Below are 115,343 nucleotides of genomic sequence, written 5' to 3'. Positions count from 1 at the left end.
GGAACGCGGTGACCTACGGAACCTGCGGTATCTGGCACTTGTGCCATGCCCTGCGGATCGCCCTCGAACGCGGGAACCGGGTCAGCCAGCTCATCATCCTGACCGATCTCGCCGCTCTCTATCTCGCCGTCTGTCCCAAGTGCTACGCCGAACCGGCCCTGGACTGCGCGATCCGCGCGCTCGCGCTGTCCGAAGACGGCGGCGACCCCGTCGTCGCGGCTGGCGCTCTGCTCACTCTGGGCCGTGCCCACCTCGTCCGGGGAGACACGGCAGCAGGTACTGCGGCGCTTCGGCAGGCGCAGGAGGCGTACGCGGCCCAGGGCCGACCCGAGGCAACCAAGATCCCGTCGCTTCTCCAGGAAACCGCAACCGAGCACATCACAGGCTGCCGGGGCGCGGACGTCACCCTATGGGAACGCGCCCTGCACGAATCGGTCCTGGACGGCCAATACGACGAACTGGAGCGCATCACCTTCTACGGGTTCCGGTATGTGGTGCGGCATTAGGTTGCTCTGTGCGGATCATCCGATCGTCGGTCCGGGTGTGCCCAGATGACGAATAGTCCAAGGTCAGCTCGTGATGCATGAACGCGGCTTGGCCGACGTCACGAGTGTGCAAAGCTGGATGCGTTCGGCTACCACCGCGGCCGCGGTCAGCGTCGATACCGCGCCGAACCACGGCTTATCCCTGAAGGTCCGCCACGACAGATGGTCGTAGGTCTAGGCGGCGTAGAATCCGAGATCCTCGGCCCGCCGCCAGATATTCTGTCCCTCGCCCCAATGGTGGATGGGGAGGATCACCGTACTCAGACGCATACCCCGACCCTACGCGCTCGCTGCAGCTACCCGTCGCGGCGCGACGTCCAGAACAATTGGACCCGCTGATCATCCGAATCCTCCAACAGGATCTTGCTGGGGCCGATCCGGAGACGCACGCGCATCTTCCGACTGCCGCTCGTGGGCAAGGCAGTCCGCGAAGCCAGCCCCGCGGCTACGAGCGCGTCCACAAATGGCTTCCACTCGTCCTCGTAGTCCCATGCCCACTTGAGCCTGTGGTCTTCCGGCAGGTAGCCGGACGGAAGAACCATGGACATCTTTCCGCTGTCCCCCAGGTTCTTCAGAAAGTGGCGGGCGGCTTCCACTGCGGGTGGGGGCTGCTGGCTGGCCGCCTCGTCGTCAGCGATGCCGGCACCCAACTGACGTAGCGTCGTCAAGATTTCCGGGCGCCGGAAACAGACCTCGCGTCCTGGGACGAATAGCTCCACGAGGCCTGTGTGAATGATCCCATGCATCCCGGACAGATCGGCGTTGTGAGCAGTTGTCAGGGAGCGCACCGCACAACGGTCGAGTGTGAGACTCCAGTTTGATCCTGCGGGCAGGGTCAAACTCGAGAGGGTGCACCGAGCGAATCGACTGTCGACGATGGCCACGCCCGTGAGATCGAGTGGATCGATGAACGTCGCATCACAAATGGTGACCGACGGCATCTCCTTCGTCATCCGGATCATCGTGGACCACAAGGATCCCAGATTAAGCGAGGCGAACCCTCGGGAGAGAGGTTGTGATTCGGCTGTCAGATCGAAGCCGGCAAGGAGGCTCTGAAGCTTCATGCCCGGCAACTCGGAGACCACGCGCTTGACCATCGCCGGACGCCACTCCGACGCCTTCAGGAGTCGGTAGAAGCGCCGTACATCACCGCTGTTCGCGTACCCGAGGGCCAGCCCGGCGAGGAAGTAGTCGAAGAACAACTCGTGCTGAAAGCGGAACCTTCTGCCGTGCCCTACCCCGGACGCACCGGACGCCATGCCGCACAGGACCTGGAGTCGGTCGCGCAGATGCGGTCGCGCCTCGTTCAAATCCTCGACGTCGTTCAGCCCGAGCACCGTCGCAGCACCGATCTCGAGGTCGACTGTGCTGATCTCCCGCTCACTGTTGTCGACCATGCACTCGGCTGCGAACTCGAACACACAGCGAAGCTCGTCACCTGACAGCATGGGCGTGGTGTCATCGAGCGAGTAGCTCAACTTCTTCTCCTCGCGCCGGAGATACTCGCCGATGAGCCGTCCGGCAACATTCGAGACCTCGCCGGACACCCGCGCCATCTCGGCGAAGGCGCGGGCGAAGAAAGGAAGGCGTAGGAGTTCCCTATCGTCACGGGACAGCTCCTTAAGCCGCGCCGAGGGGATCTCGTGGGCGGCCATGAAGTCCTTCACCTCGCTGACGGACCACCTGTTCATTTCAGCGATCTTGTGGTGGACGCTGACGCCCTCGTCCTGTGCGTACCTCAGGCTCTCCTGGAACTGGTTCGCATAGTACGACGAGCGGGCCGACACGATCAGCACGCCGCGCCCGTCGAGCTCTTCGAGCCAGGGCCGCAGCGCCGTCACCGCATCATTAAACCCGGCACCGCCGAGGAGCTCGTCGAAGCCGTCGATGAGAAGCGCCATCACCCCGTTCCGGCACAGCGCCTTCACCGCTAGGTCGGTCAGATTCCGGGTGGTGGCGACAGCACTGTTGACCACCTCGACCAAATTCTCGAGCACATGACCGTTCGACCGGATGTACAGGAAGAGCGGGATACCCTCCGCCTGGTCTCCCGTCGCCACCTCTGCGGCCCGATGCAGCGCAGCCGACAGCATGGCCCGGGTCTTTCCGATCCCGGCTTCACCGTTGACGAAATAGATCAGCGTCTGACCGTGCTCGACCCCTACCTCATCGTCGAGGTCGTCGATCAGATCGCTGAAGGTCTTGCGCTGCGGCTCCGCCCTGTTCCCGTCGTCCCGCACCGTGACGGTCGCTGGCAGCAATGTCGTCTCGCCGCTCCAGCCGAGACCCTCGACCTCCTCCTGGATCAGCCGCTTCTCGAGCTGATCCATCTCGTGCCAGAGGCGACGCGCGACAACCCCGAGGTTGGCGATCCTGCGCAGAAAAGCACTGTACGAAAGCCAGCCCGCGCCGTCGTCCCGCCACTCGCGCAAACCATCTTTCCCGACTCGGAAGTGGTCCATCCGGAGTTCTACTCCGTCGCTCGTGGCGCGGTGCCACTCGATAACGAAACCAACGCCTACGTCATCGTATGCATGCGCTGGAGGTCCGCTCGCCTCCTGGAAGCCGGCGAGATCCTTCAGGATGGCGTCGCGAAAGAGATCGCCCTGATCGTCCGCGGACCGGGGCTTTCTGAGCAGCTGAGCCAGATCCGTCGAAGCCTCATCACTCCTCGGTCGGACAAGCGTCCGCTTCGGATCACCGAAACTGATGTACGACGGCTTCTTATGATTGAAGGCAGAGAAGATCTGCCAACTTCCGTCCTTGGACACGTAGAAGAACGGAAACAAGTCTACCGAGTCGGTTCCCCAGGTGAAGACAGGATGCCTCTCGAAGCCGCCTCCGATGCTCCGGACCTCCGCACCCTCCAGGCAGTCGGCCATCGCGTTCCAGAACCTGCCGGTCAGCGCTTCGACGGGGGCAGCCACTCCATCCGGTACGGGGCCGCCATGGCTGAGGTGGTCCCGCAGCATCTTGTAGGAGTCGAAGGGAAGCCCTCCACCAGGCCCGTCCCGATAGAGCTCACGGACACGCTCGACGGCGGCCCGCACCCGGACGATCGCCTCTCCCTCCCCTGCAACATCCAGAAGCGGGCCCAGCTCGGACAGGGAGGCCACCCAACCCGCAAGACCAGGTGATCGTGCGATCTTCGGAGCCGTGACTCCGGCAGACCGGAGCGTAGCGAGAGACAGGAGAGAAGCGAACCGGAGGACGAACTCGAATGCGGCAACGCTGTCACGGACGCCGCGCAGCTGACCCGGCTCTCCACAGGAGTAGGCACGCTCCATGCGGCGCAGCACATCAACGGCCATTCCGTGCAACTGCCCAGTCACGATGCACCTTCCAGCCCGTGCGATCTCGGAGATCACTGACTCGGCAGGGTAGCGGACCCGGCTCCGGGCCGTTCGGAGTTGACGCTCCTCGGTTGCGTTGGGAGAACGGCGACGCTCGGACAGGCGATGGCCCCCGCCACCGGCCGTCGGGTCACTCGTCGGAGCGGCAGTCGAACTCGGTGCACGGGTAGCTGGGATTGGTCGCCTTCCGCTACGACGATTCCGAGGCGTGGGCGGTTGAACTCGAACACCTCTGACCTCGTCTATTTCGGTTGTTTCCGCAGGTCAGCTCGTGATGTATGAACGCGGCTTGGCCGACGTCACCAGGGTGCCCAGGCGCATCCGGGCGGTGACCGCGGCGGCGGCGGTCAGGGTCGGCACCGCGCCGTACCACGGCTTGTCCCGGAAGCTCCGCCAGGACAGATGGTCATACGTATAGGCGGTCCCGAACCCCAGGCCGGGCGCGTCAGGGGGGCGGGGGCGGAGGGGTTTGTACCAGAGGGTGGACGGACTCTTGGTGCGGGGACGGGTCTGCTGTACAAATATGACCCATGAATCACGATCTTTTGGTGCGACGCCTGGTCATCGACCTGTGCCGACGCCCGGTTTCGTGTTGTCGCTGATCACGCGTCTCTGACGCCGCCCGCCGTTCGGTCCTCGACCCGGCGCGGCCCCTTTCCCGAACTTCGTTGAGCCCACCCCGTCGTGGGGCGTTCGGCTCTGCCCTTTTCCCCTTCTGCTCTCGCTCGGGGACAGTCGCCGCTGTCGCTTGACGTCGACCGCGCCTGCCCTGGCACCCCCATGGAGGCAGTCCGTTGTCCGCCACCTCACGCCTGCCAGAAGCCGGTCCCGCCGCGATATCCGACGATCCGGCCGATCCGACCGATCCGGCCGAGCCGCCGGGGCGCGGCCGTCCTCGCGCGAAGGGCGTCTGGGCGCGCGTACGCCGTCTCGCGCTGCCGCTCGGCTCGCTCCTGCTCTTCCTCGTGCTGTGGCAACTGCTGGCGGCGAGCGGGAAGTGGAGCGAGACGCTGGTGCCGCCCCCGGCCAAGGTGTGGGACGCGTTCATCGACGTGTCCACGACGCACGACGGGGTGCGGGGCTACAACGGCACCACTCTCATCGACCACTTGGCCATCAGCCTGCGCCGCATCGCGATCGGCGGCGGTATCGGCATCGCCCTCGGAGTGCTGTTCGGCCTGCTCATGGGCACGGTCGGCTGGGTGCGCTCGCTGTTCGAACCCTGGATCACCTTCCTGCGGACGCTGCCGCCGCTGGCGTACTTCTCCCTGCTGATCATCTGGCTGGGCATCAACGAGGAACCGAAGATCACCCTGCTGGCCATCGCCGCCTTCCCGCCCGTGGCGGTGTCGACCACCGCGGCCGTCGCCGCCGCGCCGCGCGGCCTTGTCGAAGCGGCCCACGCGCTCGGCGGGTCGCGGTGGGACGTCATGCGGGACGTCATCGCCCCGTCGGCGCTGCCGGAGATCCTCACCGGCGTCCGGCTGGCGGTCGGGGTCACGTACTCCTCCCTCGTCGCCGCCGAGCTGGTCAACGGGCTGCCCGGCATCGGCGGCATGGTCAAGGACGCCGCCAACTACAACAACACGCCGGTGGTGCTCGTCGGCATCTTCACCATCGGCGTCTCGGGGCTCGTCATCGACGGTCTGCTGCTGTGGCTGGAGCGCAGCGTCGTGCCGTGGCGCGGCCGTTCCTAGTTCCCGGCCGACCCCCCGCCCCCCGTCCGTGGCCCGGTCCCTCGCGGCCCGCAGCGAGCAGCCCGCGGCTCCGGGCCCCCGTAACCCGCAACCCGCAACCCGCAACCCGCAACCCGCAACCGGTACCCCGTACGCCCTTCGCCCCGCCCGTCCCCTCCTCGCACAGAAACGGCTCCCCATGTCTGCCTGGAAGCACCGAGTTCCCGTCGGCACCGCCGCCCAAGGACCCTCGCGCCGCCTGCTGCTCGGCGGTGCGCTGGCCGCCGCGGCCTCCGTCGCCCTCACCGCCTGCGGCTCGGACGGCGGCAGCTCGTCCGGCGGTTCCAAGCGGCTGCGCATCGGCTACTTCGCCTTCCCCAGCGGCGACTTGCTCGTGAAGAACCACAAGCTGCTGGAGAAGGCGCTGCCGGACTACAAGATCACCTGGATCAAGTTCGACTCGGGCGCCAGCGTCAACCAGGCGTTCCTGGGCAAGTCCCTCGACATCGGCGCCCTCGGCTCCAGCCCCTTCGCGCGCGGGATCTCCGGCTCCTCGCCGATCCCGTACAAGGCCGCGTTCATCCTCGATGTCGCGGGCGAGAACGAGGCGTTGGTGGCCCGCAAGAGCACCGGCATATCCGATGTGGCCGGTCTCAAGGGGAAGACGGTCGCGACACCGTTCGCCTCCACCTCGCACTACAGCCTGCTGGCGGCGCTGGACGCGGCGGGCCTCAAGGCGTCGGACGTCAAGCTCGTCGACCTCCAGCCGCAGGCGATCCTCGCCGCGTGGCAGCGGGGGGACATCGACGCCGCGTATGTGTGGCTGCCGACCCTGGACGAACTGCGCAAGACCGGAACGCAGTTGATCAGCAGCAAGGAGATCAGCGCGGGCGGCAAGCCGACGCTGGACCTGGCCGTGGTCTCGGACGCGCTGATCGCCAAGGACCCGCACGCGATCGACGTGTGGCGCAAGGCGCAGGCGCAGGCGCTCGGGCTGCTCAAGTCCGATCCCGAGGGCACGGTCAAGGCCGTCTCCGCCGAGCTGAACATCAGCGCGGACGACGCCAGGAAGCAGCTCGCGCAGGGCGTGTTCCTCACCCCGGACGAGGTCGCCTCCGCCGCGTGGCTGGGTACGGAGGGGCAGCCGGGCAAGCTCGCGACGTATCTCACCGGCACCGCCCGGTTCCTGGCCGACCAGAAGCAGATCGACGCCGCGCCGTCCGAGGACGTCGTCGGCAAGGCGCTGTATCTGAAGGGGCTGCCCGATGTCCTCAAGTGAGACCGCGAGCGGGACCGTTGGCCGGACGGCCGACAAGACCACCGGGCCCGAGGCTGCCGGACCCGCCAACGCCACTCGTGCCGACACCAACCGCTCCGACACCACCCGCTCCGACACCAACCGTGCCGACGCCACACCCGCCGCCGGGGTCATCGCGCTCGACCGCGTCACCCACCGGTACGGCAAGGGCGAGGAGGCGGTGACGGCCGTGGGACCGGTCGATCTGACCGTGCCCGCGGGCGAGTTCCTGGTGCTCGTCGGCGCGTCCGGCTGCGGCAAGAGCACGCTGCTGCGGCTGATCGCCGGATTCGAGCGGCCCGCCCACGGCTCAGTACGGGTGTCGGGCGTCGAGCCGCTGCCCGGCAAGGCGGCCGGCGTGGTGTTCCAGCAGCCCCGGCTCTTCCCGTGGCGCACGGTGAAGGGCAACATCGACCTGGCCCTGCGCTACGCCGGGGTCGACCGGGACCAGTGGCCCCGGCGCCGTGCGGAACTCCTCGCACGCGTCGGCCTGGAGGGCACCGAGAAGCGGCGGATCTGGGAGATCTCCGGCGGCCAGCAGCAGCGCGTCGCCATCGCCCGCGCCCTGGCCGCCGACCACCCGCTGTTCCTGCTGGACGAGCCGTTCGCGGCGCTCGACGCGCTGACCCGCGAACGGCTCCAGGAGGACGTACGCCTGGTGACCGCGCAGACCGGGCGGACCACCGTCTTCGTCACGCACTCGGCGGACGAGGCGGTCTTCCTCGGCACCCGCATCGTGGTGCTGACCAAGGGGCCGGGCACCGTGGCCCTCGACCTGCCGATCCCGCTGCCGCGCGGCGACATCGACGCCGACGCGCTGCGCGACAGCGAGGAATTCGCCGAGCTGCGCGCCCGGGTCGCGCACACCGTGAAGGCCGCGGCGGCCTGATCCCTGGTCCCCGGTCCTCACGACCTCTCCATCCACGACACCCGCGCTCCGTATCGACGACATCCGCGACATCCGCGATACCCGCGACACCCGCACCATCCGCGACAGAGGAGGAACCACAGGTGAGCATCACCAGCGAGCAGCCCGCCGTAACCGACGCCGACCGTCCGACGACGTCGTCAACGCCGTCCCCGTCGTCAAGGCCGTCCCCGTCGCCGAGGGCGACCCCGTCCTCAACGGCGTCCCGTCTGCCGATCACCCCGCTCGGCCCGCGCTTCGGCGCGGAGATCCACGGCATCGACCTCGGCCGGCTGGACGACGACCAGGTCACCGCGATCAGGGCGGCCCTCGTGGAGCACAAGGTGCTCTTCGTCCGGGGCCAGGACATCGACGACGCGGCGCAGATCGAGTTCGGCCGCCGCCTGGGCGAGGTCACCACCGGGCACCCGATCCACGACTCCGGCGACGTGGCCCCCGAGGTGTACGCAGTCGACAGCCAGGACAACGGCTTCGCGGACGTCTGGCACACGGACGTGACGTTCGTACGGCGCCCGCCGGCGATCTCCGTACTGCGCGCGGTGCTGCTGCCGCCCAACGGCGGCGACACGACATGGGCCGACAGCCAGCTCGCCTACGAGTCGCTGTCGCCGGGGCTGCGGGCGTGGGCCGACTCGCTGACGGCGGTGCACGACGGCACCCGCGAGTTCGGGTACTACCTGGCCCAGCGCAGGAAGGGCCGCGGGAACGTGTGGGAGGGAGAGGAGTACACCGAGCTGAAGCCAGTGGAGCACCCCGTGGTGCGGGTGCACCCCGAGAGCGGGCGCAAGGGGCTCTTCGTCAACCCGGGCTTCACCTCGCACGTTCTCGGGGTGTCGGACCACGAGAGCCGGGGGCTGCTCGACATCCTCTACGCCCATCTCACCAAGCCCGAGCACCTCGTACGCCACCGGTGGAGCGCCGGTGACGTGGCCCTGTGGGACAACCGCAGCACCGCGCACTACGCCAACCGCGACTACGGCGACCAGCACCGCGTCATGCACCGCATCACGTTGAGCGGGGACACGCCGGTCGGCCCCGTCGCAGGAGCAGGAACCGGAGCCGGAGCCGGAGCAGGAGCAGGAGCAGGAGCAGGAGCCGTGGGCTGACGGGCGGCACCAGGAAGTCCGCTCCGGCCCGCGCCGCCCGCGCCAAACCCGCCCCACCCCCCGCCCCCGGGCCTCGGACCCCGGGGGCGGGGCTGATCGCGCCGATCACATCTGCTTATCATCGGGTGTAGACATCACATGTAGACATCGGCTGTAGGCATCGGTCCGCCCCTGTCGGGCGCACGCATCACACGGTGCCTCAGGGCCCGGGCGCGAGGAGCACGATGGAGTCGGCACGGTCGCGGGCACTGGTGCCCTGTCTGGCGTTCATATGCCTGGTCACCGCCGTGATCGGCAGCCTCGGGGCACCGCTCATCCCGTCCATCGCCTCGATGGACCACGTGTCCGTGACCGACGCGCAGTGGTCGCTGACGATCACCCAACTGGTGGCGGCGGTGGCCACGCCCGTGATGGGGCGGCTCGGTGACGGGCCGCACCGCAGGACCGTCGTCGTCGGTACCCTCGCGCTGGTCGTCGTCGGCTGCGTGCTGGCGGCGCTCCCCCTGGGCTTCGCCGCGCTGCTCGTCGGCCGCGCCCTCCAGGGCATCGGTCTCGGGCTCACGCCGCTGACCATCGCCGTGGCCAGGGACGTACTGCCCGCCGCCCGCGCCGTTCCGGTGATCGCCCTGCTGTCGATCACCGCCGTGACGGGGGTGGGCCTGGGCTATCCGCTCACCGGTCTGATCGCGCAGGGCGGCGGCGTCCGCGCGGCGTACTGGTTCGGCGTGGCCGTCAGCGTGCTCGGCCTGGCCGCCGCCGCGTGGGTCGTCCCGGCCGCGCGGCATCGCGCCCGCGTCCGGCTGGACGGGGTCGGCGCGGTGCTGCTGGCCGTGGCCACCGCGTCGCTGCTGGTCGCGATCAGCGAGGGCGAGAGCTGGGGCTGGGCCTCGGCGCGCGTGGACGGCATGATCGCCGCGTCCGTCCTGCTCTTCGCGGGCTGGGTGTGGTGGGAGCTGCGTACGGATCATCCGCTGGTCACACTGCGGCTGGTACGTGACCGGGCGGTGCTGACCGCGAGCGTCGCGGCGGTGCTCGCGGGCGTCGGCATGTACCTGCTGCTGTCCACCGTCACCAGGCTGGTGCAGACGCCCGCCACCACGGGCTACGGGCTGGGCCGGACGGTGGTCGTGGCCGGTCTCGCCCTGACGCCGTTCTCCCTGGGCAGCTTCCTGGCCAACCGGCTCACCCCGGTGCTGGTCCGCCGGATCTCGCCCCAGCGGGTCCTGCCGATGAGCTGCCTGGTGCTGCTCGCCGCGATGGCCCTGTTCACCGCATGGCGCGGGAACATGGCGCAGATCATGGCGGTCATGTTCGTCGCGGGCCTCGGCGTCGGGGTCATCTTCGCGGTCGTGCCGGGCTTCCTCGTCCGCGCGGTGCCCGCGCACGAGACGGGCAGCGCCATGAGCTTCAACCAGGTGCTGCGCTACATCGGTTACGCGGTCGGCAGCGCGCTGAGCGCGGCCGTGCTCGAAGCGCACACCGCGGAAGGCGCGGCGTTCCCCACGTCCGGTGGGTACAGTGCGGTGGGGCTGCTGAGCTGCGGCGTCTGGCTCGCCGCCGCCGTGGTGGCGGTGGCCGTGCCGTGGCACCGACGCGGTTCGTCGGCACGGCCCGGCCCGTCGGCACGGCCCGCGGTGGCGGCCCAGACGCGCCCCCGGGTGCGGGCGCGGCCCGGCGAACACGACGACCTCCACGAACTGGACGGAACGGCCGCGGAATGAGTGGAACGACACCGGCCGACGAACGGCCCGCCGGGGCGGCCCAGCACCGGCGCGACGCGGCGGGCAGCCGCGAACGCCTGCTGAAGGCCGCGGGCGAGCTGTTCGCCGAGCACGGGTACGACCGCACCACCGCGCGGGCCATCGGCAGCCGCGCCGGGGTCGACCCGGCGATGATCGCCCGCTACTTCGGCGGCAAGGCCCAGCTCTACATCGCCACGCTGCGCACCAACGACGGCCCGGACGACATCGTCGACCTCCTCGACCCCGACCGTCTGGCGACCATCCTCGACCGCACCCGGCGCCACGGCCCCAACCCCGTCTACCAGGTCGCCGTCCGCCCCCACGAGGACCCGGCCGGTCAGCAGGCCACCCGCGCGGAGCTGCACCGCCGTGTCGTGGACCCCCTCCACCGGCGCCTGCTCGCCGAGGGCACCCCCGATCCCGCCCTGCGCGCCGAACTCATCGCCGCCGCCTTCATCGGCGTCGTCCTGGCCCGCGGCTCCGGCGCCTTCACCCGCCTCCCCGCCCTCCCCGACGCCGAGCTCCGCACCCTCCTCCTCCAGATGCTGACCCCCCAAGACCCGAGCCCGGACCCCGACCCGGACTCCGCCCCGGACCCGGACCCCAACGCCGACCCGGACCCCGACTCCGCCCGCTAGGGGAGGGCCGGTAGGGCGAAGAGGCGGGCGGCGTTGTCGTGGCAGACGGCGCGGAGCCAGGCGGCGCCGAGGCCGGTGGATTCCAGGGCGTGGAGGGCGTGGGCGTAGGGATAGGGGATGTTGGGGAAGTCCGTGCCGAGCAGGACGCGGTCGGCGAGGGCGGACAGGCGGGGCAGGGCCGCGGGCGGGAAGGGGGCGGCGGACTCGCTGAAGTCGGTGAAGGCCATGGTGGTGTCGAGCAGGACCCGCTCGTGCCGCTCGGCGAGGCCGAGGAAGTCCTCGTACTCCGGCATTCCCAGGTGGGCGACGACGAGCCGCAGCCGCGGGTGCCTGGCGAGCAGGGCGGCGACGGGGGCGGGGCCGGTGAAGGGGCCGGGGACCGGGCCGGAGCCGCAGTGGGTGACGACGGGAACGCCGGTGTCGGCGAGCAGGCCCCAGACGTCGTCGAGCAGCGGGTCGTTGGGGTCGTAGCCGCCGACCTGGAGGTGGCACTTGAAGACGCGCGCGCCCTGGGCGAGGGCGCGGCGTACGTCGTCGGGGGCGCCGGGCTCGGCGAAGAACGTCGCGGTGTGCAGGCAGTCCGGGGTGCGGGCGGCGAAGTCGGCGGCCCAGTCGTTCAGCCAGCGCGCCATGCCGGGCTTGTGCGGATAGAGCATCGAGGTGAAGGCCCGGACGCCGAAGCCGCGCAGGGTCTCGACACGCCGCCGCTCCTCCTCGCGGTACGCGATCGGCCAGGCGCGGCCGACGAGCGGACCGGCCGCGTCGAAGTACGCCCACACCTTGGCCATGACGCGCTCGGGCATGAAGTGGGTGTGCACGTCGATGAGGGCGTCGAGGCCCAGGGCCTGGCGGAACGCGGCGACCTCGGCCTGTTCGCCGCGCCGGGGCGGCTCCTCGGGAGGGGACACGCCGCCACCTTATCCAGCGCGTCAGGACCGGCCTCGGCCCCGTCGGTGCGGGGCGGCACAGGACCCCCTTGGTCCGAATGAGTGGCGTTTATGTGTATATCCGCGAATCCGGGGTGCGGCTCCCACGATTCCGTGCCGTCTTCCTCATGATCGGAGAAGTCAGATTTCCGCACCAAGGAATCGAGAGGTCATGAACGTCTTCAAGAACGTCACCGCCTTCTGGAGCGCCTTCGTCGGCGTGCTCCTCAAGCTCGTCGCCGGGCTCGGCTTCGCCACTCCGGCCCGCACCGCCCGCGTCCACACCGCCGCCGACCAGGCCGCCGCCGTCCCGGCCGCAGCCGTCGCCGCGGCGAACGGCACGCGCGCCACGCCGACCCCCACCAGGACACCGTCCTGCGCCGCACTGCTGCCGGCCCCGCGCCCCAGCAGCCGCTCGCTGCCGCCCACGATGAAGCAGCGCATCAGGGCCGAGGCGCACGGCTCCTCCCCCTCCGCCCGCAGCATCGCCCCGGACACCGGCGAGGCCCTGCCGTACCCCGCCAGTCCGGCCCTCGCGGACCACGCCCTGACCAGCACCGCGGACGAAGCGGTGCTCGTCCGCTGAGCCGGACCGCGTACGACGATCCCGTACGTGGTCCCCGCACGGAGATCCCGCACGGAGATCCCGCAGGAACTTCCGGGACGCAGTCCCCGCACGAACTCCCCTTCTGTACAAGCTTCTTGTACGACCAGCACCGCACCAACCCCACAGATTTCTGCGCCCCACAAGCGCAGCGCTCACCCTCGTCGCACCAGCAGCCGCGCCGGCGGCCGCACCAGCCAGTCGTACCGTCAGCCGTATCCGCTGCCAGTCCGTCAGCCCGTACCCCTGCCGTGATCGCGTGACCCGCGCCCCTGTGACGCCCCCGGGAGCGATGGGATCAAGCCGGAATCGCGGCCGAAACGGGCTCGGCTGAGCGGGTATCCGCACCTTTGTGCGGGCGGGGCAAGGATGCGCAAGGATGGGCCCGTGACCTCAGCCAATGAGCCCAGCGGGCAGCATCGATCAGCGGACGTGTCGTCCGCCGCCTCCTACACCGCCCCTCCGCCGCGGCTGATCGCCACCGACCTGGACGGCACGCTGCTGCGCGACGACAAGACGGTGTCCCCGCGTACGGTCGCGGCGCTCGCCGACGCCGAGGCCGCGGGCATCGAGGTCTTCTTCGTCACCGGGCGCCCCGCACGCTGGATGGACACCGTCGCGGCCCACCTCGCGGGGCACGGCATGGCCATCCTGGCCAACGGCGCCTCCGTCTGGGACCTGCACAAAGGCGAGTTGATCGAGGCGTTCCCGCTGCCGGAGGACGACGCCCTCGCCGTCGCGCACGCGCTGCGCGCCGCCGTGCCCGGCACGACCTTCGCTGTCGAACGCGCCGACACCTTCTACCGCGAGCCGGACTACCCCCGCGTCATCGAGCCGGACTTCGGCCCCACGGCCCCGATCGAGGAACTGCTCGCCGTGCGCGACCCGCGCCAGCCGCTGCTGAAGCTGCTCGCCAAGCACCCGTCCATCGACCCGGACGAATTCCTCGCCATCGGGCTGAGCGTGGCGGGGCAGCACGGCGAGATCACCCGGTCCAGCGACAGCGCGCTGCTGGAGATCAGCGGCGAGGGCGTCAGCAAGGCCACGACGCTGGCGCGATGTTGCGCCGAGCGCGGGGTGTCCGCCGCCGAGGTCGTCGCCTTCGGCGACATGCCGAACGACCTCGCGATGCTCGGATGGGCCGGTACGTCGTACGCCGTCGCGAACGCCCATCCCCGCGTCCTGGCCACGACCACGCACCGCACCGAGTCCAACAACGACGACGGGGTCGCCCGCGTCATCGAGCGGATCATCGCCGCCCGGCACGGCGACGGAACCGCCTAGCCCGTACGGGGACGGCCAGTCGCACCGCTCCGCCCGGTCAGTCCGTACGCAGCGGCGCCTCCCACCGCACCGTCGTGCCCGCGCCCTCGGGGCCCGGCCCGAACTGGCTCGATCCGCCCAGCGATTGGGCGCGGCGGGAGAGATTGCGCAGGCCGCTGCGGCGGCCGGCCGGGGGGATGCCGACGCCGTCGTCGGTGGCGGTCAGGCGGACCGCGTCGCCGCCGCCGGGAAGGGTGGCGGTGGCGTCGAGGGTGATGTCGATGCGCGAGGCGCGGGCGTGCCGGAAGGCGTTGGAGAGGACTTCGCGCAGCGCCGCGACGAGGTTCTTGGCGGTGGGCTCGCCCACCAGCGCGTCGACCGGTCCGATGAAACGTACGGACGGCTGGAAGCCGAGCGGGACGGCGGCGGTGCCGACCTCGCGCAGGACGCGGGCGCGCAGTCCTGAGGGGGCGTCGTCGGGCGCCTGCTGGAGGGCGTAGACGGCGGTGCGCACCTCCTGGATGGTGGCGTCGAGTTCGTCGACGGCGTGGCCGATGCCCTCGCGGACCTCGGGCGTGCGGGCCCTGCGCCCCGCGCCCTCCAGCATCATGCCGGTGGCGAAGAGCCGCTGGATGACGAGGTCGTGCAGGTCGCGGGCGATACGGTCGCGGTCCTTGTAGACGGCGAGGCGTTCGCGGTCGCGCTGCACGTCGGCCAGGACGAGGGCGAGCGCTGCCTGGGCGGCGAACTGGGTGGCCAGTACGCGTTCGGCCTCGGTGAACGGACGGCCGCCGGGCTCGCGCGGCAGCGCGAGGATGCCGATGACACGGTCGTTGCTCCGCAACGGGAGCATCATGGTCGGCCCGAAGCGTTCCGCCAGCCGCGTGGTGGTGCGCGGGTCGGAGGCGGCGTCCGCCACGAAGACGGCCTCGCCGTTGAGGAGTTGGGCCGCGATCGGATTCTGCGGCGGGATGACGGTGCCGACCATGCCGGCCGGCTCGGCGGCGGAGGCCGCGACGACCTCGAGGCCGCCGTCCCCGGCCCCGTTCTCGTCGAGGCTCGGCAGCATGACCAGCGCGGCGGCGGACTCGGCGAGCTTGCGGGCCCACACCGCGACGACGTCGAGCGCGTCGCTGGTGCCGTCCCCGGTGAGCAGGGCCGTGGTGACGGCGGCGGCGCCGCTGATCCAGTGCTCGCGCTGCCGGGTGGCCTCGTACTGCCGGGCGTTGCCGATCGCGATCCCGGCCTCCATGGCGAGGATGCGCAGCATGGCGGTGTCCTCGTCGGTGAACGGACGGCCGCCGCGCTTCTCGGTGAGGTAGAGATTGCCGAAGATCTCGGTGTGGACGCGGATCGGGACGCCCAGGAAGCTGCTCATCGGCGGGTGGCCGGGCGGCAGGCCCACCGCGCGGGCGTCGTCCGACAGGTGGGCCAGCCGCAGCGGCACCGGGTGCCGGATCAGCTCGCCGAGCAGCCCGGTGTGGCCGTCGGGCAGTGCGCCCATCCGCTCGGCGTCGGCCTCGTTGATCCCGTACGTGATGAAGTCCGCGAGTCCCGAGCCGTCCGCGTCGAGGACGCCGAGCGCGGCGTAACGCGCCCCGGCCAGCTCGGCCGCCGTCTCCACGATGCGGCGCAGCGTGGTGTGCAGCTCGATGCCGGTGCCGACCGAGACGACCGCTTCCAGCAGTTCCGGCAGCCGGACGGTGATCTGGGAGGCGATGCCCTGGAAGCTGAGGGTGGTCGGCTCGGGGGTCTCCCCGTCGCCCGGAGCGTCTCCGGAGGAGGTCGGTCCCGCGGGGGGTGCCGCGCCGTAGGCCGGGGCGTATGCCGGGGCGTCCTCGTCGTTCGGGGCCGCCCCGGCCGTCTCCTGGCGCGCTTCCTCGGGCGTCCCGCCGGGCGTCTCGCTGTCTGAGGCCATGAGCCGAGGTTATTTGGTGGCGTATGTCCGGGAAAGTCAGGCGGTACCCGTGCCCACGAGCGAACGCGGTCCCGAGGCGGCGGCCGTGGCCCCCGCCAGAGCCGTGTCCGCGAGCCGTTCCCGCTCCAGGGTGCGGCGGAACGGCCCCTCGGCCGCCGCCAGTTCCTCGTAGCCGCCGCGCTGCACGACCCGTCCCCGCTCCAGCACCACGATCTCGTCGACCGCGCCGCCCGCGAGACCGGCCAGCCGGTGGGTGATCAGCAGCGTCGTACGGCCGCGCGTGGCGGCCAGCAGATCGGCGGTCAGGGCGTCGGCGGTGGCCAGGTCGAGGTGTTCCGCGGGCTCGTCCAGGACGAGGACGGGGAAACGGGCGAGCAGCGCGCGGGCCAGGGCCAGGCGCTGGCGCATGCCGCCGGACAGCCGGGCGCCGTGTTCGCCGACGAGGGTGTCCAGGTCGATGTCCAGCCGGGCGGCGGCCAGCGCCTCCCGGAGTTCGCCGTCGTCCGCGCCGGGGCGGGCGAGCCGCAGATTCTCCCGGACGGTGCTGTCGAAGACGTGCGCGTCCTGGGCGCACAGGCCGACGAGGCGGCGTACGTCGTCGCCGTCCAGGCCCGCCGCGTCCTGCCCCGCCAGCGTGTACGTGCCCGACTCGGTGTCCAGGAACCGCAGCAGTACGTGCGCGAGCGTCGTCTTGCCCGCGCCCGAGGCGCCGACGACCGCGATCCTGCGGCCCTCGGTGAGGGTGAGGCCGACGCCGTCCAGCGCCGGTACGTCCTGGCCCGGGTGGCGGGCCGTCACCTCCCGTACGACCAGCGGGAACGGTGACGCGGGCGGGGGCGCGGGCCGCTCCGGCTCGCGTACGGGCAGCGGCGCGTCCAGCACCTCGCTCACCCGCGCCGCCGAGCGCCGGCTCCGCTGCCGCTGCTGGGCCGCGAGCGGCATCCCGGCGACGGCCTCGAAGGCGGCCAGCGGCGTCAGCACCAGCACGGCCAGCGCGACGCCCTGGAGGTGGTGGCCGCTGACGGCCCGGACGCCGACGTACGCGCACGCCGTCACCGTCACCCCGCTGACCAGCGCGGTCAGTCCGGCGCCGAGCGCGGTCGCGGCGGCCGAACGGGCCGCGATCCGGGTGAGCGTACGGTCGGCGCGCGCGGCGTCGGCGCGGCGGCGCGGGAGGGCGCCCGCCACGGTCAGTTCGGCGGTGCCGGTGAACAGGCCGAGGACGCGGGCGGACAGTTCGCCCCTGGCGGGCGCGAGGCGCGCCTCGGTGCGGCGGGCGACGGCGGCCGACAGCGCGGGGACGGCCACGCCCGCGGCGAGCAGCCCGCAGGCCAGGATCAGCCCGGCGGCGGGCAGCAGCCAGCCGGTGAAGGCCGCGGTCGCCACGGACACGAGGCCGCCGGTCAGCGCGGGCAGCAGCCACCGCAGGTAGTGGTCCTGGACGGCGTCCACGTCCGCGACCAGGCGCGAGAGCAGGTCACCGCGGCGCGTCCCGCCGAGTCCCGCGGGCGCCAGCCGCTCCAGCCGCCGGAACACCGCCACCCGCACCCCGGCCAGCGCCCGGAACACCGCGTCGTGCGCCACCAGCCGCTCGCCGTAACGGAACACGGCCCGCCCGATCCCGAACGCCCGCGTCGCCGTCACGGCCACCATCAGATACAGCACCGGCGGCTGCTGCGACGCCCGGCTGATCAGCCACCCCGACGTCGCCATGAGCCCCACAGCCGACAGCAACGCCGCCGCCCCCAGCCCGACGGCCCCCACGAACCGCCCCCGCGCCCCGCCACCACGAACGCGAAGCGCCTCCGGCCCGGACCGCCCCACCACCCCCACAGCCGCCCGCCGCACCCGCAGCCCCACCCGGCAGAGAACCCCGCCATCCCCCACCACAGGCGTCGCCGTCGCCGCCGCACGAGCCGCCGCCGCGACAGGCGTGGGCTCGGACGGGGTGACGTCCCCCGCGGAGACCACCGTGCCGCCAGGCACCCGGCCCGTCGCCGCAGACGCCCCGTCCCCCGCCGCGGTCGGGTCGCCGTCGACGGCGGAGATGCGGGGCGGGCGGAGGGAGAGGACTTTCGTGGCGAGGGGGAGGAGCGCGGGGCGGTGGGCGATGAGGAGGACGGTGCGGGTGGCGGCGAGGCGGTGGAGGGTCGTGACGATCTCGGCCTCGGTGGCGCCGTCGAGGTTGGCGGTGGGCTCGTCGAGGAGAAGCAGGGGGCGGTCGGCGAGGAAGGCGCGGGCCAGGGCGATGCGCTGGCGCTGACCCGCGGAGAGGTTCGCGCCGTCCTCGGTGAGGACGGTGGCGGGGGAGACGAAGGAGAGCGCGTCGGCGTCGGCGAGCGCGGTACGTACGGCGGCGTCGTCGGCGTCGGGCCGGGCGAGCCGTACGTTGTCGGCGACGGTCCCGGCGAACAGGTGCGGGTGCTGGGGGACCCAGGCGATCCAGCGGTGCCAGTCGGCCGGGTCGATCGCGGCGAGGTCGGTGTCGCCGACCAGAATCCGCCCCTCGGCGGCGGGAACGAAGCCGAGCAGCGCGTTGAGCAGGGTCGTCTTCCCGGCCCCGCTGGGCCCGGTGACGGCCACCGTCTCACCCGGCGCGAGGGTGAACGTCGTCGCGGCCAGCGACCCGCCCTCCCGTACGACCAGCCCCTCGACCGTGATCGCGGCACCCCGCGGATCCGGCGCGGCGGCCCGCCCCCGTACCGCACCCGCCCCGGTCCGCGGCGAGGTCTCCAGCACCTCGAAGACCTGCTCCGCCGCCGCCAGCCCCTCGGCCGCCGCGTGGTACTGCGCGCCCACCTGCCGCAGCGGCAGATACGCCTCGGGCGCGAGGATCAGCACCAGCAGGCCCGTCCGCAGGGACAGCTCGCCGTGGACGAGCCGCATGCCGATCCCGACCGCGACCAGCGCGACGGAAATGGTGGCGAGCAGTTCGAGGACGAAGGAGGACAGGAACGCGATCCGCAGCGTCTTGAGCGTGGCCCGCCGGTACTCGCCGGTGATGGCGCGGATGTTGTCGGCCTGCGCCTTGGCCCGGCCGAAGACCTTGAGCGTGGGCAGCCCCGCGACGACGTCGAGGAAGTGCCCGGACAGCCGGGCCAGCAGCTTCCACTGCCGGTCCATCCGCTCGCGGGTCGCCCAGCCGACCAGCACCATGAACAGCGGGATCAGCGGCAGCGTCACCGCGATGGTGGCGGCCGAGATCCAGTCGGCGGTGACGATCCGGGCCAGCACGACCGCGGGCACGACCACCGCGAGGCCGAGCTGCGGCAGATACCGCGAGAAGTAGTCGTCCAGCGCGTCGATCCCGCGGGTGGCGAGCGTGGTCAGCTCACCGCTGCGCCGCCCGGTCAGCCAGCCGGGGCCCAGCGCGGTGGCCCGCTCCAGCAGCTGCCCGCGCAGCTGCGACTTCACCGCCGCCCCCGCCCGGTGCGCGCACAGCTCGGTGAGCCAGCCGACCAGCGCCCGCCCGACGGCGACCGCCACCAGCCACGCGAGCGTCCCGCGCAGCTCCCCGACACCCTCCCCGTCCCGGAACCCGCCGACCACCACATCGGCGATCAGCACCGCCTGGGCGATGATCAGCCCCGCCCCGGCCAGCCCGAGCAGCACCGCCCCGGCGAGGAAGACCCGGGTCGTACGCGCGTACCGCAGCAGTCGCGGATCGACAGGTTTCACGTGGAACATCTCCCTTCGGTCAGTGACCGGCTGTCAGCGATCGGCCCTCAGTGATCGGCCCTCAGTGATCGGTCGCCGCGCCCGCGATGTGCTGGGTGCCGATGCGCTTGCGGAAGACCCAGTACGTCCAGCCCTGGTAGAGCAGGACGAGGGGCGTGGCGATGCCCGCGCACCACGTCATGATCCGCAGCGTGTACGGCGTGGAGGAGGCGTTGGTGACGGTCAGGCTCCAGGCGTCGTTCAGCGAGGACGGCATGACGTCGGGGAAGAGCGTCAGGAAGAACATGGCGATGGTCGCCGCGACCGTGACGCCGGACAGCGCGAACGACCAGCCCTCGCGTCCCGCGAGATTGGCGCCGAGGGCCCCGACCAGGGCGACGACGGCGACGATCAGCGCGGGCAGGCTGCGGCCGTCGCCGTGCGCGGCCTGGGTCCAGGTCAGAAAGGCCAGCGCGAGGAGCGCGGTGAGCACGCCGACGCGGGTGGCCAGCGCGCGGGCCCGGTCGCGGATGTCGCCGAGGGTCTTGAGCGAGGCGAAGACGGCGCCGTGGAAGGTGAACAGGCTCAGGGTGACGAGTCCGCCGAGGATCGAGTACCCGTTGAGCAGGTCCCAGAAGTTGCCGACGTACTCCTTGTTCGCGTCGATCTTCACGCCCCGCACGATGTTCGCGAAGGCGACGCCCCAGAGCAGCGCCGGGACCAGGGAGGTCCAGAAGATCGCGTTCTCCCAGTTGCGCTGCCAGCGCTCGTCGTCGCGCTTGGCGCGGTACTCGAAGGCGACGCCGCGCACGATCAGGCAGACCAGGATGATCAGCAGCGGCAGGTAGAAGCCGGAGAAGAGGGTGGCGTACCAGTCGGGGAAGGCCGCGAAGGTCGCGCCGCCCGCCGTGAGCAGCCACACCTCGTTGCCGTCCCAGACCGGGCCGATGGTGTTGATCAGGACCCGCTTCTCGGTACGGTCGCGGGCCAGCAGCTTGGTCAGGACGCCGATCCCGAAGTCGAAGCCCTCAAGGAAGAAGTAGCCGGTCCACAGGACCGCGATGAGGACGAACCAGACGTCGTGCAGATGCATGTCGCACTCCTCTCAGTCAGTACGGAACAGTCGGTACGGATCAGTCGGTACGGATCAGTCGGTACGGATCAGTCGGTACGGACGCTCAGTACGAGAAGGCCATCGGGCGGTCGGCGTCCGCGCCGTCGTCGTCGCCGCCGATCCGGGTGGGGGAGCGGCGGTCGTCGTCGGTGAGCTCCGGCGGCCCCGCCTTGGCGTACTTCAGGAGCAGCCGCACCTCGACGACGGCGAGAGCCGCGTAGAGGAGGGTGAAGACGATCAGGGAGGTGAAGACCTCGCCGGTGGAGACCGTGGGGGAGACCGCGTCGCGGGTGCGCAGCACGCCGTAGACCACCCAGGGCTGGCGGCCGGTCTCGGTGAAGATCCAGCCCCAGGAGTTGGCGATCAGCGGGAAGGCCATGGTCCACAGGGCGATCCACCAGTACCAGCGCGTGAGCCGGGGGCCGATCTGCCCGTTCCTGGTGAGCATCAGGTGCGGGACCTCGTCGTCGCCGGTGCGGTGCGCGGGCGCGAGCCAGAACTTGCGGCGGGTGAGCCACAGGCCGGCCGCGCCGACGCCGATCGAGACGACGCCGAAGCCGATCATCCAGCGGAAGCCCCAGTAGGCGACGGGGATGTTGGGCCGGTAGTCGCCGGGGCCGTACTTCGCCTGCTCTTCCTTGTTGACGTCGTTGATGCCGCCCACGTAGGCGTTGAAGTTGTCGGTGGCCAGGAACGACAGCAGGTTCGGAATGTCTATGGCCACCTTGTTGTGGCCCTTGTTGACGTCGCCGACCGCGAAGATCGAGAAGGGCGCGCCCTTCTGGCCGTCCCACAGCGCCTCGGCGGCGGCCATCTTCATCGGCTGCTGCTTGAACATGACCTTGCCGAGGGTGTCGCCGCTGATCGCGGTGAGCGCGCCCGCGACGACGGCGACGACCAGGGCGAGGCGCAGCGAGGAGCGCATCACGGAGATGTGCTGCTTACGGGCCAGGTGGTAGGCGGCGATCCCGATCATGAACGCGGCGCCGGTGAGGAAGGCGGCGGACATGGTGTGGAAGAACTGCGCCAGCGCGGTGTCCTGGGTGAGCACCGCCCAGAAGTCGGTGAGTTCCGCGCGCTTGGTCGTCGGGTTGTAGCGGTAGCCGACCGGGTGCTGCATCCAGGAGTTGGCGGCCAGGATGAAGTACGCGGACAGGATCGTCCCGATCGAGACCATCCAGATGCAGGCGAGGTGGATCTTCTTCGGCAGCTTGTCCCAGCCGAAGATCCACAGGCCGATGAAGGTGGACTCGAAGAAGAAGGCGATCAGTGCCTCGAAGGCGAGCGGGGCGCCGAAGATGTCGCCGACGAAGCGCGAGTAGTCCGACCAGTTCATGCCGAACTGGAACTCCTGGACGATGCCCGTCACCACGCCCATGGCGATGTTGATCAGGAAGAGCTTGCCCCAGAACTTGGTGGCCCTCAGGTACTTCTCGTCGCCGCTGCGCACCCACGCGGTCTGGAGTCCGGCCGTGAGCGCGGACAGCGAGATCGTCAGCGGTACGAAGAGGAAGTGGTAGACGGTCGTGATGCCGAACTGCCATCGGGCGACGTCCAGTGGACCCATTGCGAGTTGCACGATCCGTCTCCTTTTCTCCTACAACCCGATCAGCTTGTGAACGTGAATACATTCACAAGCTCAGTATTACGCACAGCAGTTCGCCCCCTGCAACCGGGGGGTCGCAAGGGGCGAAAGCGCAGGTGGGAGTGGGTTTCGGGGGATCGTGCCGACGGGCGCGCCGCCGCGTCACAGCTCCTTGCGGAAGCTTTCGGCGGTCCGCAGCAGCAGATCGTTGGCCTCGGTCTCGCCGATGGTGATCCGTACGCCCTCGCCGGCGAAGGGGCGGACGGTGGTGCCGGCCCGCTCGGCCGCCGCCGCGAAGTCCGTGGTGCGCTCCCCCAGCCGCAGCCAGACGAAGTTGGCCTGCGTCTCGGGCACCGTCCAGCCCTGCGCGGTCAGCGCCTCGACCACCCGGGTCCGCTCGGTGACCAGGCCCGCGACCCGCTCCAGCAGCGCCGGCTCCGCGCGCAGGCTGGCGACCGCCGCGTCCTGCGCGAGCTGGCTCACGCCGAAGGGCACCGCCGTCTTGCGCAGCGCCGCCGCCACCGGCTCGTGCGCCACCGCGAAGCCGATCCGCAGGCCCGCCAGGCCGTACGCCTTGGAGAAGGTCCGCAGCACCGCCACATTCGGACGGTCCCGGTACAGATCGATTCCATCGGGAACATCGGGGTCGGTGATGAATTCGCGGTACGCCTCGTCCAGCACCACCAGGATGTCGGACGGCACCCGGTCGAGGAATCGTTCCAGCTCGGCCCGGCGCACCACCGTGCCGGTCGGATTGTTGGGATTGCAGACGAAGATCAGCCGCGTGCGGTCGGTGACCGCCGCCGCCATCGCGTCCAGGTCGTGCACCTCGTCCGCGTCCAGCGGCACCTGCACCGGCAGCGCGCCGCTGATCCGGGTGATGATCGGATACGCCTCGAAGGACCGCCAGGCGTAGATCACCTCGTCGCCGGGGCCCGAGGTCGACTGGAGCAACTGCTGGGCCACGCCGACCGAGCCGGTGCCGGTCGCCACGTGTGCCTCGGGCACGCCGAAACGTCCCGCCAGCTCGGCGGTCAGCGCCGAGCAGGCCAGGTCGGGATAGCGGTTGAACGTGGCCGCGGCGGCGGTGGCCGCCTCCAGCACACCGGGCAGCGGAGGGTACGGGTTCTCGTTGGAGGACAGCTTGAAGGCGGGCCCGGCCTGGGCACCGCTCTCGTCCACGGCCGGGGGTCGCCCGGGCTTGTACGTGGGGATGCCGTCCAGTTCCGCGCGCAGCTTGGGGGTCATGGCCACACCCTACGAGCGCCCGCGCCCCCTGTGGAGGTGCGGTACCCGCGATCGACTGTCGATACCGGGTCTGAGCCGCCCATGGGGGCACCCCCGGACGGAGTCCGGGGGAGAGAAGGCGGCCAAAAAAAGGCACCCCGCGTCCCTCGTAGGAGTGAGTTGACGTCACTCCTATCGGTGGACCAATGGACGGGCATCGGCCGCACCCGCGCCGGTATCACCCACAAGGCACGCCCTGCCGCCTGCATATTCCACCTTGCATACGGGGTTCGATCTTGCAGAAACCTATCTTCTGGGGGGTAGAAACGGCAGGCGCCGACCGGACCAGCGCCGTCCTAATATCGGCAGGCCATGACAGCAGCAGGGAACCACCAGGCGAGCCGGCCCATCGGACGCCGGCTTGAGCGGGCGGGCATCAGGGACGTCGCCGCCGCCGCCGGAGTCTCGATCACGACTGTCTCCGACGCACTCAACGGCAAGGGCCGACTGCCCGACGCCACCCGCCGCCATGTGCGCGAGGTCGCCGACCGGCTGGGCTACCGCCCGTCCGCCGCCGCCCGCACACTGCGCACCGGCAGATCGGGCCTGATCGGCCTGACCGTGACGACCTACGGCGAAGAACCGTTCACCTTCACCGAATTCGCGTACTTCGCGGAGATGGCCAGGGCCGCCACCTCCGCCGCCCTGGCCCGCGGCTACGCCCTGGTCATCCTGCCCGCCTCCTCCCGGCACGACGTGTGGGGGAACGTGGCGCTGGACGGCACCGTCGTCATCGACCCCTCCGACCACGACCCGCTGGTCGCCGAACTGGTCCGGCAGGGCGTCCCGGTGGTCAGCGACGGCCGCCCGGCGGGCAGCGTGCCCGTGCACGCCTGGGTCGACAACGACCACGAGGCCGCCGTCCTCGGCATCCTCGACCACCTCGCCGCCGCGGGCGCCCGCCGGATCGGGCTGCTCACCGGCACCACCACCGACACGTACACCCGGCTGTCCACCACCGCGTATCTGGAGTGGTGCGAGCGGGTCGGCCAGGAGCCGGTCTACGAGTCGTATCCCGCGCACGACCCGCGGGCGGGCGCGGTCGCCGCCGACCGCTTACTGGCGCGGCCCGACCGCCCGGACGCCGTCTACGGGCTCTTCGACCCCAACGGCACCGATCTGCTGGCCGCCGCCCGCCGTTACGGCCTGCGCGTGCCCGACGACCTGCTGCTGGTCTGCTGTAGCGAGAGCACCGTCTACGCCAGCACCGAACCGCCGATCACCACGCTGTCGCTGAAACCGCGCCGGATCGGTACGGCGGTCGTGCAGTTGCTCATCGACGCCATCGAGGGCGTCGGCGGCGCGCATCCCGTACAGCAGGTGATGCCGACCGAGTTGATCGTCCGCACCTCTTCGCAGCGGCGCGCGCACCGCACGACGGTCAGTCATCCGCGGGGGCCCGCGGGCGGCTGAGGAAGAGCGGCCGTCCGGCCGGAGGGCTCCGCCGGGCACCCCCGCGAGTGATCGGCCGAACGGGTGACCGAGCCCCCGCCGACGGCCGGAAGACGAATCGTGCGGGCGTACGAGGGAGCTAAGGGATGGTTTGTCTGCGCCCTGCGAAAACCAGGTGCCTGGGTATGTCACAACGCGACAGCGTCATTCCTATGATGGGCGGATGGCGGCGCGATCGTGGAGGGGTCGATGACTCAGGGGGCAGGTCAGGGACCCGAGCCCGGGACTTCGGAAGGCTGGCGTCCCGAGGCGTCCGCGTACGTGTCCGGGCACGAGCCGACGGCCGGTTTCGGCACGGCTCCGGCGTTTGAGCCGACGGTCGGATTCGAGCCGCGCGGCGGCTACGGGGAGACGTCCGGCGGGTACGGCGGGGCCGCGGCTCCGGCTCCGGCTCCGGCTCCGACGGAACCGGCTCCCATGCTGATCGATTCGGCTCCGGCTCCGGCCGGCACGGCACCGGCGGTCCCGGCCGCCGCGCCCGTACCGCCCGTGCCGTCGGCGACCACCGGCGGGGCGGGTGTGGCACCGGCGTACGAACCGGCCCGCGCCGCCGTACCACCGGTGCCGCCCGCGTACGACAGCGCGCCGCCCGCACAGCGGCCCGCCGCGTACGAGCCGACGCGACCCGACGCGCCCCTGGTCCCCGCGGAGTACACGCCGACCGCCCACGACCTGCCGGTGATCACCGCGGACGGCGCGTCGGGCGACCGGCCGGGACCGCTGTACGTGGTCGGCGATGTGCACGGCTATCTGGACGAGTTGCTGGCGGCGCTCGGCGAGTGCGGCCTGGTCGACGAGGAGGGCCACTGGGCGGCGGGCAGCGCCCGGCTGTGGTTCCTCGGCGACTTCACCGACCGCGGCCCCGACGGCATCGGCGTCATCGAACTGGTCATGCAGCTCTCGGCGGAGGCCGCGGCGGCGGGCGGCTACTGCCGTGCCCTGATGGGCAATCACGAACTGCTGCTGCTCGGCGCGCACCGGTTCGGCGACACCCCCGTCAACTCCACGGGCGGCACCGCCTCCTTCCTCGCCGCCTGGCGGCTCAACGGCGGCCAGCCGACCGACATGGACCGTCTCGAGGACCGCCATCTGACCTGGATGTCCCGGCTGGACGCGGCCCACGTCACCGACGGCCACCTGCTGGTGCACTCCGACACCACCGCGTATCTGGACTACGGCAGCAGCGTCGAGGAGATGAACGACACGGTCACCGGCGTGCTCCAACGGGGCGACGCCGACGAGTGCTGGGACCTGTTCCGCAAGCTCACCAAGCGGTTCGCCTTCCGCGGCGACGGCGGGCCGCGGGCCGCCCGCGAACTGCTCGGCACCTACGGGGGCAACCGCGTCGTGCACGGGCACAGCCCGATCCCGTACCTGCTCGGCGAGGTCGGCGGCGAATATCCGGCCGACGGCGAGGAGCGGGTGCACACCGTCAACGGACCGATGGTCTACGCGGAGAATCTGGCGGTGGCGATGGACGGCGGCGTCACGATGGACGGACGGCTGCTGGTCGCCCAACTGCCGCTGGTGGGTTAGCGGGTCCGTCGCGCTCCGCGCGGCGGGCCGGGCGTTCCGCGCGGCGGGCCGGGCGTCTCGCGCGGCGGGCCAGGCATGTCGCCCGGCGGGTCAGGCACGTCGCCGTGCCGGCCCGGCGTTTCGCGGACCGGCCCGCTCCGGAAGGCACGGGCGGGGAGCGCGCCGGGGCTTCCCGCGCGGCGTCTTTGGGGTGGCGTGTCGGTGTCCGGCACATTTCGCGCCGTCAGATTTCCTGGTTGCACCCTGTCACGGTCTCGCCTCCCCGCTCTACCATCGCTGTATCCGTAGGCACGCCGCTCTCCGCGTACTCGGCCGACCGGGCCGGTTCCCCTCGGGGAACACCGGCCGCGCTCGGGGAGTCGGAGCATCGGGGGATGCACATGACCAGCGCTCCACACCTGCTCACCGAAGACCGCCCGGACTTTGAACGCGCGCTGGACGAGGCGCTGCGCACGGTCCTGCGGGATCACGGACCCGACCGTGAGCGGGCCCTCGGGCCGGACGGCGGGGACGTGGAGGAGAGCCGCCCCGCCTCGCGGCGGACGAACCACTCCAACGGTCACTCCGCCCTGAACAGCGAGCAGTTGCGCACCCTGGCGCTCGGCGCGGCCGAACTCATCGCCGACGCGGCGGCCGCCGAGTACGAGACGTACCGCGGCGTCCGGGAGGCGTCGCGGGAGGCCGCCCGCGAGTCGGCGCGCGCCCGCGACAACCGGTCCTTCGGCTACGCGGCGATGGGCGTCGCGGAGGGCGCGGGCTCCGGCGCGGGCCTGATCGCCGTCCTCGCCGTCCTGACGCCGCTGCTCGCGGGCGCCGCCGCCGTGATCTTCCTGCTGATCGGTTACGCGCTGCGCGCGATGGCCCCCGAGCCCGCCATCGCGTCGCCGCTGCGCACCGCGGGCTGGCTGTTCGCCGCCGTCACCGCCGCGTCGATACTGCTCGGCGCGGTCGGACTGCTGCTCACGGCGCTGCGCGACGGCTCCTCCGCCATACACGACTCGCCCGACGCGCTGCCGCCCGAGGTCGCCGACGCGCGCGACGCCTGGTACCGGGCGCTGCTGGAACGCGGGATGCTGCCCTTCCTGGAGGACGCGGCGGCCGGCGCGGCGCTCGCCCCGACCAGCGCCCACGAGCCGCCGCACGGCCCGGCGGTGAGCCCGGTGCCCGGCCCCGCCACCGGGCAGGACCTCAGCCGCATGCCGCGACTGGGCTACTCCCGCCCGGACTTCAGCAGTCCGGCGCCCGACCCGGCCGCGCCGCTGCCGCCCGCCGCGCCGCGCTTCTCCGGTCCGCGCTACAGCAGTCCCGACTTCACCAGCCCGGACTTCGGCGGCCCCGACAACACGCCCGAGTAGGGGCCGGTCCTGCGCAGCGTCGGGACGGCGGGGCCCGCCGTGCCGGGCGCCGTCGTCGCGGACGCCGTCGTACCGGGCGCTGTCCCGGCGGGCCCCGCCAGGCCGGGCGCCGTCACGGCGGGCATGAACATCAGCACTCGGCGCCGGGGATCGTGCGCCGGGGACGACACGAGCATGCGCACCCGCTGGACGTAACCGCCGGCCGGTGGCCGCAGCAGCCGTACCTGGCCGTCATGGTGCAGCGCGACCCGGGTGGACTCGCTCTCCGCCTGCCACAGCCGGGCCAGTTCGGGGTCCTCGCGCAGTTCGGCGATGACGCGGAGCAGTTCCTGGTCGGGCCCGGTCTGCGGCTGGTGGTGCGCGGTCTGCGCCTGGAGCCGGAGCTGGCGCAGGAACGCCGTCGCCCAGCCGGTCCGCCACTCGGCGCACAACTGCCGCGCGTACGGCGCGAAGAGCACGAAGCGCAGCAGATTCGCGGGCGGCGGCTGGCCCGCGGGCTCGAAGAGCTGGCGCCACGCCTGGTTGGTCTCCAGAATCCGCCAGGCGCCGTCCACGGTGAGGGCGGGGACCTGGAGCGCGTGGAGGTACGACGTCCAGCCGGTGACGGCCTCGGGGTCGGGTTCCGCCGGGCCGCGCGGCGGGTAGCCGCCGGTGACGATGAACCACAGCTCGTCGCGCTTGCGCGAGTCCAGCCGCAGCGCGTTGGCGAGGCTGTCGAGGCGGTGGGCGGGGATGGGGCGTCCGCAGCCCTCCCAGTCCTGGTAGAGGCGCGGTGATATGCCCAGGCGCTGGGCCACCGCGTGCTGGCTCAGGCCCGGCGGGCGGTAACCGTTGTGGCCCGTGATGGGCTCGGGTTCGCCCACGAAATTTCTGCGGGCCTCGCGCAGGAACTCCTGGATCAGCGGTGGGTCCTCGTCGGAACGACGGTCCATGGCTTGTCCCCCGGATCTTCTCGGCTGCCGCGTCCTTGGGGGTGAGGGGTCACCCGGCGTCCGCGGCCTGCGATTTCGCGCCCCCGCTCATGCTAAGCGGGGATGCTCGCGAGCCGCCGGAATCGCCTTGTCCACATCGGGCACTGTCCCAAGTGCGACACACTTCGGTGGTGGGGTGGTGGGGTGGTTCACCAGTACGGTGGGGTGGTCACGCGGATGCGGTGGTCACGCGGGTGCGGTGGGTGTCCCGGGTGCGGTGGGCGTCCCGGATGCGGTGGATGGACGGTGGCGGCGCACGGCCGTACGGTGCGGCCCGCGGGAGGACGGTGCGGCCGGTCAGAGGTCGTCCGGGTCGAGCAGCCGGGCCAGCTTCAGGCCGACCTCGAAGCGGCTGGAGACCTGGAGCCGTTCCATCAGCTTGGTCATCACGCGCTGCACGGTGCGCCGGGCGACGCCCAGCGTCCTGGCGATGCGGTCGTCACTGTAGCCGTTGGCCATCAGCCGGATGATGGTCCGCTCCTGGTCGGTGAAGTCCGTGGCGGCGCCGGGGTCGTCGTCGCTGTCGGGGGCGGGGGTGGCTTGGCCGCCGCGCGCCATGTGCGGCATCGGCTTCGCCCGCAGCCAGTAGTCCTCGTAGACCGAGACGTACGAGCGGGCCAGCACCGCGCCGCGCACCAGCGTCATCGACGACCGTACGTGCGGGACGCCCGGCAGGACGACGGTGTGCCGGTCCACCACCAGCAGGTCGTGCGGGCCGTGGTCGATCAGCCGGACGCCGACGCCCACGTCGGTCAGGTCGTTCAGATACTTGCTGTACTTCGGGATCTGGAGCAGCGAGCGCGGGTACAGGGCGCGGACCCGCACCCCGCGCCGTACCATCGCCGCGTCCCCGGCCAGGGAGTGCTCCAGCACCGCCATGTCCTGCGGCATCGGGCCCGGGTGCAGCGAGTCCACGGACTCCCGCGCGGTGGCGTCGATGTCGGCCAGCGCGCTCAGCCGGGTCTCCAGGTCCTCGAAGTTCTGGACGACCACCTGCTCCTGGAGCCGCGCCGCCGCGGGCCGGAACACCGTCAGCAGCGCCTGCGTCGTCTCGCTGAGCTCCGCCGCGTTCCGCAACTGCGCCGCGGCCGTGCCCAGATACGTGTCCATCGCCACCGCCAGCGCGGCGTCCGGGTCGACGGTCTCGACCCGCCCCTCCACCAGCCGGACCAGCCCCATGCCCTTCAAGGTCCGCAGCCCCGACTCCAGCCGCCCCTCGTCCAGCCCCACCAGCCCCGCCAGCCCCGCGTACGGAGCACCACCGCCGTTCGCCACCGCCGTATAGATCACGACGGCGGACTCGATATCCCGCCCCTCACCCCTCGCCTGCCCCATCCCCTGCCCTCTTCCCCACCCACCACCCGACCCGCCCGATTCTCCCCCACCCCCCTTTTCCCCCAACAGCCCGTCCACCAGGTCTTCACCGAGGTGCCCCTCGTGCTGTTCGCCGAGCAGCGCCAGCCAGCCCGCCGCAAGCTGCGCCGCAAGGCCGGAGCCGCCTCCGCCGGCCTCCCGTACGCACGCGGAAGCGGCCGTACACAAGCCGAGGGCCCCGACATATCGCGCCGGGGCCTTCGGCTTCAGGCTAGTGCGTGGCCGGTGCCCGAAGCGGCCGTCAGGGATCGGGGCGGGCTCAGGCAGCCGCGACACCGAGGGACACCAGGACGATCTGGACCGCCACCGCCCCGGCTCCGGTCCACGACCAGCGGTCGTACGGCGCTGTCGTGCGGTTGATCCGGCAGGTGGGAACCTCCCCGGCAAGCGGCAACCCGCCCGCCGTCGCGCCCATGGCGAGAAAGGCACCGCACGCGACGGCCCCTGCCAGAGCGCCCCCGGTGCGCAGCAGGCCGGGTGCGACGAACGTCATACCGACCCAGCCGAGCATGGCGGGCGGCGAACAGGCCAGCGCCCCGGCCAGCAGTCCCGCCTCGGGACGGTCCCGCACCAGCCGAACCGTGGCGCGCAGGGCCTCGTCCCGTGCCGAGGGCCGTTCGTACGGAACGCAGTTCGGACAGCGCACGTCCTCACCGCACTGAACGCACAGCACGAGGGCGTTGCCGCAGTCCTCGCACGGGTCGCCCGCCTCGTACGACGGTTCCCGTGCCCGTAGCCGCAGTGCTTCCCGCAGGCTCACCGGGGCACCTCGTCAGCGGTGTCGTCGGCGCACACGGCCCAGACGAGTTTCCCGACGCCTAAGCGTTCACTCACTCCCAAGTGTCCGGCGGTCAGTACGTCGACCAGGGCCAGGCCGCGCCCGGATTCGGCGTCCACGGACGGCTCCCGGGCTTCGGGCCGGACGCTGTTGGCGTCGTGCACCTCGATCCGCAGCGCGCCGTCCGTCAGCCGCTCGTACCGGGTCTCGACCAGCCGGTCCTCCGGCCCCCGCGCGTGCCGCACGGCATTGGTGAACAACTCCGACAGGACAAGTACGGCGGTGTCCGCCAGTCCGGTCATGCCCCACGCGTTCACTGCCAGCCGGAGTTCGTGACGCGCCCGGCCCACGCATCGAGGGCTACGTGCCCATCTCTTCACGAACACCGAGTCCGAGGCGCGCTCCCACTCGCGACCCGGCGTCGATTCGTCGTCTCCACCGGTCAATTCCGTGTCACCCATGCGGCGAGCGTCGCCGAGTTCATCAGGACGGAGGAACCTCCACCATTCCCCACTTTGGGACGTCCCATGTCGGATAGAACGTCCCTAGCGCCGTCCCACGTCAGAGGGAGAGACTGCGATGCCGAACGAGAGATTGCGCGCCACCATGGCAAGCGGCGGTTGGACGTACGCCGCACTGGCAGCGAAGACCGACGTCGACCCCAAATCCGTTGAGCGCTGGGTCAACCTCGGCCGCACCCCGCGCCGGGCGACAGCCATGCTGGCGGCGGAGACGCTAGGAGAAGACGTGCACGCGCTATGGCCAACGCTCCGCCAGCCACGGGCCGCACGGGCGGTCAGCCCGGAACTGGTGGCGCTCTACGATCAACGCGCCGACGTCCCCGTATCAACGATCGTGGACGTGCTGTCGCAGGCACGCGAGCAGATCGACGTACTGGTCTACGCGGCAGTCTTCCTGCACGAGGCGTACCCGCGCCTCAACGACCTCCTGCGGGAGCGGGCCGCCGACGGCTGCACCGTCCGGATCGCGGTCGGCGACGCCGACAGCCCCAACGTCCGACAACGCGGCCGGGAAGAGCGATTCGGCCACGGCATCGAGTCCCGTTGCCGACTCGCCCTCATGCACTACCGGCCCCTCATCGGGACTCCGGGCATCGACATCCGCACCCACGGGACCACGCTCTACAACTCCCTCTACCGCGCGGACGACCAGGTCGTCGTCAATGCTCACGTCTTCGGGGTGAACGCGTACAGCGCTCCCGTCTGGCACCTGCGGCGGCACGGCGACGGCAGCCTGTTCGACACCTACGCCGACAGCTTCGACGCCGTATGGGCCACGGCGCAGCCCGCGCCTCGGGAACACTGACGCCATGGCACGCACCGAGTTCTACGACGATCCGGACGCTCCCGCACCGAACAGTCTCGTCGTCGCCGCGTCCGCCGTCGTCACCGACGAGCAGGGTCGCATCCTGCTCCAGCGGCGCCGCGACAACGGCTTGTGGGCGCTGCCCGGGGGCGGTATGGAGATGACCGATTCCCTGCCCGGCACGGCGGTGCGCGAGGTCAAGGAGGAGACCGGCCTGGACGTGGAGATCACCGGGCTCGTCGGCACGTACACCGATCCGCGCCACGTGATCGCGTACACGGACGGCGAGGTACGCCGCCAGTTCAACGTCTGCTTCACCGCCCGGGTCACCGGCGGGGAGCTGGCCGTCTCGGACGAGTCCACGGAAGTGCGCTTCGTCGCGGCCGGGGAGGTGGACGAGCTGCCGATGCATCACACCCAACGCTTCCGGATCGCCCACTACTTGGAGGGCCGGGAGCGGCCGTATTTGGGGTGAGGGCCCCGGCACCGGGGTGCCGGGGCCCTCGGGTGTCAGTCCGCCAGCGGCAGGTACACGCGGTTGCCGGCGGCGGCGAATTCGCGGGATTTCTGGGCCATGCCCAGCTCGGCCTCGGAGGCGGGGGCGGGGGCGGGGGCGACAGGGGCGCCGTGGTCGCGGCGGATGTCGTGGGAGATCTTCATGGAGCAGAATTTCGGGCCGCACATGGAGCAGAAGTGGGCGGTCTTGGCGGGCTCGGCGGGGAGCGTCTCGTCGTGGAAGGCGCGGGCGGTGGCGGGGTCGAGGGCGAGGTTGAACTGGTCTTCCCAGCGGAATTCGAAGCGCGCGTCGGAGAGGGCGTCGTCCCACGCCTGGGCGCCCTCGTGCCCCTTGGCGAGGTCGGCGGCGTGGGCGGCGATCTTGTAGGTGATCACACCGGTCTTGACGTCGTCGCGGTCGGGCAGCCCGAGGTGTTCCTTGGGGGTGACGTAGCAGAGCATCGCGGTGCCCCACCAGGCGATCATCGCGGCGCCGATGCCGGAGGTGATGTGGTCGTAGGCGGGGGCGATGTCGGTGGTGAGCGGGCCGAGCGTGTAGAACGGGGCCTCTTCGCAGATCTCCTGCTGGAGGTCGATGTTCTCCTTGATCTTGTGCATGGGCACGTGCCCGGGGCCCTCGATCATCGTCTGCACCTGGTGCCGCTTGGCGATGGTGTTCAGCTCGCCGAGGGTGCGCAGTTCGGCGAACTGCGCCTCGTCGTTGGCGTCCGCGATGGAGCCGGGGCGCAGGCCGTCGCCGAGCGAGTACGTGACGTCGTACGCGGCCAGGATCTCGCACAGCTCCTCGAAGTGCGTGTAGAGGAAGCTCTCCTGGTGGTGCGCCAGGCACCACGCGGCCATGATCGAGCCGCCGCGCGAGACGATGCCGGTCTTGCGGCGGGCGGTCAGCGGGACGTAGCGGAGCAGCACGCCCGCGTGCACCGTCATGTAGTCGACGCCCTGCTCGGCCTGTTCGATGACGGTGTCGCGGTAGACGTCCCAACTCAGCTCCTCCGCTCGGCCGTCGACCTTCTCCAGCGCCTGGTAGAGCGGGACGGTGCCGATGGGGACGGGGGAGTTGCGCAGCACCCACTCGCGGGTGGTGTGGATGTTGCGGCCGGTGGACAGGTCCATGACCGTGTCGGCGCCCCAGCGGGTGGCCCAGGTCATCTTGTCGACCTCCTCCTCGATGGAGGAAGTGACCGCCGAATTGCCGATGTTGGCGTTGACCTTCACCAGGAACCGCTTGCCGATGATCATCGGCTCGATCTCCGGGTGGTTGATGTTGGCGGGCAGTACGGCCCTCCCCGCGGCGATCTCGTCCCGGACGATCTCGGACGGGACGTTCTCGCGCAGCGCGACGTACTCCATCTCCGGCGTGATCTCGCCCCGCCTGGCGTAGGCGAGTTGGGTGACCGGCGTCCCGGTACGGCCTCGGCGGGGGAGCCGGGGGCGGCCGGGGAAGACCGCGTCGAGATTGCGGAGCCCGCCGCGCGGCGAGGTGTGCTTGAGGCCGTCGTCCTCGGGGCGGACCGGCCGTCCCGGGTACTCCTCGGTGTCGCCGCGCGCGATGATCCAGTGCTCCCGGAGCGGGGCGAGCCCGCGCCGGACGTCCGTCTCCACGGACGGATCGGTGTACGGGCCCGACGTGTCGTACAGCGTCACGTCGTTCCCATTGGTGAGGTGCACCTGCCGGACCGGCACCCGCAGGTCCGGCCGCGATCCGACGACGTACGACTTGTGCCAGCCGATGTCCCGTACGGGACCGTCCACTTCGGTCCGGTTCGAGCCGACCGACTCCGTACCGTTCGAGGCGGCCGACTCCATACGATTCGAGGCGGCCGACTCCGTACGGATCGAGCCCTCCGCTTCCGTACGGTTCGAGCCGACCGACTCCGTACGGGCGGATTCGTCCCCGTCGGATCCAGGCGTGTGCGCGTCCTGCATGGTCATGAGACCCACTCCCTACGCCGGCATTACCCGGTAACAGGTTCAGCGGTCGGCGCAGCGTTCGTCCCGGCGGTCATGCCGTGCCGGCAACAGGTTCAGCGCCCTCTCAGCCCGGTGCTCCGAGCTCCCGCGTTTGCAAAGGTGCCCCCACGGTAGCGGTTCGGCGAGGACAGGCACCAGGGATCTTGCGATGATCAGCCCGTGGAAGAGCCCCCGCAGAGCCCAAGTCCCGGCCCCGGACCCGGCCACGGCCCCGGCCACGGCCCTGGCCCCGGCGCGAGCCACGGGCACAGTCACGGACACAGCCACAGTCATGGCCACGGCCACGGCCCCGTGCCGCCGGTCTCCCAGCACCTGCGCAAGGTCATCGCCGCGATCCTGGTCCCCTTCGCCGCCGCCGTCGTCGTCGGCCTGATCGTGCTGTGGCCGGGCGGCGCGCCCCAACACGCCCGCAGCGGCGTCGGCTTCGACCAGCAGACCCGGCAGGGCAAGGTGGTGCGACTGGTCGACGTGTCCTGCAAGGCGGAGAACCCGGGCCAGTCGTCGTCGGCCGCGAGCGACACCTGCCAGAAGGCCACCATCGAGGTCGAGTCGGGGCCCGACAAGGGGACGACCTTCACCGAGATCGTGCACCCCGACCAATCCCGGCGCTACACCAAGGGCGAGGGCGTGGTCCTCGCGTACGCGCCCAACGCCCCCGCCGGACTGCGCTATTCGGTCACCGACGTGGACCGCGGCTTCCCGCTCGCGCTGCTCGCCGGGATCTTCGCGGTCGCGGTGATCGTCGTCGGACGGCTGCGCGGTCTGATGGCCCTGATCGCACTGATCGTCTCGTTCGGGATCTTGACCCTCTTCATCCTTCCGGCCATCCTCCGCGGCGACAATCCGCTGCTGGTGGCGGTGGTCGGCGGCAGCGCCATCATGCTCATCGCGCTGTACATGTGCCACGGCGTCAACGCCCGCACCTCGGTGGCCGTCCTCGGCACGCTCTGCTCACTGCTGCTGATCGGCGTCCTGGGCTCGGTCTTCATCGACTGGGCGCGGCTGACCGGCAACACCTCGGACGAGACGGGCGTGATCCACAGCCTCTATCCCGGCATCGAGATCAAGGGCGTCCTGCTCGCGGGCGTCATCATCGGCTCGCTCGGCGTGCTCGACGACGTCACCGTCACCCAGACCTCGGCGGTGTGGGAGCTGAAGGACGCCGATCCCGGCGCGAATTGGCGCAAACTCTACGGCGCCGGTATGCGGATCGGCCGCGACCACATCGCCTCGGTGGTCAACACCTTGGTGATGGCGTACGCGGGCGCCGCGCTGCCGCTGCTGCTGCTCTTCTCGATCGCGCGCAGCGGCGTCCTGCGGGTGGCCAGCAGCGAACTGGTGGCGGAGGAGATCGTCCGCACCCTGGTGGGCAGCATCGGCCTGGTCGCCTCGGTGCCGCTGACCACGGCCCTGGCGGCGCTGGTGGTCAGCGCCGACCGGCACGAGAGGAGCGGCGGCAAGAACGGTGACGACAACGGCGGCAAGGGCCCGACCGGCCCCGCCGGACCTACCAGTCCCGCCCCGACCCGGAGGAGCCACCGCCGCCGGTGACCCGCTTGACGACCAGCACCAGCGCCCCGACCAGGACCACGAACACGATCACCTTGAAGAGCAGTCCGAAGACGATGCTCACCAGGCTGGCGATCAGCGAGCCGAAGACGATCAGCGCGATGACCGGGATGGCCACCCACTTCACCCACCACGGCAGGCCCTTCAGCAGCTTCTCCATGATGTCCTCGGTCTCCTTCTCCTTCTCGGGTCCTGGCGGTGTTCCGCCGATACTTCGACTGTAGGGCCACCGATGCCTCCGGCGGAGGGCCAGGAGGCCGGATACGACCCTGAACGCACCCTTAGGGCTCCGGGGGTGAGAAGACCACCATGACCCTGAGGTCCTCGGTGATGTGGTGGAAGCGGTGCGGGGTCCCGGCCGGTACGTAGACGACGCTGCCGCGACCCACGGTGGTCGTCTCCTCCCCCACGGTGATCGCCGCCCGGCCGCTGACCACCAGGTAGATCTCGTCCTGGGCGTGCGGCTGCTGGGGGTCGTTCTCACCGGCCTTGAGCGCGTAGAGCCCGGCCGACATGGTGCGTTCGCGCAGGAAACGGAGATACGCCCCCTCGTTGGCGGCCCGCTCCGCGTCCAGGTCGTCCAGCCGGAACACCTTCATCGCGTACTCCCCTTGTCCGGACTCCGTCCGGTACTTGTCCGGTCTCTTGCTTGCGTGATCAGGTCTGCGACGATCACACCATGAAGAATTTCATCGTCAAGACCTTGGCGAACGCCGGTGCCCTCGCGGTCGCCGTCTGGCTGCTCAAGGACATCACGCTCACCGGGGACAGCACCTGGCACAAGGTCCTCACCCTCATCCTCGTCGCCCTGGTCTTCGGCGTCGTCAACTGGCTCGTGAAGCCGGTCGTGAAGGTTCTGTCCTTCCCGCTGTTCATCCTCACCCTCGGGCTGATCACCCTGGTGGTGAACGCCCTGATGCTGCTCCTGACCTCCTGGCTGGCCGACAAACTCAGCCTCGACTTCCACGTCCACGGCTTCTGGACCGCGGTGCTCGGCGGTCTGATCATCAGCATCGTCTCCTGGGCGCTGGCCGTCGTCCTTCCGGACGACGAGTGACCAGTCACCACCCTGAGAAGGGGACCGAGCAGGGGGCGGCACAAGGGGCCGGGCGGGAGACCGACCAGGGGGCCGACCAGGAGACCGGGCGGGGGACCGACCAGGGGGCCGCGGGACACGAAGCGGCACAGCGGGCGGCCGAACGGCATCAGGCCGCCCGGCCGGAGGCCGCTGGCGACAGCACCCGCAGCGTGCACGCGGGACGGCCCCCGGCGACCGCGTACGAACCCTCGCTCCCCGGCCCGGTCTTCGTCTCGCACTACCACCTGCCGGGCGAGGCCAGCGGCCCGTACACGTACGGCCGGGACGAGAATCCGACCTGGGAGCGGCTGGAGGCGGCCGTCTCTGAGCTGGAGTGCCCCGGCGACCCGGCCGCCGCGACGCTCGCCTTCGCCTCCGGCATGGGCGCGGTCGCCGCCGTGCTGTTCTCCCAGGTGCGGGCGGGCGACACCGTGGTGCTGCCGTCCGACAGCTACCAGGCGACGCGCTCGCTGCGGGAGCGCCTGGAGTCGTACGGCGTGACGGTACGGCTCGCGCCGACCGTCGGCGACGGGCAGCTCGCGGCGCTGGAGGGCGCGCGGCTGCTGTGGCTGGAGACGCCGTCGAATCCGGGCCTGGACGTGTGCGACATCCGCCGGCTGTCGGACGCCGCGCACGCGGCGGGCGCGCTGGTCGCCGTCGACAACACCCTCGCGGGGCCGCTCGGGCAGCGCCCGCTCGCCCTGGGCGCGGACTTCTCCGTGGCCAGCGGCACCAAGGCGCTCAACGGGCACGGTGACCTGCTGATGGGCTACGTCACCACGCGCGACGCCGGGCTGAACGCGAGCGTGAGGCAGTGGCGCAAGACGGTCGGCGCCATTCCGGGGCCGATGGAGGCGTGGCTCGCCCACCGTTCGCTGGCGACGCTCGCCCTGCGCGTGGACCGGCAGTCCGCGAACGCGCTCACCCTCGCGAGTGAGCTGCTGAACCGCGCCGAGGTGACGGACGTACGTCACCCGGGCCTGCCGTCCGACCCCGCGCACGCGGTGGCCGCCACCCAGATGCGGCGCTTCGGCGGCGTCGTCTCCTTCACCCTCCCCGACCGCGCGCACGCCGAACGCTTCCTGGCCGCGCTGCGCCTCACCTCAGAGGCCACCAGCTTCGGCAGCGTCCAGAGCACCGCGGAGCGCCGCGGACGGTGGGGCGGCGACGCCGTACCGCCCGGCTTCGTCCGCTTCTCGGTGGGCGTCGAGGACCCCGAGGACATCGTGGCCGATGTGCTGCGCGCGCTGGACGAAGCGGCGTCTTCGTCAGGGTGAGCGCGCGGGCCCCGGGGGGCGAGGCGCGTCTTCGTACGGGTGAAGGCGTGGGCGCCGGGGGGCGAGGCGTGTCTTCGTACGGGTGAGCGTGTGGTCGTCCGCGCGCTCAGGCGCGTCTTCGTACGGGTGAGGGCGCGCGGGCGCACGGCGGCACGGCGGTGGCACGGCGGCGGAGGGGTGCGCTCCGATTCGCCGGGGCGGCGCCGGGAATTGTGCGGTGCGGCAAGTTTGCCGCCGCGCGCACTGCGGCAGATGTCCACCATGCCCCCGGACACGCATGACGGCCCCACCACCCGGCCGGTGGTGAAGCGCACGGCCCGCGCCATCGTTCTCGACGGCGACCGGCTCGTACTGATCAAGCGCACCAAGCCCGGCCTCGCCCCGTACTGGCTCACGCCGGGCGGCGGGGTCGAGGACGACGACGCGAGCGTGGTCGCGGCCATGCACCGCGAGGTCGACGAGGAGCTGGGCGCCAAGGTCACCGATGTGGTGCCCGCCTTCGTCGACACCGTCGAGCACATCGCGGACGACGGCTCGCACGGCGTGAAGGTGCAGTACTTCTTCGCCTGCCGCCTGGAGTCGATGGACCTCGACCAGCGGCACGGCCCGGAGATCGACGAGCCCTGCGGGGAGTACGAGATCGTGCGCGTGCCCTTCAGCCGCATGGGCCTGGCCTCGGTCGACATCGTGCCGCTGACCCTGCGGCACTACCTGGACGCGAACATCGAAGGGGTGCTGGGCCTGCTCGGCCCCGACCTCGGCTGACACCCGTGAGGGGACCGGCGGCCGGTCGCGTCAGTCCCCCGCCGCGACCAGTTCCTGCACGAGGTCGTGCCGTATCCGGTGCGACGGCATCCCGATCCGCACCAGCGTGTCCACACTGCTGCGGATCATCCCGGGCGGCCCCGACAGATACGCGTCGTACGCCTCCCACGGCCCGTGCGCGCGTACGGCGTCCGGCAGCGGCCCGGACAGCGCGTCACTGGGGGTGTCGGCGACGACGGTGCGGACCGACAGCCAGGAGTGCTCGCGCTGCATGCGCAGCATCGTGTCGAGGTCGTAGAGGTCGCTGGTGCGGCGGGCGCCGTAGAAGACCTCGACCGGGCGCCGCCGCCCGTGCCGGGCGACGTCCTCCACCAGCGCCTTGATCGGCGCTATGCCGGTGCCGCCGCCGAGGCAGAGCATGCCGTCGTCCGAGGCGTGGTCGGCCACCATCGAACCGGAGGGCGGCCCGAGCCGTACGACGTCACCGGGGCGGGCCCTGCCGACCAGCGCGTTGCTGACCCAGCCCGCCGGGACCGCGCGGATGTGGAAGGTCAGCAGGCCGTCGTCGCGGGGCGCGGCGGCGAAGGAGTAGTTCCGCCAGATCCGCGGCCACCACGGGGTCTCCACCATCGTGTACTGCCCGGCGAGGAAGGCGTACGGCTGGTCGGGCCGTACGGTGACCACCGCGACGTCGGGGGTCCGCAGCTCGTGGCTGACGATCTCGGCCTGCCACCAAGGCGGCGCGTGCCGTTCGTCCTCGGCCGCCGCGTCGATCATCGTCTGCGAGATCGCGGCGTACGCGCGGACCCACGCGGCCTCGGTCTCCGGGCCCCACACCGCCGACGCGTACCGGGCCAGTGCCCCGAGCAGCGCCTCGCCGACCGCCGGGTAGTGCTCGGCGCGGGTGCCGTACTTGCGGTGCCCACGGCCCAGGTGCGACAGGTAGTCGCCGAGCGCCGCCGGGTCGTCGATGTGCTCGGCCGCCGTCAGCAGCGCCTTGACCAGCCGGTCGCGCTGCGCGTCCATCGCGGCGGGGAACAGGTCGCGCAGCTCGGGGTGGTGGATGAAGAGCAGCGCGTAGAAGTACGAGACCGTCCGGTCCGCGACCGGCCCGATCTCCTCCATGGTGCGGCGGATGAGGAGCGCGTCGGGCGACGGGGACCCGGCCGGGGAGGCCATCGGGGAGGCGGGCGTCTCGGGTCCGGGCATCCGCGGTACGGGAGGCGGTACGAACGCGGGTGCCGGTGCGGGTGTTGGTACCGGTGCGGGTGCCGGTGCCGGTGCCGGCGCGGGTGCCGATGCGGATGCGGCCGTGAACGCCGACGCCGGTATCGACGCCGGTGTGTACGCGGACGGCTCGGTCGGCGCCGAAGCGCGCGGCTCCGGCTCGGGTTCCGGCGCTGGTCCCGGCTCCTGCCGCTGCGCGGCGGCGGGCCGCGTCATGGGTGCGGCGGGCTCCTGCCGGGGCTGGGCGATCTTGCGGCGCCGCCCCCTGGGCTGCGGAGACGCCGGTGAGGCCGGGTCGGTGGTCTTGGCATCCATGATCACGTGGCCCCGAACTCCCGGTGGTCGATCCTTCGCCCAGCTCGCCTGCGGTGCCGTGTGAGCGTGCCACGCTGCGTGAGGGCACCGGACGAATAGCGCGAAGCGTCACCACTGGAGAAACGGTTTCGCGTACTATCCGCCGCGCCGTCCCCGGAGTCCGTGTCTCCAGGTCTCCACGGGGTCCCGTCCCGCCGCCCCCGATAGGTCCACTACGGGATCGTCCCGTAGCGGACCTATTTTGCTAGTCTCCAAGACATGACCGCAGAGACAGCAGCGACCGCAGAGGCCGTGACCACCGCAGGACACGTCCCCCTGTCGGCGCGGACCGCCGACATGTCGTACCTGCTCCAGCACACCGCCCACGTACTGGCCACCCAGATGTCGGCGGCGCTCGCGGAGATCGGCATGTCGCCGCGCGCCCACTGCGTGCTGGCGCACGCGCTGGAGGCCGAGCGGACCCAGGCGCAGCTCGCCGAGCTGTCCGACCTGGACAAGACCACGATGGTCGTCACCGTCGACCAGTTGGAGCGGGCGGGGCTGGCCGAGCGGGTGCCGTCGGCGACCGACCGGCGCGCGCGGATCATCAAGGTGACCCCGGCGGGCGAGAAGGTCGTGGCCGAGGGCCAGGAGATCGTCGACCACGTGCACGAGGACGTGCTCGGCGCGCTGCCGGAGAGCGAGCGCACCGCCTTTGTCTCCGCGCTGAACCGGCTGGTCAACGGCCATCTCGCGACCCCCGCGGGCGCACCGGACGGCGGCCAGGGAGTGCGCCGCCCGCGCCAGTCCCGCAAGTAGCCCGCTCCGCCGCGGTCCGCCCCCGACCCCGCACCGCAGCACACCGCACCGCTCCACCGCCGGGCACGCGCCCGCAAGGTAAGCCCGTAAGAGATAGTCTTCAACAAAACCATCTGCTACGGTCGCTCCTGGTATCCCTTTCGCCAGGAGGCGACCTCATGCCACTCCGTCCCCATGCCGCCGGATCGTCGCGCGGCGCGGCTCTCGCGGTGCTCAGCGCGGGCACCCTGATGATCATCCTCGACGGCACGATCGTGAATGTGGCGCTGCCGTCCATCCGCCGTGACCTGGGCTTTTCGCAGTCGAGCCTCGCCTGGGTGGTCAACGCGTACCTCATCGCCTTCGCCGGGCTGCTGCTGCTCGCCGGCCGCCTCGGCGACCTGTTCGGCCGCCGCAGAATCCTGGTCACCGGCCTGGCGGCGTTCACCGTCGCCTCGCTGCTGTGCGGGTTCGCGGACTCCGCGGGGCTGCTGATCGCGGCCCGCTTCGTCCAGGGCGCGGCCGGTGCGATGGTCTCGGCCGTCAGCCTCGGCATGGTCATCGCGCTCTACCCCGACGCCCGCGGCCGGGCCCGCGCCATGGGCGTCTACAGCTTCGTGCAGTCCGCGGGCGGCGTCCTCGGCCTGCTCGTGGGCGGCATCCTCACCCAGGCCATCAACTGGCACTGGATCTTCTTCGTCAACCTCCCCATCGGCTCGGCCGCCGCCCTGCTCAGCCTGCGCCTGCTGCCCGACGACCGCCCGGCCGCCGTACGCGAGCCCCGCACGCCCCACGAGCCCAATGGTGAACCCCTTGAGCCCCGCGCCGGGAGCGCGCGTCCCGGGGTCGACGCGCCGGGTGCCGTCCTGGTCACCGCCGCCCTGATGCTGGGCGTCTACACCATCGTCGGGACCACCGGCCGGGGCTGGACGTCCCCCGCCACCGCAGGACTCGCGGCGCTGTCCGCCCTGTTGCTGGCCGGGTTCCTGATCCGTCAGACCAAGGCGGCCGAGCCGTTGATGCCGTTGCGGATCTTCCGCTCCCGGATCGTCTCGGGCGCGAACGTGGTGCTGGCGCTGATGGTCGCGGGCGGCTTCGGCTTCCAGTTCATGACCAGCCTCTACCTCCAGCAGGTGCTCGGCTACGGCCCGGTGCGGATCGGGCTCGCGCTGGCGCCGACCGGCGCGATGATCGGCGTGATGTCCCTGCTGCTGTCCGCCCGGCTCGGCGCCCGCTTCGGCCAGCGCGCCGTCCTGCTGCCCAGCCTGCTGCTCTTCGCGGGCGGCTTCCTCATCCTGGCGAGGGCCCCCTCCGCGCACGCCTCGTACCCCGCCGACATCCTCCCGGCGATCCTGGTCTTCGGCGTCGGCTTCGGCCTGGCCATGCCCTCCCTGATGACGCTGGGCATGTCGGAGGCGACCCCCGCAGACTCCGGGCTGCTGTCCGGCGTCTTCAACACCGCCCAGCAGATCGGCGGCGCGCTCGGCCTCTCCGTACTCGCCGCCCTGGCCGCCGCCCGCACCGACCGGAAGCTCGCCGCGGGCCACTCCGTACCGGCCGCCCTGACCAGCGGCTACCACCTGGCCTTCGTGGTCGCCGCCGGACTGCTGGCCCTCGGCGCCGCGGTCGCCGCCGTCCTGCTCAGGCCCCCGTCCTCGGACGGCTCGAAGGACAGCACGCAGGACAGCACGCGGAACGGCACGCAGGACAGCGCTCAGGACGGCGCTCAGGACGGCGCCGACCGCACTCCCGAGGCCAACGGCCTCAGCGCACCGGCCAGTTCCCCTGCCCGGAACCGGAGCCAGGACCGGGACCGGGACCGGGGCCAGGGCCAGGGCCGCCCGGCAGCGGCGCCGAAGGGTCGTACGGCACGCGTGTGAACACGAAGGACCCCAGGTCGAGATGGCCGACCGAACCGTCGGCGCGCCGCACCGGCCGCAGCGTCTCGCCCGCGTAGTACCCCTCCAGGCCGGTCCAGGTGCCGTCGGATTCCGCGCGGAAGCGCGCGCCGCGGCCCTGGCCGGTCAGCGGCGCGAGCGCGAGGTCGCCGGAGGCGTGGACGCGCAGGCTGTAGCCGGACGTGCCCCAGTACCAGGGGCCCGCCAGGTCGAGCAGCGCCGGGTCGAGCGCGTCGGCGGGCCGCCAGGGCGCGGGCAGGCCGGGCTCGGCGTCAGCGGTGATCGCCAGCAGGTCGGCGGCGATGGTGCCGATCGCGGGCCCCGAGGTGGAGTTGGCCATCGCGAGCGCGCCCACGCCGTCCGCGACGCTCACCCACACGGTGGCCAGGAAGCCCGGCATCGAGCCCGTATGGCCGACGAGCGGGCGGTCGCCGTGCCGGGTGAGCTGGAGCCCGAGGCCGTACCCCGAGTCGGGGTCGGCCGCGTCCGGCGGCGCGGCGGGCGCGCGCATCTCGGCCAGTGTCGCCGCGGCCAGCACGTCCGGGTGCCCGGCCGCGAGGAAGCCCGCCCAGCGCGCCAGGTCCTGGGCCGTCGACCACAGTTGGCCCGCGGGCGCCATCAGTCCGGTGTCCTGTACGACCTCGGGCCGCATCACGTCCGCCCACGGGTGGACGGCGAAGCCCCCGGCGGCCGGGGCCTGCGGCAGCGCCGTCGTACGCGGCATGCCCAGCGGGTCGAGCACTTCGGCCTTCAGGGCCTCGGCCCACGGCACGCCGCGTTTGGCCTCCACCAGGGCGCCGAGCAGCGCGAATCCGGGGTTGGAGTAGTGGTAGCGCCGTCCGGCCGGGTGTTTGACGGGGGCCGGGCCGAGGATGTCGGCCAGTTCCGGCCGCAGGTCGCCGGGGGTCCGCTCCCACCAGGGGCCCGGCGTCTCGGAGGCCAGGCCGGAGGTGTGGGTGACGAGTTGGCCGATCGTCAGACCGGTCACGTCCTCCGCGTCGTCCGGCAGGTCCGGCAGGTGCCGCGCCAGCGGATCGGTCAGCTCCAGCAGCCCCTCGTCACGCAGCCGCATCACCAGCACCGCCGTGAACGTCTTCGTGATCGAGCCGATCCGGTACTGCGTGTCGGCGTCCGGCGCGTGTCCCTCGATCATGCTGCGCGAGCCGAACCAGACCATCCGCCCGTCCCGTACGACCGCGCCGACGATCGACGGCGTACGGCCCTCGGCCTGGCCGACCGCGATCCGGCGCAGCAGGGCGCGGCGGGTGGCGGGCAGCAGTTCGCCGTCCGGCGCGGCGGGCGCGGGGCCGGGCGTCGGCAGCGCGTACGGGGCGGGGGCCGCGGGCCGGGGCCGGTCGGGGGACTGCGGTGGGTGCTGGGAATCGGTCGTCACTCGGCGCGCGCCTCTTGTCTCGGTACGGGGTCCGGGGCGGTCCTGGTGGCCGGATCCGTGCGCCCGGCCGACCTGGACTCCCCTACGGACGGTCGCCGTTACGGTAATCGGCGGTGCCGAAGCGGAGCGACACAATTGACATCCGCATCCCGCGCAGCAGCGGGATCAGATGCGAGACGGGCGCGATGGCGTACGGGCCGCGACCGCGCGGCAGGCGCAGGCTGCGGACCTCGGCGATGCGCGGCGAGGCGGTCGCGACCTTGCGGTACTCCTTGCCGTCCATGCCCCACAGCCAGCGCGGCGCGCGATAGCCGGGGCGCGCCGCGCTCCCGCCCGCGTCCGGCCCCACGTCCGGCCCCGCGTCCGTCCCTGTCCCGCCCGCGTCCGCGTCCCTGCGCGCCTCGGCCCGCGCCTGGGCGTCCGCCCGGGCCCGGTCGTCGGCCTGGGCCTGGCTGCGGGCGACCATCCCCCGGGGGAGGGCGTCGAAGAGCATCCAGCCGCCGGGGAAACGTTCCGCGCAGGCGGCGATCAGGCGTTTCACGTCGGACGGCGGCAGATACATCAACAGGCCCTGGGCGGTGACCAGTACGGCCTCGGAGTCGTCGACCTCGTCCATCCAGCCCAGGTCCAGCGCCGAGCGCGCCAGCGAACGGCGCCGTGGCGGATCGTCCGGAAGCAGAACGTCTCGGACCTCGACCGTCTCCGGCAGATCCACCGTCAGCCAGCGCACCCGGCCGTTGTCCACCCGCCAGAACTGCGTTTCGAGGCCCTCGCCGAGCGCCACCACCGTGCCGTCGGGGTGTTCGGCGACGAACCGCCGTACCTCGTCGTCCAGGCACCGCACCCGCAGCGCGTGCCATTGCGCCATGCCCGAGCCGCCGAACCGCTCGAAGGGGTAGTCGATACGGTCGACCAGCTCCACCGCGAGCGGGTCGTCCAGCAGCCGCGCCCCCGGCCGCCGGGCCTCGGCGGCCCGGTTGTACAGATTCCACAGCAGCGTTTCCGGTACGCCCTCCAGCTCGACCTTGAACCGGCCGACGCCGCCGGTCCCGCCCTCGTCGCCGCCGGCCGCCCCGCTCCCGTCGCCGTCCCGGCCGTCTCCGCTCACGCCACCACCGACGTCGTCGTTGTCGTCCATCCCCTTACGATCCCACTCGCCGCCGCGCCCGGCCGTGCCCGCCACGGCGGTACTTCGCAACCCCGTTGCCCCCGGCCCGCGTTGGGCCCGCTTGAAGAAAGCGGCGCCGTCCGGTCACGGCTGCGCGGAACCTTGACAGCGGTTTTCGCCAGGCGTAGACATCACGTCGGCCAGAGAGCGCTCTCACAGCCGTCCGGCGAGGCGGCGGGACAGCACCCCTCGGGCCGCCGCACAGCCGCACGCGCACGACCGCACCGCTGTACCAACCGCACGCGCACGACCGCACCGCCCGTACGACCGCACGCGCACGACCGCACCTCCGCACAGCCGCACCGCGCACGAACGCCGATCGTGGCCGCGAGACCGGGGTCGGTGCCGCACACCGCAGCAGGGCACCACCGACGTCCACCCCCCAACCGGAGGCTCGCGCGTACGCGGCGCACCTCGCCGCACGCCGCCGCGTGCTTGTCACGTGCCTGTCACGTGCGTGGCCGCGCGCTCGCCGCGCGGACCTCCGCAAGGACGGCGGTACGTGCCCTCGTTGTCGGTTTCTCACCCTCTCGCGCCCGTGCTCGCGGGCTTCCGCGAGCCGTCATCCGACACGTAGACACGTAGGAGCACACATGAGGGTCACCCCACGAGGGCTCTCCGCGCACCGTAAACGTTTCCGGTTCCCTCTCGCACGGTCACCGCAGGGCGTCCTGCTGATGGCGCTGGTGCTGATCGCCTCGGCGTATCTGTCCCTGGCGCCCACCTCCTCGCACGCGGCGACGCCGACCCTGCTCTCGCAGGGCAAGCCGGCGACCGCGTCATCCGTCCAGGACGCGTTCGCCGCGAGCGCCGCCGTGGACGGTGACACCGGTACCCGCTGGTCCAGCGCCGCGTCCGATCCGCAGTGGCTCCAGGTCGACCTGGGCTCGTCGCAGCCGATCACGCAGGTCGTCCTCAACTGGGAGACGGCGTACGGCAAAGCCTTCAAGATCCAGGTCTCGGACAACGCGACCGCCTGGACCGACGTCTACTCCACCACCACAGGCACCGGCGGCATCCAGACGCTCAGCGTCACCGGCACCGGCCGCTACGTGCGGATGTACGGCACCCAGCGCGCCACCCAATGGGGTTACTCGCTCTGGGAGTTCCAGGTCTACGGCGGTTCCGGCGGCGGTACGCCCCCGGCGACCTGCGGCACCACGACCGCCGCGCTCGGCAGGCCCGCCACCGCGTCCTCGACCGAGAACGCCGGGACCCCCGCCTCCGCCGCCTTCGACGGCAACGCGGGCACCCGCTGGTCCAGCGCGGCCTCCGACCCGCAGTGGGTCCAGGTCGACCTCGGCTCGTCGCAGACGCTGTGCGGCGCGCAGTTGACGTGGGAGACGGCGTACGCGAAGGCGTATCAGATCCAGGTCTCGACCGATGGTTCCACGTGGAACAACGCGTATTCCACGACGACCGGGGCCGGTGGCACCGAGAATCTGTCGTTCAACGCGACCGGCCGCTATGTGCGGATGTACGGCACGCAGCGGGCGACGCAGTACGGCTACTCGCTGTGGGAGTTCACGATCCTGACGCCCGGTGGCAGTACGACCTCCCCGCCGCCGAGCGGGGGCAACGGCAACTGCCCGTGGGTCGGTTCCACGGCTCCGGTGGCCACCCGCGTCCAGCAGGTCATGGCGCAGATGACCAACGCGCAGAAGGTCTCGATCCTGCACGGCAACAACAACGCGACGCCGTACATCGGCAACATCACCGGCGTACCGTCGCTGTGCATCCCGAACATCGGCCTCCAGGACGGGCCGCACGGTGTCGGTGACGGCCTCGGCGGCGTCACGCAGATGCCGTCGGCGAACGCGTCCGCGGCGACGTGGGACGACGCGCTGGAGCAGCAGTACGGCGCGGCGATCGGCGCGGAGTTCGCGGGCAAGGGTGTGCAGGTGGCGCTCGGCCCGACGCTGAACATCGTGCGCGACCCGCGCTGGGGCCGGGCCTTCGAGACGTTCAGCGAGGACCCGTACCTCAATGGGCGGCTGGCGGCGGCCGACATCCGGGGCATCCAGAGCCAGGGTGTGATGGCCGAGATGAAGCACGTGGCCGTCTACAACATCGAGAATCCGGCGGGGACGGTCGTCGTCGACAACCGGACCATGCAGGAGCTGTATCTGCCCGCGTTCCAGGCGGCGGTGCAGCAGGGCTCGCCGGCGGCGGCGATGTGCGCGTACAGCGTCGTCAACTCCGTACCGGCCTGCCAGAATCCGGCGCTGATGAACGTCGGGCTCTACCAGCAGGCGGGCTTCGGCGGCTTCATCACCAGCGACTGGGGCGGCGCGCACTCCACGGTCGAGTCCGCCAACGCCGGTCTGACGGTGGAGATGCCGAACGGCTACTTCTACGCGGACTTCCTCGCGCAGGCGGTCGCCAACGGGACGGTCAGCCAGGCCACGCTGGACACGATGGTGAGCAGGCTGCTGACGCAGTTCTTCGCCTTCGGTCTCTTCGACAAGGCGCCCAGCGGTTCGCGGGACGCCGTCGTCACCACCCCGGCGCATGTGGCGACCGCGCTCCAGGGCGCGGAGGAGGGCACCGTACTGCTCAAGAACAACGGCATCCTGCCGCTGTCCACCGCCACCACCCACTCGATCGCGGTGATCGGCTGGGACGGCGGCGCGGGCGTGCAGTCCATCGGCGGCGGCAGTGCGACGGTGACCAGTTCCGGCACGGTCTGGCCGATCACCGGCATCCAGAACCGGGTCGCGGGCACCGGCACCACCGTGCAGTACAACGACGCGTCGAATCTCGCGTCGGCGGTCACGCTGGCCCGCTCCTCCGATGTCGCGATCGTCTTCGCCAGCGACAACTACGGCAACGAGGAGCACGACACCACCACGCTCGACCTGCCGCCGGTCGGCAACGCCCAGACCAACCAGAACGACATGATCGCCCAGGTGGCGGCGGCCAATCCGCACACCATCGTGGTGCTCAACAACAGCTCGGCGATCAACATGCCGTGGCTGAACCAGGTCGCGGGCGTCTTCGAGGGCTTCTATCCGGGCCAGCAGATCGGCACGGCGATGGCGGCGCTGATCTTCGGTGACGTCAACCCGTCGGGCAAGCTGCCCGTCACCTTCCCGAAGTCGCTCGCGGACGTGCCCGCGCACACCCCGGCGCAGTGGCCGGGGACCAACGGCACGGTGCAGTACAGCGAGGGGCTGAAGGTCGGCTACAAGTGGTACGACGCGCAGAACATCGAGCCGCTGTATCCGTTCGGCTTCGGCCTGTCGTACACCACCTTCTCCTTCTCCGGGCTCCAGGTCGGCGCGCTGTCCGGTGGGAACGCCACCGTGCGCGCGACGGTGACCAACACCGGGACGCGGGCGGGTACCGAGGTCGCGCAGCTCTACGTGGGCGACCCGGCCTCCACCGGCGAGCCGGTCCACCAGCTCCGCGGCTATCAGCGGGTCACGCTCAATCCGGGCCAGTCGCAGACGCTGACCTTCACGGTGTCCACGCACGACCTGGCGTACTGGAACACCGGCACCAACGGGTGGACGACGGCGGCGGGCAGCTACCAGATCCTGGTGGGGGACTCGTCGCGGAATCTCCCGCTGAGCGGCACGCTCAGCGTGCCGACGCAGGTGAACGCCGCGGCGGCGCGGGTGGGGGGCGGCGACGCCTCGTACGCCGTGCCCAATCCGCACGGCATGAGCAGCCCGCTGCACACGGCGGTGGACTGGGCGCTGGACCGGAAGGCCCCGAGCGGCACGGCCTTCTCGGCGACCGGTCTCCCGCCGGGGATCTCGCTCAGCTCGGCGGGGCGGTTCACGGGCGCGGCCACTGAGCGGGGTACGTACACGGTGACGGTCACCGCCCGTACGTCCTCGGCTGCGGCGTCCGCACCGGTGACGTTCGTCTGGACGACCACCTAGCCGGTTCGGTTCCGGCTCCGGTGCCCTCCCGCGGGGGCGCCGGGGCCGGGACCTCCCCGGTGAGCATCGCGGTCGAGGGCGACCACGCCTGCATCCGCAGCTTCGAGACCGCGCTCAAGACGCGGCGCCCGCGCCGGCCCTAGCGCGAGATGTGGGCCTCGATGCCGTCGAGGAGGAAGTCGAGGCCGAGGCGGAAGGTGTGGTCGGCGTCGAGGTGGGCGGCGTCGTGGATCACGGTGGACAGGGCGGGGAAGCGGCCGGTGGCGAAGGCGCGTTCCAGGTAGGGGCCCAGTGCGGCCTGCCAGCGCTTCTCGTCCAGGCCGGTGGCCCGCTCCGCGCGGCGGGCGGCGATCTCGCGGCGGACGGCGCCGGTCACGTAGGCGTCGACCGCGGTGACCACGGGCATGACGGCGTCCACGTGGACCCCGTCCAGCGCGGCGACCACGGCCTCGCCCCTGGCCAGCGCGTGCGGGCCGAGCTGCGGCCGGCCGCCGAGCAGGTCGGCGAGCCACTCGTGGTCGTGGGCGGCCTGCCGGGTGGTCTCGGCGAGCGAGCGCAGGACCTCCCGCCAGGTGTCCCCGACCGGCCGGATCTCGGCGTGGATCGCGTCGACCATCAGGTCGAGCAGTTCGTCCTTGCTCTCGATGTAGCCGTACAGCCGCATCGGTCCGACGCCCAGCGCGGTGGCGACCTTGCGCAGCGACACCGCGTCCAGGCCGTCCGCGTCGGCCAGCTCGATCGCGGCGCGGACGATCCGCTCCCGGTCCAGGGGGGCCGGTACGGGTCGATTCGGCGGCTCGGGCCGCTCCCACACCAACATGCCGCATACGGTACATCGCATTGTCGCGATACAGTGTATCGACTCGTACGGTGTATCGAAGGAACCGAAGGGGACACCCATGCCAACGACCACCACCCCGACCCCGAGCCCGACCCCGACTGCGGGCGCGGCGATCGCCATCGTCGGGGCCGGCCTCGGCGGCCTGGCCCTCGCCCGCGTGCTGCACGTCAACGGCATCGACGCCGTCGTGTACGAACGCGAGGCGTCACGCGCCGCGCGCGGTCAGGGCGGCATGCTCGACATCCACTCCGGGCAGCGGGCGCTGCGCGAGGCCGGGCTCATCGACCGATTCCACGCGATAGCCCGCGGCGAAGGCCAGGACATGCGCCTGCTCGAACCGGACGGCACCCTGCTGCTCCAGGAGGACACCCCCGAGGACGCCCCGCTCGACCGCCCCGAGGTCGACCGCGCCGACCTGCGCGACCTGCTGCTGGACTCCCTCCCCGAGGACACGGTGCGCTGGGGGCACGCGTTCACCTCCGCCGCCGACGGCCTGCTGCGCTTCGCCGACGGCGGCAGTACGACGTACGACCTGCTGGTCGGCGCGGACGGCGCGCAGTCCCGGGTCCGCCCCCTGCTCACCGACGCCCGCCCGGCGCACATCGGCCAGAACATCGTCGAGCTCGGCATCCCCGACATCGACCGCACGCACCCCGACCTCGCGGCCATGGTCGGTCGCGGCAACTACTGGGTGCTCGGCGGAGGACTGTCGCTGGCCGCACAGCGCAACGGCGACGGCCGCGTCCGTATCGGCCTCAGCTTCTACAACACCGACGAGGACTGGTTCGCCACCAGCAAGATCCCCTTCGACGACCCCGCCGCCGCCCGGGCGCGCCTGATCGACCTGCTCCCCGGCTGGCACCCACGGTTCACCGCCCTGATCGCGGCCTGCGACGACACCGTCGTGCCACGGGCGATCACCACCCTCCCGGTCGGCCTGACCTGGCCGTCGACACCGGACGTCACGCTCATCGGCGACGCCGCCCACCTGATGCCACCGGTCGGCGAGGGCGCCAACATGGCCCTCCTCGACGGCGCCCTCCTCGGCCTCGCCCTGGCCGCGCACCCGGAGGACATCCCCCGCGCCGTCGCGGAGTACGAACGCGAGATGTTCGCCCGTACCGGCGCCGCCGCCCGCGAGTCGGCCCGCGTCCACGACATCCTGACGTCGCCCGACGCCGGCCGGAGAATGCTCGCGTTCTTCCAACCGGCCTGACCGCCCGGAAGGGCTCAGCCCGCCAGTCGCGCGAGGGCCAGCGCGTGCGCGCGGTCCAGGGCGTCGGCGGCGGCGCAGGGGACGTCCGGCCGCACACCGGTGCCTTCCCAATTCGTGCCGGAGACGGGGTTGACCGCGCGGCCCACGGGGATGGTGGCCTCGAGGTGCGGGTGTACGGTCCAGCCGTTGCACGGGTGCGCGCCGCCGCGGGTGCGCTCGCCGACGACGACGGCGCGGCCGAGCTGTTGCAGGTCGTAGGCCAGCTCCTCGGCGGCGGAGAAGGTGCTCTCGCTGGACAGCACGTACACCGGGCCGCTGCCGCCGAAGCGGGCGCCGGGGACGTGGGGCAGGCTCCAGGACTGCTCGCCGCGCTCGCCGTTGCGCTCGCCGCCGCGCTCATCGCCACCCCCATCGCCGCGCTCATCGCCGCGCTCATCGCCGCGCCAGTACATGGTGTTGAGGTGGGTGCGCTCGTCCAGCAGGTAGCTGCACACGAAGGCGACCGTGTCCGGGTCGCCGCCCCGGTTGGCGCGAAGGTCCACGATCAGCGCCTGGGCGCGGGAGGCCAGGGTGAGCGCGGCGCCCAGCGGCTCCGCGGCCCACTCCAGCGGGAACAGCATCGGCCCAAGCGTCAGTACGGCGACGCCGCCGTCGAGCAGCTCCAGCCGGGGCACACCGCCCAGCGAGGTGTCGAAGTCCCGGCGCATGGCGGCCAGGCCGGCCGCCCCCTGCTCCGGGGAGACCGGGTCGGCGTGGTGCTTCAGCCTCAAGTGCCGGTCGCCGTTGAGGGACTGGAGGTCCGCGGTGACCAGCCGGGCCAGCTCCTCGGCGTCGTCGACGCCGTACGCGCCCTCGGCGAGACGCCGTCGCAGCAGGGCGGCGAGCTGCTCGGCCGTCTCGGGGAAGACGTAGTGCTCGGTGAGCAGCCGGGCCGTCTCGTCGATGACAGGGGCCGGGTGGAGGTTCGTCGGAATCGTCATGGCTGGGAGTAGAGCACCGTCCTTGCGAAAGCGTCAAAGACTTTAGACACTTTCGGTATGTCCGATCAGCCGACCTACCCGCCGCCTCCCGAGGACGTCCTGGAGATCAGCGCGCCCGAGCAGTTCGCGGCGCTCTCCCACCCCTTGCGCCAGCGGCTGCTCTTCGCCCTGGGCCAGCGGCCCGCCACCGTCAGCGGGCTCGCGGCCCAACTCGACGCGAAGAAGGGCAACGTGGCCCACCACCTCAAAGTGCTCCGCGAGGCCGGGCTCGTCCACATCGCCGAGACCCGTCAGGTCCGCGGCGGCACCGAGCACTCCTACCAGCGCACGGCCCGCCGCATGCTCGTCGCCGAACCCCAAGCGGCAGGCACCGCCGCGATGTTCGCCGCCGTCGCCCACGAACTGGACCGCTCACCGGTCGCCCCCCACCTGACCCTCCGCCACCTCCGCCTCAGCCCCGCCCAGGCGAAACACCTCGGCGACACCCTCACCCAACTCGTCGACGAGACCCCCGAAAACACCGAATCCCAGCCCGTCCACGGCGTCCTGGTAGCCCTCTACCACCACACCCCGCCCACCCCATAACCAACCCCGCCCCCGGCACCCGCCGGCAGTGCGTCTGCCCCGGGGCATTGGGTCCGTTGGCAGGTGAACCATCGGTTCAGTAGTGCCGCCGGAACACGGGACTGGTCGTACTGGCTCGACACGTTCAACATCGCCTACGGGCCGGTCGATCCGAAGGTGTTCCTGTCGGAGCCGACCGTCCCCGGTCAGGTCTGGGCCATGTCCACGAAGCGGGAGTAGTGGCCCTGGAAGGCGACCGTGATGGTGGCGGTGGGGCCGTTGCGGTGCTTGGCGACGATCAGGTCGGCCTCGCCCGCGCGGGGGGACTCCTTTTCGTAGGCGTCTTCGCGGTGGAGGAGGATCACCATGTCGGCGTCCTGCTCGATGGAGCCGGATTCGCGCAGGTCGGAGACCATGGGCTTCTTGTCGGTGCGCTGTTCGGGGCCACGGTTGAGCTGGGAGAGCGCGATGACCGGGACTTCGAGCTCCTTGGCGAGGAGCTTGAGGTTACGGGACATGTCCGAGACCTCCTGCTGACGGCTCTCGGGGCGGCGCGAGCCGCCCGACTGCATGAGCTGGAGGTAGTCGATGACGACCAGGCGCAGGTCGTTGCGCTGCTTGAGGCGACGGCACTTGGCGCGGATCTCCATCATCGACAGGTTCGGCGAGTCGTCGATGTAGAGCGGCGCCTCGGTGACGTCCGACATCCGCCGGGCCACCTTCGTCCAGTCGTCGTCCGTCATGGTCCCCGACCGCATGTGATGCAGCGCCACCCGCGCCTCGGCGGACAGCAGCCGCATCGCGATCTCGTTGCGCCCCATTTCGAGCGAGAAGATGACGCTGGGCATCTTGTTGGCGATGGAACACGTCCGCGCGAAGTCCAGCGCGAGCGTGCTGTTGTGGGTGGGCACCATGGAGCGGGTGGCCAGGTACAGGTGGTCCGGGTTGTCCACCTGTACGCAGCGGACCGGGACGCTCGTGACCGGGGTGACGGAAGTGATGTACCGCGTGACCTGCTCGCGTTTCCACTGCCCTCGAGCGGAACTCGCCTTACGCGGAATCCGGGCAAGAGGAAGATTCGTCGGAACGATGACGTCCCAGGAGTCCGCGCCGATCACGCCGGCCCTGGTACGCCCTGTGCGGTGGTGAACCCGCGGGACGCAACCGAGGGAGACGACAAGCTCACAGAATCCGTCGACCAGTTCGCGATGGGTGTTCGTGAACCGATAGGCCCCGTCGCCATCGACGGTCCCGTCCGAATCCACCATGCCCTGCGCCAGCGCCAGACGCTGGTCGAAGGACGCGCGCAGGTACCCGGCCGGGATGTGCTTGCCAGCGGACATACCGAGCTGGCTCCACGCGTCCCTCAGCCCACGCACACCGAAGTGGCCGGTGCTGCTGTGCCGACGAGCGTCATACCCAGCCGCGTCGAACTCCTTGATCAGCCAGTCGCGGTCCTGTGGATCGCAGGCGACACGCCCGCTTCCGGCGGTATCGCCGTCTCCGAGGAGGTAGCCGAGCACGTACGGATCGACGGGCAGATCGACTTCAGGGCCGACGAGAGCCCTCGTGGCCGGGATCGCGTGATTGTTCTCGTGCAGCGCACGGACCGTGGCGGCGATCTCCCTGGTGCTGCGCGGCCTGACTGCCTTGCTCTCGGGTTCGGGACGATTCCACTGCTCCTGGGCGGCTCCCGCGGTCCTGCCGGGTTTGGTGCCGGCGGATGACCGTGAGGGAGACCAGGACGGCCAGTTGTCCGGGTAGGAGGTGGCCTCTGGCCTCGCGTGGTCGAATGCCTCGCGAGTGTTCCGGTCCCAGGTGAGCCACTGATGGCCCGCGTCAGCCAGGACCTTCGTACCGTCGGAGAACGTGACCTCGTAGCAAGGACGCCCGACCATGACGTCGGTGGCGGCGACCACTCGGGTCGGTGTGCCGTCGGCGGCGAGGAGGTGGTCGCCGACCTGGACCGCGCCCATCGTCGTCCAGCCGGTCGGGGTGGGCAGGGGGGTGTCGAGCGCCAGGGCCTTGCCCATCGCCGGGCGGGCGGCGATGACGATCATCTGGCCGGGGTGGAGGCCGTTGGTGAGGGAGTCGAGGTCGGTGAAGCCGGTGGGGACGCCGGACATCTGGCCGCTGCGGGAGCCGATGGCCTCGATCTCGTCGAGGGCGCCCTCCATGATGTCGCCGAGGGGGAGGTAGTCCTCGGAGGTGCGCTGTTCGGTGACGGCGTAGATCTCGGCCTGGGCGTTGTTGACGATCTCGTCGACGTCGCCGTCGGCGGCGTATCCCATCTGGGTGATGCGGGTGCCGGCTTCGACGAGGCGGCGCAGGACGGCGCGTTCGTGGACGATCTCGGCGTAGTACTCGGCGTTGGCCGCCGTGGGGACGGCGTTGACGAGGGTGTGGAGGTAGGGGGCGCCGCCGACGCGGGCGATCTCGCCGCGCTTGGTGAGTTCGGCCGCGGTGGTGATGGGGTCGGCGGGCTCGCCGCGGGCGTAGAGGTCGAGGATCGCCGCGTAGATCGTCTCGTGGGCGGGGCGGTAGAAGTCGGCGCCCTTGAGGACTTCGACGACGTCGGCGATGGCGTCCTTGGAGAGCAGCATGCCGCCGAGGACGGACTGTTCGGCGTCGAGGTCCTGCGGGGGGACGCGCTCGAAGCCGCCGCCGCCCTCGGACCAGCGGTTGCTGTCGCTGTCGTCGTTGCCGTTCTTCTTGCGGAAGCGGGTGACGGGGGGCCGGTCGCTCGGACCGGCTTCCGGGGGTGCTTCCCCCCAGTGCTCGTCCGCGGGTTCGGGCTGGCTCATCCGCGCCACCTCCTCCCGTCCCTGCGGACCGTTCGACCGCGTTCGACCGCACCCCGTTACGTGCCACGCGTTCGTGGGGCACGGCTCTTTCTTACGGCACGGCGCCGACATTTGAGTCACCCGGGGCCGCTCGCGGCGCGTCGGGGGACGGTCCACGGTAGGGCTCTCGGCGGCCCTGACCAACCCGGTTATCCACAGGGGGTGTGGACGGCGGCGGCATACCTGTGGAGAAGTGGCCCCAACCTGTGTACAGCCCTTGGGACGACGCTGTGGACAAGCTGACAATCTACTCAAGGGAACGGCTCTGACCTGGCCTTTCTCCATCCATAGCCTGTGCAGGAGAAAAAAATTCACGGTCGGCCCAAGATCGCCACAAACAACGCGGAGGAGATCACTCTACGCAGTCACCCGTAATAGTCGAGGGTGGCCTTTACCTCTTACTTGTGGACGATTACCCTGTGCATGTGAATCCGGTCGCCAAGCCCGCAGTGGAGAAGGATCCGGCCTCGTCCCCCCGCACGCCCGCCCGGGGCCGCCACGACCGGGAGATCCTCGCCCTCGCGGTCCCCGCCTTCGGCGCGCTGGTCGCCGAACCCCTCTTCGTCATGGCCGACAGCGCGGTTGTCGGCCATCTCGGCACCGCCCAGCTCGCGGGCCTCGGCGTCGCCGCCGCGCTCCTCACCACCGCCGTCAACATCTTCGTCTTCCTGGCGTACGCGACCACCGCCGCCGTCGCCCGCCGGGTCGGCGCGGGCGACCTGCCCGCCGCGATCCGCCAGGGCGTGGACGGCATCTGGCTCGCGCTGCTGCTGGGCGCGCTGGTGATCGCCGTCGTCCTCCCGTCCGCCCCGGCCGTGGTCGACCTGTTCGGCGCGTCGCCGACCGCCGCACCGTACGCGACCACGTATCTGCGGATCAGCTCGCTCGGCATCCCCGCGATGCTGATGGTGCTGGCGGCGACCGGCGTCCTGCGCGGCCTCCAGGACACCCGCACCCCGCTGTACGTGGCGGTCGGCGGATTCGCCGCCAACGCGGGGCTCAACGCGGGCCTGGTGTACGGCGCGGGACTCGGCATCGCGGGCTCCGCGTGGGGCACGGTCATCGCCCAGAACGGCATGGCGGCCGTCTACGTGTGGGTGGTGATCCGCGGCGCCAAGCGGCACCTCGCCAAGCCGCACCTCCCGACGCGGGACGACACGACGCCGCACCTCGCGCCGCGAGACGACACCGCGCCACACGCCCCCGCGACGGACGCCCGTACGGGTGCACGCTCCGCCCTGTGGACCCTGTTGCGCCCCGACCCCGCAGGCATACGCGCCTGCGCCCGAGCCGGCGTCCCCCTCCTCGTCCGCACCCTCAGCCTGCGGGCCGTCCTGCTCATCGCCACCGCCGTCGCCGCGGGGCTCGGCGACGCCGCGATCGCCGCCCACCAGATCACCCTCACCGTCTGGTCCCTGCTCGCCTTCGCCCTGGACGCCATCGCCATCGCGGGACAGGCGATCATCGGCCGCTACCTGGGCGCGGACGACCCCGAGGGCGCCCGCGCCGCCTGCCGCCGCATGATCGAGTGGGGAGTGGCCTGCGGGGTCGTCCTGGGGCTGCTGGTGACGCTGGCCCGGCCGCTGATCGGGCCGATGTTCACCTCGGACCCGGCCGTACGGGACGCGCTGGCGTCCGCGCTGCTGGTGGTCGCGGTGGCGCAGCCGGTCTGCGGCATCGTCTTCGTCCTGGACGGCGTGCTGATGGGCGCGGGCGACGGGCCGTATCTCGCCTGGTCGATGCTGGGGACGCTGGCCGTCTTCGCGCCCGCCGCGCTGGCCGTGCCCGTCCTGGGCTGGGGGCTGACCGCGCTCTGGTGGGCGATGACCCTGATGATGCTGACCCGGCTCGCCGCCCTGTGGCTCCGGGCCCGCTCCGGCCGCTGGATCGTCACGGGCGCCGCCCGCTGAGAGCCCGAGCCACCCGCTGAGGAGCCCGACGCACTCGCCGAGAGCGCGAGCCGCCCGCCGAGGAGCCCAAGGCACTCGCCGAGAGCCCGAGCCGCCCGCCGACCCGCCCGCCGACACACCTCACAGCGAGCGGCCAGACCTCACAGCGCCCGCCGCCCCCGGAACCCCGGAACGACGAAGGGCCGGGCACCCCCGTAATCGGGGTGCCCGGCCCTCCCTGTTCCACGTGGAACACGGCGGTCGCGATTACGCGGCCACGACCTCCAGGTCGAGGACGGCCTCGACCTCGGGGTGCAGCCGCACCGTCACCTTGTGCGCGCCCAGCGTCTTGATCGGCGAACCGACCTCGAGACGACGCTTGTCGACGGCCGGACCACCGGCGGTCTTGATCGCCGCGGCGATGTCGGCCGGGGTGATCGAGCCGAACAGCCGGCCGGTGTCACCGGCGCGGGTGCTGAGCTGGACCTTGACGCCCTGGAGCTGCGCCTTGACCGCGTTCGCGTCGTCCAGCGAGTGGATCTCGCGGATGCGGCGGGCACGGCGGATCTGCTCGACGTCCTTCTCGCCACCCTTGGTCCACGCGATGGCGAAGCCACGCGGGATCAGGTAGTTGCGGGCGTAGCCCGGCTTGACGTCGACGATGTCGCCCGCGGCACCCAGGCCGCTGACCTCGTTGGTAAGGATGATCTTCGACATGCTTCAGGTCACCCTTTCCTTATCGAGCGGTCGACGTGTAGGGCAGCAGCGCCATCTCACGGCTGTTCTTCACGGCCGTGGCGACGTCACGCTGGTGCTGCGTGCAGTTGCCGGTGACGCGGCGGGCACGGATCTTGCCGCGGTCGGAAATGAACTTCCGCAGCATGTTCGTGTCCTTGTAGTCCACGTACACGGTCTTGTCCTTGCAGAACGCGCAGACCTTCTTCTTCGGCTTGCGCGGGGGCGGCTTCGCCATGGTGATTCTCCTAATGCGATCTTGCGATCAAGAAGTGAGGATGCCCGCCCTAGAAGGGCGGCTCGTCCGAGTAGCCGCCGCCGGAAGAAGCGGCACCGGAGCCGCCGCCCCAGTTACCGCCACCGCCGCCCTGGCCGCCGCCGGCCGGCGCGCTGGTCGCCCACGGGTCGTCGGCGGGAGCACCGCCGCCGCCCTGGGGCTGGCCGCCACCGGAGCTTCCGCCCCAGTTGCCGCCGCCGCCCTGGCCGCCGCCTCCGCCGAACCCGCCGCCCTGCTGACCGCCACGACCGCCACCGCTGGTCTTGGTGACCTTGGCCGTCGCGCTCTTCAGGCTGGCGCCGACTTCTTCGACGTCCAGTTCGTAGACCGTCCGCTTGACGCCCTCACGGTCCTCGTACGACCGCTGCTTCAGCCGGCCCTGCACGATGACGCGCATGCCTCGCTGGAGCGACTCGGCGACGTTCTCGGCCGCCTGCCGCCAGACCGAGCAGGTGAGGAACAGGCTCTCGCCGTCCTTCCACTCGTTGGTCTGCCGGTCGAAGGTGCGCGGAGTGGACGCGACTCGGAACTTCGCGACCGCCGCACCCGACGGGGTGAAGCGCAGCTCGGGGTCGTCGACAAGATTGCCGACAACCGTGATGACGGTCTCGCCTGCCATGGGATGACCTCTCGGCGGTGTGCTGACTGCTTCTGGCTGCTGCTACTGACTACTGCTGGCTACTACTCGGTTACTGCCCCGGTGCGCTGAGCGGAGAGCTCAGTGCAGTTCGGGGCGGAGGACCTTGGTCCGCAGAACCGACTCGTTCAGGTTGAGCTGACGGTCGAGCTCCTTGACGACCTCAGGCGTGGCCTTGAGGTCGACGACCGAGTAGATGCCCTCGGGCTTCTTGTTGATCTCGTAGGAGAGGCGACGACGGCCCCAGGTGTCGACCTTCTCCACGCTGCCGCCACCATTGCGGACGACGGCGAGGAAGGACTCGATCAGCGGGGAGACAGCGCGCTCCTCAAGATCGGGGTCGAGAATGAGCATGAGCTCGTAGTGACGCATAGGGGAACCCACCTCCTTTGGACTCAGGCGGCCACGGCGTTTCCGTGGCAGGAGGGTTTGTATCTGCGTCGCAACGGTAGCGCGGGGCACTGACAGTCGAGTGACAGACAGTCGAGCGGCGGATCGGTCCGAGGACCGTTCCGCCGAGTCGGGCGAGGCCCGGCCCACGCACAGACACCGGTGCAGACCGTACAGACTACCCGCACAGGTCCCCCGGGTTGAAATCCGCCCCCTTTTGCCCCCAATCTGGACACATCTACTCCGTCACGGAGGTGCCCCATGGCACAGCACGCGGAACGGACCCACCACCTCACCTTCAACACCGACGGCCGGCCGCACCCGCTGGAGAACACGCTGGTCGCGGTGACCGTCGTCCTCGGCGCGATCGCGATCATCTCCTCGGCCTTCAACAGCCTGCATCTGCTCAGTTCCTGGACCGGTCTGGTCGGCATCCTCACCGGGGGCTACGGCCAGTTCATCTCGGCGACCACGGCGGAGCGGTTCGCTCTCGTCATCGGCCTCGGCATGGCGGCGGTCGGCTTCTACATCGGTGTCGCGCACGGCGGGCTGTTCGGCGGGCTCTGGTAGCGACGGCCGGCAGTCGCCGACAGCACCGGCGAGCAGTAGCGAGGGCGCTTCCCCCGCGCAGTAGGCTTCGGGCCAGAAAACAGCACCGGAAACCCACCACAAGCAAGTAGTGAGCATTCCAGCCCGCAGTCGTGAAGTTCGTCGTGAGTTTGGGGAGCGCCCCGCATGAGCCTGACCCTGAGGACCATCAGCCGCGAGCAGCATCTGGCGTACATCCAGAGCCTGCCCTCGGCAAGCCACTGCCAGGTCCCGGCATGGGCTGATGTGAAGTCGGAGTGGCGGTCGGAGAATCTCGGCTGGATCGACGACAGGACCGGCCAGATCGTCGGCGCCGGTCTGGTGCTCTACCGGCAGATCCCGAAGGTCAAGCGGTACCTGGCGTATCTGCCCGAGGGCCCGGTCATCAACTGGTACGCGCCCAACCTGGACGAGTGGCTGAAGCCGATGCTCGCCCACCTCAAGCAGCAGGGCGCCTTCACCGTGAAGATGGGCCCGCCGGTGATCATCCGCCGGTGGGAGGCGAACACCATCAAGACCGGCATCGCCGACCAGGACGTCAAGCGGCTGCGCGACGTGGAGGCCGACTTCATCGAACCGCGCGCCTTCGAGGTCGCGGACAAGCTGCGCCGGATGGGGTGGCAGCAGGGCGAGGACGGCGGCGCGGGCTTCGGCGACGTACAGCCGCGGTACGTGTACCAGGTCCCGCTGGAGAACCGTTCGCTGGACGACATCCTCAAGGGCTTCAACCAGCTCTGGCGGCGCAACATCAAGAAGGCCGAGAAGGCCGGTGTCGAGGTGGTCCAGGCCGGCTACGACGACCTGCCGACCTGGCAGAAGCTCTACGAGGTGACGGCCGAGCGCGACCACTTCAGGCCGCGCCCGCTGTCGTACTTCCAGCGGATGTGGACCTCGCTGAACGCCGAGGACCCCAACCGCATGCGGCTCTACCTGGCGGTGCACGAGGGCGAGGCGGTCGCCGCGGCGACGATGCTGACCGTCGGCCGGCACGTCTGGTACTCCTACGGCGCCTCGGCGAACCACAAGCGTGAGGTGCGCCCGTCCAACGCGATGCAGTGGCGGATGCTGCGGGACGCGTACGCGATGGGCGCCAGCGTCTACGATCTGCGCGGAATCAGCGATTCCCTGGACGAGAACGACCATTTGTTCGGTCTGATTCAGTTCAAGGTGGGCACGGGCGGGCAGGCTGCCGAATACTTGGGCGAGTGGGATTTCCCGCTCAACAAGCTGCTCCACAAGGCGCTCGACATCTACATGTCGCGTCGCTGACCCCGGGCCCGCGCATGGGCCACGACAAGGCCCGCGCGCGGCCCGCCGAAGGCTCGCTCAAGGAAAGGTCCCGACCAGGCCATGGCCCTCACCCTGTACGTCGACACCGCACGCTGGCGTGCACACCACCAGTCCGTGGTGGACCAGTTCCCCGGCATCGTGCCGGTATGCAAGGGGAACGGGTACGGCTTCGGCCATGAGCGCCTCGCCGACGAGGCGACCCGGCTGCGCGCCGACATGCTCGCCGTCGGCACGACGTACGAGGCCGCCCGGATCAAGGACTACTTCAGCGGCGACCTGCTGGTGCTGACCCCGTACCGGCTGGGCGAGGAGCCGGTACCGCTGCCGGACCGGGCGATCCGCTCGGTGTCCTCGGTGGAGGGTGTGCGCGGTCTGGTCGGCGCGCGGGTGGTCATCGAGGTGATGAGCAGCATGCGCCGGCACGGCGTGGCCGAGGACGACCTGGTCAAGCTGCACACGGCGATAGACGACGTACGCCTGGAGGGTTTCGCGATCCACCTGCCGCTGGACCGCACCGACGGTACGGACGCGGTCGAGGAGGTCTTCGCCTGGATGGAGCGGCTGCGGGCGGCCCGGCTGCCGCTGCACACGATGTTCGTCAGCCACCTCAAGGCGACCGAACTGGCGCAGCTCAGGCAGCAGTTCCCGCAGACCAGGTTCCGGGCGCGGATCGGCACCCTGATGTGGCTCGGCGACCACGACGCGACGGAGTACCGCGGCGCGGTGCTCGACGTCACGCGGATCGTCAAGGGCGACCGGTACGGCTACCGGCAGGAGAAGTCGGCCGCCGACGGCCATCTGGTGGTCGTGGCGGGCGGCACCTCGCACGGTGTGGGCCTGGAGGCGCCGAAGGCGCTGCACGGTCTGATGCCGCGGGCCAAGGGGGTCGCGCGGGCGGGCCTGGCGACCGTCAACCGCAATCTGTCGCCGTTCGTGTGGGCGGGCAAGCAGCGCTGGTTCGCGGAGCCGCCGCACATGCAGGTGTCGATCCTGTTCCTGCCGGGTGACGTGGCGCCGCCCGCGGTGGGCGACGAGCTGGTGGCGCACCTGCGGCACACCACGACCCAGTTCGACCGGGTCGTGGACCGCCACCCGTCGTAGGACGCCTGTCGCGCCCTTCTCTGCTGGGCTGGCTTCTCCAGTCGTCTAGTCCTTCTCGTCCACCGCGGGCGAAGTCGTCGTGGGCGCGGAGTCCGTCGGCATCGTGGTGCCCCACTCGACCCGCTGTCCGGCGAAGGGCGCCGCGTGCCGCGGCTCGTGGTGGACGGCGCCGAGCACGAACACGTCCTCCGCGCCGTCCAGGATTCCGCCCGAGGGGTCGTCGTCGCCGTCCTGCCGCAGTACGTCGTGCTGCGGCAGGAGGATGTCGCGGATGACCATGCCGCACAGGTAGAGCGTGCCGAGCAGGTGCACGGCGATGGCGAGGTGGTAGCCGTCGGCGGACAGACCGTGGTGCTTGGTGCCGCCGGTGACGTACGCGAGCTGCATCCAGATGCCGATGAAGTACAGCACCTCGGCGCCCTGCCAGATCAGCAGGTCGCGCCAGCGCGGGCGGGCGAGCACGGCGAGCGGGAGCAGCCACAGCACGTACTGCGGCGAGTAGACCTTGTTGCTGATCACCAGCGCGGCCACCAGCAGGAAGGCGAGCTGTGCGAAGCGCGGGCGGCGCGGGGCGTACAGCGCGAGGGCGGCGATCCCGGCGCACAGCAGCAGCATCAGGGCGGCCACGTACGCGCTCACGCCGGTCAGCGGGTTGCCGGTGCGCTGCATGACGATCAGCCACAGCGAGCCGTAGTCGACGCCGCGGGTGCGGCTGAAGCTGTAGAACTCCGACCAGCCGTGCCGGGCGAGCAGGATCACCGGGCCGTTGACCACCAGCCAGGACAGGACGGCGCCGCCGAGCGCCGTGCCGAAGGCCCGTAGCCGCCCGGCGCGCAGGCACAGCAGGAACAGCGCGAGCAGCAGCAGGACGGGGTAGAGCTTGGCCGCGGTGGCCAGGCCGATCAGGATGCCCGCGGCCAGCGGTCGGCTGCGGGCCCACAGCAGCATGCCGACGGCGGTCAGGGCGACGGCGAACAGGTCCCAGTTGATGGTCGCGGTGAGCGCGAGCGCGGGGGACAGGGCGATGAGCAGGCCGTCCCAGGGGCGCCGCCGCTGGGTGCGCGCCACGCACGTGACGAGGACGACCGCGCAGATCATCAGCATCGCGGAGTTCACGATCCAGTAGATCTGCGCGCGGTGCTGGAGGTCGCCGCCGTGCGGGGTCAGCCAGGAGGCGACCTCCATGAACAGGCCGGTGAGCACCGGGTACTCGAGGTAGTGGAAGCCGCTGCCGGAGACCGAGTCCGGGATGCGGTCGAAGTACGGGACCAGGTCGGTGGCGAAGCCGCGCTGCGAGTACAGGTGCGGGATGTCGGAGTAGCAGGCGTGGATGTACTGCGGGGAGCCGCCCTGGAACCAGCCGCCGGAGTAGCAGGACGCTTTCTGCGCCATGCCGAGGGCGAACATTCCGATGACGACGAGCACCATCACGCGGACCGGGTTCCACCAGCGGTAACCGCCGGAGCGGGCCCACCGTCCGGTGGGCCCGCCCAGGAACTCACTGCCGGCCGCGGCGACCGGGTCCTCGTCGGAGGGTCGCACGGGGAGCTCTCGCCGGTCGGCCTCTTCGCGGTCGCGCACGCTCGTCATGGCGAACATCCTGCCGTACCGGTCTGTGTGAGCGAGAGTCCCCGGGGACACCAACCGTCGCTGTCTGCTGTCGGCGACGGTCGCAGTCCCCCGTCAGCCGCCGTCCGTCATCCTCCGTCGCCGGGTTTGCGGGTGGATGTTCCGCCGCTGTTGCCTCCGCCGCCGCCCGGTCCTCCGGTGCTGCCCGACGTGGTCGGGGTGTCGCTCGGCGTCGGCGTGTTGCAGGTCTGGTCCCACGGCAGGCACGGGCCGCTCGGCGTGGTCGGCGGCGTCGTGGGCGGCGTCGTCGGCGGGGTGGTCGGCGGCGTCGTCGTGGTGGGCGGCGGAGTGGTCGCGGTGTCGGTCGGGCTCGGCGGCGGCGTCGTCATGGACGGCGTCGGGGACGGGGCGCCGGGCTCGTTCTGCGGTTCGCCGATCTTGCTGGCGTCCGGGAAGCCGGGGTCCTCGGAGTTGCCGAGGGCGGCCTTCATGTAGTCGGTCCAGATGGTGGCCGGCAGGTCACCACCGTGGATGGAGGAGTTGCCGCCGGTGCCGGACATCGGCAGCAGCTTCTTGGCCTTGGTGTCCTGGCGGAACATCACCACGGACGTGGAGAGCTGCTGGGTGTAGCCGACGAACCACGCGGACCGGGTGCCGCCGGGGCTGTCGGTGGTACCGGTCTTGCCCGCCGCGGTACGGCCCAGGGCCTTGGCCTTGGTTCCGGTGCCGTTCTCGACCACGTTCTGCAGGACCTTGGTGACGTTGTTGGCGATGTTGTCCCGCAGCGCCTGCTTGGGCTTGGGCCGCGAGAAGCCGTTGATCTGGTCACCGTTGTGGATCACCTTGGTGACCGAGTACGGGTCCACCTGCACGCCGGATTTGGCGAAGGTGGCGTACGCGTCGGCCATCCGGATCGCGCTGGGCGTGGACGTACCGATCGAGAACGACGGCACCATGGTGGCCATGCTCTCGTCGAGCAGGCCCACGCTCTCCGCCGTCGCCTTGACCTTGGGCAGGCCGACGTCCTCGCCGAGCTGGACGAACGGGGTGTTGATCGAGTTCTGCATGGCCTTGGTCAGCGTGACGTAGCCGTGCTTGATCGAGTCCTCGTTCTTCTGCCGGAACGGCTTGTTCTCCTTGTCGAGGACCACATTGCCGTCGTGGTCCTTGATCACCAGCAGGTCGTTGGCGTTGTACTTGCTGTCCGGCGTGATGGGCTTGCCGTCGCTGTGGTTGGTGCCGTAGATCATGGCCGCGGCGAGCACGAACGGCTTGAAGGTCGAGCCGACCGGCACACCGGCGGTGTTGGCGTTGTTGTTGAACTCGTTGTGCTCGTAGCCCTCGCCGCCGTAGATGGCCACGATCTTGCCGTCGCCCGGCACCACGGAGGCGGCGCCGAACTGCACGTTGCTGTCCGCGTCCGTGCCCTTGTAGTCGGGGTCGTCGCCCAGGTACTTGTGCGAGCCGCCGGGCTTGATGTTCGCCTTGCGGACCGCCTCGACGGACTTCTTCAGGGCGTTGACCTTGTCCTTGTCGAAGGTCGTGTAGATCTGGTATCCGCCCAGGTCAAGGTCCTTCTGGGTGATCTTCGGCGAGGAGTGCGTGGTGACGTAGTTGTTCACCGTGTCGACCAGGTAGCTGATCTGACCGCTCATGCCCGCCTGCACCTTCAGCCCTTGGGGCATCGGGTACTTGGTGTACTTGGCGCGCTCGGTCGCCGTCATGTGGCCGTACTTGACCTCCTGGTCGAGGATCCAGGCCCAGCGCTGCGTGGAGCGCTTGGTGTTGGCCTCGGCGGTGGCCGACGTGTCGATGTTGGTGGCGCCTATCGGGTCGTAGTACGTCGGGCCCTTGAGCAACGCCGCCAGGAAGGCGCACTGGCTGGGGTTGAGCTTGACCGCGTCCACGCCGTAGTACGTCTGCGCGGCGGCCTGGAGACCGTAGGCGCCGCGGCCGAAGTACGAGGTGTTCAGGTAGCCGGTGATGATGTCGTTCTTGCCGACCTTCGCGCCGACCTTTATGGAGATGAACAGCTCTTTGAACTTCCGGCTGACCGTCTGCGACTGGTCGAGCATCGAGTTCTTCACGTACTGCTGGGTGATGGTCGAGCCGCCCTGCGTCTCGCCGCCCTTGGCCATGTTGAACAGCGCGCGGGTGATGCCCATCGGGTCGACACCGGAGTCGGTCTCGAAGGTCTTGTTCTCGGCCGAGATCACCGCGTAGCGCATGGCCTTGGGGATCTGGTCGTACGTGATGTTCTGCCGGTTGAAGTCACCGCCGGTGGCGACCATGCGGGTGCCGTCGGCCCAGTAGTAGACGTTGTTCTGGGCGACGGCCGCCTTGTTCTCGTCGGGGATGTCGACCATGGCGTACGCGATGCCCGCGATGCCGACCAAGGTGCCGACGAAGCCGATGCACAGCGCGGTGACCTGGCGCCAGGAGGGCACCCAGTGCCGCCAGCCCTCCTTGCCGAAGCGCGGGTAGTCGATGAAGCGCTTCTTGGCGGGCCTGCGGCCTCCCCGGCCCGCGGGGCCGCCGGGCTCACCGGGGCCGCCGGTGCCTCTGCGGCGACCGCCGCCGTTGCCGTTGCCGCCACCGCCGCGTCCCTGGGCGGCGCGGCGGGCCGCGGCGCGTCCTTCATAGGGGACACCGGGGCCGCCGGTGCCGGAAGGGGAACCGCTGGGCACGCCGCCGGGAGGGCCGGGGGGACGGCCGGGTACGGCGCCCGGGGTACCGCCGGGCGGCGTACCGCCACTGGGCATACCGCTAGGGGACCCGGCGGGGGGGCCGCCGGCCGCGCGTCGGCCGCCTGACGCAGGGGGCGTCGGCTGCTGTCCCCCGCGCCTGGCGGCAGCACGGCCGCCGGAGGGCGACTGCGGCGGCTTGCGACGGTGCTCGCTCATGAACAGCTACTCCTCGACAGGCGGGATCGCCTGCAGGCATCGATGACATTCCGGTCTGTCCCCCTGAGTGCGGCTGTGTCAGGCCGCACTGCACCCAGGACCAAGACGCACGCCGACGTCCCAGGGTTCCCGGTGCTCTGCATGGCGAACAGAGTACGCACGGTCAAAAGACGCACGATGCGAGCGTTCATCACATAACGGACGGTTGACGCCTCACAGGTTTCATGTTGTGACACCCGCTGTGACGGCGGTCACCGCGGACCGCCTTGCATGATGTGTCGAACCGTTCTATCGTCCCGATGTATCGACTCGATACATCGCACCGACACATCGCTCCGATGCATCGTGCGGAGGCATCGGGTCGGCACACAGTACGGGACAGCGGCGACCGGCCGGAACGAGGGGACGAGGGATTGAGCAAGCGCTCCGGAATCCTCGAATTCGCGGTTCTCGGTCTGCTGCGCGAGTCCCCTATGCACGGCTACGAGCTGCGCAAGCGGCTCAACACCTCGCTCGGGGTGTTCCGCGCCTTCAGCTACGGCAGTCTTTATCCCTGCCTGAAGACGCTGGTCACTCAGGGGTGGCTGATCGAGGAGTCGGTGGTGGACAGCGATCCGCCCGCGACACCCCTCGCCGGCCGCCGGGCGAAGATCGTCTACCGGCTGACGGCCGCGGGCAAGGAGCACTTCGAGGAGCTGCTCGCCCACTCCGGCCCGGACGCCTGGGAGGACGAGCACTTCGCCGCTCGCTTCGCCTTCTTCGGGCAGACGTCGAAGGACGTCAGGATGCGGGTCCTCGAGGGGCGGCGCAGCCGCCTCGAGGAACGGCTGGAGAAGATGCGCGCCTCACTCGTGCGCACCCGCGAACGGCTCGACGACTACACGCTCGAGCTTCAGCGGCACGGCATGGAATCGGTGGAGCGCGAGGTCCGCTGGCTCAATGAGCTGATCGAGACCGAGCGGGCCGGACGCAGCACCACGCGCCCGGACTCCGAGCAGGACACACACGACAACAACCAAGAGAACGGCGGCCGACCCGAAAACCGGGGAACCGCGTGACGATTACACAGGGAGCAACCGGTATGGGTTCGGTTCGCGTAGCCATCGTTGGCGTAGGCAACTGCGCCGCGTCGCTGGTGCAGGGTGTCGAGTACTACAAGGACGCCGACCCGGACAGCAAGGTGCCTGGTCTCATGCACGTGCAGTTCGGCGACTACCACGTACGTGACGTCGAGTTCGTGGCCGCCTTCGATGTCGACGCGAAGAAGGTCGGCCTCGACCTCGCGGACGCCATCGGGGCCAGCGAGAACAACACGATCAAGATCTGCGACGTCCCGCAGAGCGGTGTGACCGTCCAGCGCGGCCACACCAACGACGGTCTCGGCAAGTACTACCGGGAGACGATCGAGGAGTCCACCGAGGCCCCGGTCGACATCGTCCAGATCCTCAAGGACCGCCAGGTCGACGTCCTCGTCTGCTACCTGCCCGTCGGCTCCGAGGTCGCGGCCAAGTACTACGCGCAGTGCGCCATCGACGCGAAGGTCGCCTTCGTCAACGCCCTCCCGGTCTTCATCGCCGGCACCAAGGAGTGGGCGGACAAGTTCACCGAGGCCGGTGTGCCGATCGTCGGTGACGACATCAAGTCCCAGGTGGGCGCCACCATCACGCACCGCGTGATGGCGAAGCTCTTCGAGGACCGCGGTGTCCTGCTGGAGCGCACCATGCAGCTCAACGTGGGCGGCAACATGGACTTCAAGAACATGCTCGAGCGCGAGCGCCTGGAGTCCAAGAAGATCTCCAAGACGCAGGCCGTCACCTCGCAGATCGTGGACCGTGAGCTGGGCGCCAAGAACGTCCACATCGGCCCGTCGGACTACGTGCAGTGGCTGGACGACCGCAAGTGGGCGTACGTCCGCCTCGAGGGCCGCGCCTTCGGTGACGTCCCGCTGAACCTGGAGTACAAGCTGGAGGTCTGGGACTCCCCGAACTCCGCCGGTGTCATCATCGACGCGCTGCGCGCGGCGAAGATCGCCAAGGACCGCGGTATCGGCGGCCCGATCCTGTCGGCGTCCTCGTACTTCATGAAGTCCCCGCCGGTGCAGTACTTCGACGACGAGGCCCGCGACAACGTGGAGAAGTTCATCCGCGGCGAGGTCGAGCGCTGACCGGCTGAGCCGGACAACGCCGCGTCCGGCGGCACGGTGCCACAGCGTCACCGCAGGACCGCACCGCCGCAGGACGGCACCACCGCAGTACCAAGGAAAGGCCCCGGGTCGCGTGCCCGGGGCCTTCCGCGTCATGTGAGGCTGTGACCATGGCTGTTGTGCGCGATCTTCGCGTGCTGCTGCGGCTGTCGGGCTTCCGGCGGCTGCTCGCGGTGCGCCTGCTGTCCCAATTCTCCGACGGCGTCTTCCAGGTCGCGCTGGCCGCCTATGTCGTCTTCTCGCCCGAGAAACAGACCTCGCCCGGCGCCATCGCCTCCGCCATGGCCGTACTGCTGCTGCCGTACTCGCTGCTCGGCCCGTTCACCGGCGTGCTGCTTGACCGCTGGCGGCGCAGGCAGGTGCTGCTCTCCTGCAATCTGCTGCGGGCGGTGCTGTCCTGCGGGACGGCCGCGCTGATCCTGCTGCACGTGCCGGACTGGCTGTTCTATCTCTCCGCCCTGTCGGTCACCGCCGTCAACCGCTTCGTGCTCGCGGGGCTGTCCGCCGCGCTGCCGCGGGTCGTGGACGCCGAGCGGCTGGTGATCGCCAACTCCCTGTCCCCGACGGCCGGGACGCTCGCGGCGACCGCGGGCGGCGGCGTCGCCTTCGTCGTGCACCTCTTCCTGCCCGAGGGCGCCGGGGCCAACGCGGCGACCGTGCTGCTCGGCGCGGGCGTCTATCTGGTGGCGGGGCTGTCCGCGCTGACGCTGGGCCGCGACCGGCTCGGGCCCGATCCCTGCGAGGTACGGCAGCGGCTGCGCACGGCGCTCGCGGGCACCGCGCAGGGCCTGGCCGACGGGTGGCGGCATCTGCGCCAACGGCCCGCGGCGCGGCGGGCGATGGGCGCGGTGACGGCGATGCGCTTCTGTTACGGCGCCCTGACCGTCACCTTGCTGATGCTCAGCCGCTACACCTGGTCCGACCCCTCGGACACCGACGCCGGTCTCGCCCTGCTCGGCCTGGCGGTCGGCCTGTCCGCGGCCGGATTCTTCACCGCGGCGGTCTTCACCCCGTGGGCCACCGGCCGCTTCGGCACCGGCGGCTGGATCACCGTGTGCGCCGCCGCGTCCGCCGTGCTGCTGCTCCCGCTGGCGCTCCCGTTCGCCGTCGGACCGATGATGGTCGCGGCCTTCGTGCTGGGCTTCACCATGCAGGGCGCGAAGATCGCCACCGACACCGTGGTGCAGACCGACGTCCAGGACTCCTACCGCGGGCGCGTCTTCTCCCTCTACGATGTCGCCTTCAACGTCGCCTTCGTAGGCGCCGCGGCGGTCTCCGCCCTGATGCTGCCGCCCGACGGCCGTTCCCCAGCGCTGATCACCGTCCTCGCCCTGCTCTACGCCGGGGTGGCCGCCACGATGACCCGACTCCGCTCCTGACCCCGGCGTCGCGCCGGGACGCACACCACACATGGGGGAAACCGTGGCTACTCCGCCACCTCCTGGCCGCAATCCCTACGGCCAGCCGTACGCACAGCAGACAGCACCGCCTCCGCCCGCGCCTCCGCAGCAGGGACAGAACCCGTACGGCCAGAACCCCTACGGCCAGAATCCGTACGGGCAGAATCCGTACGGGCAGGGCCAGCCGGGCCAGAACCCGTACGGGCCGCCGCAGGGCCAGGGGCAGCAGCCGTTCGGCTACCCGCAGACCGGGCCGCAGACGGCGCCGGACGGCGGCCCGGCGTGCACCTTCTGCGGGGGCTTCCCCGCCGTGCAGGCCACGGTCCGCGGCCACCAGGGCTTCCTGATCATCATGCGCTTCCTGAAGCGACGGGCGAACTACTGCCGCACCTGCGGGATAGCCACGCACCGGGAGATGACCACCAAGACGCTGTGGCAGGGCTGGTGGAGCATCGCCTCGTTCGTCATCACGCCGATCACGGTGCTGATCAACCTCGGGCCGCGCGGCAAGTTCAACAAGCTGCCCGCGCCCAACGGCGGCTTCGGACCGCCCATGAACCCGGGCAAGCCGATCTTCCTGCGCGGCGGCGCGTACGTCATGCTGGCGCCGCTGCTGGTGCTCGCCCTCATCGTCGCGGGAGTCGCGATGGGCGGCAACGACGCGAATTCGGCGTCCGCCGGTGACTGCGTCAGCAAGAGCGGCTCCGACTCCGACCCGACCCTGAAGGTCGTCGACTGCACGTCGGGCTCGGCCGCGTACCGCGTCGTGGAGCGGCACGGCGGCAAGCACTACAGAGACGCCTGCTCCAACGGCGACGCCGAGTACGACCACTCGGGGCGCGGCGGCGACTACGCGCTCTGCCTGACGCGCGTGGGCTGACGTCCTTGAGCTGACGTCCTTGAGCTGATGGCGCCATGCCGATGCCTTTGAGCTGACGCCGATGTTCCACGTGGAACATCGCGTTCGGCGAGACGGCGGAGGGGCGATGTTCCACGTGGAACATCGCCCCTCCGCCGTTTCACGCCGCCGTTCTCACTGCTGCTCGGACCACCACGTCTTGAGCGCGGCGATCGCCTCGTCCTCGGTCATCGGGCCGTTCTCCAGCCGGAGTTCCAGCATGTGCTGGTACGCCTTGCCGACCAGGGGGCCGGGGGGGACGCCCAGGATCGACATGATCTGGTTGCCGTCGAGGTCGGGCCGGATCGCGTCCAGCTCCTCGCGCTCCTGGAGTTCGGCGATGCGCGCTTCCAGGGCGTCGTAGGTGCGGGACAGGGCGGCTGCCTTGCGCTTGTTGCGGGTCGTGCAGTCCGAACGGGTCAGCTTGTGCAGCCGGGAGAGCTGCGGGCCCGCGTCGCGGACGTAGCGGCGTACGGCCGAGTCGGTCCACTCGCCGCTGCCGTATCCGTGGAAGCGCAGGTGCAGCTCGACCAGCCGGGAGACGTCCTTCACCAGATCGTTGGGGTACTTGAGCTGGGTCAGCCGGGCCTTGGTCAGCTTCGCGCCCACCATCTCGTGGTGGTGGAAGGAGACCCGGCCGTCGGTCTCGAAGCGGCGCGTCTTCGGCTTGCCGATGTCGTGGAGCAGCGCGGCCAGCCGCAGGACGAGGTCCGGCCCGTCGGTCTCCAGGTCGATCGCCTGCTCCAGCACGGTCAGCGAGTGCTCGTAGACATCCTTGTGCCGGAAGTGCTCGTCGCGCTCCAGACGCAGCGCGGACAGCTCGGGCAGCACGAGATCGGCCAGCCCGGTGTCGACCAGCAGCCGCAGCCCCTTGCGCGGGTGGTCGGACAGGATCAGCTTGTTCAGCTCGTCCCTGATCCGCTCGGCGGAGACGATGCCGATCCGGTCGGCCATCGCCGACATCGCGGCGACCACCTCGGGCGCGACCTCGAAGTCGAGCTGCGCGGCGAAGCGGGCGGCCCGCAGCATCCGCAGCGGGTCGTCGGAGAACGACGACTCCGGGGTGCCGGGCGTACGCAGCCGCCGCGCCGCCAGATCGTCCAGGCCGCCGTACGGATCGACGAAGTCGCCCTCGGGGAGCGCGACCGCCATCGCGTTCACGGTGAAGTCCCGGCGGACCAGGTCGTCCTCGATGGTGTCGCCGTAGGACACCTCCGGCTTGCGCGAGGTCCGGTCGTACGCCTCGGAGCGGTACGTCGTCACCTCGATCTGGAAGCTGTCCTTCATCGCGCCGACCGTGCCGAAGGCGATGCCGACCTCCCACACCGAGTCCGCCCACGACCGCAGGATCTTCAGCACCTGCTCGGGGCGGGCGTCGGTGGTGAAGTCGAGGTCGTTGCCGAGCCTGCCCAGCAGGGTGTCCCGGACGGAGCCGCCGACGAGGGCGAGCCGGAATCCGGCGTCGCGGAATCGGTGGCCGAGTTCCTCGGCGACGGGCGCGACCTGGTGGCGGGCCCGCGGGGTCTGAGCGGCATTGTTGGCATTCGGCACAACGTAAAAGGGTACGGGTCCGCGGAGCCCACGGCTGCCGGGTTTCCCCGCGGGACCGCGTCGCGGGCGCATATGGCGCGCGTCCCGAGGGCATACCGTCCGGTTCCGGACCTCGGCGGACCCCGGCGGGGCATCGGCCGGACCCCGGCCAGATCTCGACTGGGCCGCATCGGGCCTCTTCCCCGGACTCCGCAGCACTTTGGCACAGCGCCGATCGTTAACATGCCAGCACGCACATCAGATGGGCGCGGACCGACGACCACCGTCGCCCGCCCGTCGACATCCGACACGAGGGACGGGCGAACGCGTGGGCGAGGCGGCACAGGCACCCGGAAGACCCCCGTCGGCGCGCTCGCCGCGTCTGCTGCGGGCGGTCGCCCTGATCGCCGCGGGCACGCTGCTCACCGGGCTGCTCCAGGTCGTCCAGACGCTCCAGGCGCCGGGCGCGCAGGCCGCCGTCGGCAGCGGCTCGCGCACCGCCGCGGTGGCGCTGAACAAGGTCGACCCCCGCGTCCCCGCCAAGGACGGCTCCGTCACCGTGTCCGGCACGGTGACCAACAACGGCAAGACGACGATCACCGGCGCCCGGATGGGCGTCAGGGTCGCCCCGGACGGCCCCCTGACGTCCCTCAGCGCGATGAAGAGCGCCCAGGACCGTACCGGTTACACCAGCTACCTGGACGGCTCGGAGATCGACGGCCACACGGTCGACCTCCCGAAGATCCCGGCCGGGCAGAGCCAGCCCTTCTCCCTCAAGGTCCCGGTGAAGTCCCTGGGCTTCGACGCCTCGGGCGTCTACCAGCTCGGCGTGGCGCTGGACGGCGAGACGTCCGCGGAGCCCGGCGAGCACGTCCTGGGCATCAAGCGCACCTTCCTGCCCTGGTACGACACCAACACCACCACCGCGAAGGCCACGCAGATCACCTACCTGTGGCCGCTCACCGACCGGCCGCACGTGGCCGCCCGCGGCGACACCGACTCCCAGCAGAGCCCGATCTTCCTCGACGACGACCTCGCCAAGGAGCTGTCCCCCGGCGGGCGGCTCCAGGTGATGGTCGACCTGGCCAAGTCGCTGCCGGTGACCTGGATCATCGACCCCGACCTGCTCGCCTCGATCGACTTCATGACCAAGCCGTACCGGGTCGCCGGCCCCGGCGGCGACGTCACCCACACCACCGAGGGCACGGGCGGCGCGGTCGCCAAGGCGTGGCTGAACTCGCTCAAGAGCGCTGTCGCGGGCGACCAGGTGATCGCGCTGCCGTTCGCCGACACCGACCTGGCCTCCGTCGCGCACAACGGCCTGCGCGTGCCCGGCACCCTCAACCACCTCAAGACCGCGTCCGAACTGGGCGTGAGCACCCTCGACACCGTCCTCGGCGTCCAGGCCACCTCCGACGTGGCCTGGCCGGTGGACGGGGCCGTCGACCCCGCCATCGTCTCGGTGGCCCGTACCGGCGGCGCGAAGCGGATCGTGGCCCGCAGCGACAGCGTCGGCGAGAGCGATGCGCTCAGCTACACGCCCAACGCGGCCCGACCGATCGGCCACGGGGTGACCGCGGTGGTCGCCGACGCCTCGCTGTCCACCGCGTTCGCGGGCGACATGCTGCGCGCGGAGCCCGCCGATCTCGCCGTGCAGGACTTCGTCGCGCAGACCCTGATGATCACCATGCAGGCGCCGGAGAGGCAGCGCACCATCCTGGTCGCCCCGCAGCGCATGCCCACGGTCTCGCAGGCACAGGCGATGGCCGAGGCGATCGGCACGGTCGGCACGAGCCCGTGGGCCGCCACGGTCGGCTTCGACACCGCCGCCAAGGCCAAGGCCGACCCGGACGCGAACCGCAAGGTGCCGTCGGCGAAGAAGTACCCCAAGGCGCTGCGCAGGCACGAGCTGTCCGTGGGCGCCTTCCAGCAGCTCAGCGAGACGCAGACCCATCTCAACGACTTCGTCACCATCCTCACCCGCAAGGACAAGGTGACGGTGCCCTTCGGCAACTCGGTGCTGCGCGCGATGTCGGCCGGCTGGCGCGGCGACCCCGCCGACGCGACCGAGTTCCGCAGTTCGATCGGCGGCTACCTCCAGGACCTGATCAACGCGGTCCGCATCCTGCCCAAGACCACCCTCACCCTCTCCGGCCGCAGCGGGACCATTCCGGTGACGGTGAAGAACGAGCTGAACCAGCCGATCACCAACCTTGTGCTGCGTCTCACGTCGAACACCGACATCCGGCTGGAGATCAAGGACCCGCAGCAGCCGATCGCGATCGACGGCGGCCACACCCGTACCCTGAAGTTCCAGACGTCGGCGAGCGCGAACGGCAAGGTCAGGGTCACCGCGGCGCTCTTCACCGCGCAGGGCGTGCTCTACCGCAACAGCAACGCCGTCGAGTTCGACGTCAAGATCACCAAGGTCACCGATCTGGTGATGCTGATCATCGCCGCCGGTCTGCTCCTTCTGGTGCTCGCGGGCGTTCGCATCTACCGTCAGCGGAAGCGGCAGGCAGCCGCGGACAGCGGCGGAGACGGCGGGGACGGTGAGGACGGGGACAACGGCGGCGGGCAGGAGGACGGTGATCCGGGGCAGCCGGGTGACCCTGGCACTGACACCGAGGACACCGGTCGGGAAAGCGTTGAGCTGTCCCCGACGGGTGAGAAGGTGGAGGGATAGCCGGCGGACAATAAGGTGGGGCACTGATGAACGCGCCGTATGACGGTGATCGCGACTCTGCGGGCCAGATGCCTCCATCGCCCGAGCAGCGTCCCTCACCCCCTGACCCGTATCTGCAGAACACCTACGCCTACGACCCGTACCAGCAGCAGGACCCCACCGCGCAGGACCCGGTGGGCGAGGCGCTGTACGACCGCGCCGCGCACCCGCCGCCGCCGTACGGGCAGGAGTATCCGCAGCAGCAGCCTTCGGCGTACCCCCAGATGCCGTACGGCGACAACTCCGCGACGCAGTACGTCGGCGTGGACGACCTGGTCGGCGGGTCGCCCCAGGGGCAGCAGGGCGGTCAGGGCCGGCAGGACCCGGGGTACGACGCGTTCGATCACCTCTTCCGCGACCAGCGCGGCGGCGGCGCGCCTGCGCAGCAGCCGCAACAGCCCCAGGCCCCGCAGGCACCCCAGGCCCAGCACCCCCAGCAGCAGGCCCCGCAGCCGCAGCAGGGGTACGCGCCGCCGCAGGACCCCAGGCAACAGCAGCAGCCGTACCAGCAGCCGGACCCCGCCCCGTACCAGCAGCCGCAGCACCCCCAGCAGGGGTACGCGTACCCGCAGCAGCAGCCGCAGCAGGGCTACGGCTATCCGCCGCAGCACCAGCAGCAGCCGCCCGGCTACCCGGCGGCGTACGGGCAGGCGCCCGCGCCCGCGGACAACGCCGAGACGGGGTACGCCGAGCCCGCGTACGAGAATCCGGCGTACGGGCAGGCCGCCTACCAGGACCAGCGGTACGCCGACCCGCGGTACGGCTACGCGAATCTGCCGTACCCGAACCAGCAACAACAGCCCGTGCAGTACGCGTACACGCCCTCGTACATCGGCGAGCCGGTGTCCGCGCTGGACGCCACCGGGCAGATCCCGATCATCCCGGCCGCGCCGCCGATGGCCGCCAGGCCGCCGCGCGCGGCGGAGGCCACCTCCAACACGCGCGCGGGCAACATCCTCAAGTCCAGCGCGCTGATGGCGGCGGGCACCCTGGTGTCCCGCCTCACCGGCTTCGTCCGCACCCTGGTGATCGCCGCCGCGATCGGCGTGGCGACCCTCGGCGACTCGTACGCCGTCGCCAACACGCTGCCGACGATGATCTACATCCTCACCATCGGCGGCGGTCTGAACTCCGTCTTCGTCCCGCAGCTCGTCCGCGCGATGAAGGACGACGACGACGGCGGTACGGCGTACGCGAACCGGCTGCTGACGGTCGTGATGGTGGTGCTCGGCGGCATCGTGGCCGTCACCGTGATCGCGGCCCCGCTGCTGATCCGGCTGATGTCCGCGAAGATCGCCGACAACCCCGACACGTACGACATCGCCATCACCTTCGCCCGCTACTGCCTGCCGACCATCTTCTTCATGGGCGTGCACGTGGTGATGGGCCAGGTGCTCAACGCGCGCGGCAAATTCGGCGCGATGATGTGGACGCCGGTCCTCAACAACATCGTGGTGATCTTCAGCTTCGGCATGTTCATCTGGGTGTACGGCGCCTACAGCACCACCCGGATGGACGCGACGACCATCACTCCCGAGGGCGCGCGGCTGCTCGGCATCGGCACGCTGCTCGGTCTGACCGTGCAGTCGCTGGCGATGCTGCCGTACCTGCGGGACGCGGGCTTCAAGTTCCGGCCGCGCTTCGACTGGCGCGGCCACGGCCTCGGCAAGGCCGCCAAGCTCGCCAAGTGGACGTTCTTCTTCGTGCTGGCGAACCAGGCGGGCCTGATCGTCGTCACCCAGCTCGCCACCTGGGCGGGCGCCAACGCCGACAAGAGCGGCAACCAGGGCACCGGCATCACGGCGTACAACAACGCGCTGCTGATCTGGCAGATGCCCCAGGCGATCATCACCGTCTCGGTGATGGCCGCGGTGCTGCCGCGGATCTCGCGGGCCGCGGCGGACAACGACGTCTCCGCGGTGCGCGACGACATCTCCTACGGTCTGCGCACCTCGGCGGTGGCCATCGTGCCCGCCGCCTTCGCCTTCCTGGCCCTGGGCGTCCCGATGTGCAGCCTGCTCTACGCGAGCACCGGCACCGGTTCCGCGCGCAACATCGGATTCATCCTGATGGCCTTCGGCGCCGGACTGATCCCCTTCTCCGTGCAGTACGTGATCCTCCGCGGGTTCTACGCCTTCGAGGACACGCGCACGCCCTTCTACAACACGGTCATCGTGGCCGCGGTCAACGCGGCGGCGGCGGCCATCTGCTTCGTGGTGCTGCCCGCCCGCTGGGCCGTGGTCGGCATGGCCGCCGCGTACGGCCTCGCGTACGCCGTGGGCGTCGGGGTGGCCGCCAAGCGGCTGCGCTCGCGGCTCGACGGCGACCTGGACGGCAAGCGGGTGGTACGCACCTACGCCCGTCTGACCGGCGCCTGCGTGCCCGCCGCGCTGATCGCGGGGCTGGCCGTCTACGCCGTGCTCGGGGCGCTGGGCAGCGGCGCCGTGGGCTCGCTCGCCGCACTCGTGGTGGGCGGCGGCCTGCTGCTCGGAATCTTCCTCTTCGCGGCCAAGCGGATGAGGATCGAGGAGATGACCGCCATGATCGGCATGGTGCGAGGACGGCTCGGGCGCTGAACGAACCCGTCGCGAAGCGGCGGGCAACCATCACGGTTCGCTGTGTGTCGTGCATAGAGCCGGACTGTGGGCACAATTGTCATCGGCTCGATGTGGGATCGCGCAATGGATGGGGAGGCAGGAACGACGGTGGCGGATCGGAGCACGGCCGCCGTCGGAGTGGCCAATGAGGGTGGCGAGCCCCCGCTCGCCGCCCAGCAGGACGGCGCCACATCCGACGGGACGACGACGGACGACCAGACCAGCAGCAGCGCCGACTCCGGCACACGATCCCAGGACGGGTCGGACGGCACGCAGACCACCGCCGAAACCTCGATGTCGGCCGCGGTCGACGGCGACAGCGCGACCAGCGAGACCGTGGTGGTCGACACCGCGGTGGCCGCGACCGCCGAACTGACCGCGCCCGTGCCCGTGACGGCCCCCGCGTCCTCGCCCACGGCGACGACGAAACTGACGACCGCCGTGCTGCCCGCGGTGCCCCCGTCACCGGAGGAGACCCCCACCGCCGCCCGAGCCTCCACCACGACCTCCCCCGCGCCCTCGGGCACCTCCTCGGGCACCTCCTCGGGCACCTCCTCGGGCACCTCCTCCGCCAACGCCGCCGCACCGACCGCGGCCAAGCCCGCGCCGGCGTCGGCGACGACGTCGGCGGCCAAGGCCCCGGCCAAGAGGGCCGCCAAGCAGACCGTCAAGGACGGCCGGAGCCCCAAGGCGTCCGCTTCGACGAACGGCGCCAAGGCGGCCTCCGCGACCGCGCCCGTCGGGACGGGCACTCCCGCCAAGGGGACACCGGCGAAGGGGACACCGGCCAAGGGCACTTCGGCGAAGGGCGCCCCGGCCAAGGGGACGCCCGCCAAGGGCACCTCCTCGATGGGCACTTCGGCGAAGGGCACCCCGGCCAAGGGGACGCCCGCCAAGGGCACGCCGGTCGCCTCTGTGAAGGCCCCGTCCGCACCGGCCCCCGCGCCCTCGACGTCCGGCTCCGGGGGCACCGCCACGCTCGCCCCCGACGAGAAGATCGGGGACGGGGACCGCCCGGCGACCGAGGCCGCCCCAGGAAGCCCCACAGCCGCCTCCACAGCGCCCGCCGACGGCCGGCGGCCCGCCGGCCCCGCCAAGGGCGGCGGCAGCGCCACCACGGCGCCCAGGCCCGTCCGCAGCGCGCAGCCCGAGCTGCACAGCGGTCACAAGCTCGCCCGGCGCTACCAGCTCGCCGAGTGCGTGACCCGGATCGACGGCTTCAGCAGTTGGCGCGCGGTCGACGAGAAGCTGCGCAGGGCGGTCGGCATCCACATCCTGCCCGCCGACCACCGGCGAGCCCGCCAGGTGCTGGCCGCCGCCCGGTCGGCCGCGCTCCTCGGCGACCCGCGCTTCGTCCAGGTCCTCGACGCCGTCGAGGAGAACGACCTGGTGTACGTCATCCACGAGTGGCTGCCCGACGCCTCCTCGCTGGCCGACCTGCTCGCCGCGGGCGCGATGGAGCCGCACGAGGCGTACCAGATGGTCAGCCAGGTCTCCCAGGGCATGGCCGCCGCCCACCGTGAGGGCCTGGCGCACCTGCGTCTCGACCCCGGCGCCGTGCTGCGTACGGTCTCCGGGCAGTACCGCATCCGCGGCCTCGCGGTCGCCGCCGCACTGCGCGGGCTCAACTCCGAGCGTCCGCAGCGGCAGGACACCGAGGCGATCGGCGCGCTGCTCTACGCCTCGCTCACGCAGCGCTGGCCGTACGAGGAGGACGCGCACGGTCTGGCGGGGCTGCCCAAGGGCGTCGGCCTGGTCGCACCCGACCAGGTCCGCGCGGGCGTCCACCGCGGGCTGTCCGAGCTGGCCATGCGCGCGCTCGTCAACGACGGCGCGACCGCCTCCCGGCAGGACCCGCCCTGCACCACTCCCGAGGAGCTGGCCAAGGCCGTCGCGGGCATCCCGCGCATCCGGCCGCCGGAGCAGGCACCGCCGGTCTACCCGGTCGCCGCCTTCCGCCAGCCGCCCGCGCCACCGGGTACGCCGCAGCCGCCCGCGGTCGCGGCCCCCGCTCCGCCGCCCGCTCTGCCCGGCCGTACCGGCCGGGCACTGAAATGGGCGGTCTCGGCACTGGTGATCGTGGCGATCGGCCTGGGGAGCTGGCAGCTCGCGGACACCCTCAAGTCGCGTGAGGACCGGCCGACCAGTCACCCGACGACCGGCCAGAAGGCGAGCCAGGGCCCGACGCGCAAGGCCCCGGTCCCGATCAAGATCGCCGGGCTGAAGGACTTCGACCCGCTCGGCGACGGCAGCGAGAATCCGAAGGATCTCCCCAAGGCGTTCGACGGCGACCCCTCCACGTACTGGGAGACGAACTACTACCTGGGCGCCGATCTGGGCAATCTCAAGCCGGGTGTCGGCGTCATCGTCGACCTGGGCAGCGCCAAGCACGTGAGCACGGTGAAGGTCGACTTCGTGGGCGACGTCACCGCGCAGCTCCTGGCCGCGCCCAAGGGCACCTCCGCGATGCCGACCACCTTCGACGCCTTCACCAAGGTGGCCCAGGGCTCGGGCAGTTCGGTGACGTTCAAGCCGAGCGCCGATCTCACCTCGCGCTACGTGCTGGTGTGGATGACGCGTCTGGCGCCTGCCGAGACCGGTCACTTCCGTGGCAGGATCTCCGAGATCAGCGTGACGGGCTGATCCCGGAGACGGGCTGACCCCGCGGCGACGGCCGCGGGGACACCCACGGCGAGACCCACAGGGGCAGGGGACGGGGGAGAACGGCCTTGGAGGCAAACCCGCTCGGCGATGTCGCCGACGCCGATCTCCTGGCCCGTCATGTCGCGGGCGATCCCGACACCTTCGGCGAGCTGGTGCGCCGCCACCGGGACCGGCTGTGGGCGGTGGCCCTGCGCACCCTGGGGGACCGCGAGGAAGCCGCTGACGCCGTCCAGGACGCGCTGGTGTCCGCCTTCCGGGCCGCCCATACCTTCCGCGGCCAGTCGGCCGTCACCACCTGGCTGCACCGCATCACGGTCAACGCCTGCCTCGACCGGGCCCGTAAGGCCGCCTCCCGCAGGACGGCCCCGGTGGCCGACGAGGAGAACTTCGAGGCGTTGCTCGAACCCCACGAGTCGGCCGAGGTCCCGGCCGAGCGCGGGGAACTCCACCGCGAGCTGATAGCCGCCCTCACCACGCTGCCGCCCGACCAGCGCGCCGCACTGGTCCTGGTCGACATGCAGGGCTACTCGGTCGCCGAAGCCGCCGCGGTGCTCGATGTGCCCACCGGTACGGTCAAGAGCCGGTGCGCCAGAGGCCGGGCGAAACTGCTTCCCCTCGTCACCCATCTGCGCGCGCAGGGCGTGGATAGCGCCGATCGCGGCGGGGGAAGGAACCGGGCGGAGGGGACATCCGTCCCAGAGACGGGACCGGAACAGGGCGGAGGTGAACAGCGGTGACATCGACAGCGGACCACGACGCGCATCCCGAGGTCGCCGAGATCTCCGACCTGGCCGAGGGGCTGCTCCGCCCCGAGCGCGCCACGGAGGTCACCGAGCACATCGCGGGCTGCTCGCTGTGCGCCGACGTCCGGGACTCCCTGGAGGAGATCAGGGGACTGCTCGGCACCCTGCCGGGACCGCAGCGGATGCCCGCCGACATCGCCGGACGGATCGACGCGGCGCTCGCCGCCGAAGCGCTCCTCGACGCCACCACGCCCGATGTTCCACGTGGAACATCGCGGCCGTCACCGAAACCGGCACCGACACCGACGCATGTTCCACGTGGAACATCGACCGGTCCCGACGGACATGCCTCCGGGTCCGCCGGTCCCGGCCGCACCGGTCGGCGGTGGCGGCGCGGACTGCTCGTCGCCGCCTCCGCCGTGGTCGTCGTCGGCCTGGGCGTCACGATCTATCACGTCGGCGACGACACCACCTCGCAGAGCGACGCGACCGCCAGCAGCAAGAAGGCGGACACCGTCGCCGACCCCATCGCGGTCCAGGTGCGGGAGCTGCTCGATGAGGCGGCGCCGAACCACGCGGCCGGGGAGTCCGACTCCCCGATGCTCAGCGGTCCCGGCGTCAGCAGCGAGGGCGCCACCATGAGCCCGGACAGGGCGGTGCCCACCATCCCCCCGTGTGTGCTCAAGGCCACCCAGCGCACCGGCCCGGCGCTGGCCGCCGAGCGCGAGTCCTTCCACGGGACGGACTCCTACCTTGTGGTGCTGCCGCACCCGAGTGACGCCTCGGCGGTCGACGCGTTCGTGGTCAGCGCCGCCTGTACGGCGACCAGTCCCGGCGCGGTTCTCTTCCGGAGCACCTACCCGCGCTGAGCCGTTCGTCCGGGGGGCGTGGCGTACGGCGTGCGCCGCGCCGTCCGGGGAATGCTGGACCCGTAGGATCCGTTAGGCAGGACGAGAGTCCAGCCAGGGCCCCCGCAGTTGTCCGCAGAGACGAGGAAGACACCCGTGAGCGACGTCCGTAACGTGATCATCATCGGCTCGGGGCCCGCGGGGTACACCGCGGCGCTCTACACGGCGCGCGCATCCCTCAACCCGCTGGTCTTCGAGGGGTCGGTCACCGCCGGCGGCGCGTTGATGAACACCACCGAGGTGGAGAACTTCCCCGGCTTCCGCGACGGCATCGTGGGCCCGGACCTCATGGACAACATGCGCGCCCAGGCCGAGCGCTTCGGCGCCGAGCTGGTCCCGGACGACGTGGTCGCGGTCGACCTCGGCGGCGACATCAAGACCGTCACGGACTCGGCGGGCACCGTCCACCGCGCCAAGACCGTCATCGTCACCACCGGCTCGCAGCACCGCAAGCTGAACCTCCCCAACGAGGACCAGCTCTCCGGCCGCGGCGTCTCCTGGTGTGCCACCTGTGACGGCTTCTTCTTCCGCGAGCAGGACATCGCCGTGATCGGCGGCGGCGACACCGCGATGGAGGAGGCGACCTTCCTCTCCCGCTTCGCCAAGTCCGTGAAGATCGTGCACCGCCGGGACAGCCTGCGGGCGTCCAAGGCGATGCAGGACCGTGCCTTCGCCGACCCGAAGATCTCCTTCGTCTGGGACAGCGAGGTCGCCGAGATCCACGGCGACGGCAAGCTCTCCGGTCTGACCCTGCGCAACACGAAGACCGGCGAGACCTCGGAGCTGCCCGTCACCGGGCTGTTCATCGCGATCGGCCACGACCCGCGCAGCGAGCTGTTCAAGGGCGTCCTCGACGTCGACGGCGAGGGCTACCTCACCGTCCAGGCGCCGAGCACCCGGACCAACGTCCCCGGTGTCTTCGCCGCGGGAGACGTCGTGGACCACACCTACCGTCAGGCGATCACCGCGGCCGGCACCGGCTGTTCCGCCGCGCTGGACGCCGAGCGCTACCTGGCCGCCCTCGCCGACGCCGAGAAGGCCGAGACGGCCGACGCGTCGGCCGACAAGGCCGCCGTCTGACCCGCTTCCATCCCTCACCCCCGACACGCACACATCACGACCTGAGGAGACCGCCGTGGCCGGCAACACCAAGCACGTGACCGACGAGACGTTCGCCGAGGAGGTGCTCGCCAGCGACAAGCCCGTGCTGGTGGACTTCTGGGCGGAGTGGTGCGGCCCGTGCCGCCAGATCGCCCCCTCGCTGGAGGCCATCGCGGAGGAGCACGCGGAGAACATCACCATCGTCAAGCTGAACATCGACGAGAACCCGGTCACCGCGGCGAAGTACGGCGTGATGTCCATCCCGACGCTCAACGTCTACAAGGGCGGCGAGGTCGTGAAGACCATCGTCGGCGCCAAGCCGAAGGCCGCCATCGTGCGCGACCTGTCCGACTTCATCGGCTGACGCTCACCGGCTGACGCTTTCACCGGCTGACGTTTTCACCGGCGGACGCTGTTCCACGTGGAACACGAGAGGGCCGACCCCCGATCCGGGGTCGGCCCTCTCGCATGTCCGGGCCGGGTGCCCGGCGCGGCCGTGGGGAGTGACAGCGGCTCACAGGGGCCGGAGGGCAGGCTCCTTCTGGACGGCGCCCAGGAGGCGGTCGATGGCCATCTCGACGTCCTCCTTCCAGGAGATCGTGGAGCGCAGCTCCAGCCGCAGCCGGGGATAGCGCGGGTGGGGGCGGACCGTCTTGAAGCCGACCGCGAGCAGATGGTCCGCGGGCAGGACGCACGAGGGGGCGGTCCACTTGGCGTCGCCGAACGCCTCGATCGCCTTGAAGCCCCGCCGGATGACGTCCTTGGCGACGGTCTGCACCAGGACCCGGCCGAGGCCCTGCCCCTGGAAGCCGGGCAGGATGCGCGCGGTCATGAGCTGGACGGCGTCCGCCGACACCGGGCTGGTCGGGAAGGCCAGGGAGCGCGGCACATACGCGGCGGGCGCGTAGAGCACGAAGCCCGCGGGCACCTCGTCGACGTAGACGACCCGTCCGCAGGAACCCCACTCCAGCAGAACGGCGGAGATCCACGCCTCCTTCTCCAGCTCGGGCTTGCCCGCCTGGACGGCCGCTTCGCCGCTGACCGGGTCCAGTTCCCAGAAGACGCAACTGCGGCAGGGCTTGGGGAGGTCCGGGAGATTGTCGAGTGTCAGTGGTGCCAGCCGACGTCCCATGTGGCCTGAACCCCATCTCTGCCGTGAACCGAACTGCCCACGTACACCCCGGCGCGAACGCCGGGGTGCGCCCGCGTCACTCGCCGTCTTCGTCCTCGGTTTCCTCTTCGAGCCGGTTCTCCAGCACATTGCCCTCGCCCGGGGCCATCGCCCCGAGGATGCGCTCCAGATCCTCTATCGACGCGAATTCCACGACGATCTTTCCGCGCTTCTGCCCCAGGTCGACCTTCACCCGGGTGTCGAAGCGGTCGGAGAGCCGGGAGGCGAGGTGGGTGAGCGCCGGGGAGACCCGACGCCCGGCCCGGGGGGCCGCGCTCTTCCTGGTCGGCTTCGGGTCGCTGTTCATCAGCGTCACGATCTCTTCGATCGCGCGCACCGACAGCCCTTCGGCGACGATCCGGTGGGCCAGCTTGTCCTGCTCCTCGGGGTCGTCCAGCGAGAGCAGCGCCCGCGCGTGGCCGAAGGAGATCACCCCGGCCGCGACCCGGCGCTGCACCGGGGCGGACAGCTTCAGCAGCCGGAGCGTGTTGGAGACCTGCGAGCGGGAGCGCCCGATCCGGTCCGCCAACTGCTCGTGGGTGCAGGAGAAGTCGCGGAGCAACTGGTCGTACGCCGCCGCCTCCTCCAGGGGGTTGAGCTGGGCCCGGTGCAGGTTCTCCAGGAGGGCGTCCAGGAGGAGCTTCTCGTCGTCGGTCGCCCGGACGATCGCCGGAATCCGCTCCAGGCCGGCCTCGCGGCACGCCCGCCAGCGGCGCTCGCCCATGATCAGCTCGAAGCGGTCCTTGCCGATCTCACGCACGACGACCGGCTGGAGCAGACCGACCTCCTTGATGGAGGTGATCAGTTCGTTGAGGGCGTCCTCGTCGAAGACCTCACGCGGCTGGCGCGGGTTCGGCGTGATGAAGTCCAGGTCCAGCTCCGCGAAGTAGGCACCCGGTACGGGGTTCTTCGCGTCGGAGAGGTCCGGCTCTGTTTCACGTGAAACAGGGATGTCCACCACGGGCGGCGGCGCGGCCTCGGGGACTCTGCGGTCCACCAGTCCGGCCACCTTGGCCGCGGCGACGCCGCGTTCCTGCGTCAGTACCGGTGCGGTGCCCTGGGCGCCGCCCGTCGACTGCGGGGCGGCCGGGATCAGCGCGCCGAGACCACGGCCGAGCCCTCTGCGTCGATCACTCACTGGATCCCCTCCGACATGCTGTGCGGGTTCTGCTCATCGTGCTGGGTGTAGTCACCCTGCGGGTCGTACTCGACGGCGACGGACGCCTCGACTCCGCGCAGGGCCATCTCCCGGGCGGCTTCCAGATACGACAGCGCGCCGCTGGAGCCCGGATCATAGGTCAGTACGGTCTGGCCGTAGCTGGGCGCCTCGGAGATCCGGACGGACCGCGGGATGCTGGTCCGCAGCACCTCCTTGCCGAAGTGCGTGCGCACCTCCTCCGCGACCTGGGAGGCGAGGCGGGTCCGTCCGTCGTACATGGTCAGCAGGATCGTCGACACATGCAGCTTCGGGTTGAGGTGCGCGCGGACCAGTTCCACGTTCTTCAGGAGCTGGCCCAGCCCTTCCAGCGCGTAGTACTCGCACTGGATCGGGATGACGACCTCGGCCCCGGCCACCAACGCGTTGACGGTCAGCAGGCCGAGCGAGGGCGGGCAGTCGATCAGGACGTAGTCCAGCGGCTGCTCGTACGCCTCGATCGCCCGCTGGAGCCGGCTCTCGCGGGCGACCAGGGAGACCAGTTCGATCTCGGCGCCCGCCAGGTCGATGGTGGCGGGCGCGCAGAACAGGCCCTCCACATCGGGGACCGGCATCACGACGTCGGACAGGGGCTTGCTCTCCACCAGGACGTCGTAGATCGAGGGGACTTCGGCGTGGTGGTCGATGCCCAGCGCCGTGGAGGCGTTGCCCTGCGGGTCCAGGTCGACCACGAGCACCCGGGCGCCGTGCAGCGCCAGGGACGCCGCCAGATTCACCGTGGTCGTGGTCTTGCCGACCCCGCCCTTCTGATTGGCGACCACCATCACCCGGGTCTGGGCCGGCCGGGGAAGTCCTTCCCCGGCGCGTCCCAGTGCCTCGACGGCCAATTGCGCGGCGCGGCCGATCGGGGTGTCATCCATGGGAGGCAATGTTTCACGTGAAACACCGTCTCCGAACCCCGGGGGCACGGCAATCGGGCCCCCGGCAAACTCTGCTGTGCGGGGACCGGGGACCGGATCGGCCATCGGTCCCGCGATGTTGGCGTCGGACCGCAAGGACTCACACTCCTCGACTTCAGGCTCGCTATGAGAAGAGCCTGCCATGCCGGAGGGGTGATGAACCAGCGAGACTTGGCTGCCTGTGGATGAAGCCGTAGATCTATCCACCGACTGGGGCGTCTTGGAGGGCTTGTTGGCGTGTGCCTCGGCCGCGGCTCGGCCGCGGCTGAGGACTCCTGGTAGCAGCGAGCGACGTTTCACGTGGAACACGATGCACAGCGCCGGACCGCTAACTCCGCAGACACTCCGGGTTATGTCTGTTTGGCCGTTTGTATGGCGTAGAGGGAGGGTTCGGCGCGGGACCGTTCGAGGAACGACGGTTCAGCGGCGACGGCGGGGAGCGCCGCCCCGCGGGTTACGGCTCGCGCGCGCGGCCTTCGCCCGCCGGGTCGCGGCGCGTACCCCGCCGGGGCTCTCGCCGACCAGGACGCGTACGACGGTGGAGAGCGGGTCCACGATGCCCTCGCCGACCTGGACCACGGAGGTGTCGACCGCGCCCAGCCGGTCGAGCGCGGCCCTGGCCGCCTTCAGCTCGTCCAGCGCGGTGTCGCCCTTGAGGACCGCCATCTCACCGTGCGGGCGCAGCAGCGGCAGGCCCCAGCCCGCGAGCCGTTCCAGCGGCGCCACGGCGCGCGCGGTCACCACGTCCACCGGGGGCAGCTTGCCCATCATCTCCTCGGCCCGGCCGCGCACCACGGTGACATTGCTCAGCCCCAGCACCTTGACGACCTCTTCGAGGAACGTGGTCCTGCGCAGCAGCGGCTCCAGCAGCGTGATCCGCAGATCGGGCCGGGTCAGCGCCAGCGGGATACCCGGCAGGCCGGCGCCCGAGCCGACGTCGCACACGGACACGTCCTCGTCGATGACCTCGGAGAGCACCGCGCAGTTCAGCAGGTGCCGCTCCCACAGGCGGGGCACCTCGCGCGGGCCGATCAGGCCGCGGCGCACCCCGGCGTCCGCCAGCAGCTCGGCATAGCGCAGGGCGTCGGCGAACCGGTCACCGAAGACCGTCCTGGCCTGCTCGGGCGGCGCGGGAAGCTCCGCTGCTGCCTCCGTCACGGGGGCTGTCCTTTCCTAGGTCACTCACAAGGTTCGGCCCCGCCTGCGAACAGACGGGGCCGACAGAGCAGTACCACACAGCGTCCGGTCAGACCGGGAGTACGACCACCCGGCGCTGGGGCTCCTCGCCCTCGGACTCGCTGCGCAGGCCCGCGGCGGCCACGGCGTCGTGCACGACCTTGCGCTCGAACGGCGTCATCGGGTCCAGCTTCACCGGCTCACCGCTGGCCTTGGCCTCCGCCGCCGCCTTCGCGCCGAGCTGCGCCAGCTCGGCCCGCTTGCGCGCCCGGAACCCGGCGATGTCCAGCATCAGCCTGCTGCGCTCACCGGTCTCCCGGTGCACCGCGAGCCGGGTCAGCTCCTGGAGGGCTTCCAGCACCTCGCCGTCCCGGCCGACCAGCTTGTTCAGATCACGGGTGCCGGTGTCACCGATGATCGACACCGACGCGCGCTCGCCCTCGACATCCATGTCGATGTCACCGTCGAGGTCCGCGATGTCCAGCAGACCTTCCAGGTAGTCGGCGGCGATATCACCCTCCTGCTCCAGCCGGTTCAGGGTCGCGGCCGAGCCGTTGTCGGGTGCGGTGGTGGTGTTGACGTCGCTCACGCCTGGGCTCCTCTTACTTCTTCTTCGACAGGTTGGTCGGCTTGGACTTGCCACCGGACTGCTTGCCGGGCGAACCGCCCTGCTTGCCCGGAGCGCCGCCCTGCTTCGTACCGCCGCCTGTCCTGCCTGTGCCTGCCGAGCCGCCGCTCGCCTTCGGGGCACCGGCCTTGGGAGCGCCCGCCCGCGGGGCTCCACCGCCCGCCCTGGGAGCGCCGCCGCCACCGGTGCCGCCCGCCGCGCCGCCGCCGGCGCCCGTGCCCGTGGGGGTCGTCTGGCGCTTGGACTTCGGCTGCCGCTTGGGCTGGGTGCGGTTGGCGCGCGCGACCTCCACGGCCTCCTTGGCGGCCACTTCCTCCGGGGGCTCGACGAGCTTGCCCTTGGCGCGCAGCCGCTCCTGGCGCTGCTGGAACGCGAGGCTGCCGGGGGTGGGGTTACGCCGGATCACGAACATCTGCTGGCCCATGGTCCACACGTTGGTGGTCAGCCAGTAGACGAGGACACCGACCGGGAAGTTGATACCCATGACGGCGAAGATGACCGGGAAGACGTACATCAGCATCTTCTGCTGCTGCATGAACGGGGTCTTCACCGTCATGTCGACGTTCTTCGTCATGAGCTGGCGCTGCGTGTAGAACTGCGACGCCGACATCATGAGGATCATGATCACTGTGACGATGCGCACATTGGTCTGCGTGGCGCCCAGCGACTCGACCTTGGCCGCGCTGTCCAGGAACTTCGCCGCCAGCGGGGCACCGAAGATGTGCGCGTTCTTGGCGCTGTCGACCAGGTTGGCGTGGATCACGCCGACCTCGTGACCCTTGGCGATGTTGCTCAGCACGTGGTAGAGCGCGAAGAAGAACGGGGACTGCGCCAGGATCGGCAGGCACGAGGAGAGCGGGTTGGTACCCGTCTCCTTGTACAGCTTCATCATCTCTTCGGACTGGCGCTGCTTGTCGTTCTTGTAGCGCTCCTGGATCGCCTTCATCTTGGGCTGGAGCGCCTGCATGTTCCGGGTCGACTTGATCTGCTTGACGAACAGCGGGATCAGGCAGATCCGGATCAGGACCACCAGCGAGACGATGGACAGACCCCACGCCCAGCCGCTGTCCTTGTCGAAGATCAGGCTGTAGAACGAGTGGAACTGGACGATGATCCACGAGACAGCGTCGTAGAGGGGGTTCAGAATCCCCACGATCAGGCTCCTTGGGCGTGAGAGGGTCCGGTGGGCTCGGGCGTGACGGGCCCGTCGGAGCCGCCCCGCAGTGCGCGGCGCAGCCGATCGTGCCATGGCGGCCGCTTGCGCGGCGGGACATGGTCCACGCCGCCCGGCGACCAGGGATTGCAGCGCAGGATGCGCCATGCGGTCAGGGCGGTCCCCTTGATCGCGCCGTGCCGGTCGATGGCCGTGAACCCGTAGTGGGAGCACGAGGGGTAGTACCGGCAGACCGGGCCGAGCAGCGGACTGATCGTCCACTGGTACAGCTTGATCAGTGCCAGCAGCGGGTACTTCATCGAGACACCCTCCCCTCGGCTTCGCCTCGGGTGTCGCGACCCAGCAGCCGCTTGAGGGCGGCGTCCAGGTCGTGGGCCAGCTCCGCATGGTCAGCGCCACCGGCTCCGGGTAGCGCTCGTACGACTACCAGGCTACCGGGGGGCAGCTGCGACAGGCGTTCGCGGACCAGATGACGCAGTCGGCGCTTGACCAGATTGCGCTGCACCGAGCCACCCACCGCCTTGCTCACGACGAAACCCGCACGCACCGGGGGAGTGCTCCCCCCCGGCACATGCGGGTCCGTGATGTCGCTGCGCAGATGGACCACCAGCAGCGGTCGACCCGCTCGGCGTCCTCGGCGAACCGCTTCTCCGAAGTCCTGGCGCCGCCTCAGCCGATTCTCGGTGGGCAGCACGGCATGAGACCTGTGACGATCAGGCGGACAGGCGGGCGCGGCCCTTGCTGCGGCGGGTCGCGAGAATCGCGCGGCCGGCGCGGGTGCGCATACGCAGACGGAAGCCGTGGGTCTTCGCACGACGGCGGTTGTTCGGCTGGAAGGTGCGCTTGCTCACTCGGGGGCTCCAGGGAAAATCGTGTCCGGCGGGGCGTCGCCTGGCTGTCACCGTGCGCCCACGAAGAATCTCGCGGAACAGATCAGGTGCACCGCTTGACGATCATCCGGGGACTTCCGGAAGACCCTCGCCCATCGGTAGGCAGGCGGCAGCAGCCATCGACAACTCGACCTCGATACGGTACGCGCGGCTAGGCCATCCGGTCAAACCCGGCGGTCGCGGGCCCGGCATTTGTACACACCCTGTGGACAACGACTTGAACCGCGCCTACCCCCTGACTACCGTGGCTGAACTCCCAACTCTTCCCGCCTGTCTTCAGGACCACACTTTCGCGGGAGTTGCCCGCACTTGCACCATTAAGCGACGAGAGAGCGTGCCCTGTGGCTGACGTAACCGCCGATCTTGCCGCAGTGTGGCCGCGCGTACTCCAGAAACTGCTGGTGGACAGCGAGGACCTGAAGCCCAAGGACGCGGAGTGGCTCAAGCGCACCCAGCCGCTGGCCCTGGTCGCGGGCACCGCCGTCCTCTCCGCGCCCAACGAATTCGCCAAGAGCGTCCTGGAGGGGCGGCTGCTGCCGCTGATCACCGAGGTGCTGAGCCGTGAGTTCGGTCACCCTGTCGGGATCGCCATCGCCGTCGCGTCCGGCGGCGACCAGGAGCCGGCCCCGGCCGACCACGACCAGGACCCGTACGAGCAGCAGCACGAGCGGCACGACCGCCGCGACGGGCACCGCGCGGACCACAGGGACGAGCTGCGCGACGACCACCGCGACGGCATGCGGGACGACCGGCACGGCGGCGACCTCGGGGACGACGGCATGCGGATGCGCCGCGCCTACCCCGAGCAGCAGAGCCAGGGCAGGCACGCGGGCCCGGACGAGTGGCCGCCGCGGCAGAGCGACGACGGCTGGCGGCAGCCGCGTACCGACAGTTGGACCCTGCCCGCGCAGAACAGCGGCGGCTTCCAGGACCGCGAGCCGTACCCGGAGCAGCAGAGCCACCGGTACCGACAGGACACGCACGACGGCTACCCGGTCGTACCGCACCAGGCGTACCCGCAGTCCCCGCAGGGCGGTTACGCGCCGCAGTCCGGCGGCTACCAGCAGCAGGACCGGCAGCAGGGCCAGGGCCGGCCGGACCAGCAGCAGCAGTCCACCGGGCGGCACGCGTCGCCGAATCTGTCGGGCGGCCGGCTCGACGGGCCCTCGGGGCCTTCCGGGCACTCCGACCCCTCGGGCCGCCAGAACCACTCGGGCCATTCGGGCTCCTCCTCCGGCGGCGCCGTCGAGCCGACCGCCCGGCTGAATCCCAAGTACCTCTTCGACACCTTCGTGATCGGCGCGTCCAACCGCTTCGCGCACGCGGCCGCGGTCGCCGTCGCCGAGGCCCCGGCCAAGGCGTACAACCCGCTCTTCATCTACGGGGAGTCGGGGCTCGGCAAGACGCACCTGCTGCACGCGATCGGGCACTACGCGCGGAGCCTGTACCCGGGGACGCGGGTGCGGTACGTCAGCTCCGAGGAGTTCACCAACGAGTTCATCAACTCGATCCGGGACGGCAAGGCGGACGCGTTCCGCAAGCGGTACCGGGACATGGACATCCTGCTCGTCGACGACATCCAGTTCCTGGCGAGCAAGGAGTCGACGCAGGAGGAGTTCTTCCACACCTTCAACACCCTGCACAACGCCAACAAGCAGATCGTGCTCTCCTCCGACCGGCCGCCCAAGCAGCTCGTCACCCTGGAGGACCGGCTCCGCAACCGCTTCGAGTGGGGCCTGATCACCGACGTCCAGCCGCCCGAGCTGGAGACCCGGATCGCGATCCTGCGCAAGAAGGCGGTGCAGGAGCAGCTCAACGCCCCGCCCGAGGTGCTGGAGTTCATCGCGTCCCGGATCTCGCGGAACATCCGCGAGCTGGAGGGCGCGCTCATCCGGGTCACCGCCTTCGCCAGCCTCAACCGGCAGCCGGTCGACCTCCAGCTCACCGAGATCGTGCTGAAGGACCTGATCCCCGGCGGCGAGGACTCGGTGCCCGAGATCAGCGGGACGGCCATCATGGCCGAGACCGCCGCGTACTTCGGGCTGGCCGTGGACGACCTGTCGGGCTCCTCGCGCAGCCGCGTCCTGGTCACCGCCCGGCAGATCGCCATGTACCTGTGCCGCGAGCTGACGGACCTGTCGCTGCCGAAGATCGGCGCGCTCTTCGGCGGCCGCGACCACACCACGGTCATGCACGCCGACCGGAAGATCCGCTCCCTGATGGCCGAGCGGCGCTCCATCTACAACCAGGTGACGGAGCTGACCAACCGCATCAAGAGCTGAGCCGCGCGCGGAGAAGCGCCGCGCACAGCCCCTCCGAGCGCCCCGGGAGACCTCTCCCGGGGCGCTTCGCGTTGTCCGCCGCGCCGCGCCCTGTTCGATTCCCGTACGCCGAGGGGCAGTTCTCCACAGGACTGTGGCAAATGGACCGTCCACACCCTGGGGACACCGGAGTTGTCCAGAAAGTCTCCACAGGCCGGGTGCCGCAACGGAGGTACGCCCAGCTCAGCCGGGTGTGGATATGTGGGCAACCCGAATCCACAGACTGTGGACAGAAAGGACACCTCTTGGGGGTCACTTCGCGTTGTCCACCGCTCGCCCACAGGTTGGGGCTCGTTGTGCACAGCATGGGATCGTTTCTCCACATCTCTGTCCACTGTTCGGCAACGAAACGCGCCTGGTCCCACGGAAGAGTGAAAGGCGTCACACCAAGGTGGTGGGTTGGCCTGGGGAGAACCTGGGTATTTCTGGGGACAGCGCTGGGGAGAACCCGGGGTCACCTGTGAATCGGGTGTGCACAACTTCCGGCCGTCCACAGGACCCCCTGGTTGTCCCCATGCCCCACCCACAGGCCCGGTGGATAAAAAACAGGGTCTGACCTGCGCCGGAACCACTTATCCACGGTATCCACAACCCCTATTACTACGACTACGTAGAGATAGATGGGAACCTGCTTCGAAGCGGGGGGTGTGCACAACTCGGCCCGGACCCGCCCTGCGGCTCGTGTCGCGGCTTGACGCCAACCCGCACCGACTGTCGGTGCTGTGCGTCAGACTGTTCCCCGACAGCCAGCAACAAGCAGGAGGCGGTTCCGGTGAAGATCCGGGTGGAGCGCGACGTACTCGCCGAGGCAGTGGCTTGGGCAGCCCGTAGCCTTCCGGCCCGTCCCCCGGTGCCCGTCCTCGCCGGGCTCCTGCTGAAGGCGGAGGAGGGCAAGCTCAGCCTCTCCGGCTTCGACTACGAGGTCTCGGCACGGGTGTCGGTGGAGGCCGAGGTCGAGGAGGAGGGCACGGTCCTGGTCTCGGGGCGGCTGCTCGCCGACATCTCGCGGGCCCTGCCCAACCGCCCGGTGGAGATCTCCACCGACGGAATCCGCGTGACCGTGGTCTGCGGCAGCTCGCGGTTCACACTCCACACCCTGCCTGTGGAGGAGTACCCGGCGCTGCCCGCGATGCCCGACGCCTCGGGGACGGTGCCCGGCGAGATCTTCGCCGCCGCCGCCTCCCAGGTCGCCATCGCCGCGGGCCGCGACGACACGCTCCCGGTGCTCACCGGTGTGCGGATCGAGATCGAGGGCGACACCGTCACGCTCGCCGCCACCGACCGCTACCGCTTCGCGGTCCGCGAGTTCCTGTGGAAGCCCGAGCAGGCCGACATCTCCGCCGTCGCCCTGGTGCCCGCCAAGACGCTGCTGGACACCGCCAAGTCGCTCACCAGCGGAGACACCGTCTCCATCGCGCTCGCCGGATCCGGCGCCGGTGAGGGCCTGATCGGCTTCGAGGGCGCCGGTCGCCGTACGACGACCCGGCTGCTCGAAGGCGACCTGCCGAAGTACCGCACGCTCTTCCCGACCGAGTTCGCCTCGGTCGCGGTGATCGAGACCGCGCCGTTCGTCGAGGCCGTCAAGCGCGTGGCCCTGGTCGCCGAGCGCAACACCCCGGTGCGGCTCAGCTTCGAGCAGGGCGTGCTCACCCTGGAGGCCGGTTCCAGCGACGACGCACAGGCTGTGGAGCGCGTCGACGCCAAGCTGGAGGGCGACGACATCTCGATCGCCTTCAACCCGACCTTCCTGCTCGACGGCCTCAGCGCGATCGACTCCGCCGTCGCCCAGCTCTCCTTCACGACCTCGACCAAGCCCGCGCTGCTCAGCGGCCGTCCCGCGCTCGACGCCGAGGCGGACGACGCGTACAAGTACCTGATCATGCCGGTCCGGCTGTCCGGCTGACGGCTGTCGGCGGCCGGCTGACGGCCGCCGGGGCCGCCCCCGCCCGCCGGACACACCGTCCGGCTGAGCCGGTCACAGCGGGCCGTCGTAGGCTCGGCTCAGGTCAGACACGCTTCGAACGAAGGATCTGCGATGGAGCTCGGTCTCATCGGTCTCGGCAAGATGGGCGGCAACATGCGCGAGCGCATCCGCCGCGGCGGGCACACCGTCATCGGGTACGACCGGAACCCGGATCTCGCCGACGTCCACAGCCTCCAGGAGCTTGTGGACTCCCTCAAGGGACCGCGCGTGGTGTGGGTCATGGTCCCCGCGGGCGCGGCCACCCAGTCGACCATCGACGAGCTGGGCGAACTGCTCTCCCCCGGCGACCTCGTCGTGGACGGCGGCAACTCCCGCTGGACGGACGACGAGCGGCACGCCGACGAGCTGGCGGCCAAGGGCATCGGCTTCGTCGACTGCGGCGTCTCCGGCGGTGTCTGGGGCCTGGCCAACGGCTACGCGCTGATGTACGGCGGCAAGGACGAGGACGTCGCCAAGGCGCAGCCCATCTTCGACGCGCTCAAGCCTGAGGGCGACGCCGGCGCCGTGCACGCGGGCAAGGTCGGCGCGGGCCACTTCGCCAAGATGGTCCACAACGGCATCGAGTACGCGATGATGCAGGCCTACGCCGAAGGCTGGGAGCTGCTGGAGGCGGTGGACTCGGTCACCGACGTCCGCGAGGTCTTCCGCTCCTGGAAGTCCGGTACGGTCATCCGCTCCTGGCTGCTCGACCTGGCCGTGGACGCGCTCGACAAGGACGAGCACCTGGGCGCCCTGCGCGGCCACGCGGACGACTCCGGCGAGGGCCGGTGGACGGTCGAGGCCGCCATCGACAACGCCGTGCCGCTGCCCGCCATCACCGCGTCGCTGTTCGCCCGGTTCTCGTCCCGCCAGGACGACTCGCCGCAGATGAAGATGATCGCCGCGCTCCGCAACGAATTCGGCGGGCACGCGGTCACCGCCGCCGAGTAGTACGAAAGCCAGACAGCAGGGAGGTCGGCGCGGTCCCGCGCCACAGCACGCGATGCACGTAGCGCACCTTTCGCTCGCCGACTTCCGTTCCTACGCCCGGGCCGAGGTCCCCCTCGACCCGGGCGTCACCGCTTTCGTGGGGCCCAACGGGCAGGGCAAGACCAATCTGGTCGAGGCCGTCGGCTATCTGGCGGCGCTGTCCAGCCACCGGGTCTCCACCGACGCGCCGCTGGTCCGGATGGGTGCCGAGCGCGCGGTCGTCCGGGCCCAGGTCGTGCAGGGCGACCGGCAGCAGCTCGTGGAGCTGGAGATCAATCCGGGGCGGGCCAACCGCGCCCGGATCAACCGCTCGGCGCCCGGCCGCCCGCGCGACCTGCTGGGCATCGTCCGCAGCGTGCTCTTCGCGCCGGAGGACCTGGCGCTGGTCAAGGGCGACCCGACCGAGCGCCGCCGCTTCCTCGACGAGCTGATCACCGCCCGCACCCCGCGCCTGGCCGGGGTCCGCAGCGACTACGACCGGGTGCTCAAGCAGCGCAACACCCTGCTGAAGTCCGCCGCGATGGCCCGCAGGCACGGCGGCAAGGGGGGCGATCTGTCCACCCTCGACGTGTGGGACCAGCATCTGGCGCGGGTCGGCGCGGAACTGCTCGCGCAGCGCCTGGACCTGGTGGCCGCGCTCCAGCCGCTGGCCGACAAGGCGTACGAACAGCTCGCCCCCGGCGGCGGTCCGGTCGGCTTCGAGTACCGGGGCTCGATGGGCGAGAGGATGGCCGGGGCCGAGGGCCGCGAGGACCTGTACGGGCGGCTGCTGGAGGCGCTGGGCGAGGCGCGCAGGCAGGAGATCGAGCGCGGGGTGACGCTGGTCGGGCCGCACCGCGACGACCTGCTGCTCAAGCTCGGCCCGATGCCCGCCAAGGGCTACGCCAGCCACGGCGAGTCCTGGTCGTACGCGCTCGCGCTGCGCCTGGCGTCGTACGAACTGCTGTGCTCCGACGGCGGCGAGCCGGTGCTGGTGCTGGACGACGTCTTCGCCGAGCTGGACACCAAGCGGCGCGAGCGGCTGGCGGAGCTGGTCGCGCCCGGCGAGCAGGTGCTGGTGACGGCGGCGGTGGACGACGATGTGCCGGGTGTCCTGGTGGGGGCCCGGTTCGCGGTGGAGCAGGGGACGGTGGAGCGGGTATGAGCGAGCGCGGCGCGAAGCGGGCCAGGGGCGCGGGCGGCACGGCACTCCCGGCGGGCGGCACGGCACTCCCGGCGGACGGCGCGGCCGACACCGCTCCGGCAGCGCCCGCGGGTACACCGTCCGGCACGCTCCCCGAGCAGACCGGCGTCGACCTCGCGCGGGTCGCGCTGCGCGCCGCGAAGGAGCAGGCCAGGGCCCGTGGCGCGGCGGCCGTGCAGAAGAAGCAGGCCAGGCGCGGCGGGCTGCGCAGCGGCGCGCGCGCCGACGGCCGCGACCCGCTGCCGCTGGGCGCCGCGATCAACCGGCTGATCACCGAGCGCGGCTGGGAGGCCCCGGCCGCGGTGGGCGGGGTGATGGGCCGCTGGCCGCAGCTCGTCGGCCCCGAGGTGGCGCTGCACTGCGCGCCCGCGCGGTACGACGAGGAGGACTCGGTCCTGACCGTCCAGTGCGACTCGACTGCCTGGGCGACCCAGCTCCGGCTGCTGGCGCCGACCCTGGTGGCCCGGCTCAACGCGGATCTCGGCCACGGCACGGTGAAGCTGATCAAGGTGCTCGGCCCCGCGGGCCCGGCCCGCTCGTACGGACGGCTGCGCGCCCCCGGCAGTGTCGGCCCCGGCGACACGTACGGCTGAGAACGCGCCGGTGCGCGTACGGCGGGGAGCGCGTTCGTACGGCGCCCGTAGCGACTTCGCGCCGACCCTGCTCAGCGTAGCCGGGGGTTGACAGCCGGAAGCCCTGGACGCCCGTGTGAGCGGTTTTGGCACCAGGGCCGCGTGTAGGGAGTCGGGCGGCGGCGGTTCGGGACGGCACATGGGAACTCAGGTACCGCCAAAGCCCCATTCATGTCGGCGCTACCGGTAGACTGATAGGCAGACCGCCCTCCCCTGGCAGCAGACAGGGGGACACCAGCGGAACATGTCGAAGACGCAGCCGATCCCGCCCCGCGGGAGACGGCTCGTGCTGTGCCAGAAAGGGCGCTTCGTGGCCGATTCCGGCAACCCCAACGAGAATTCCAGCAAGTCCTACGACGCCAGCGCGATCACCGTGCTCGAGGGTCTCGAAGCGGTGCGCAAGCGCCCCGGTATGTACATCGGTTCGACCGGTGAGCGGGGCCTGCACCACCTCGTCCAGGAGGTCGTCGACAACTCGGTCGACGAGGCGATGGCCGGTCACGCGGACACCATCGACGTCACCATCCTCGAAGACGGCGGCGTGCGCGTCGTGGACAACGGCCGCGGCATCCCGGTGGGCATCGTCCCCTCCGAGGGCAAGCCGGCCGTCGAGGTCGTGCTGACGGTGCTGCACGCGGGCGGCAAGTTCGGCGGCGGCGGTTACGCGGTCTCCGGCGGTCTGCACGGCGTCGGCGTCTCCGTGGTCAACGCGCTGTCCTCCCGGGTCGCGGTCGAGGTGCGCACCGAGGGCCACCGCTGGACGCAGGACTACAAGCTGGGTGTGCCGACGGCGCCGCTGCTGAAGAACGAGGCGGTCGACGAGACCGGCACCACGGTCACCTTCTGGGCAGACGCGGACATCTTCGAGACCACCGACTACTCCTTCGAGACGCTGTCGCGGCGCTTCCAGGAGATGGCGTTCCTCAACAAGGGCCTGCGGATCTCGCTGACCGACGAGCGCGCCGACCACGTGGACGAGGAGGGCAAGCCGCTCACCGTCACGTACCACTACGAGGGCGGCCTCGTGGACTACGTGAAGTACCTGAACTCGCGCAAGGGCGAGCTGATCCACCCCACCGTCATCGACATCGAGGCGGAGGACAAGGAGCGGCTGCTGTCGGTCGAGGTCGCCATGCAGTGGAACACCCAGTACAGCGAGGGTGTGTACAGCTTCGCGAACACGATCCACACGCACGAGGGCGGCACGCACGAGGAGGGCTTCCGCGCGGCGATGACCGGCCTGGTCAACCGCTACGCGCGCGAGAAGAAGTTCCTCCGGGAGAAGGACGACAACCTGGCGGGCGAGGACATCCGCGAGGGTCTGACCGCGATCATCTCCGTCAAGCTCGGCGAGCCGCAGTTCGAGGGCCAGACGAAGACGAAGCTGGGCAACACCGAGGCGAAGACGTTCGTCCAGAAGGTCGTGCACGAGCACCTGACCGACTGGCTGGACCGCAACCCCAACGAGGCCGCGGACATCATCCGCAAGTCGATCCAGGCGGCCACCGCCCGGGTCGCGGCCCGCAAGGCGCGGGATCTGACCCGCCGCAAGGGGCTGCTGGAGTCCGCGTCGCTGCCCGGCAAGCTGAGCGACTGCCAGTCCAACGACCCGACGAAGTGCGAGATCTTCATCGTCGAGGGCGACTCGGCCGGCGGCTCCGCGAAGTCCGGCCGCAACCCGCAGTACCAGGCGATCCTCCCGATCCGCGGCAAGATCCTCAACGTGGAGAAGGCGAGGATCGACAAGATCCTCCAGAACACCGAGATCCAGGCCCTGATCTCGGCCTTCGGCACCGGTGTGCACGAGGACTTCGACATCTCCAAGCTCCGCTATCACAAGATCATCCTGATGGCGGACGCCGATGTCGACGGCCAGCACATCAACACCCTGCTGCTGACCTTCCTGTTCCGCTTCATGCGGCCGCTGGTCGAGGCTGGGCACGTCTACCTCTCCCGCCCGCCGCTGTACAAGATCAAGTGGGGCCGGGACGACTTCGAGTACGCGTACTCCGACCGTGAGCGGGACGCGCTGGTGGAGATCGGCAAGCAGGCCGGCAAGCGCATCCGCGAGGACTCGATCCAGCGCTTCAAGGGTCTGGGCGAGATGAACGCCGAGGAGCTGCGGGTCACCACGATGGACATCGACCACCGGGTGCTCGGCAAGGTCACGCTCGACGACGCGGCCCAGGCCGACGACCTGTTCTCGGTGCTGATGGGCGAGGACGTGGAAGCCCGCCGCTCCTTCATCCAGCGCAACGCCAAGGACGTCCGGTTCCTGGACATCTGAGTCGGCCCCCACTGGCCGTGTGAAAGGACTAATCGACAGCGATGGCCGACGACACCTCCAACGTTCCCCCCGTGCCCGACGTACCCCCGTCCGAGATGGACGAGCGCAACGAGTCGGGTGGCCTGCGCATCGAGCCCGTCGGGCTCGAGACCGAGATGCAGCGCAGCTATCTCGACTACGCGATGTCCGTCATCGTCTCGCGCGCGCTGCCGGACGTGCGGGACGGCCTCAAGCCGGTGCACCGCCGCGTGCTGTACGCGATGTACGACGGCGGCTACCGGCCCGAGAAGGGCTTCTACAAGTGCGCGCGCGTCGTCGGCGACGTGATGGGCACCTACCACCCGCACGGTGACTCCTCGATCTACGACGCGCTGGTCCGTCTCGCGCAGCCGTGGTCGATGCGGATGCCGCTGGTGGACTCCAACGGCAACTTCGGTTCCCCGGGCAACGACCCGGCCGCCGCGATGCGGTACACCGAGTGCAAGATGATGCCGCTGTCCATGGAGATGGTCCGGGACATCGACGAGGAGACCGTCGACCTCCAGGACAACTACGACGGCCGCAACCAGGAGCCGACGGTCCTCCCGGCGCGCTTCCCGAACCTGCTGATCAACGGTTCCGCGGGCATCGCGGTCGGCATGGCGACGAACATCCCGCCGCACAATCTGCGCGAGGTCGCCGACGGCGCCCAGTGGTGCCTGGCCAACCCGGACGCCACGCCCGAGGAGCTGCTCGACGCCCTCATGGAGCGGATCAAGGGCCCGGACTTCCCGACCGGCGCCCTGGTCGTCGGCCGCAAGGGCATCGAGGACGCCTACCGTACGGGCCGCGGCTCGATCACGATGCGCGCGATCGTCGAGGTCGAGGAGATCCAGAACCGGCAGTGCCTGGTCGTCACCGAGCTGCCGTACCAGACCAACCCGGACAATCTGGCGCAGAAGATCGCCGACCTGGTGAAGGACGGCAAGATCGGCGGCATCGCCGACGTCCGTGACGAGACCTCGTCGCGCACCGGCCAGCGGCTGGTCATCGTCCTCAAGCGGGACGCGGTCGCCAAGGTCGTGCTGAACAACCTGTACAAGCACACCGACCTCCAGTCCAACTTCGGCGCCAACATGCTGGCGCTGGTCGACGGCGTGCCGCGCACCCTGTCGCTGGACGCGTTCATCCGCAACTGGGTGAACCACCAGGTCGAGGTCATCGTGCGGCGGACCCGCTTCCGGCTGCGCAAGGCCGAGGAGCGCGCCCACATCCTGCGCGGTCTGCTCAAGGCGCTGGACGCGATTGACGAGGTCATCGCGCTGATCCGGCGCAGCGACACCGTCGAGGTCGCGCGCGAGGGCCTGATGGGCCTGCTCCAGATCGACGAGATCCAGGCCAACGCGATCCTGGAGATGCAGCTCCGCCGGCTGGCCGCCCTGGAGCGGCAGAAGATCATCGCCGAGCACGACGAGTTGCAGCAGAAGATCAACGAGTACAACGCGATCCTCGCCTCGCCGGAGAAGCAGCGGCAGATCATCAGCGAGGAGCTCCAGGCCATCGTCGACAAGTTCGGCGACGACCGGCGCAGCAAGCTGGTGCCCTTCGACGGCGACATGTCCATGGAGGACCTGATCGCCGAGGAGGACATCGTCGTCACGATCACCCGTGGCGGCTACGTCAAGCGCACCAAGACCGAGGACTACCGGTCGCAGAAGCGCGGCGGCAAGGGCGTACGCGGCGCGAAGCTGAAGCAGGACGACATCGTCGACCACTTCTTCGTGACCACCACCCACCAGTGGCTGCTGTTCTTCACCAACAAGGGCCGGGTCTACCGGGCCAAGGCGTACGAGCTGCCGGACGCCGGGCGGGACGCGCGCGGCCAGCACGTGGCGAATCTGCTGGCCTTCCAGCCGGACGAGCGGATCGCCCAGATCCTGGCGATCAAGGACTACAACGCGGCGCCGTACCTGGTGCTGGCCACCAAGGCCGGACTGGTGAAGAAGACCGCGCTGAAGGACTACGACTCGCCGCGCGCGGGCGGTGTCATCGCGATCAATCTGCGCGAGTCCGGCGCGGTGGACGGCGACGCGGACGGCGAGGGCGCGGTGCTCGGCACCTCCGACGAGCTGATCGGCGCCGAGCTGGTCTCCGCGGAGGACGATCTGCTGCTCGTCAGCCGTAAGGCGCAGTGCATCCGCTTCACCGCCACCGACGACGCGCTGCGCCCGATGGGCCGCGCCACCTCGGGCGTGAAGGGCATGAGTTTCCGTCCAGGTGACGAACTCCTCTCGATGAATGTCGTCCGGCCCGGTACGTTCGTGTTCACCGCCACGGACGGCGGGTACGCGAAGCGCACATCGGTGGACGAGTACCGGGTCCAGGGGCGCGGCGGACTCGGTATCAAGGCGGCGAAGATCGTGGAGGACCGCGGTTCTCTGGTCGGCGCTTTGGTTGTCGAGGAGACCGATGAGATCCTGGCCATCACGCTCAGCGGTGGGGTGATCCGTACGCGGGTCAACGGGGTCAGGGAGACGGGCCGTGACACCATGGGCGTCCAACTGATCAACCTCGGTAAGCGGGACGCCGTCGTCGGCATCGCGCGGAACGCCGAAGCGGACGACGACCCGGAGTCGGCCATCGTGGCCGAAGCCGGTGAGGACGACGGAGCGGTCGCGGGCCTGGAGCCCGAGACCGGTGAAGCGGAGGAGTAAGCCGTGAGTGGAGCCACGGGCGCCGCAGGTGGGGCGGGCAGGACCGGGGGTGCCCATGGCTCGGCCAACCTCAACGGCCCGCAAGAGGGGGGATACACCGTGACTGACACGCGTCAGCCGCCGCCGCACCAGCCGGCGCAGGCGTACGCGCCGCCGGCACCCGCCACACCTCCGCCGACGCCGGGTTCGCCCGCCGCCGCGGGGGTGCGCAGGCCGCGTCCCGCGGCCCGGTCGGTGCCGCGCACCCGCAAGGCGCGGCTGCGGATCGCCAAGGCCGATCCCTGGTCGGTGATGAAGGTGAGCTTCCTGCTCTCCATCGCACTGGGCATCTGCACGATCATCGCCGTGGCGGTGCTGTGGATGGTGCTGGACGCGATCGGCGTCTTCAGCACCGTCGGCGACACCATCAGCGAGGCCACCACGTCCGAGCAGGGCGGCAGCGGCGGCTTCGACCTGGTGTCGTTCCTGTCGCTCTCCCGGGTGATGGTCATCACCTGTGTGATCGCCGTGATCGACGTCATCCTGGCCACCGCGCTGGCCACGCTCGGCGCCTTCGTCTACAACCTCTCGGCGGGCTTCGTCGGCGGTGTCGAGCTGACGCTGGCGGAGGACGAGTAGCCGTCCGTCAGGGCGGCAGGTCGGGGCGGCGGATACCGATTTTGGGACATGGCCCAGGGTGCGCTAATCTTTCGGTGCAGCGCGGGGCTATAGCTCAGACGGTTAGAGCGCTTCCCTGATAAGGAAGAGGCCCCAGGTTCAAGTCCTGGTAGCCCCACCGCGTGAAGGCCCCCAACCGCAAGTCGGTTGGGGGCCTTCGGTGTGTACGGGGGGTGTGAGGCCGCGCTGTTGAGGGTAGAACGAAAGGCCGCACAGGTCACCGTTCGGTATCGGCCGCTGTGTATAGTCGGGCGCGTCAGAAGCTCTCCCCACGGAATCAAGGAGGAGGTCACGCGATGAAGAAGTTTCTCCTGGTCGCCCTGGCCGCCGTCGCCGGACTGTTCGTATACCGACAGATTCAGGCGGACCGCGCCGAGCAGGACCTGTGGACCGAAGCCACCGACACGGTTCCGGCGGGATCCAGCACGACCGTGTGAACCGTACGTACTGTCTTCGGGCCCCGGCCGCACTCATGGGTGAGTGCCGCCGGGGCTTCGCTGTTTCCGGGGGCCGTGGGGGTGGGTCGGGGGACTTGGCCGCTGCCGGGGCGGGTGGGCGAGCCCGGCTCGGCTGTTGCGGGACCGTGACAGGAACCGCTTGAGTTTGCCTGAGCAAATCCTTAGGTTTGCTCTTGCAAATGGAGTGGAGCGAGGGGGATGTGACGGCATGGAACGACGACCACCACCGGGGCGGGCAGCCGCCACCGCCGCGCTGCTCGGGGCGCTGCTCCTGGCCTGCGCGGCCGTGCTGACCGGCGCGGGAACCGCCGCCGCGGCCCCGGCCGCACCCGCCGCCCCGGCCGCCGGCCAGGACGGCAGCCTGATCATGGTGCTGGACTCCTCCGGCTCGATGGCGGGCCCCGACGGCTCGGGCAGCACCCGGATCGCCTCGGCCCGCAAGGCCGTCGGCTCCGTCGTGGACTCGCTGCCGGACGGCTACCCGACCGGACTGCGGGTCTACGGCGCGGGCAAGCCGCACGGCTGCGACGACACCTCGCTCGCCAAGCCGGTCACCCCGCTCGACCGGGACGCCGTCAAGCGCGCGGTGGACGCCGTACAGCCCAAGGGGGACACCCCGACGGCGCTCGCGCTCACCAAGGCGGCCGACGACCTGCCCGCCGACGGGCGGCGCACGATCCTGCTGATCTCGGACGGCGAGTCCAACTGCGGGGCGCCCAAGCCGTGCGACGTGGCCGCGCGGCTCGCGGGCGACGGCAAGGACGGCATCGACCTGCGGATCAACACGGTCGGCTTCCAGGTCAAGGGCGCGGCCCGCGACGAGCTGGAGTGCGTCGCCCGCGCCGGGCACGGCTCGTACTACGACGCGCCCGACGCCGCCTCGCTCGCCCGCCAGCTCGTGCGCGCCTCCCAACTGAGCGCGGACGCGTACCGCTTCGAGGGCACCCGGATCACCGGCGGCGACTCGGCGGAGCACGCCGCCTCGATCAGCACCGGCCAGTACCTCGACACCATCGGCCCCGGCGAGACGCGCTGGTACGCCGCCACGCTGGACGGCGTCTCGACCGCCGACGCGTCGGTCACCGCGGCCCCGCAGCCGGGCGTGCCGGTCACCTACGGCGACGGCCTGGAGCTGAAGCTCACGGGGACGGGCAAGTACGCCTACTCCTGCGACACGCAGTCCGCGCACTTCGGGCAGAACGAGGGCGCGATGACGCTGACCGGCGCGGTCAGCCGGGTGCCGTCCGCCGACCACAAGGACGACTGCGACAAGGCGGGCCGCTACCTGCTGTCGGTGCACCGGACGAGCGCGCCCGCCTCCGACCGGAGCCGCTGGCCGGTCGAACTGCGGCTGGACGCCGAGGCGCCGCTGCCCGCGGGCACCACACCGGCCGCCGCGCGGACCGACTACGGGACCGCGCCCGCGCCCGTCACCGGCACGCCCAAGGACGTCGTCGGCGGCACCGGCTTCAACGACGCCGCACGGGTCGGCACCGGCGTCTGGCGGGACCACCTGCTGCCCGGCCAGACCCGCTACTACAAGGTCCACCTCGGCTGGGGCCAGCAGCTCACCTACGCGGCGGAATTCGCCAACGAGCCGGTCCTGGACGACTCCTCGTCCCACGCGTCCACCTTCGTCACCACCTCGGCCTTCGCGCCCGGCAGGCTCCCGATCGAGAGCGCCTCCGACGCCCGCGGCGAGCGCTCGTACTTCGGCAAGCCGCTGTCGGTCGGCCTCGGTACGGTCCCGGTGACCTGGACCAACCGGTGGACGGTCGGCGACCCGGCCGACACCGTGCACAGCGCGGGCGACTACTGGATCGCGGTCGGACTCGGCCCGAACGCGGCGCAGTTGGCCAAGAACGCCGCTGTCGGCGTCATCCTGCGGGTCGCGGTCACCGGTGACGAGCTGGCGGGCCCCGAGTACCAGGCGCCGAAGCTGGCCCGGCAGGGCGGCGACCGGAACGGCGCGAGCGGCGCCGACGGCGGTACGAAGGGCCGGGCCGCGGGTGACGGTGACGGTGACGGTACGGGCTCCGCTGCGGGGTCCGGCATCGGCTCGGTCACGGGCAAGGACCTGCTCGCGGCGGGGACGGGCGGCGCCGTGGCGCTGGCCGGGGTCGGGGTGGCGGCGCTGATCCGCCGCGCCGGGGCCCGTCAGCGGTTCCGTGCGCAGGCCGACACGCTGGTCGGCCCTCAGACGGGCACTCGGACCGGCACACACACGAGCACACAGACCGGCACTCAACCGGGCCCACAGCCGGGCACACAGTCCGGCACTCAACCGGGCACTCAGTCCGGCGACGACTACAGGGGTGGGGCATGAAGCGCCAACTGACGTTCACCGCGGCGGCGGGCGTGCTCGCGCTCGCCGCGCTCCAGGGGCAGGCGGCGGCCGACACGGCGTCACCGTCCGCGCCCCCGTCCTCCGCGTCGGGGTCGTCCTCGGCCGGTTCCACGGGGGTCCCGACCGAGGCCCCGGCCACCTGGAAGCCGGAGGGCACCGCCGTCTCGGGGGCGCAGACCACGGCTGACGCGCCGCCGTTGAAGGCCGCGACCACGTACCGGGACATGATCAAGCCGAACGAGACCCGGATGTACGGGATCACGCTCGACGCCACGTCCTCGGCGTACGCCTCGGCCTTCGCGCTGCCGCCGACCGGCTCGCGGGTGGCGTACAACGACGGGCTGGAGCTTGAACTCCAGAGCGCGGACGGCACCACCTGCGACAGCCGGGACGCCAACTTCCGTGACGACGACGCGACCCGGCCGATCGGCTCGGCGGTCGCGCGGCTGGCGGGTGTCGGCATGTCCTGCCAGGAGGCCAACCAGTACACGCTGTCGGTGCACCGGACGAGCGCGGGCACGTCCGACCCCGGCGCGTGGCCGCTGGAGCTGCGCTTCGTCCTCGAACCCGCGCTGAAGGCCGGGACGACGGCGCAGCCCGCGCCGAACTTCGGCTCCGCGTCGCCGACCCCGCTGACCGCGGGCACGCCGCGACAGGCCCGCGGCGGCCCGAGCTTCGAGACGGCGGCGGCCGTCAAGACCGGCATCTGGAAGGACAAGGTGCTGCCGGGCGAGACGCGCTTCTACAAGGTCCCGGTCGACTGGGGCCAGCAGGCCACCGTCTTCTCGGACTTCTCCAGCGCTCCGGCCAACGGCGACAGCGCCACGTACATCGGTCAGGGCGTGCGGCTGACGGCGTACAGCCCGGTCCGCGAGCTGATCGACTCCGTCGACCACTCCTACTCCGGCGCGCCGACCTCGCTGAACGAGCGGCTGGCGCCGGTGTCGTACGCCAACAGGGCGGGCAGCGCCACCGATGTGGTCCGGGTGCGGTACGCGGGCTGGTACTACTTCGCGGTCACCGTGCACCCCGATGTGGCCAAGGCGGTGACGGGCGCGGTGCCGGTCACCTTGCGGGTGGACGTCAAGGGCGAGGCGCTGCCCGCGCCCGCGTACGACGGTGATCCGGGCGCGGCCGGCATCGGCGTCAGCGCGCACGACGTCTCGGCGGCGAACGGCTCGGGCACCGGGTCGTCCGGGTCGTCCGGCAGTTCGGGGCTGCGCTTCCTCGCCTTCGGCGCCATGGGCGCCGGGACGGTGCTGCTGCTCACGCTCGTGGTGTGGTTCGTCGCCGCGCGGCGACGGGCGGCGCGGACGGCGGACGCGGTGCCGCCGCAGCCGGGGTACGGGCCGCCGCCTGCCTGGTAACGGGTGTCCTGTACGGGTTCTCGGACGGGTTCTTGGACGGGTTCTTGGACGGGTTCTTGTACGGATGCCGGTAATAGTCGCTCTCCTGGAGGGCGGCTGTTACCCGTTTCCGCGCGGAGGCACGGCGGCTCTAGGAGGCCAGCAGGGCCAGGATGCCGACGACGAAGCACAGGACGGCGACGACGAGGACCGGCACGACCACCTTGGCCGAAGGGCCCGGCGTGGGCGCGCGGACCGGGAGGTGGGCCGAGACCGTACCGGCGCTGTGACCGGCCGCGGGGTCCGCGGCGGCCGGGCCGGTGGCCGCCGGGTCGGGCAGCGGGCGCGTCGGGGCGGTACGGGCGATGGGCGCGGCCGGGGGGAGCGGCTGGGCGGGGGTGTACGGCTCCGCGCGGGTCCTGGTGTGGGTGACCGGCTGTACGGGGGCGGGGGCCGTTGTCTGCGGGGCGGCTGCCTGCGGGCCGACTGTCTGCGGGGTGGCCGTCTGCGGGGCGGCGAGGGGGAAGCCGGTGGTGAGGGCGCGGGCCGGTTCCGGGAGGGCCGGGGCGGCGGGCGCGGCGGGTTCCGGTTCCGCGGGCCCCGCGTGCCTCGCGCGTTCCGCGGACTGCGAGGACTTGGCGGGCAGCGGGCCGTCCGGGCCGAAGCCCTCGGGCAGCGGGCCGATCTGGTCGAAGACCTCCACCGGTTCGTCGCCCGCGGCCGGTTCCCCGATCAGCTCCACGGCGGCGGCCAGCGCCTTGCGCGCGCCGTTGGCCGTACGGAATCTGGCCCGCGGGTCGGGTTGCAGCAGCGCGCCGATGACCTGCCACAGCGGCTCCGGCACCCCCACGGGCGCGGGCGGCATGCCCATCGTCAGGAAGCGCTCCGAGATCGCCTGCGCGTCCGGCTTCTGCCCGCCCAGCAGATAGAGCGCGACCAGGCCCACCGCGTAGAGGTCGGCGGGGACGTCGGGCTCGGCGCCGAGCATCTGCTCCGGCGCGAAGTAGCCGGGCGTGCCGACCACGTAGTCCGTCTCGGTCAGCCGCGGCTCGCCCTTGCGCATGGCTATGCCGAAGTCCGACAAGCGCAGGTGCGGGGTGCCGGTGCCGGTCGCCTCCAGCAGGATGTTCGCGGGCTTGATGTCGCGGTGGACGACGCCCTCGGCGTGCACGGCGGTCAGCCCGGACAGCAACTGGTCGAGCAGCACGCACACATAGTGCGGCGGCAGCGGCCCGTAGTCGCCGATCAGGTGCGACAGCGAGCCGCCGTGCACCAGGTCCATGGTGAACAGCACCTTGTCGTCGTCGGCCGCCCAGCTCGCCGGGGCCAGCACATGGGGGTGGTCGATCCGCATCGCCTGTTCGCGGACGAAACGCAGCAGCGCGTGCGCGTCGCTCTGCTGGAGGACCTTGGCGGCCACGTAGCGGCGCCTGCGGCGGTCCCACGAGCGCCAGACCGCGCCCACGCCGCCGCGGCCGATCGGGTCCACCAGTTCGTACCGGCCCGCGAAGACCTCACCCATGGTGCGCGCCCCTCCCCTCAGTCCTGATGCGCCTCGTAGTGCGCGACCGCCTCACCGGTCCGCCCGGCGCCGTACACACGAAGGAACTCTGCCAGTTGCGGGTGGGCGGGCGCGAGGGAGTGCGCCGCCCGCTCGATCTCCTGCGCGGACGCGACCGACCGCAGCACGTCCTGGATGCCCCGCACCACCTGCCGCGCGGGCGCCGCCGGGAGCTCCCCGGCCGCCGAGTGCGTCGTCGTCCCGCCCAGCACCGACGACCCGGCCAGCTCCCGGATCTCGTCCATCCGCGCCGCGGCCTCGATCGCCCCCGTCCGGCCCTCCGCCACCTGCCACGCCAGCTCCTGCAACGCCTGCAACCGCTGCACCACCGCCGGATTCCCGATCTTCGCCCGCTGCCCGCTCATGAGCTGCGACAGCATCGGAGCCGACAGCCCCAGCACCGCCGCCAGCCGCGCCTGGTTCAGCCCCAGGTCCGCCAGCAGCCGCCTGAACAGATCCCCCAACGGCTCCCCGTACCAGCCCCGCTGCAACTCCCTCGCCTCCTGCGCGCGACGTGCCGAGTCCTGCGCCGACGCATCCATACGCGCTCCCAATTTGCTCCCGCGAATCCAGCAAACCCATCCTACGGACCCACCCCCATACCCGTTCGGCCCCCGCCCCCGGAACCGGTACGCTGTCTCCCGTAGCGGGGCCTTAGCTCAGTTGGTAGAGCGCTGCCTTTGCAAGGCAGATGTCAGGAGTTCGAATCTCCTAGGCTCCACAGCGTTCCCGCAGTTCAGCGGCCCCCTTGCCCGGTCCGGGCGAGGGGGCCGCTGGCGTGCGGTGCACATTTAGTCCACATGCGGTCGCGGCCCGCCCCGGGGCCGCCGACCTCCCGTGCCTTACGTTCGGCCTTCTCCGCTATGGCCCTTGCCATGTTCAGGACGCACAGGTCGAGGACGAGCCAGGGCGTACCGTGATGGCGTGGCGAAGGAAGATCTGGGGCGTACGCTGCGGCGGTTGCGTCGCTTGGCCGATCTCACGCAGGAGGAGTTGGCGGAGCGTTCGAACGTCTCGGTGGACGTGATCCGCCAGCTCGAACAGGGACGCAAGCATTCCGCGCGGCTTCCGACTCTCCACGCGCTGGCGAATGGTCTGGGTGTGGAGCTGACCACGCTCCTCGGTGATCCGCCGGCCGTCGCCTCGGGCGAGACCGACGGACCACGCTTCGTCGCCGTGCGCCGTGCGATCGTGCCTGTGCTCTGGGGGCCGTCGCCGGATCCCACCGGTCCGGACTTCTCCGTGAGCGGCCTGTGGGATCGGATCGCTGACGCGTGGACGCGATATCACGCAGCGGAATTCGACGCCGTGATGGAGGCGCTCCCGGCCCTGATCTCGCAGGCCCGTTCCGCCTCGGTCTCCGGCGGGGACGACGACCGTGCGGCTGGGTTCGCGGCGCTTGGCAAGGCACTGCAACTCGGCGGACACGTCGCCGTCCGGATGGGCAAGACGGACTTGGCGTTGACGAGTCTGGAACGTGCCATAGGGGCTGCCGAGCAGTCCTGCGATCCGCTGCTCGTGCCGATGATCGTCAACTCGATGGCGTGGACCTACCAACGGCAGGGCCGCCTGGAGGACGCACTGGGCATCGCGCTCGGTGCCGCCGACGCCATGAAGAAGGCCGAGCACACCGCCACGGCCGACGGGCTCAAGGTGTGGGGCGCACTGACCATGAGCGCCGCCACGTCCGCCGCGAGAAGCGGCGACTACGACCGGGCGGCGGCGATGATGGAAACGGCCGAGGCGGAGGCCGCGCGGGTCTCCAAGCTGCCCGATGGCAGCGACAATCGCATGATCAGCGTCTTCAGCCCGTCGTCGGTTCGCATCGAACGCGTCCGCCTGGCAGTCCAGTACGGGCACGCCGCCGACGCTCTGACCCTGGCCAAGGGCATGCGCCTGTCCAAGGACACGCCTCCCTCATGGCGGACGTGGCTCCTCCTCGATGTCGCCCGAGCGCACTCGGACATGGGGGACGCGCCCGGGGCCGTCAAGACGCTGGAATCGTTGCGCCGCGTCGCGCCGACCTGGATGCAGCACCACACCCTGGCCGTCGCCATCGTGCGCGACCTGTGGGCGCTCCCCAATCACCCCGCGGGGCTGCGGCCGTTGGCCGAGTTCCTGGGCGTCGCTGATTAGCGTCGCCAAAGTGGGACGCTGCGTCACTGTTGTCGCACTCAGCGCTTCGTAAGTCTGGCTCATGGAACCCCGGCGACCGTGATCGCGGCCCCGGGCATGGCCGACGCTGCGAAGGAGCGCTGACGTGCAGAACCCTAGCCGCCACCTGTTCGGTTACCGGAGGGGCGTGTGATGTCTTCTGTCGTGCCGTCAGCTCCCGCCGGATGCCGTCCCCTTGTGGAGAGAGCGTGGCCGCCCGCCCTCCTGTCGGTACGGATCGAGGTGCACGACGCCGGCTCGGGCAAGCCTGAGCGCGTCCGGGCGTCGGCGAGCGCGGAGTCCGGGCGCGGCCTCGACCTGGTCGACGCCCTGACCGGCGGGGAGTGGGGAGTGAGCGACCGGGACGGTGTCGGCAAGATGGTGTGGGCCGTGTGCCTGGGCATTCGCCTTAGGGGGGCGGACGAATGACGTTTCCTGACACGACGTCGGTGCCACGTCGGTGGGAGATCGTCGCCACCGACGGTCGGGCGGCCGAGACGCTCCACGACTTCGCCGACCTGCTCACCGGCCGGGTCGCGCCCGGTCTGGCCGCCGCTCATCAGCGTTGAAGTGATCTTCAGGTCTGATGAGTACGAGGCCCCCTTGGCGGTCGCAGGAGCGACAGCTTCCTGATCGACCAGCGCACCCACTCCCAACGCGGCATCGAATGCCTCCAGGAAGTCCGTTGCGGCTTCGCACCTCACCGCACCGAGCCTTGGGTCAAGGAAGTGACGAAGCGCATCGCCGGCCTGGCCGCATGACCCTCGTCTCTTCCCCGACGACCGGTCCTCGCTGAGGGGGCGGGTCACTCGCGCATTGCGAGCGAGTCGCAGCCCTGGTGGCCGATGCCCGGCCGGCCCCGGCCGACTCCTCGCACGCGAACCGCCTGAAGTTGCCCGGCCCCCGGAAACGTGGTGCGTCTCCGGGGGCCGGGCTAGTTTCAACGCTGCGAGATCAGGTGCGCCAGCACCAGAAAGATGCAGCACGCCCCGACGCGTGTGACGCCCGCTTTGACGGTTCGTACGGCGCGGCGGGCGGTGCCCCTCGGCACGGTGAGGCGGGTCCGGCCGACAGTCAGATCGACGTATGCGCGGCGCTTGTCCTGCTTCTCCCGACGGCGGGAAGTCTTCATGGAGGGCATGCTTTTTCTCCTATCCGTTCGTTGTCGGACAGGACTGTGGGGCACGCGGGGGTAAGCCGCGCAACCCCACTCTGACATGCAGTTTTGTCGAAGGCAGGTGCGCCTGGCACCGACGGGGTTAGCTGCGCAAGTCCCCGTTCACGTCTGCACGGCCGCTCTCCGCAGCAGAGCACCCCCCCCGCACCTCAGGGCGGCAACCGTGCGGAATGACGAAGTTCGCTGATGTCCACGATCGTGGCGGCGGCGTTGGCGGAGAGTGGAATCTGGCATGGCTGCCACTCATGCGCATCCAGCACACGTGCACACCGAAGACCGCGGACCCGCCCCGGGCCCGGTCCCTCACCGCTCGCGCTCCATCCTCCGTCGTTCACCGTCTCACGCGTGCGGGGTGACGACTCGGGTGGATGAGGGCAAAGCCTGCGCGAACGGGGGGAGTTGACGGTAGCGTGCGGGCCGATATGGTCCCTTTTCCTGATGATTGCGACGTGCCCGACCGCGAGGCGGTCCTCGCCCAGGCGATTCCCTTCGACCGCGACCGCTGGATATCCCGTTTGCCGGATCCGGCATGGTGGCCGGTCGCGCTCGACGCGTGTCCGCGGGACGGACGCTGGCAGCGGGTGGACCGCAGGACCGTCTTCCGCGTCGCCGAAAGCGCCGACAGCGTGGAGGGGCGTCGGCATCTGCTGGTCGCCTCTTTGGTGTGGGGATCGGGCACCAAAGCGTTGACGGTGGACAGACGGGCGAGGATCTTCGCGGATCCCGCGGCCGCCGCGGACATCGACGCCCGGCTGACCGCGGCACTCGGCACGCTCCGCACGCACGGCCCTGTCGAGGCGTACCGGGCCTTGAAGAGCGGCCAGCGGATTCGCTTTCTGGGACCGGCCTTCTTCACCAAGGTTCTTTACTTCGCGGGACACGACGGGGGAGCCGATCCGCGACCGCTCATCCTGGACAGCGTGGTCTCCCGCGCCCTCCGGAAGGCCGGGCTTGTGGACGGCGGGTGGCCGAACAACGGGTGGACCCCGCTCCAGTACGAGCGGTACCTGGAGGGGGTGTGCGCGTACGCCGAGCGACGTGGGGTGCTCCCGGACCAGGTCGAGGCAGCGCTGTTCGCGTGCGGCAAGCGGGCGTGAACGGGCCGGGGCCGGGGGCGGTCAGGTGGTGCGGGTGGCGCGTAGTGCTTCCACCGCCAGTCGCGCCGCCGTGCCGATGACGGCGTCGGCGCGCGGGAGTTTGGTGTCGGAGCGGGCGGCCTGGGTGAAGACGACGGCGGTGTAGGCGGTGCCGTCGGGGAATTCGACGACGCCCGCCTCGTGGCGCAGTGAGCCGAAGGTGCCGGTTTTGCCGTAGACGGTGATGTCGTCGTAGGGGAAGCCCGAGGCGAGGCGGTGGGTCCAGGGCTGTCGGCGCATGACGTCGCGCATGAAGGCGCAACGGGCGGCGGAGGCGGCCTCATCGGTCCAGATCGCGCGGAGCAGGACGGCGATGTCGGCGGGGGTGCCGGACGCCGTGAAGGCCGGGTCGTACACGCCAGGGGGTGCGACCGAGTCGTTGTCGGCGACGCGGGCGAGGGCCGCGTCCAGGGAGGC

Annotated in this window: 93 protein-coding genes, 2 tRNA genes, 3 pseudogenes and 1 riboswitch (2 of these 99 only partly in view); of the genes and pseudogenes, 56 read left to right on the top strand and 42 right to left on the bottom strand. The window is 71.0% G+C overall.

What is annotated here, in order from left to right; all coding sequences use genetic code 11:
• Positions 1-506 carry the 3' portion of a tetratricopeptide repeat protein gene (locus ACIO6U_RS12120; RefSeq protein WP_401717960.1) on the top strand. 1,966 nt of this gene lie to the left of the window's left edge, so 506 of the gene's 2,472 nt are visible here — the last part of the coding sequence; the start codon falls outside the window, past its left edge; the stop codon is at positions 504-506.
• A 69-nt stretch (positions 507-575) separates the two neighbouring features.
• On the opposite strand, the pseudogene ACIO6U_RS12115 reads toward ACIO6U_RS12120, so the two are convergent.
• From ACIO6U_RS12115 to ACIO6U_RS12105, 3 genes and pseudogenes are all read right to left on the bottom strand, one after another.
• Positions 576-815, bottom strand: a pseudogene (locus ACIO6U_RS12115) (LLM class flavin-dependent oxidoreductase); the annotation flags it as partial.
• 26 nt (positions 816-841) lie between these two features.
• Positions 842-3,913, bottom strand: coding sequence for a hypothetical protein (locus ACIO6U_RS12110; RefSeq protein WP_401717957.1), 3,072 nt, complete (start codon positions 3,911-3,913; stop codon positions 842-844).
• A gap of 255 nt (positions 3,914-4,168) precedes the next feature.
• Positions 4,169-4,342 (bottom strand): annotated as a pseudogene (locus ACIO6U_RS12105) (LLM class flavin-dependent oxidoreductase); the annotation flags it as partial.
• 392 nt (positions 4,343-4,734) lie between these two features.
• Between ACIO6U_RS12105 and ACIO6U_RS12100 the strand changes: the two are divergent.
• The 6 genes from ACIO6U_RS12100 to ACIO6U_RS12075 all read left to right on the top strand — a co-directional run bounded on the left by ACIO6U_RS12100 (position 4,735) and on the right by ACIO6U_RS12075 (position 11,285).
• Positions 4,735-5,595 carry an ABC transporter permease gene (locus ACIO6U_RS12100; protein ID WP_401718523.1) on the top strand — a complete coding sequence of 287 codons (861 nt, stop codon included), beginning with the start codon at positions 4,735-4,737 and terminating at the stop codon, positions 5,593-5,595.
• Between the two features lie 178 nt (positions 5,596-5,773).
• Positions 5,774-6,853, top strand: coding sequence for an ABC transporter substrate-binding protein (locus ACIO6U_RS12095; protein ID WP_355336612.1), 1,080 nt, complete (start codon positions 5,774-5,776; stop codon positions 6,851-6,853).
• Positions 6,854-7,004: 151 nt separating this feature from the next.
• Positions 7,005-7,760 (top strand): ATP-binding cassette domain-containing protein, encoded by a 756-nt coding sequence (locus ACIO6U_RS12090; RefSeq protein ID WP_391043497.1) that lies wholly within the window; start codon positions 7,005-7,007, stop codon positions 7,758-7,760.
• 248 nt (positions 7,761-8,008) lie between these two features.
• A complete protein-coding gene (locus tag ACIO6U_RS12085) occupies positions 8,009-8,905 on the top strand; it encodes a TauD/TfdA dioxygenase family protein (protein WP_401718520.1) in 897 nt (298 codons plus the stop codon).
• Between the two features lie 224 nt (positions 8,906-9,129).
• Complete coding sequence (locus tag ACIO6U_RS12080) at positions 9,130-10,626, top strand: MFS transporter (protein WP_401717954.1); 1,497 nt, start codon at positions 9,130-9,132, stop codon at positions 10,624-10,626.
• Entirely contained in the window at positions 10,623-11,285 is a 663-nt protein-coding gene (locus tag ACIO6U_RS12075) for a TetR/AcrR family transcriptional regulator (RefSeq protein WP_401717951.1), read from the top strand. Before ACIO6U_RS12080 ends, ACIO6U_RS12075 begins: the two co-directional genes overlap by 4 nt.
• Here the strand turns inward: ACIO6U_RS12075 and ACIO6U_RS12070 are convergent.
• Positions 11,282-12,193 (bottom strand): amidohydrolase family protein, encoded by a 912-nt coding sequence (locus ACIO6U_RS12070; protein ID WP_355336616.1) that lies wholly within the window; start codon positions 12,191-12,193, stop codon positions 11,282-11,284. The two genes, ACIO6U_RS12075 and ACIO6U_RS12070, sit on opposite strands and share 4 nt — an antisense overlap.
• 190 nt (positions 12,194-12,383) lie before the next feature.
• Here ACIO6U_RS12070 and ACIO6U_RS12065 point away from each other — a divergent pair, with 190 nt between their 5' ends.
• Together ACIO6U_RS12065 and ACIO6U_RS12060 are read left to right on the top strand one after the other, a co-directional pair.
• Entirely contained in the window at positions 12,384-12,797 is a 414-nt protein-coding gene (locus tag ACIO6U_RS12065; RefSeq protein WP_401717948.1) for a DUF6344 domain-containing protein, read from the top strand.
• A gap of 387 nt (positions 12,798-13,184) precedes the next feature.
• Complete coding sequence (locus ACIO6U_RS12060) at positions 13,185-14,099, top strand: HAD family hydrolase (RefSeq protein ID WP_401717945.1); 915 nt, start codon at positions 13,185-13,187, stop codon at positions 14,097-14,099.
• Positions 14,100-14,136: 37 nt separating this feature from the next.
• Here ACIO6U_RS12060 and ACIO6U_RS12055 read toward each other — a convergent pair whose 3' ends face one another.
• The 5 genes from ACIO6U_RS12055 to hisC form a co-directional block, all read right to left on the bottom strand.
• Entirely contained in the window at positions 14,137-15,996 is a 1,860-nt protein-coding gene (locus ACIO6U_RS12055; protein WP_401717942.1) for a GAF domain-containing protein, read from the bottom strand.
• A gap of 36 nt (positions 15,997-16,032) precedes the next feature.
• Positions 16,033-19,674 carry a thiol reductant ABC exporter subunit CydD gene (gene cydD / locus ACIO6U_RS12050; protein WP_401717939.1) on the bottom strand — a complete coding sequence of 1,214 codons (3,642 nt, stop codon included), beginning with the start codon at positions 19,672-19,674 and terminating at the stop codon, positions 16,033-16,035.
• 61 nt (positions 19,675-19,735) lie between these two features.
• The gene (gene cydB / locus ACIO6U_RS12045) at positions 19,736-20,746 is read right to left on the bottom strand and encodes a cytochrome d ubiquinol oxidase subunit II (RefSeq protein ID WP_401717936.1); all 1,011 of its coding nucleotides are present in this window, start codon (positions 20,744-20,746) and stop codon (positions 19,736-19,738) included.
• 85 nt (positions 20,747-20,831) lie between these two features.
• A complete protein-coding gene (locus ACIO6U_RS12040; RefSeq protein WP_401306004.1) occupies positions 20,832-22,334 on the bottom strand; it encodes a cytochrome ubiquinol oxidase subunit I in 1,503 nt (500 codons plus the stop codon).
• A 180-nt stretch (positions 22,335-22,514) separates the two neighbouring features.
• On the bottom strand, positions 22,515-23,600 hold the full coding sequence (gene hisC / locus ACIO6U_RS12035; protein WP_355336623.1) for a histidinol-phosphate transaminase: 1,086 nt from the start codon (positions 23,598-23,600) through the stop codon (positions 22,515-22,517).
• Between the two features lie 351 nt (positions 23,601-23,951).
• On the opposite strand from hisC, the gene ACIO6U_RS12030 reads away from it, so the two are divergent.
• From ACIO6U_RS12030 to ACIO6U_RS12020, 3 genes are all read left to right on the top strand, one after another.
• Positions 23,952-25,052, top strand: coding sequence for a LacI family DNA-binding transcriptional regulator (locus ACIO6U_RS12030; RefSeq protein WP_355336624.1), 1,101 nt, complete (start codon positions 23,952-23,954; stop codon positions 25,050-25,052).
• Between the two features lie 456 nt (positions 25,053-25,508).
• Complete coding sequence (locus ACIO6U_RS12025; RefSeq protein WP_401717932.1) at positions 25,509-26,627, top strand: metallophosphoesterase; 1,119 nt, start codon at positions 25,509-25,511, stop codon at positions 26,625-26,627.
• A gap of 374 nt (positions 26,628-27,001) precedes the next feature.
• Positions 27,002-27,982, top strand: a complete 981-nt coding sequence (locus ACIO6U_RS12020; RefSeq protein WP_401717929.1) for a hypothetical protein — start codon at positions 27,002-27,004, stop codon at positions 27,980-27,982.
• Here the strand turns inward: ACIO6U_RS12020 and ACIO6U_RS12015 are convergent.
• The 4 genes from ACIO6U_RS12015 to ACIO6U_RS12000 form a co-directional block, all read right to left on the bottom strand.
• Complete coding sequence (locus tag ACIO6U_RS12015) at positions 27,922-28,914, bottom strand: helix-turn-helix domain-containing protein (RefSeq protein WP_391158881.1); 993 nt, start codon at positions 28,912-28,914, stop codon at positions 27,922-27,924. The two genes, ACIO6U_RS12020 and ACIO6U_RS12015, sit on opposite strands and share 61 nt — an antisense overlap.
• 336 nt (positions 28,915-29,250) lie before the next feature.
• The gene (locus ACIO6U_RS12010) at positions 29,251-30,288 is read right to left on the bottom strand and encodes a LuxR C-terminal-related transcriptional regulator (protein WP_355336628.1); all 1,038 of its coding nucleotides are present in this window, start codon (positions 30,286-30,288) and stop codon (positions 29,251-29,253) included.
• A gap of 298 nt (positions 30,289-30,586) precedes the next feature.
• The gene (locus tag ACIO6U_RS12005; RefSeq protein ID WP_401717926.1) at positions 30,587-31,087 is read right to left on the bottom strand and encodes a hypothetical protein; all 501 of its coding nucleotides are present in this window, start codon (positions 31,085-31,087) and stop codon (positions 30,587-30,589) included.
• On the bottom strand, positions 31,084-31,566 hold the full coding sequence (locus ACIO6U_RS12000; protein WP_401717923.1) for an ATP-binding protein: 483 nt from the start codon (positions 31,564-31,566) through the stop codon (positions 31,084-31,086). Before ACIO6U_RS12000 ends, ACIO6U_RS12005 begins: the two co-directional genes overlap by 4 nt.
• Positions 31,567-31,684: 118 nt before the next feature.
• Between ACIO6U_RS12000 and ACIO6U_RS11995 the strand changes: the two genes are divergently transcribed.
• Complete coding sequence (locus ACIO6U_RS11995; protein WP_401717920.1) at positions 31,685-32,431, top strand: XRE family transcriptional regulator; 747 nt, start codon at positions 31,685-31,687, stop codon at positions 32,429-32,431.
• Positions 32,432-32,435: 4 nt separating this feature from the next.
• Positions 32,436-32,906 carry an NUDIX domain-containing protein gene (locus tag ACIO6U_RS11990; RefSeq protein WP_401717917.1) on the top strand — a complete coding sequence of 157 codons (471 nt, stop codon included), beginning with the start codon at positions 32,436-32,438 and terminating at the stop codon, positions 32,904-32,906.
• A gap of 35 nt (positions 32,907-32,941) precedes the next feature.
• Here ACIO6U_RS11990 and thiC read toward each other — a convergent pair whose 3' ends face one another.
• Positions 32,942-34,879, bottom strand: coding sequence for a phosphomethylpyrimidine synthase ThiC (gene thiC, locus ACIO6U_RS11985; protein WP_401717915.1), 1,938 nt, complete (start codon positions 34,877-34,879; stop codon positions 32,942-32,944).
• A riboswitch (TPP riboswitch) is annotated at positions 34,872-35,017 on the bottom strand. (Overlaps the previous gene by 8 nt.)
• A gap of 60 nt (positions 35,018-35,077) precedes the next feature.
• On the opposite strand from thiC, the gene ACIO6U_RS11980 reads away from it, so the two are divergent.
• A complete protein-coding gene (locus ACIO6U_RS11980) occupies positions 35,078-36,469 on the top strand; it encodes a YibE/F family protein (protein ID WP_401717912.1) in 1,392 nt (463 codons plus the stop codon).
• Here the strand turns inward: ACIO6U_RS11980 and ACIO6U_RS11975 are convergent.
• Both ACIO6U_RS11975 and ACIO6U_RS11970 read right to left on the bottom strand, forming a co-directional pair.
• Positions 36,426-36,647: a DUF5326 family protein gene (locus ACIO6U_RS11975; RefSeq protein ID WP_355336634.1), complete on the bottom strand. Its 222-nt coding sequence runs from the start codon at positions 36,645-36,647 to the stop codon at positions 36,426-36,428. The two genes, ACIO6U_RS11980 and ACIO6U_RS11975, sit on opposite strands and share 44 nt — an antisense overlap.
• 121 nt (positions 36,648-36,768) lie before the next feature.
• Positions 36,769-37,086 carry a cupin domain-containing protein gene (locus ACIO6U_RS11970; RefSeq protein WP_355336635.1) on the bottom strand — a complete coding sequence of 106 codons (318 nt, stop codon included), beginning with the start codon at positions 37,084-37,086 and terminating at the stop codon, positions 36,769-36,771.
• Between the two features lie 80 nt (positions 37,087-37,166).
• On the opposite strand from ACIO6U_RS11970, the gene ACIO6U_RS11965 reads away from it, so the two are divergent.
• The 3 genes from ACIO6U_RS11965 to ACIO6U_RS11955 all read left to right on the top strand — a co-directional run bounded on the left by ACIO6U_RS11965 (position 37,167) and on the right by ACIO6U_RS11955 (position 39,607).
• A complete protein-coding gene (locus tag ACIO6U_RS11965) occupies positions 37,167-37,544 on the top strand; it encodes a phage holin family protein (protein ID WP_355336636.1) in 378 nt (125 codons plus the stop codon).
• Positions 37,545-37,735: 191 nt separating this feature from the next.
• Positions 37,736-38,842 carry a cystathionine gamma-lyase gene (locus ACIO6U_RS11960; RefSeq protein ID WP_401306006.1) on the top strand — a complete coding sequence of 369 codons (1,107 nt, stop codon included), beginning with the start codon at positions 37,736-37,738 and terminating at the stop codon, positions 38,840-38,842.
• 261 nt (positions 38,843-39,103) lie between these two features.
• Positions 39,104-39,607, top strand: a complete 504-nt coding sequence (locus ACIO6U_RS11955; RefSeq protein ID WP_355336765.1) for an NUDIX hydrolase — start codon at positions 39,104-39,106, stop codon at positions 39,605-39,607.
• Between the two features lie 30 nt (positions 39,608-39,637).
• Here ACIO6U_RS11955 and ACIO6U_RS11950 read toward each other — a convergent pair whose 3' ends face one another.
• A complete protein-coding gene (locus ACIO6U_RS11950) occupies positions 39,638-41,149 on the bottom strand; it encodes a globin domain-containing protein (protein WP_401718518.1) in 1,512 nt (503 codons plus the stop codon).
• A 336-nt stretch (positions 41,150-41,485) separates the two neighbouring features.
• Here ACIO6U_RS11950 and ACIO6U_RS11945 point away from each other — a divergent pair, with 336 nt between their 5' ends.
• A complete protein-coding gene (locus tag ACIO6U_RS11945; protein ID WP_355336767.1) occupies positions 41,486-41,947 on the top strand; it encodes a MarR family winged helix-turn-helix transcriptional regulator in 462 nt (153 codons plus the stop codon).
• A gap of 158 nt (positions 41,948-42,105) precedes the next feature.
• The gene (locus ACIO6U_RS11940) at positions 42,106-43,806 is read left to right on the top strand and encodes an MFS transporter (protein ID WP_401717908.1); all 1,701 of its coding nucleotides are present in this window, start codon (positions 42,106-42,108) and stop codon (positions 43,804-43,806) included.
• On the opposite strand, the gene ACIO6U_RS11935 is transcribed toward ACIO6U_RS11940, so the two are convergent.
• On the bottom strand, positions 43,691-45,103 hold the full coding sequence (locus tag ACIO6U_RS11935) for a serine hydrolase domain-containing protein (protein WP_401718515.1): 1,413 nt from the start codon (positions 45,101-45,103) through the stop codon (positions 43,691-43,693). The two genes, ACIO6U_RS11940 and ACIO6U_RS11935, sit on opposite strands and share 116 nt — an antisense overlap.
• A gap of 196 nt (positions 45,104-45,299) precedes the next feature.
• A complete protein-coding gene (locus ACIO6U_RS11930; RefSeq protein WP_401717905.1) occupies positions 45,300-46,355 on the bottom strand; it encodes a class I SAM-dependent methyltransferase in 1,056 nt (351 codons plus the stop codon).
• Between the two features lie 623 nt (positions 46,356-46,978).
• Between ACIO6U_RS11930 and ACIO6U_RS11925 the strand changes: the two genes are divergently transcribed.
• Complete coding sequence (locus tag ACIO6U_RS11925; protein ID WP_401717902.1) at positions 46,979-50,275, top strand: discoidin domain-containing protein; 3,297 nt, start codon at positions 46,979-46,981, stop codon at positions 50,273-50,275.
• 139 nt (positions 50,276-50,414) lie between these two features.
• On the opposite strand, the gene ACIO6U_RS11920 is transcribed toward ACIO6U_RS11925, so the two are convergent.
• The gene (locus ACIO6U_RS11920; RefSeq protein WP_401717899.1) at positions 50,415-51,095 is read right to left on the bottom strand and encodes a TetR/AcrR family transcriptional regulator; all 681 of its coding nucleotides are present in this window, start codon (positions 51,093-51,095) and stop codon (positions 50,415-50,417) included.
• A 79-nt stretch (positions 51,096-51,174) separates the two neighbouring features.
• Here ACIO6U_RS11920 and ACIO6U_RS11915 point away from each other — a divergent pair, with 79 nt between their 5' ends.
• The gene (locus tag ACIO6U_RS11915) at positions 51,175-52,332 is read left to right on the top strand and encodes an FAD-dependent oxidoreductase (protein ID WP_401717896.1); all 1,158 of its coding nucleotides are present in this window, start codon (positions 51,175-51,177) and stop codon (positions 52,330-52,332) included.
• Between the two features lie 14 nt (positions 52,333-52,346).
• On the opposite strand, the gene ACIO6U_RS11910 is transcribed toward ACIO6U_RS11915, so the two are convergent.
• Positions 52,347-53,312, bottom strand: a complete 966-nt coding sequence (locus ACIO6U_RS11910) for a S41 family peptidase (RefSeq protein WP_401717893.1) — start codon at positions 53,310-53,312, stop codon at positions 52,347-52,349.
• Between the two features lie 57 nt (positions 53,313-53,369).
• Here ACIO6U_RS11910 and ACIO6U_RS11905 point away from each other — a divergent pair, with 57 nt between their 5' ends.
• Positions 53,370-53,897 carry an ArsR family transcriptional regulator gene (locus ACIO6U_RS11905; protein WP_391042058.1) on the top strand — a complete coding sequence of 176 codons (528 nt, stop codon included), beginning with the start codon at positions 53,370-53,372 and terminating at the stop codon, positions 53,895-53,897.
• A 4-nt stretch (positions 53,898-53,901) separates the two neighbouring features.
• A pseudogene (locus ACIO6U_RS11900) lies at positions 53,902-54,116 on the top strand (hypothetical protein); the annotation flags it as partial.
• Here the strand turns inward: ACIO6U_RS11900 and dnaB are convergent.
• Positions 54,083-56,479: a replicative DNA helicase gene (gene dnaB, locus ACIO6U_RS11895; protein ID WP_401718512.1), complete on the bottom strand. Its 2,397-nt coding sequence runs from the start codon at positions 56,477-56,479 to the stop codon at positions 54,083-54,085. The pseudogene ACIO6U_RS11900 and the gene dnaB overlap by 34 nt on opposite strands.
• A gap of 689 nt (positions 56,480-57,168) precedes the next feature.
• Here dnaB and ACIO6U_RS11890 point away from each other — a divergent pair.
• Positions 57,169-58,629 carry an MATE family efflux transporter gene (locus tag ACIO6U_RS11890; protein ID WP_401718509.1) on the top strand — a complete coding sequence of 487 codons (1,461 nt, stop codon included), beginning with the start codon at positions 57,169-57,171 and terminating at the stop codon, positions 58,627-58,629.
• Between the two features lie 246 nt (positions 58,630-58,875).
• Here the strand turns inward: ACIO6U_RS11890 and rplI are convergent, their stop codons facing one another.
• From rplI to rpsF, 4 genes are all read right to left on the bottom strand, one after another.
• Positions 58,876-59,325: a 50S ribosomal protein L9 gene (rplI, locus tag ACIO6U_RS11885; protein ID WP_355336647.1), complete on the bottom strand. Its 450-nt coding sequence runs from the start codon at positions 59,323-59,325 to the stop codon at positions 58,876-58,878.
• A 19-nt stretch (positions 59,326-59,344) separates the two neighbouring features.
• Positions 59,345-59,581: a 30S ribosomal protein S18 gene (gene rpsR, locus ACIO6U_RS11880; protein ID WP_031512678.1), complete on the bottom strand. Its 237-nt coding sequence runs from the start codon at positions 59,579-59,581 to the stop codon at positions 59,345-59,347.
• 49 nt (positions 59,582-59,630) lie between these two features.
• Positions 59,631-60,239 carry a single-stranded DNA-binding protein gene (locus ACIO6U_RS11875; protein WP_355336648.1) on the bottom strand — a complete coding sequence of 203 codons (609 nt, stop codon included), beginning with the start codon at positions 60,237-60,239 and terminating at the stop codon, positions 59,631-59,633.
• Between the two features lie 99 nt (positions 60,240-60,338).
• Positions 60,339-60,629, bottom strand: a complete 291-nt coding sequence (gene rpsF, locus ACIO6U_RS11870; protein WP_093711983.1) for a 30S ribosomal protein S6 — start codon at positions 60,627-60,629, stop codon at positions 60,339-60,341.
• A 279-nt stretch (positions 60,630-60,908) separates the two neighbouring features.
• On the opposite strand from rpsF, the gene ACIO6U_RS11865 reads away from it, so the two are divergent.
• The 3 genes from ACIO6U_RS11865 to ACIO6U_RS11855 all read left to right on the top strand — a co-directional run bounded on the left by ACIO6U_RS11865 (position 60,909) and on the right by ACIO6U_RS11855 (position 63,626).
• On the top strand, positions 60,909-61,217 hold the full coding sequence (locus ACIO6U_RS11865; RefSeq protein WP_355336649.1) for a hypothetical protein: 309 nt from the start codon (positions 60,909-60,911) through the stop codon (positions 61,215-61,217).
• Between the two features lie 165 nt (positions 61,218-61,382).
• Positions 61,383-62,504, top strand: a complete 1,122-nt coding sequence (locus tag ACIO6U_RS11860; RefSeq protein WP_355336650.1) for a peptidoglycan bridge formation glycyltransferase FemA/FemB family protein — start codon at positions 61,383-61,385, stop codon at positions 62,502-62,504.
• An 81-nt stretch (positions 62,505-62,585) separates the two neighbouring features.
• Positions 62,586-63,626, top strand: coding sequence for an alanine racemase (locus ACIO6U_RS11855; RefSeq protein ID WP_355336651.1), 1,041 nt, complete (start codon positions 62,586-62,588; stop codon positions 63,624-63,626).
• A gap of 45 nt (positions 63,627-63,671) precedes the next feature.
• Here the strand turns inward: ACIO6U_RS11855 and ACIO6U_RS11850 are convergent, their stop codons facing one another.
• Both ACIO6U_RS11850 and ACIO6U_RS11845 read right to left on the bottom strand, forming a co-directional pair.
• On the bottom strand, positions 63,672-65,216 hold the full coding sequence (locus ACIO6U_RS11850) for a glycosyltransferase family 87 protein (RefSeq protein ID WP_401717885.1): 1,545 nt from the start codon (positions 65,214-65,216) through the stop codon (positions 63,672-63,674).
• Positions 65,217-65,323: 107 nt separating this feature from the next.
• Positions 65,324-68,098, bottom strand: a complete 2,775-nt coding sequence (locus ACIO6U_RS11845) for a transglycosylase domain-containing protein (RefSeq protein ID WP_401717882.1) — start codon at positions 68,096-68,098, stop codon at positions 65,324-65,326.
• Positions 68,099-68,511: 413 nt separating this feature from the next.
• On the opposite strand from ACIO6U_RS11845, the gene ACIO6U_RS11840 reads away from it, so the two are divergent.
• The 4 genes from ACIO6U_RS11840 to ACIO6U_RS11825 all read left to right on the top strand — a co-directional run bounded on the left by ACIO6U_RS11840 (position 68,512) and on the right by ACIO6U_RS11825 (position 72,581).
• Positions 68,512-69,156, top strand: coding sequence for a PadR family transcriptional regulator (locus tag ACIO6U_RS11840; protein ID WP_355336653.1), 645 nt, complete (start codon positions 68,512-68,514; stop codon positions 69,154-69,156).
• A gap of 23 nt (positions 69,157-69,179) precedes the next feature.
• Positions 69,180-70,262, top strand: coding sequence for an inositol-3-phosphate synthase (locus ACIO6U_RS11835; protein ID WP_355336654.1), 1,083 nt, complete (start codon positions 69,180-69,182; stop codon positions 70,260-70,262).
• Between the two features lie 149 nt (positions 70,263-70,411).
• On the top strand, positions 70,412-71,680 hold the full coding sequence (locus ACIO6U_RS11830; protein WP_401717879.1) for an MFS transporter: 1,269 nt from the start codon (positions 70,412-70,414) through the stop codon (positions 71,678-71,680).
• A gap of 43 nt (positions 71,681-71,723) precedes the next feature.
• On the top strand, positions 71,724-72,581 hold the full coding sequence (locus tag ACIO6U_RS11825; protein ID WP_355336656.1) for a hypothetical protein: 858 nt from the start codon (positions 71,724-71,726) through the stop codon (positions 72,579-72,581).
• Positions 72,582-72,734: 153 nt separating this feature from the next.
• On the opposite strand, the gene ACIO6U_RS11820 is transcribed toward ACIO6U_RS11825, so the two are convergent.
• The gene (locus ACIO6U_RS11820) at positions 72,735-74,150 is read right to left on the bottom strand and encodes a CCA tRNA nucleotidyltransferase (RefSeq protein ID WP_391158848.1); all 1,416 of its coding nucleotides are present in this window, start codon (positions 74,148-74,150) and stop codon (positions 72,735-72,737) included.
• 307 nt (positions 74,151-74,457) lie between these two features.
• Between ACIO6U_RS11820 and ACIO6U_RS11815 the strand changes: the two genes are divergently transcribed.
• The 7 genes from ACIO6U_RS11815 to trxA all read left to right on the top strand — a co-directional run bounded on the left by ACIO6U_RS11815 (position 74,458) and on the right by trxA (position 85,231).
• The gene (locus ACIO6U_RS11815; RefSeq protein ID WP_391158845.1) at positions 74,458-76,815 is read left to right on the top strand and encodes a DUF6049 family protein; all 2,358 of its coding nucleotides are present in this window, start codon (positions 74,458-74,460) and stop codon (positions 76,813-76,815) included.
• Positions 76,816-76,883: 68 nt separating this feature from the next.
• The gene (murJ, locus tag ACIO6U_RS11810; protein ID WP_401717874.1) at positions 76,884-79,430 is read left to right on the top strand and encodes a murein biosynthesis integral membrane protein MurJ; all 2,547 of its coding nucleotides are present in this window, start codon (positions 76,884-76,886) and stop codon (positions 79,428-79,430) included.
• 1,017 nt (positions 79,431-80,447) lie between these two features.
• Complete coding sequence (locus tag ACIO6U_RS11805; RefSeq protein ID WP_401718506.1) at positions 80,448-82,094, top strand: protein kinase family protein; 1,647 nt, start codon at positions 80,448-80,450, stop codon at positions 82,092-82,094.
• Between the two features lie 86 nt (positions 82,095-82,180).
• Entirely contained in the window at positions 82,181-82,852 is a 672-nt protein-coding gene (gene sigM, locus ACIO6U_RS11800; protein ID WP_355336660.1) for an RNA polymerase sigma factor SigM, read from the top strand.
• Positions 82,849-83,727, top strand: coding sequence for a hypothetical protein (locus tag ACIO6U_RS11795; protein ID WP_401717871.1), 879 nt, complete (start codon positions 82,849-82,851; stop codon positions 83,725-83,727). Before sigM ends, ACIO6U_RS11795 begins: the two co-directional genes overlap by 4 nt.
• A gap of 135 nt (positions 83,728-83,862) precedes the next feature.
• The gene (gene trxB / locus ACIO6U_RS11790; RefSeq protein ID WP_355336662.1) at positions 83,863-84,846 is read left to right on the top strand and encodes a thioredoxin-disulfide reductase; all 984 of its coding nucleotides are present in this window, start codon (positions 83,863-83,865) and stop codon (positions 84,844-84,846) included.
• Between the two features lie 55 nt (positions 84,847-84,901).
• Complete coding sequence (trxA, locus tag ACIO6U_RS11785; protein WP_355336663.1) at positions 84,902-85,231, top strand: thioredoxin; 330 nt, start codon at positions 84,902-84,904, stop codon at positions 85,229-85,231.
• A gap of 150 nt (positions 85,232-85,381) precedes the next feature.
• Here the strand turns inward: trxA and ACIO6U_RS11780 are convergent, their stop codons facing one another.
• The 9 genes from ACIO6U_RS11780 to rpmH all read right to left on the bottom strand — a co-directional run bounded on the left by ACIO6U_RS11780 (position 85,382) and on the right by rpmH (position 91,982).
• On the bottom strand, positions 85,382-85,999 hold the full coding sequence (locus tag ACIO6U_RS11780; protein WP_355336664.1) for a GNAT family N-acetyltransferase: 618 nt from the start codon (positions 85,997-85,999) through the stop codon (positions 85,382-85,384).
• Positions 86,000-86,075: 76 nt separating this feature from the next.
• Positions 86,076-87,176: a ParB/RepB/Spo0J family partition protein gene (locus tag ACIO6U_RS11775; RefSeq protein WP_391158838.1), complete on the bottom strand. Its 1,101-nt coding sequence runs from the start codon at positions 87,174-87,176 to the stop codon at positions 86,076-86,078.
• Positions 87,173-88,297: a ParA family protein gene (locus ACIO6U_RS11770; protein ID WP_355336666.1), complete on the bottom strand. Its 1,125-nt coding sequence runs from the start codon at positions 88,295-88,297 to the stop codon at positions 87,173-87,175. Before ACIO6U_RS11770 ends, ACIO6U_RS11775 begins: the two co-directional genes overlap by 4 nt.
• A gap of 276 nt (positions 88,298-88,573) precedes the next feature.
• A complete protein-coding gene (gene rsmG, locus ACIO6U_RS11765; protein ID WP_355336667.1) occupies positions 88,574-89,311 on the bottom strand; it encodes a 16S rRNA (guanine(527)-N(7))-methyltransferase RsmG in 738 nt (245 codons plus the stop codon).
• Between the two features lie 88 nt (positions 89,312-89,399).
• On the bottom strand, positions 89,400-89,918 hold the full coding sequence (locus tag ACIO6U_RS11760) for a R3H domain-containing nucleic acid-binding protein (protein WP_355336668.1): 519 nt from the start codon (positions 89,916-89,918) through the stop codon (positions 89,400-89,402).
• A gap of 13 nt (positions 89,919-89,931) precedes the next feature.
• Positions 89,932-91,113 carry a membrane protein insertase YidC gene (gene yidC / locus ACIO6U_RS11755; RefSeq protein ID WP_355336772.1) on the bottom strand — a complete coding sequence of 394 codons (1,182 nt, stop codon included), beginning with the start codon at positions 91,111-91,113 and terminating at the stop codon, positions 89,932-89,934.
• The gene (yidD, locus tag ACIO6U_RS11750) at positions 91,113-91,430 is read right to left on the bottom strand and encodes a membrane protein insertion efficiency factor YidD (protein WP_188282916.1); all 318 of its coding nucleotides are present in this window, start codon (positions 91,428-91,430) and stop codon (positions 91,113-91,115) included. The genes yidC and yidD overlap by 1 nt, the downstream gene beginning before the upstream one ends.
• Positions 91,427-91,825, bottom strand: a complete 399-nt coding sequence (rnpA, locus tag ACIO6U_RS11745) for a ribonuclease P protein component (protein WP_355336669.1) — start codon at positions 91,823-91,825, stop codon at positions 91,427-91,429. The genes yidD and rnpA overlap by 4 nt, the downstream gene beginning before the upstream one ends.
• A gap of 19 nt (positions 91,826-91,844) precedes the next feature.
• Complete coding sequence (rpmH, locus tag ACIO6U_RS11740; protein WP_003975051.1) at positions 91,845-91,982, bottom strand: 50S ribosomal protein L34; 138 nt, start codon at positions 91,980-91,982, stop codon at positions 91,845-91,847.
• 380 nt (positions 91,983-92,362) lie between these two features.
• Here rpmH and dnaA point away from each other — a divergent pair, with 380 nt between their 5' ends.
• From dnaA to ACIO6U_RS11680, 12 genes are all read left to right on the top strand, one after another.
• Positions 92,363-94,303, top strand: a complete 1,941-nt coding sequence (gene dnaA / locus ACIO6U_RS11735) for a chromosomal replication initiator protein DnaA (RefSeq protein ID WP_355336670.1) — start codon at positions 92,363-92,365, stop codon at positions 94,301-94,303.
• 811 nt (positions 94,304-95,114) lie between these two features.
• On the top strand, positions 95,115-96,245 hold the full coding sequence (dnaN, locus tag ACIO6U_RS11730) for a DNA polymerase III subunit beta (RefSeq protein ID WP_355336671.1): 1,131 nt from the start codon (positions 95,115-95,117) through the stop codon (positions 96,243-96,245).
• A 63-nt stretch (positions 96,246-96,308) separates the two neighbouring features.
• A complete protein-coding gene (gene gnd, locus ACIO6U_RS11725; protein ID WP_355336773.1) occupies positions 96,309-97,256 on the top strand; it encodes a phosphogluconate dehydrogenase (NAD(+)-dependent, decarboxylating) in 948 nt (315 codons plus the stop codon).
• Positions 97,257-97,308: 52 nt separating this feature from the next.
• Entirely contained in the window at positions 97,309-98,439 is a 1,131-nt protein-coding gene (gene recF, locus ACIO6U_RS11720; RefSeq protein ID WP_355336672.1) for a DNA replication/repair protein RecF, read from the top strand.
• On the top strand, positions 98,436-99,071 hold the full coding sequence (locus tag ACIO6U_RS11715; protein ID WP_401717861.1) for a DUF721 domain-containing protein: 636 nt from the start codon (positions 98,436-98,438) through the stop codon (positions 99,069-99,071). The genes recF and ACIO6U_RS11715 overlap by 4 nt, the downstream gene beginning before the upstream one ends.
• A gap of 325 nt (positions 99,072-99,396) precedes the next feature.
• Entirely contained in the window at positions 99,397-101,397 is a 2,001-nt protein-coding gene (gyrB, locus tag ACIO6U_RS11710; protein WP_355336774.1) for a DNA topoisomerase (ATP-hydrolyzing) subunit B, read from the top strand.
• Between the two features lie 41 nt (positions 101,398-101,438).
• Complete coding sequence (gyrA, locus tag ACIO6U_RS11705; RefSeq protein ID WP_391042009.1) at positions 101,439-104,090, top strand: DNA gyrase subunit A; 2,652 nt, start codon at positions 101,439-101,441, stop codon at positions 104,088-104,090.
• A 3-nt stretch (positions 104,091-104,093) separates the two neighbouring features.
• Positions 104,094-104,708, top strand: a complete 615-nt coding sequence (locus ACIO6U_RS11700) for a DUF3566 domain-containing protein (RefSeq protein ID WP_391042007.1) — start codon at positions 104,094-104,096, stop codon at positions 104,706-104,708.
• Positions 104,709-104,791: 83 nt separating this feature from the next.
• Positions 104,792-104,865: transfer RNA gene (locus tag ACIO6U_RS11695), tRNA-Ile, on the top strand.
• Positions 104,866-105,043: 178 nt separating this feature from the next.
• Positions 105,044-105,184 (top strand): DLW-39 family protein, encoded by a 141-nt coding sequence (locus ACIO6U_RS11690; protein WP_223187219.1) that lies wholly within the window; start codon positions 105,044-105,046, stop codon positions 105,182-105,184.
• 229 nt (positions 105,185-105,413) lie between these two features.
• Positions 105,414-107,531 carry a VWA domain-containing protein gene (locus ACIO6U_RS11685; protein ID WP_401717857.1) on the top strand — a complete coding sequence of 706 codons (2,118 nt, stop codon included), beginning with the start codon at positions 105,414-105,416 and terminating at the stop codon, positions 107,529-107,531.
• A complete protein-coding gene (locus tag ACIO6U_RS11680) occupies positions 107,528-108,919 on the top strand; it encodes a hypothetical protein (protein WP_401717854.1) in 1,392 nt (463 codons plus the stop codon). The genes ACIO6U_RS11685 and ACIO6U_RS11680 overlap by 4 nt, the downstream gene beginning before the upstream one ends.
• A 130-nt stretch (positions 108,920-109,049) precedes the next feature.
• On the opposite strand, the gene ACIO6U_RS11675 is transcribed toward ACIO6U_RS11680, so the two are convergent.
• Positions 109,050-110,420 (bottom strand): serine/threonine-protein kinase, encoded by a 1,371-nt coding sequence (locus tag ACIO6U_RS11675; RefSeq protein ID WP_401717851.1) that lies wholly within the window; start codon positions 110,418-110,420, stop codon positions 109,050-109,052.
• Between the two features lie 17 nt (positions 110,421-110,437).
• Positions 110,438-111,001 (bottom strand): DNA-binding protein, encoded by a 564-nt coding sequence (locus ACIO6U_RS11670; protein ID WP_355336678.1) that lies wholly within the window; start codon positions 110,999-111,001, stop codon positions 110,438-110,440.
• Between the two features lie 106 nt (positions 111,002-111,107).
• Between ACIO6U_RS11670 and ACIO6U_RS11665 the strand changes: the two genes are divergently transcribed.
• The 4 genes from ACIO6U_RS11665 (at position 111,108) to ACIO6U_RS11650 (ending at position 113,182) form a co-directional block, all read left to right on the top strand.
• Positions 111,108-111,180, top strand: a tRNA-Ala gene (locus ACIO6U_RS11665).
• Between the two features lie 203 nt (positions 111,181-111,383).
• Entirely contained in the window at positions 111,384-112,595 is a 1,212-nt protein-coding gene (locus tag ACIO6U_RS11660; protein WP_401717848.1) for a helix-turn-helix domain-containing protein, read from the top strand.
• 216 nt (positions 112,596-112,811) lie between these two features.
• A complete protein-coding gene (locus ACIO6U_RS11655) occupies positions 112,812-113,042 on the top strand; it encodes a hypothetical protein (protein ID WP_401717845.1) in 231 nt (76 codons plus the stop codon).
• Complete coding sequence (locus ACIO6U_RS11650) at positions 113,039-113,182, top strand: hypothetical protein (protein WP_401717842.1); 144 nt, start codon at positions 113,039-113,041, stop codon at positions 113,180-113,182. The genes ACIO6U_RS11655 and ACIO6U_RS11650 overlap by 4 nt, the downstream gene beginning before the upstream one ends.
• 371 nt (positions 113,183-113,553) lie before the next feature.
• Here ACIO6U_RS11650 and ACIO6U_RS11645 read toward each other — a convergent pair whose 3' ends face one another.
• Complete coding sequence (locus tag ACIO6U_RS11645) at positions 113,554-113,754, bottom strand: hypothetical protein (protein WP_401717839.1); 201 nt, start codon at positions 113,752-113,754, stop codon at positions 113,554-113,556.
• Positions 113,755-114,239: 485 nt separating this feature from the next.
• On the opposite strand from ACIO6U_RS11645, the gene ACIO6U_RS11640 reads away from it, so the two are divergent.
• Positions 114,240-114,887, top strand: coding sequence for a hypothetical protein (locus ACIO6U_RS11640; RefSeq protein ID WP_391041995.1), 648 nt, complete (start codon positions 114,240-114,242; stop codon positions 114,885-114,887).
• A gap of 21 nt (positions 114,888-114,908) precedes the next feature.
• Here ACIO6U_RS11640 and ACIO6U_RS11635 read toward each other — a convergent pair whose 3' ends face one another.
• A protein-coding gene (locus ACIO6U_RS11635; RefSeq protein ID WP_391158777.1) for a serine hydrolase crosses the window boundary here: on the bottom strand, positions 114,909-115,343 show its 3' end. Its footprint extends 480 nt past the window's final position; only the last 435 of its 915 coding nucleotides appear in the window; its start codon lies off the right edge, out of view; it ends in the stop codon at positions 114,909-114,911.

This window comes from Streptomyces sp. NPDC087422, from assembly GCF_044744145.1.
GTDB lineage: Bacteria > Actinomycetota > Actinomycetes > Streptomycetales > Streptomycetaceae > Actinacidiphila.
Note: the sequence above shows the minus strand (reverse complement) of the source record. Positions and strands in the feature narration are given on the sequence as shown.

Excerpts from the sequence above, each read along its gene's own strand:
- ACIO6U_RS11910 (WP_401717893.1), bottom strand. The coding sequence starts at position 53,312 with ATGACGATTCCGACGAACCTCCACCCGGCCCCTGTCATCGACGAGACG.
- ACIO6U_RS12075 (WP_401717951.1), top strand. The coding sequence starts at position 10,623 with ATGAGTGGAACGACACCGGCCGACGAACGGCCCGCCGGGGCGGCCCAG.
- hisC (WP_355336623.1), bottom strand. The coding sequence starts at position 23,600 with ATGACCCCCAAGCTGCGCGCGGAACTGGACGGCATCCCCACGTACAAG.
- ACIO6U_RS12080 (WP_401717954.1), top strand. The coding sequence starts at position 9,130 with ATGGAGTCGGCACGGTCGCGGGCACTGGTGCCCTGTCTGGCGTTCATA.
- ACIO6U_RS11845 (WP_401717882.1), bottom strand. The coding sequence starts at position 68,098 with ATGAGCGAGCACCGTCGCAAGCCGCCGCAGTCGCCCTCCGGCGGCCGT.
- ACIO6U_RS12010 (WP_355336628.1), bottom strand. The coding sequence starts at position 30,288 with ATGGGGCAGGCGAGGGGTGAGGGGCGGGATATCGAGTCCGCCGTCGTG.
- ACIO6U_RS12030 (WP_355336624.1), top strand. The coding sequence starts at position 23,952 with ATGACAGCAGCAGGGAACCACCAGGCGAGCCGGCCCATCGGACGCCGG.
- ACIO6U_RS12040 (WP_401306004.1), bottom strand. The coding sequence starts at position 22,334 with ATGGGTCCACTGGACGTCGCCCGATGGCAGTTCGGCATCACGACCGTC.
- thiC (WP_401717915.1), bottom strand. The coding sequence starts at position 34,879 with ATGACCATGCAGGACGCGCACACGCCTGGATCCGACGGGGACGAATCC.
- ACIO6U_RS11860 (WP_355336650.1), top strand. The coding sequence starts at position 61,383 with ATGAGCCTGACCCTGAGGACCATCAGCCGCGAGCAGCATCTGGCGTAC.
- ACIO6U_RS11780 (WP_355336664.1), bottom strand. The coding sequence starts at position 85,999 with ATGGGACGTCGGCTGGCACCACTGACACTCGACAATCTCCCGGACCTC.
- rpsF (WP_093711983.1), bottom strand. The coding sequence starts at position 60,629 with ATGCGTCACTACGAGCTCATGCTCATTCTCGACCCCGATCTTGAGGAG.
- ACIO6U_RS11650 (WP_401717842.1), top strand. The coding sequence starts at position 113,039 with ATGACGTTTCCTGACACGACGTCGGTGCCACGTCGGTGGGAGATCGTC.
- dnaB (WP_401718512.1), bottom strand. The coding sequence starts at position 56,479 with ATGCTGCTCTCCAAGGACGCCATCGCCGACGTCGTCGAAGTCCTCAAG.
- ACIO6U_RS11855 (WP_355336651.1), top strand. The coding sequence starts at position 62,586 with ATGGCCCTCACCCTGTACGTCGACACCGCACGCTGGCGTGCACACCAC.
- ACIO6U_RS11975 (WP_355336634.1), bottom strand. The coding sequence starts at position 36,647 with ATGGAGAAGCTGCTGAAGGGCCTGCCGTGGTGGGTGAAGTGGGTGGCC.
- ACIO6U_RS12095 (WP_355336612.1), top strand. The coding sequence starts at position 5,774 with ATGTCTGCCTGGAAGCACCGAGTTCCCGTCGGCACCGCCGCCCAAGGA.
- ACIO6U_RS11680 (WP_401717854.1), top strand. The coding sequence starts at position 107,528 with ATGAAGCGCCAACTGACGTTCACCGCGGCGGCGGGCGTGCTCGCGCTC.
- ACIO6U_RS11690 (WP_223187219.1), top strand. The coding sequence starts at position 105,044 with ATGAAGAAGTTTCTCCTGGTCGCCCTGGCCGCCGTCGCCGGACTGTTC.
- ACIO6U_RS11850 (WP_401717885.1), bottom strand. The coding sequence starts at position 65,216 with ATGACGAGCGTGCGCGACCGCGAAGAGGCCGACCGGCGAGAGCTCCCC.
- ACIO6U_RS11990 (WP_401717917.1), top strand. The coding sequence starts at position 32,436 with ATGGCACGCACCGAGTTCTACGACGATCCGGACGCTCCCGCACCGAAC.
- cydB (WP_401717936.1), bottom strand. The coding sequence starts at position 20,746 with ATGCATCTGCACGACGTCTGGTTCGTCCTCATCGCGGTCCTGTGGACC.
- ACIO6U_RS11955 (WP_355336765.1), top strand. The coding sequence starts at position 39,104 with ATGCCCCCGGACACGCATGACGGCCCCACCACCCGGCCGGTGGTGAAG.
- ACIO6U_RS11835 (WP_355336654.1), top strand. The coding sequence starts at position 69,180 with ATGGGTTCGGTTCGCGTAGCCATCGTTGGCGTAGGCAACTGCGCCGCG.
- ACIO6U_RS11875 (WP_355336648.1), bottom strand. The coding sequence starts at position 60,239 with ATGGCAGGCGAGACCGTCATCACGGTTGTCGGCAATCTTGTCGACGAC.
- ACIO6U_RS12055 (WP_401717942.1), bottom strand. The coding sequence starts at position 15,996 with ATGGCCTCAGACAGCGAGACGCCCGGCGGGACGCCCGAGGAAGCGCGC.
- ACIO6U_RS12020 (WP_401717929.1), top strand. The coding sequence starts at position 27,002 with ATGCACATGACCAGCGCTCCACACCTGCTCACCGAAGACCGCCCGGAC.
- ACIO6U_RS11970 (WP_355336635.1), bottom strand. The coding sequence starts at position 37,086 with ATGAAGGTGTTCCGGCTGGACGACCTGGACGCGGAGCGGGCCGCCAAC.
- ACIO6U_RS11715 (WP_401717861.1), top strand. The coding sequence starts at position 98,436 with ATGAGCGAGCGCGGCGCGAAGCGGGCCAGGGGCGCGGGCGGCACGGCA.
- ACIO6U_RS11865 (WP_355336649.1), top strand. The coding sequence starts at position 60,909 with ATGGCACAGCACGCGGAACGGACCCACCACCTCACCTTCAACACCGAC.
- rpsR (WP_031512678.1), bottom strand. The coding sequence starts at position 59,581 with ATGGCGAAGCCGCCCCCGCGCAAGCCGAAGAAGAAGGTCTGCGCGTTC.
- recF (WP_355336672.1), top strand. The coding sequence starts at position 97,309 with ATGCACGTAGCGCACCTTTCGCTCGCCGACTTCCGTTCCTACGCCCGG.
- ACIO6U_RS11670 (WP_355336678.1), bottom strand. The coding sequence starts at position 111,001 with ATGGATGCGTCGGCGCAGGACTCGGCACGTCGCGCGCAGGAGGCGAGG.
- ACIO6U_RS12015 (WP_391158881.1), bottom strand. The coding sequence starts at position 28,914 with ATGGACCGTCGTTCCGACGAGGACCCACCGCTGATCCAGGAGTTCCTG.
- ACIO6U_RS11915 (WP_401717896.1), top strand. The coding sequence starts at position 51,175 with ATGCCAACGACCACCACCCCGACCCCGAGCCCGACCCCGACTGCGGGC.
- ACIO6U_RS11965 (WP_355336636.1), top strand. The coding sequence starts at position 37,167 with ATGAAGAATTTCATCGTCAAGACCTTGGCGAACGCCGGTGCCCTCGCG.
- ACIO6U_RS12065 (WP_401717948.1), top strand. The coding sequence starts at position 12,384 with ATGAACGTCTTCAAGAACGTCACCGCCTTCTGGAGCGCCTTCGTCGGC.
- gyrA (WP_391042009.1), top strand. The coding sequence starts at position 101,439 with ATGGCCGACGACACCTCCAACGTTCCCCCCGTGCCCGACGTACCCCCG.
- ACIO6U_RS12000 (WP_401717923.1), bottom strand. The coding sequence starts at position 31,566 with ATGGGTGACACGGAATTGACCGGTGGAGACGACGAATCGACGCCGGGT.
- ACIO6U_RS11645 (WP_401717839.1), bottom strand. The coding sequence starts at position 113,754 with ATGCCCTCCATGAAGACTTCCCGCCGTCGGGAGAAGCAGGACAAGCGC.
- ACIO6U_RS11685 (WP_401717857.1), top strand. The coding sequence starts at position 105,414 with ATGGAACGACGACCACCACCGGGGCGGGCAGCCGCCACCGCCGCGCTG.
- ACIO6U_RS12060 (WP_401717945.1), top strand. The coding sequence starts at position 13,185 with ATGCGCAAGGATGGGCCCGTGACCTCAGCCAATGAGCCCAGCGGGCAG.
- ACIO6U_RS11905 (WP_391042058.1), top strand. The coding sequence starts at position 53,370 with ATGTCCGATCAGCCGACCTACCCGCCGCCTCCCGAGGACGTCCTGGAG.
- ACIO6U_RS11920 (WP_401717899.1), bottom strand. The coding sequence starts at position 51,095 with ATGTTGGTGTGGGAGCGGCCCGAGCCGCCGAATCGACCCGTACCGGCC.
- yidD (WP_188282916.1), bottom strand. The coding sequence starts at position 91,430 with ATGAAGTACCCGCTGCTGGCACTGATCAAGCTGTACCAGTGGACGATC.
- ACIO6U_RS11930 (WP_401717905.1), bottom strand. The coding sequence starts at position 46,355 with ATGGACGACAACGACGACGTCGGTGGTGGCGTGAGCGGAGACGGCCGG.
- ACIO6U_RS12025 (WP_401717932.1), top strand. The coding sequence starts at position 25,509 with ATGCTGATCGATTCGGCTCCGGCTCCGGCCGGCACGGCACCGGCGGTC.
- ACIO6U_RS11925 (WP_401717902.1), top strand. The coding sequence starts at position 46,979 with ATGAGGGTCACCCCACGAGGGCTCTCCGCGCACCGTAAACGTTTCCGG.
- ACIO6U_RS11770 (WP_355336666.1), bottom strand. The coding sequence starts at position 88,297 with ATGGCAGGCTCTTCTCATAGCGAGCCTGAAGTCGAGGAGTGTGAGTCC.
- ACIO6U_RS11950 (WP_401718518.1), bottom strand. The coding sequence starts at position 41,149 with ATGGATGCCAAGACCACCGACCCGGCCTCACCGGCGTCTCCGCAGCCC.
- rplI (WP_355336647.1), bottom strand. The coding sequence starts at position 59,325 with ATGTCGAAGATCATCCTTACCAACGAGGTCAGCGGCCTGGGTGCCGCG.
- ACIO6U_RS11830 (WP_401717879.1), top strand. The coding sequence starts at position 70,412 with ATGGCTGTTGTGCGCGATCTTCGCGTGCTGCTGCGGCTGTCGGGCTTC.
- ACIO6U_RS11675 (WP_401717851.1), bottom strand. The coding sequence starts at position 110,420 with ATGGGTGAGGTCTTCGCGGGCCGGTACGAACTGGTGGACCCGATCGGC.
- murJ (WP_401717874.1), top strand. The coding sequence starts at position 76,884 with ATGCCTCCATCGCCCGAGCAGCGTCCCTCACCCCCTGACCCGTATCTG.
- ACIO6U_RS11995 (WP_401717920.1), top strand. The coding sequence starts at position 31,685 with ATGCCGAACGAGAGATTGCGCGCCACCATGGCAAGCGGCGGTTGGACG.
- ACIO6U_RS11940 (WP_401717908.1), top strand. The coding sequence starts at position 42,106 with ATGCCACTCCGTCCCCATGCCGCCGGATCGTCGCGCGGCGCGGCTCTC.
- ACIO6U_RS11945 (WP_355336767.1), top strand. The coding sequence starts at position 41,486 with ATGTCGTACCTGCTCCAGCACACCGCCCACGTACTGGCCACCCAGATG.